Here is a 111,594-nt window from a genome sequence, read left to right on the forward strand (position 1 = left end):
GCTCGACGCGGAACATCGCGTTCGGCAGAGCCTCGGAGATCACGCCCTCGATCTCGATGACACCGTCTTTCTTGGCCATACGCTCGCTTACAGTTGTGCAGACCGGTCGGTCTGCGTTGGATGGGATTTTCGGTGACACGCCGAGAGAGGCGCAACGCACCAAAGATCAAGCATACGCGCTACCGCACCCGCCGGCAACTCGCCGTATCTCGCACGGCGCGTCGCCCGCCTCCGCTCAGTTGAAGAGCGTGGCGAACGAGCCGCGTGCCGGGATGGTGCTGTTCGAGATCGTCTCTCCGTTGACGGCGATCGTCGGCGTGCCGATACCGCTGGCACCGGGCTGGATCGGCGTCTCCTTGGTCTTCGCGGCCACGAACGAGCCGTACGTGCGATCGGTGACGCACGAGTCGATGCCCGTCACGCCCACATCCGACGCGATCTTCAGGATCTCGTCGTCGGTGAGGCCGGTCGACTGCTCTGCGGGCTGCTTCTCGAACATCGCCTGCATGAACGGCACCGCCGCGTCGGGGTTCGCCTCGGCCACGCAGTACATCGCGTTGGCGGAACGGGTCGAGTACTCCGTGCCCTGCGAGTATCGGTCGAGGATCGAGATCGGGTGGATCTTGAGGGTGATCGTGCCGTCGTTCACGAGATCGAGGATCTCGGGGCCGTAGGTCGTCTCGAACTGACCGCAGATGGGGCACATGAAGTCGAGGTACGTGTCGAGGGTCTGCGAGCCGTCACCGACCACGATCGCGCCGCTCTCCTGCTCGATGCCCGAGCCGGTGGGCGGGGTACCCGGGTCGGTCGCGCTGTTGTTCATCCACACCACGAGCGCGACGATGAGCGCCACCACGACCACCACGGCCGTCGACACCCAGATCGCGAACCAGTTGGTCTTGCCCGTCGCCGCAGTAGCCATCACTTCTCTCCTCAGCCGATTTCCGTCGGCACGATTCCATACGGAGCAAGCCCCGCGGCGCCACCGTCGGGCGCCGTGAGAACCCAGATGCCCCCATCATGCACCGCGACGCTATGTTCCCAATGGGAGCCGTCCGAGCCGTCGATCGTCGACACGGTCCAGTCGTCGTCCTCGGTGAAGGTCTCCTCCGAGCCGGCCACGACCATGGGCTCGATCGCGAGCACGAGACCGGGCTTCACCTCGGGACCGAGGTCGGCGACGCGGTAGTTGAACACCGACGGCGCCTCGTGCATCTTGCGGCCGATGCCGTGCCCGACGTAGTCGCGCAGGATGCCGTAGCCCTCACCGGACGCCTCGATCGAGGTCTGGATCGCGTCGCCGATCTCGCCGATGCGCTTCGCGTTCGCCATCGCGGCGATTCCCGCCCACAGCGACTCCTCGGTGACCTGCGACAGCCGCTCCCGCGCGGCGACGAGCTCGGGCCGCTCGGGATCGGGGATGACGATCGTGAACGCTGAGTCGCCGTTCCAGCCGCGGAACTGCGCACCGGCGTCGATCGACAGGATGTCGCCGGGCTCGAGCGGGCGCGAGCCGGGGATGCCGTGCACGACCTGCTCGTTGACCGATGCGCACACCGTGTGGCGGTACCCGCGCACGAGCTGGAAGTTCGACTCCGCGCCGCGGGAGCGGATCACGTCGGCCGCGATGGCGTCGAGCTCGAGGGTGGTCACGCCGGGCGCGACATGCTCGCGCACCGCCTGCAGCGCCGCGGCCGTGATGAGGCCCGGCTCGACCATCGCCTGCAGCTGCGCGGGCGACTTGTAGATGGAGCGGCGGCCGATCACGCCGTGATGCCGCGGGCGGTCAGCGCCGCGGTGATCCGCTCGGTGATCTCGTCGAGCGAGCCGACGCCGTCGATCTGGTCGACGATGCCGCGCTCGCGGAACACGTCGAGGATCGGCGCGGTCTCGTTCTCGTAGATCGAGAGTCGCTTGGCGATGGACTCCTCGTTGTCGTCCTCGCGGCCCTGCTCCGCGGCGCGCTTGGACAGCCGCGCGATCGACTCCTCACGGGGCACGACGAGCTCGATGACACCCGTCAGCTCTTCACCGCGGCCGCGCAGGAACGCGTCGAGGTCGGCCACCTGGGCGAGGTTGCGGGGGTAGCCGTCGAGCAGGAACCCGCCGGCGGCGTCATCCTGCGCGAGCCGGTCGCGCACGATCGCGCTCGTCAGCTCGTCGGGCACCAGGTCGCCGGCGTCGATGATCGCCTTGACCTGCTGGCCGAGCTCGGTGCCCTCTTTGACGTTCGCCCGGAAGACGTCGCCCGTCGAGACGGCGGGCACGCCGAGCGCCTCGGCGATGCGCACTCCCTGAGTGCCCTTGCCCGAGCCCTGCGGCCCGACGATCAGGAGGCGTGCAGCCGTCATCGCAGCAACCCTTCGTAGTGGCGCTGCTGGAGCTGCGCGTCGATCTGCTTCACCGTCTCGAGACCGACGCCCACGATGATGAGGATCGATGCGCCGCCGAACGGGAAGTTCTGGTTCGCACCGACCGTCGCGAGCGCGATCAGCGGAAGCAGGGCGATGAGACCCAGGTAGATCGAGCCGGGAGCGGTGATGCGGGTGAGGACGTAGTCGAGGTACTCCGCCGTGGGACGGCCGGCACGGATGCCGGGGATGAAGCCGCCGTACTTCTTCATGTTGTCGGCGACGTCGACCGGGTTGAACGTGATCGCGACGTAGAAGTACGTGAAGCCGATGATCAGCAGGAAGTACACCGCCATGTAGAGCGGGTGGTCGCCGGTCGTGAAGTACTGCTGGATCCACGCGACCCAGCCCGGGACGTTGCCGTCGGCATCCGGGTTCTGGTTGAACTGCGCGATGAGCGCGGGGATGTACAGCAGCGACGAGGCGAAGATGACCGGCACGACACCGGCCATGTTGACCTTGATCGGGATGTACGTGTTCGTGCCGCCGTACGTGCGGCGGCCCACCATGCGCTTGGCGTACTGGACGGGGATGCGCCGCTGCGACTGCTCGACGAAGACGACGAGGGCGACGACGACGATGCCGACCGCCAGGACGAGGAGGAAGACCTCGAAGCCGCGCGCGACCGCGATCGACCACAGGGCCGCGGGGAACGTCGCCGCGATCGAGGTGAAGATGAGGATCGACATGCCGTTGCCGACGCCGCGCTCGGTGACGAGCTCGGCGAACCACATGATGAGGCCCGTGCCGGCGGTCATCGTGATGATCATCAGGAGCTGCGCGTACCAGGCCTCCGACGTCACCAGCTGCGCGCACTCGGGGACACCGGTCACGGGGATCAGCTGACCCGAGCGCGCGACCGTGACGAGCGTCGTGGACTGCAGCAGCGCCAGGGCGATCGTGAGGTAGCGGGTGTACTGCGTGAGCTTCGCCTGGCCCGACTGGCCCTCCTTGTAGAGGGTCTCGAAGTGCGGGATGACGACGCGCAGCAGCTGCACGATGATCGTCGCGGTGATGTAGGGCATCACGCCGAGCGCGAAGATCGACAGCTGCAGCAGAGCGCCGCCCGAGAACAGGTTCACGAGCGACAGCAGGCCCTGCGCCGTCCCGCTCTGATCGAGACAGCTCTGCACGTTCGGGAAGTTCACGAACGGCGTCGGGACGTGGGCGCCCAGGCGGTAGATGGCGATGATCGCCAGGGTGAAGCCGATCTTCCGCCGGAGATCCGGAGTGCGGAAGACCCGCGCAATGGCGCTGAACAAGTGGATTCCTCCCAAGGGATGGGCGGCGTCTCGGGAAGACACCGTCAACCAGGGTATCCCAGGCCGTTCGCAGGCGCGCCTCGGATACGACGAAGCGAGGGCCGGAGCGAACTCCGGCCCTCGCTGGCGAATTACTTGATGGAACCGCCGGCTGCGACGATCTTCTGCTCGGCAGAGCCCGAGACCTTGTCGACCGACACGTTCAGCGCCACCGAGATGTCGCCGGTGCCGAGCACCTTGACCTTCTCGTTCTTGCGGACGGCACCCTTGGCGACCAGGTCGCTGATGGTGACGTCGCCGCCCTGCGGGTACAGCTCCGCGAGCTTGTCCAGGTTCACGACCTGGTACTCGACGCGGAACGGGTTCTTGAACCCGCGCAGCTTGGGGGTGCGCATGTGGAGCGGCATCTGGCCGCCCTCGAAGCCCACCTTGACCTGGTAGCGAGCCTTCGTACCCTTGGTACCGCGGCCCGCCGTCTTGCCCTTGGAGCCCTCACCGCGACCGACACGGGTCTTCGCGGTGTTGGATCCGGGGACCGGACGCAGGTGGTGCACCTTCAGCACACCGGGGCGAGCGGCCGTGGTCTCGGCCTTCGCCTTCTTGTCGTCCTTCTTCTCAGCCATCAGTCGATCTCCTCAACCTTCACGAGGTGCGCGACGGTCTTGACGTAGCCGCGCGTCTGCGCGTCGTCGGGACGGACGACCGAGTCGCCGATCCGCTTGAGACCCAGCGAACGCAGCGTGTCGCGCTGGTTCTGCTTCTCGCTCACCTTGGACTTGACCTGGGTGACCTTCAGTCGAGCGGCCATCAGGCACCTACCTTCTGTGCGGCGTTCGCCTCGGCCTCAGCGCGCACGAGACGAGCCGGTGCGACCTGGTCGAAGTCCAGGCCACGGCGTGCGGCGACCGCACGGGGCTCCTCGAGCTGCTTCAGTGCCTCGACGGTCGCGTGCACGATGTTGATCGTGTTCGACGAGCCGAGCGACTTCGACAGGACGTCGTGGATACCGGCGCACTCGAGCACGGCGCGGACGGGACCACCGGCGATAACACCGGTACCGGCGGCGGCGGGGCGCAGGAGCACCACGCCGGCGGCTGCCTCACCCTGCACGGGGTGCGGGATGGTCGAGCCGGTGCGGGGAACGCGGAAGAAGTTGCGCTTGGCCTCTTCGACACCCTTCGAGATGGCGAGGGGGACCTCACGCGCCTTGCCGTAGCCGACGCCGACCAGACCGTTGCCGTCGCCGACGACGACGAGAGCGGTGAAGCTGAAGCGACGACCACCCTTGACGACCTTCGAGACGCGGTTGATCGTGACGACGCGCTCCAGGAACTGGCTCTTGTCGGCGTCGCGCGAACCGCGGTCGCGGTTGTTGTTGCGCTCGCGGCTGCCGCGGCGGGGCTCGCGGGCCTCGCGCTCGACGGGAGCGGTGCCGGCGGCCTGCTCGGTCGTAGCCTGTTCGGTCACAGGGTTCTCTCCGTTGTTGTTGGTCACTGCATCGCTCACAGGTTCAGACCTCCCTCGCGAGCGCCTTCGGCGATCGCTGCGACACGGCCCGCGTAGCGGTTGCCACCGCGGTCGAACACGACGTCTGCGACGCCGGCGGCCTTGGCGCGCTCGGCGACGAGCTCGCCGACCTTGCGGGCCTTGGCGGTCTTGTCACCGTCGAACGTGCGCAGGTCGGCCTCGAGGGTCGACGCCGAAGCCACGGTGTGGCCCTTGGCGTCGTCGACGAGCTGCACGAAGACGTGGCGGGCCGAGCGGGTCACGACCAGGCGCGGCCGGGCCTCGGTGCCCACGATCTTCTTGCGAAGGCGGGCGTGACGACGCGCACGCGCGTCGGACTTGCTCTTCACAGCCATGCTTACTTACCAGCCTTTCCGGCCTTGCGGCGGACGACCTCGCCCGCGTACCGCACACCCTTGCCCTTGTAGGGCTCGGGCTTGCGGATCTTGCGGATGTTGGCCGCGGTCTCGCCGACCGCCTGCTTGTCGATGCCGCTGACCGTGAGCTTGTTGTTGCCCTCGACGGTCAGGGTGATGCCGGCGGGTGCCTCGACGGTGACGGGGTGCGAGAAGCCGAGAGCGAACTCGACGGACGAGCCCTTCTGGGCGACGCGGTAACCGGTGCCGACGACCTCGAGACCCTTGGTGTAGCCCTGGGTCACGCCGATGATGTTGTTGTTGATCAGGGTGCGGGTCAGGCCGTGCAGGGCACGCGACTCGCGCTCGTCGTCCGGACGGGTGACGAGAACCTGGTTCTCCTCGACCTTGGCCTCGATGGGCTTGGCGACCGTCAGTCGCAGCTCGCCCTTGGGGCCCTTGACGAGGACGTCCTGTCCGGTGACCTCGACGGTCACACCGGCAGGGATGTCAATGGGAAGACGTCCAATACGCGACATCAGATCACCACACGTAGGCGAGGACTTCCCCGCCGACGCCCTTCGACTCGGCCTGGCGGTCCGTGAGGAGGCCAGAGGAGGTGGACAGGATCGCGACGCCCAGGCCACCGAGGACCGTGGGCAGCTCGGTCGACTTCGCGTACACGCGGAGACCGGGCTTGGAGACGCGCTTGATGCCGGCGATCGACCGCTCGCGGTTGGGGCCGTACTTCAGCGTCATGGTGAGGGTCTGGCCGACGCGGGCATCGGTGACCTCCCAGCCGGAGATGTAGCCCTCCTGCTTGAGGATCTCGGCGATGTTGGTCTTGAGCTTCGAGCTCGGGAGCGACACGGAGTCGTGGTGCGCCGAGTTCGCGTTGCGCAGACGGGTCAGCATATCTGCGACCGGGTCTGTCATCGTCATAGGTGTGTTCCTTCGATCATGAGGTTTCGACTGCCGTTACACGACAGGCGACCTTCGATGAATGTCCATATTCAGTTGTGCAGTCGTTCGGCCCCGGAGCATGCCCCGAGGCCGAACGATCGATTGTACCGGATTACGCCTGAGCGTCGTCCGACTTGAACGGGAAGCCCAGCTGGCGGAGCAGCGAGCGTCCCTCGTCATCCGTCTTCGCCGTGGTGACGATCGTGATGTCGAAACCGCGGACGCGGTCGATCCGGTCCTGGTTGATCTCGTGGAAGACCGCCTGCTCCTGCAGACCGAAGGTGTAGTTGCCGTGACCGTCGAACTGCTTGGGCGACAGACCGCGGAAGTCGCGGATGCGGGGCAGCGCGAGGTTCACGAGACGGTCGATGAACTCCCACGCACGGTCACCGCGGAGGGTGACGTGCGCGCCGATGGCCTGGCCCTCGCGCAGCTTGAACTGCGCGATGGACTTGCGGGCCTTCGTGACGATCGGCTTCTGACCCGTGATCTTCGTCAGGTCGTCCACGGCGCCGTCGATCACCTTGCTGTCGCGAGCTGCCTCGCCGACACCGGTGTTCACGACGACCTTCACGAGACCGGGGATCTGCATGACGTTGGCGTAGCCGAACTCGTCCTGCAGAGCCTTCTTGATCTCGCTCTGGTACTTCTGCTTCAGGCGGGGCTGGATCTTGCCAGCCGCCGCGGCAGTGGTGCTGCTCATATTCAGAGGTCCTTGCCGCTCTTCTTCGCGTAACGCACGCGGACGGTGCGCTTCACGCCGTCCTTCGTCTTCTCCTCGACGCGGTGACCGACGCGGGTCGGCTTCTTCGTCTCGGGGTCCACGAGCTGGACGTTCGAGATGTGGATGGGGGCCTCGATGGTCTCGATGCCACCCGTCTTGGTGCCACGCTGCGTCTGGCCGACGCGGGTGTGCTTGGTGGCGTAGTTGACGCCCTCGACGATGACGCGGTTCTGCTCGACGAGGACCTCGAGGACCTTGCCCTGCTTGCCGCGGTCGCCGCCGCGCTCGGGCTTGGCGCCCGTGATGACCTGAACCAGGTCACCCTTCTTGATGTTCGCCATGATCAGATGACCTCCGGGGCGAGCGAGACGATCTTCATGAACTTCTTGTCGCGAAGCTCACGACCGACCGGTCCGAAGATGCGGGTGCCGCGGGGCTCCCCGTCGTTCTTCAGGATGACGGCGGCGTTCTCGTCGAACTTGATGTACGAGCCGTCGGGACGGCGCGTCTGCTTGACGGTGCGGACGATGACGGCCTTGACGACATCACCCTTCTTGACGTTGCCACCGGGGATCGCGTCCTTGACGGTGGCGACGATGATGTCGCCCAGTCCGGCGTACCGGCGGGCGGAGCCGCCGAGCACGCGGATGGTGAGCAGCTCCTTGGCGCCGGTGTTGTCGGCGACCTTGAGGCGGGATTCGGTCTGAATCATGAGATCACTTCGCCTTCTCGAGGACCTCGACCAGACGCCAGCGCTTGGTGGCGCTCAGCGGGCGAGTCTCGTTGATGAGGACGAGGTCGCCGATGCCGGCGGTGTTGGCCTCGTCGTGGGCCTTGACCTTCGACGTGCGGCGGATGACCTTGCCGTAGAGCGGGTGCTTCACGCGGTCCTCGACCTCGACGACGATCGTCTTGTCCATCTTGTCGCTCACGACGTAGCCGCGACGAGCCTTGCGGTAACCGCGGGCCTGCGGGTCGCGGACGTCGTGCTCGCCGTGCTCGTGGCCCTCGGCGACAGCCTCAGCGGCGTTCTTGTCGGTAGCCATTACTCGGTCTCTTCCTTCGCGGCCTCGGTGGCGTCATCCGCCTTCTTGGCCTTGGTCTTCTTCGCCTTCGGCGCCTCCGCGACGGGCGTGGCACGGATGCCGAGCTCGCGCTCGCGGATCACCGTGTAGAGCCGCGCGATGTCGCGCTTGACCGCACGGATGCGGCCGTGGCTCTCGAGCTGGCCGGTGGCCGACTGGAAGCGCAGGTTGAACAGCTCTTCCTTGGCCTTGCGCAGCTCCTCGACGAGGCGCTGGTCTTCGAACGTGTCGAGCTCGCTCGGGGCGAGCGTCTTGGTGCCGACAGCCATTACGCGTCGCCCTCCTCGCGCTTGATGATGCGTGCCTTCAGCGGCAGCTTGTGAATGGCACGGGTCAGGGCCTCGCGAGCGAGCTCCTCGTTGACTCCGGCGACCTCGAAGAGGACGCGACCCGGCTTGACGTTGGCGACCCACCACTCCGGCGAGCCCTTACCCGAACCCATGCGGGTTTCGGCGGGCTTCTTGGTGAGCGGACGGTCGGGGTAGACGTTGATCCACACCTTGCCGCCACGCTTGATGTGACGCGTCATGGCGATACGAGCGGACTCGATCTGACGGTTGGTCACGTAAGCGGGCGTGAGTGCCTGGATCCCGAACTCGCCGAAGGAGACCTTCGTGCCGCCGGTGGCCTGGCCATCGCGCTTGGGGTGGTGCTGCTTGCGGTACTTGACCTTACGGGGGATAAGCATCAGGCCGACGCTCCTTCTGCCACGGGGGCCTCGTTGCGGGGACCGCGGCGGCGGTCACCGCGGTCGTCGCGACCGCGCGAGGTCTTCGGCGCGTTGGCCTGCTCGCGAGCGAGCTCCTTGGCCGTCAGGTCGCCCTTGTAGATCCAGACCTTCACGCCGATGCGGCCGAAGGTGGTCTTGGCCTCGTAGAAGCCGTAGTCGATGTTCGCGCGGAGCGTGTGCAGGGGCACGCGGCCCTCGCGGTAGAACTCCGAGCGGCTCATCTCCGCGCCGCCGAGACGGCCCGAGACCTGGATCCGGATGCCCTTGGCACCGGCGCGCTGCGCGCCCTGCAGACCCTTGCGCATCGCGCGGCGGAACGCCACACGAGCCGAGAGCTGCTCGGCGATGCCCTGCGCGACGAGCTGGGCGTCGGCCTCGGGGTTCTTGACCTCGAGGATGTTGAGCTGGATCTGCTTGCCGGTGAGCTTCTCGAGGTCGGCGCGGATGCGCTCGGCCTCGGCGCCACGACGACCGATCACGATGCCCGGGCGGGCGGTGTGGATGTCGACGCGGACGCGGTCACGGGTGCGCTCGATCTCGATGTTGCTGACACCGGCGCGGTCGAGCGACGTGGTCAGCAGACGGCGGATCTTGATGTCCTCGGCGACGTAGTCGGCGTAACGCTGGCCCGGCTTGGTCGAGTCCGAGAACCAACGCGACACGTGGTCCGTGGTGATGCCGAGGCGGAAGCCGTACGGGTTGACTTTCTGTCCCATTACTTGCTCGCCTTCTTGCTCGTACCGGCGGCCGCGGCATCCGCGTTCTCCGGCGTCGACAGCACGACCGTGATGTGGCTCGTGCGCTTCTTGATCTGGAAGGCACGACCCTGGGCGCGGGGCTGGAAACGCTTGAGCGTCGTGCCCTCGTCGACGTACGCGTTCTTCACGTACAGGTCTGCATCGTCCAGGAACTCGTTGTCCTTGTCGGCCTTGACGCGAGCGTTCGCGACGGCCGAGGCGACGAGCTTGTAGATCGGCTCGCTGGCGCTCTGGGGAGCGAACTTCAGGATGGCGAGTGCCTCCTGAGCCTGCTTGCCCTTGATGAGCGCGACGACACGACGAGCCTTCTGAGGGGTCACGCGGATGTGCTTCACGCGCGCGGTGGATTCCACCATGTCTCTCCTCCTCTGTCCTCTCTGGAACTGCCCCCGCGTCAGCGGCGGCGGCCCTTCTTGTCGTCCTTCACGTGGCCGCGGAAGGTGCGGGTGGGCGCGAATTCGCCCAGCTTGTGGCCGACCATGGTCTCGGACACGAACACGGGGATGTGCTTGCGTCCGTCGTGCACGGCGATCGTGTGGCCGAGCATGGCCGGGATGATCATCGAACGGCGCGACCAGGTCTTGATGACGTTCTTGGAGCCGGCTTCGTTCTGCGCGACCACCTTGCGAAGCAGGTGCTCGTCGACGAAGGGGCCCTTCTTCAGGCTGCGAGGCATCTTCCTCTACTCCTACTTGCGCTTCTTGCCGGCGTTGCGACGGCGGACGATGTACTTGTCGCTCTCCTTGTTGGGGTGGCGGGTGCGACCCTCAGCCTGGCCCCAGGGAGTGACGGGGTGACGTCCACCGGACGTCTTGCCCTCACCACCACCGTGCGGGTGGTCGACCGGGTTCATGGCGACACCACGAACCGTCGGGCGAACGCCCTTCCAGCGCTTGCGGCCGGCCTTGCCCCAGTTGATGTTCGACTGCTCGGCGTTGCCGACCTCGCCGATGGTCGCGCGGCAGCGCGCATCGACGTTGCGGATCTCGCCCGAGGGCAGACGCAGCTGGGCGTAGGGGCCGTCCTTCGCGACCAGACGCACGCTGGCGCCGGCCGAGCGGGCCATCTTCGCGCCGCCGCCGGGGCGGAGCTCGATGGCGTGGATGACCGTACCGGTCGGGATGTTGCGCAGCGGCAGGTTGTTGCCGGGCTTGATGTCGGCGCCGGCACCCGACTCGACGATGTCGCCCTGCTGGAGCTTGTTCGGGGCGATGATGTAGCGCTTCTCGCCGTCGAAGTAGTGCAGCAGCGCGATGCGCGCGGTGCGGTTGGGGTCGTACTCGATGTGAGCGACCTTGGCGTTGACGCCGTCCTTGTCGTTGCGACGGAAGTCGATCACGCGGTACTGGCGCTTGTGGCCACCACCGATGTGACGCGTCGTGATGCGGCCCTGGTTGTTACGGCCACCGGTCTTGGCGATCGGGCGGAGGAGCGACTTCTCGGGCGTCGATCGGGTGATCTCGGCGAAGTCGGCCACCGACGAACCGCGGCGACCCGGGGTCGTGGGCTTGTACTTGCGAATAGCCATGTTCGTTGTCCTCTATCCCGACCGTCAGCCGACTGCCGTGAAGATGTCGATGGTGCCCGACTTCAGGGTGACGATGGCGCGCTTGGTGTCCTTGCGCTTGCCGGTGCCGAAGCGGGTGCGACGGGACTTGCCCGCGCGGTTGAGCGTGTTGACCGCTGCGACCTTGACGCCGAAGATCTTCTCGATCGCGAGCTTGATCTCGGTCTTCGACGCACGGGGGTCCACGAGGAACGTGTACTTGCCCTCGTCGATGAGCCCGTAGCTCTTCTCGGAGACGACCGGCTTCAGGATGATGTCGCGCGGGTCCTTGTTGACGGCGGTCATGCCGAGACCTCCTCGGTGGCGCCGGCCTTGGACGCGACGAACGCGTCGTAGGCGGCCTTGGTGAAGACGAGGTCGTCCGAGACGAGCACGTCGTAGGCGTTGAGCTGGTCGAACGTCAGCACGTGGACGTACGCGAGGTTGCGCACGCTCTTGACGGTGATCTCGTCACCGCGCTCGATGACCACGAGGACGTTCTTCGTGGCGCCGAGGCCGGTCAGAACCGCCGCAGCAGCCTTGGTCGAGGGCGTGCCCTCGACACCGAACGAGTCGACGATGTGCAGACGCTGGCCGCGAGCACGGTCGCTGAGCGCTCCGAGGAGTGCGGCGGCGACCATCTTCTTGGGGGTGCGCTGCGAGTAGTTGCGCGGCTTGGGGCCGTGCACGATGCCACCACCGGTCATGTGCGGCGCGCGGATCGAGCCCTGACGGGCGTTACCCGTGCCCTTCTGCTTGAAGGGCTTGCGGCCGGCGCCCGAGACCTCACCGCGACGCTTGGTCGAGTGGGTGCCCTGGCGAGCCGCCGCGAGCTGCGCGACGACGACCTGGTGGATGAGGGGAACGTTGGTCTTGACGTCGAAGAGCGCGGCGGGCAGCTCCACGGAGCCGGCCTTCTTGCCGGAGGCGCTCCGGACGTCGAGCGCGAGAGTCGAGTCAGCCATGATCAGGCACCCTTCACAGCGTTGCGGACGTAGACGATGCGGCCGCGTGCACCGGGGACGGCGCCCTTGACGAGCAGCAGACCCTTCTCGGCGTCGACGGCGTGCACCGTGAGGTTGAGGACGGTCACGCGCTCGCCACCCATGCGGCCGGCCATGCGCATGCCCTTGAAGACGCGGCTGGGCGTCGACGAGGCACCGATGGAACCGGGCTTGCGGTGGTTGCGGTGCGCACCGTGCGAGGCCGAGACGCCCTTGAAGTTGTGGCGCTTCATGACACCCGCGGTGCCCTTGCCCTTGCTGGTGCCGACGACGTCGACCAGCTGGCCGGCCTCGAACGTGTCACCGGCGGTGAGCTCCTGACCGAGTGAGTAGTCAGCGGCATCCGCCGTGCGCACCTCGGTGAGGTGGCGACGCGGGGTCACGCCGGCGGCCTCGAAGTGGGCCGTGAGGGGCTTGTTGACCTTGCGGGGGTCGATCTGGCCGGCAGCGATCTGGACGGCGGAGTAGCCGTCCTTCTCGGGCGTACGGACCTGGGTGACCACGTTCGGCGCGATCTCGATGACCGTGACGGGGACGAGCTTGCCCTGCTCGTTCCAGACCTGGGTCATGCCGAGCTTGGTGCCGAGGAGGCCCTTGGAAACCTTGGAGTTGATGTCAGCCATGTCGAACCTCAGAGCTTGATCTCGATGTTGACGTCGGCCGGGAGGTCGAGTCGCATGAGCGAGTCGACAGCCTTGGGCGTCGGGTCGACGATGTCGATCAGACGCTTGTGGGTGCGCATCTCGAAGTGCTCGCGGCTGTCCTTGTACTTGTGGGGCGACCGGATGACGCACACGACGTTCTTCTCGGTCGGCAGCGGCACGGGTCCGACGACAGTCGCGCCCGCACGGGTCACGGTGTCGACGATCTTGCGTGCCGAGGTGTCGATGACCTCGTGGTCGTACGACTTCAGGCGAATGCGGATCTTCTGTCCCGCCATTTGTCTGCTCACTCTCTTTATCGCGTCTTACGTCTCGCTGGTCGCGAGCGCATTGGACGCCCGGTGGCGCGGTCTGCGCCGGGCACTTCTCACCGCCAGGGCGGTGATGCTGCACCACTGTTCTGATGTCAAACCCGCGGGTCGCCCCGCGGTTCCGCACCGTGCGCGCACGCGCGCATCCTGTCTCCAGGTCGGTGTGGGGTTCGATGTTCATCTGCCCGCGGCCTAGGACTCTGCGCTGCGCGCCGCCTATGCACTCTCGTGACAGTGATCCGGGATGCTGGGCACCCATCGGAATGTGGAACCTGAATAGTCTACGTGCCGCCCGGGCGTGTCGCAAACCCGGGCGTGTCGCGATATCCGCGTCGCGCCCGGCGCCGTCGCGGCGGGCCCGCCGAGCACGTACCCGCCCCGCGGCCACGCACCTTCTATGGTGCACCCTCGCGGCGACGGTGCGCCCTCGCGGCGCCGGATCGTGTTCAGCGCAGGAGGCCGTGGGAGCGGAGGAACGCGGCGAACGTGGGGCGGGATGCGAGGTGCTCCCAGCCCCAGCGCACCGGGGTCCACCCGGTCGCCGCGACGATGCGGCTCTCGCGCTCGCGCTGGGCGCGCAGCACGTCGCGGGGTGAGCGACCCGCGGTGAGCGCGGGATCGAGGTACTTGCCGTCGCCGTCGAACTCGCCGAAGCGCCGCAGCCGCGGCCACGCGAAGTCGAGGAACGCCCACCGGCCGCCGCCGATCGCGACGGGATGCTGGAGGACAGGCTGCGCGGCGCCGAGCTGCCGCATCCACAGCCGGCTGATGCTCTCCCCCGGCAGCTGCGCCCGGCCGTCGGCGATGGCGGCGACGAAGCGCGCACGCCGGATGCCGCGGGCACCGGGCGCGCGCTCGATGTGCGCTGCCACCGCCGCGGAGAGCGTCTCGGCTGCGTCGTCGTCGTACATACCCCGCCCGCGCCACGCGACCGACCGCAACGCGGCGTCCATCGCAGCCGTCGCGGTCTCCGCCGACTCTGCGCACAGCACGTCGAAGAGCGTCCGGGCGAGATCCGTCGCACGGAGCGAGCCGACCGCGGTGATGTCCGCGGCCGAGACGTCGTGCCGGTGTCGGACAACATCACTGCGGCTCGGGGCCGGCGCCGCGCCGACCTCGAGCGTGTGCACGCGCCCGTCATCACCGCGGTGGACCGGCAGCCCGTGCAGCGCGGCGGCGGTGGCGTGCGAGAAGACCGGCTCGCGGCTCGCCACCGCGGCGAGGGCGTGCGCGCGCAGCCGCATCCGCTCCTCCGGCCGCGCAGCCGCCCAGCGCGCTGCCGGAACGTAGACGCCCCGCCGCACGCGCACGAGCTCTCCCGCCCGGGCGGCACGCTCGAGGGTCGCGGTCTCGCCGCGCACACGTGCATCGCCCCGGAGGATCAGTTCGTCGCGCTCGGTCACTCCCCCACGGTGCCCGCCCGCACCCGCCCCGCATCCCCGGCACCGCACACCCCGTGGACGCCCGCGCCCCTCGCGCCCCGGGGGAGGAATCCCCACCGTCAACGCGAGAACGCACCCTCCCCGCGACCACGCACCATTCACGGTGCGCTCTCGCGGGGAGGGTGCGTTCTCGGCGCGCGGCCTACTGGTTGCCGATGTTCTTGTCGACGTTGTCACGGACCTCGTCGACCTTGCCGTGGTGCTGCTCGGGGACGACCTTCTTCACGGCGTCCGCCGCACCCTGGAGGAACTTGTCGCTGACCTCCTCGGCCTTCTCGCTCTTGAGCGCTTCCTCGATCTTGTCTCGGTTCTGCTCGAACATCTGCTTGCCCTTGTTAATGATGTCGTCGACGCCCATGATCGTCCTTTCGTCGGGTCGATGTACCGCTATGACAGCGCGCCCGTCGGCGCGGCGTCAACAGCTTGCGCACACGCCCGAACGACGACACCCCCCGAACCCGAAGGTCCGAGGGGTGTCGCGAAGGAAGTCGAAAGACTTACTTGATGATCTTGGTCACCGTGCCGGCGCCGACGGTGCGGCCACCCTCACGGATCGCGAAGCCGAGGCCCTCTTCCATGGCGATCGGCTGGATGAGCTCGACCGACATGTCGGTGGTGTCACCGGGCATGACCATCTCGGTGCCCTCGGGCAGCGAGATGACGCCGGTGACGTCCGTGGTGCGGAAGTAGAACTGCGGGCGGTAGTTCGTGTAGAAGGGGTTGTGACGGCCACCCTCCTCCTTCGAGAGGATGTAGGCGGTGCCCTCGAAGTTGGTGTGCGGGGTAACCGAACCCGGCTTCACGACGACCTGGCCGCGCTCGACGTCGTCACGCTTGGTGCCGCGGAGGAGCAGACCACAGTTCTCGCCGGCCCAGGCCTCGTCGAGCTGCTTGTGGAACATCTCGATACCCGTGACCGTGGTCTTCTGCGTCGGGCGGATGCCGACGATCTCGACCTCGGAGTTGATGGCGAGGGTGCCACGCTCGGCGCGACCGGTGACGACGGTTCCACGACCGGTGATCGTGAAGACGTCCTCGACGGGCATGAGGAACGGCTTGTCCTTGTCACGCACCGGGTCGGGGATCGACTCGTCGACGGCGTCCATGAGCTCGACGATCGCGTTGACCCACTTCTCGTCGCCCTCGAGAGCCTTCAGGCCCGAGACGCGGACGACGGGAGCGTTGTCGCCGTCGAAGTCCTGCGACGAGAGGAGCTCGCGGACCTCGAGCTCGACGAGCTCTAGGATCTCCTCGTCGTCGACCATGTCCGACTTGTTGAGCGCGACCAGCAGGTAGGGAACGCCGACCTGCTTGGCGAGCAGGACGTGCTCGCGGGTCTGAGCCATCGGGCCGTCGGTGGCGGCGACCACGAGGATCGCGCCGTCCATCTGAGCGGCACCGGTGATCATGTTCTTGATGTAGTCAGCGTGACCCGGGGCGTCGACGTGAGCGTAGTGACGCTTGGGGGTCTCGTACTCGACGTGCGAGATGTTGATCGTGATACCACGCTGACGCTCTTCGGGCGCCGAGTCGATGGACGCGAAGTCACGCTGCACGTTGGTGGCCGACGGGTACTTGTCGGCGAGCACCTTCGAGATCGCCGCGGTGAGCGTCGTCTTGCCGTGGTCGACGTGACCGATGGTTCCGATGTTGACGTGCGGCTTGGTCCGCTCGAACTTGGCCTTAGCCACTGGGTCCTCCTCAGGACTGTCGTTGTAGATCTCCGGGCGCTGGATTGCGACCGGTTCTCTACGGGGATGTTTTCACTCTAGTAGAGAGGTCGATATTCAGTTTGAGTGGATGCCGGGAGCATGGGCCCCCGGCATCCCGAGGGCTTACTCGCCCTTGTTCTTCTGGACGATCTCGTCGGCCACCGCGCGCGGGACCTCGGAGTAGCTGTCGAACTCCATCGAGTAGACCGCGCGGCCCGAGGTCTTCGAGCGCAGGTCGCCGATGTAGCCGAACATCTCCGACAGCGGGACGAGTGCGCGGACGATCTTGATGCCCGAGCCGTCCTCCATCGACTGGATCTGGCCACGACGCGAGTTCAGGTCGCCGATGACGTCGCCCATGTACTCCTCGGGCGTACGCACCTCGACAGCCATCAGGGGCTCGAGGATGACCGGGTTGGCCTTGCGCAGCGCCTCCTTGAAGCCCATCGAGCCGGCGATCTTGAACGCCATCTCGGACGAGTCGACGTCGTGCGACGCGCCGTCGATGAGGATCGCCTTGACACCCACGATGGGGTAGCCGGCGAGCACGCCGACGTTCATCGCGTCCTGGAAGCCCTGGTTGGTCGGCTCGATGTACTCGCGCGGGATGCGGCCACCGGTGACCTTGTTCTCGAACTCGTACGTCTTGTCGGCCGTGACCTCGAGCGGCTCGATCGCGAACTGGATCTTCGCGAACTGACCCGAACCACCGGTCTGCTTCTTGTGGGTGTAGTCGTGACGCTCGACGGCCTTGCGGATCGTCTCGCGGTACGCGACCTGCGGCTTGCCGACGTTCGCCTCGACGCGGAACTCGCGCTTCATGCGGTCGACGAGGATGTCGAGGTGCAGCTCGCCCATGCCCTTGATGACGGTCTGACCCGTCTCGGGGTTGAGCTCGGTGCGGAACGTCGGGTCCTCTTCGGCGAGCTTCTGGATGGCGACACCCAGCTTCTCCTGGTCGGCCTTGGTCTTCGGCTCGATCGCGACCTCGATGACGGGCTCGGGGAACGTCATCGACTCGAGGACGACGGGCTCGGCCGGGTCGGCGAGGGTGTCACCGGTGGTGGTGTCCTTCAGGCCGATGACGGCGTAGATGTTGCCCGCGGTGAGCGAGTCGACCGGGTTCTCCTTGTTGGCGTGCATCTGGAAGATCTTCCCGATGCGCTCCTTCTTGCCCTTGGTCGAGTTGATGACCTGCGCGCCCGAGTCGAGGTGACCCGAGTACACGCGGACGTAGGTGAGGCGACCGAAGAACGGGTGCACGGCGACCTTGAAGGCCAGCGCCGCGAACGGGTCGTTGGCGTCGGGGTGACGCTCGATGATCTTCTCTTCGTCCTTCGGGTCGTGCGCCTCGATGGCGGGCACGTCGAGGGGCGAAGGGAGGAAGTCGACGACCGCGTCGAGCATGGGCTGCACGCCGCGGTTCTTGAACGCCGAGCCGCAGAGCACCGGGTACAGCTCGCCGGCGACGGTGAGCTTGCGGATGGCGCCCTTGATCTCGGCGACGGTAAGCTCCTCGCCGCCGAAGAACTTCTCGAGCAGCGCGTCGTCGGACTCGGCGACGGTCTCGAGGAGCCGCTGGCGGTACTCGGCGGCCTTGTCGGCGAGGTCTGCCGGGATCTCCTGGATCTCGTACTTGGCGCCCATGGTCACGTCACCCTTGGCGTCGCCGGGCCAGACCAGTGCGCGCATCTCGACGAGGTCGATGACGCCCACGAAGTCGTTCTCGGCGCCGATCGGGAGCTGCAGCACGAGCGGCTTGGCGCCCAGGCGGCTGACGATCGTGTCGACGGTGAAGTAGAAGTCGGCGCCCAGCTTGTCCATCTTGTTGACGAAGCAGATGCGGGGCACGTCGTACTTGTCGGCCTGACGCCAGACGGTCTCGGACTGGGGCTCGACGCCCTCCTTGCCGTCGAAGACCGCCACGGCGCCGTCGAGGACGCGCAGCGAACGCTCGACCTCGACCGTGAAGTCGACGTGGCCGGGGGTGTCGATGATGTTGATCTGGTTCTTGTTCCAGAAGCAGGTCACGGCGGCAGACGTGATCGTGATGCCGCGCTCCTTCTCCTGCTCCATCCAGTCGGTGGTCGAGGCGCCGTCGTGCGTCTCGCCGAGCTTGTGGTTGACGCCCGTGTAGAACAGGATGCGCTCGGTCGTCGTCGTCTTGCCGGCATCGATGTGCGCCATGATGCCGATATTGCGGACCTTGTTGAGGTCGGTGAGCACTTCTTGTGCCACGGGCTGTTCCTTACGTTTGGTCGGGAGCGCCGGCCGGGGAGGTTTCCCCGGCCGGCACCGAGAAGCTGTTTACCAGCGGTAGTGCGCGAAGGCGCGGTTCGACTCGGCCATCTTGTGGGTGTCTTCGCGGCGCTTGACCGCGGCACCGAGGCCGTTCGAGGCGTCGAGGATCTCGTTCTGCAGGCGCTCGGTCATCGTCTTCTCACGACGGCCCTTGGCGTACGAGACGAGCCAGCGCAGCGCGAGCGTGTTCGCGCGGTGCGGCTTGACCTCGACGGGCACCTGGTAGGTCGAGCCACCGACGCGGCGGCTCTTGACCTCGAGGGTCGGGCGGACGTTGTCGAGCGCCTTCTTCAGCGTCGCGACGGCGTCCTGGCCGTTCTTGGCCTCGACACCCTTGAGGGCGGTGTAGACGATCGACTCGGCGATCGACTTCTTGCCGTCGACGAGGATCTTGTTCACGAGCTGCGTGACGATCGGAGCACCGTAGACCGGGTCGTTGACGACGACGCGGCGGGGTGCGGGTCCCTTACGAGGCATCTAACTCAACCCTTCTTCGCGCCGTAGCGGCTGCGAGCCTGCTTACGGTTCTTGACGGCCTGGGTGTCGAGCGCACCGCGGACGATCTTGTAGCGGACACCGGGGAGGTCCTTCACACGACCGCCGCGGACGAGCACGAGCGAGTGCTCCTGCAGGTTGTGGCCCTCGCCGGGGATGTACGCGGTGACCTCGGTGCCGTTGCGGAGCTTGACACGAGCGACCTTGCGCATGGCCGAGTTCGGCTTCTTGGGCGTGGTCGTGTACACGCGGGTGCAGACACCCGCCTGCTGGGGGTTCGCCTTCAGAGCGGGCGCCTTGGTCTTGGTGACCTTCGGCGTGCGGCCCTTGCGAACCAACTGCTGAATGGTTGGCACGTTCTCTCCTTGTAGTGCTGCACGGTGACAGCGTCGTGGTTTCACCACAGATCCACCGGCGCGTCACGAATGCTGCGTTTTCGAAGGGTGGATATGCCGTGGGGGCGTCCTGTTCGCAGAACGATCCCGATTCGCGTGCTCCGCTTCGACCTGACCATCGGACCGAGGCACGACGCAGGGCGCGCACGAGCGCACACCCGATCAATGATACGCCTCTCCGGCGAGGCGGGCAAACGCCGATGGGTGCCGGTGGTATCGGCGTCAGGTTCCCGGGCGCTCGATGCGCAGTTCCGCGTCGCCGAGGAGGAAGCGCTCGCCTGCCGGGGCGTCCGATCCGGGCTCGAGCTCGATCTCGGTGCCGAGGAAGTTGGTCAGCACGACCCCGTTGGTCGAGTGGAGATCGGTGATGTGCCACAGACCCGAACGCAGCTCCAGCCGCGCGTGCGTCTTCGACACGGTGCGCGTGCGGTCCTCGATGGCCACGAGCTGAGCGCGCGGGTAGGCGGGGTCGGGTGCGGGCTGACGACCCACGATCGCGACGTCGCCCGTGAGGGGCATGACCTCGCCGTCGGGCAGGACGAGCTGCCAGTACACCCGGCGCCGCGCGACGACGACGGTGTGGTCGATCTCGCCGTCGTCGGGCCCCTCGGCGCGGCGCAGCTGAGCGGGCACCGCCGCCTCCGCCGTCCGCGGTGCGCCGGCTGCCGGCGCGCTCGCGACGGCCGAGACCTCGTCGGAGAGCTCCGGGAACTCGTCGGGAGTCCGCGCGAAGGCCCGACGGGCGATCGGGGTCGCGGGCACGGCATCCCACGTCCGGCGTCCCGCCCCCACCCCTGCGGCGGAATCCGGGTCGGCGAACGAGGGGATGACCCCCGGGCGATCGGATGCGGCGCGCGAGGGGAACGGCGACGGCGAGATCGCCGAGACGTCGTCGATCTCGGACGGCCAGCGGGCGTCGTCCGAGCCGTCGTCGTCGGCCTCCTCGACCGCTCCGGCGCTGTCGGCGTCCGCGCGGGTCTCCGCGGCCGGCGCGGGGTCGCGGAGGATCGGCTCGCGCGCTTCGCGCGGCGCTGGCTCGGAGAACGCCGGCCGGGCCTCGGGCTGCGCAGGCGCCGGCGCCTGCGGCTGCGACGAGATCGCCGAGGGCGCGGCCGGCGCGACCGGCTCGGCCAGCGGCGCGGTCTCAGCAGCCGCCGCGGGCGCGGGTGCGGCCTGCTCGGCGGCCGGGGCGAAGAGCGCGGCGACGGGGTCGGCATCGGCGGCGACGGATGCCGGCGCCGGAGCGTCTGATGCCGCGGCGGCAGACAGGCCGGCGTCGTGCGTGGCGCGCTCGTGGGCGGCAGACTCGTCCGCGGCGGGCGCGGCAGCGGCAGGCGCGCCGGCGGCAGGCGCCTCAGTGGGGGCGAACGGCGACGGCGGGGCCCACGGCGAGGGCTGCAGGTCGGTCGGCTCCGGCTCGCGTTCGGGAGCGGCTTCACCGCTGGCGGCGAGCGGTTCGGGGCTGAAGTGGCGCGCGGACAGCGTCGGGGTGGCCAGGGTCGGGGGCGCCGCGGGTTCCGGGGTGCGCCGCACTCCGAGAACCGGGTCGTCCTGCTGATCGGAGTCGGACAGCGGCGGTGTGAAGACCCACGGCGGGGGCGCCACCTCGGCGGTGCGCTCCTCTCGCCAGCGCGCGGGCCCCAGCCCCAGGATGCTCGCCCACACGACGAAGAGCAGGGCGGCCAGCACCGTCATACCGGGGCCGACGCCGAAGCCGCGACCGATGCGGTGCGCGGCCATCACCAGCAGCACGTAGACCACGACCGGGCCGGCGACGGGGACGAGACCGATGAGGACGAGCCACGGGCTGAAACCGGCGATGCGCAGCACGACCGCGATGTTCAGCACGGGCACCCATCCCTGCCACGGCTCCTCGTCGGTCTTGCGGAACAGGCCGGCCAGCGCCAGCGCCGTCCAGACGTACAGGACCGCACCCAGCACCGTCGAGAGCACGACGAGGAGGATGAGGAGCGATTCGTTGCCGGAGGTGGTCATCGCATCCCACGATAGAGCCCGCGCGGGCCGGTCACCGTCGTCACGAGTCGCCTCCGCGTTCGGCACCGGGTTCGAAGGGGGCGTCGAGCGATCGGGTGAGCTCGGCGAGCATGGCCTCGATCTGCGGTTCGACGTGCTGCGCCACGGCCGCCTGCACGCGCAGCCGGTGGTGCAGGAGCACGGCGCAGACCTCGCGCCCGATCATGTTGGCGTAGTCGTCGGCGAGACCGACCTCCTGACGCAGGGCGGCCTTCGCCTCGCTGCTGAGCGGCGGGAGCTCGGGCACGGCGTCGTCGGATTCCTGCGCGAGCCCCGAGATCGTGAACAGGAAAGGCGCCCCGGCCACCGGCTCGGGGTCGAGGGGCAACCCCTCGAACTCGGGCTCGAGCCCCTCGGCGGGACGGTAGCTCCGTGCCCGGTTGCGCGCGGCCTGCTGGTCGAGCTCGGCCTGCAGCATCGGCAGGTTCCGCGAGGTGTACTCGGCGACGGCGGCATCCACAATCGCCTTCATCCGCGTCGACAGGCCGTGCTGCACGCCATGCGGCACGTCCGATCCGAGTCCCACCGCAGACAGGACGGGCGAGCCGATGCATCGACGACAGGGAGCGACCCGCCCTCGGTGGGTCGCCGGCTGCCAGCGCGGCAGCCAGCGCAGCCAGGCATCCACCGCCTGGCTGACCTGGGTCTCGAGCGACCGCTCCACGGGGCTATTGTCGCCGATCCCGGCCGGTGGCGCGGGGATTTCGCGTCATTCGTCCTCGTCGCGTTCCCAGGCCCACCGCGGCGGCGTCGCCCGCGTCCGCACCAGCGCGACGGCCGACCATCCCGATATGGCCGCCGCGGCGACGAGCAGCATCCCGAACCACGACACCGCGAACCCGCCGGCGGCGGCGAGGGCACGAGCCGGGTCGACCCCCACGACCAGCGCGGACGCGACCAGGCCCGCGAGGTACGACAGCAGCGCGATGACCCCCGTGAGGACGGAGATGGCATACGACGGATGCGGCGCCCGCAGCGCGACGGTCAGCGTGAGCGCGATCGCGACGACGGCTGCGGCGAAGCCGACGGCGCCGGGGATCGGCCCGAGCCCGCGGACCGCGACGACGTCCTGACCGGTCACCAGGCTCAGGATGCCCAAGCCGCAGATGGCGAGCGCCCCGAAGCCCACGACCGCGAAAGCGGTGGCGAGCCCGGGGCGCATTCCGCCGGAGGCAGTGGTCATCAGTAGCGGTGCAGCTGCGGTCCCGCCTCGAGCGTGCGCTCGTACTCGCGCTGCGCCTCGGCGTTGAGCTCGGTGACCCGACGACCGCGGGCGGCGACCCAGGCGCCGAACCAGATCGTCAGCTCGCGGCCGGCGACCAGTGCGACGAGCGCCAGCGGAGCGAAGGCCTGCTCACCCACGATCGTGAGCGCCTGGCTCGGCGCGATCGTCCAGAAGGGCGCCTGGAAGAGCTGTCCCGCGATGTGTCCGGCATAGGACGCCAGACCCACCAGGAGGCCGAGCAGGACCCAGAGGCCCCAGCGGCCGCGGTTGATGAAGGCGCCCAGGATCCAGAACGCCAGGAAGAACACGACGACGGGAACCCAGAGCCACCAGGAGGTGGCGGCCGCGAGAGCCTGCTCGCCGATGTTCGCGGTCGTGACCTCGCCGCGGACGGCGTCGATACCCAGCGCCGCTCCGAGGTAGATCAGGGCGAAGGCGATGGCGGCGAGGAGGCCGATGGCCCCGGCCGCGCCGCGGTTGCCGCGCGGCGTCGGCGCCTCGGGCGCCTGCACGAAGATCGGCTGCGGGCTCGGAGCTGCAGCCGCCGGGGTCTCGGCGACGGGCTCGCTCGCGCTCACCGTGCTCGTGCGCTCGGCGTCGTCGGCACGGTAGGCCCGCGTCGCGGTGTCGCTGGCGGCTGCGCCCGCGGCGCCACCGGCGGCCGTGGTGCCGGCGGCCGTGGTGCCGGCCGCGGCAGCATCGGCATCGCGATCCGCGGGGGTCGTGTCGCCGTCGCGCGGGGTGTCCCACTCGCTCGGCGAGTTCCAGCTGTCGGAGGTCGCGGACGAGCCGACGGTGTCGGTGCGCTCGTCGCGCGCGGCGGCGTCGAGCCGGGCGGCATCGGCGTCGGAGGTCGTGCGATCGGCCGCGGGTCGTTCTGCGTCGTCGGCGCTCGCGGACCGCTCGGGCAGAGTCCCGGAGCCGGCGTAGGCGGCATCCCAGTCATCGGCCGAGACCGCATCGCGCGACGCCTCGGCGTCGGCGAGCCCTGCCCGGGCGCTGCCCACGACGTCGTCCACCGGCTTCGGCTCGTCGACCGGCTCGCCGTACTTGGGGTCGCTCATGCGATGTGCTCCTCACGCGGTGGCCGGTGCCGCCGCAGAGGCGAGGATATCCCGGCGATGCGGGCGCGCCGGGGAGGCGTGCCGACGTGTCTGCGCACCCGTCCGGGCGGCCGGACGTATCGTCGTCCCATGACCTCGCGCGCCCTCCCCCGCCTCGCGCCCGCCGCCCTGCTCGTCGCGGTCGCGCTGCTCGCGGGCTGCGCCCCCGAGCCCGGCACCGGCGCGGCCGCGACGCCGGAAGCGACTGCGCCGAGCGACGCCCCGGCCCCGACCCCCGCGATGACCGTTTCCGCCGAAGCGGGCGGACCGCCGCCGGCGGCATCCGGCTCGGTCGTGTCGACCACGGTGCTGCCGCGCGACTGCGCCGGCATCCTCGGAGCCCCCGCCCGGGCCGCGCTCACTGCCGTGCCCCTGAACGACCCGAGCTTCGGCGAGAGCGGTACCCGGCCAGACGGATCGCTGCGCTGCGTCTGGGCCGACCCCGCCGCCGACACCGCGAAGATCGAGACCACGATCGCCTACGCCGAGCGCAATCCCGTGATCGACTTCTTCAACGAGCTCACCGGCATCGGGTTCACCTGTTACGAACCGGCCGGGGGCGTGCGCTGCGAGAAGACCTGGCAGAACGCGCGTTACCCCGTGACCGACGGGCGGACGCTGTTCTTCCGCGACGGCGTGCTGATCGACACGCAGTTCTCGCACCTCGCGCCCGAGGGCTACACGACCGGGATCATCGCGTCGCTGTGGCCCGCGGGGGCCGCCACCCCCGCTCCCTGAGGTGTTGCTCGGCCGCGGTGCTCGCGCCGGATCAGTCGTCCGCGGCGAAGACCGCGTTGCCCACGCGGCTCGCGTACTGCTCGGGATGCCAGGCCGACTGCGACGTCGAGACCCAGTGCCCCTCCCCCGCCTCGATCGTCTCGACGAGTTCGCCGTCGGTGCGCGAACAAAGGGTTCGCACGCCGCTCTCGTCGCACGTGAATCCCAGAGCGGGCAGAGCGGATGCCGCGATCGAACCGGCATCCGTTCCCACCGACCCGACGGTGGTCGAGATCGAGCCGGCGTCCGAGGTCCAGACGCACGTGAAACGCACCTGGGGGGCGAGGGCCTCCACGAGGGCGACCGCCGTCGAGGCGGGGGCGTCCGAGGTCTGCTCGAGCTGCGCGCCGGGTGAGTACTGCAGGGTCACCCACAGCGCCTCGGGGTACAGGTCACGGCACTCCTGGGGCCCGTCGGCCGCGGCCGCCCCACCGGCACCGGCGCTTCCGCCGAGGAGCCCCATCCCCGTCGTGACCAGCGGGACCGTCAACACCGCGAGCGCGCCGATCACGCCGGCGCAGATGACGCCGACGATCCAGGCGAAGACGACGTTCCGACCCCCGATGCGTGCCACCTCTCCACGCTAATCCGGTGGCGACGACTCGGACCGACCGACACGACGAAGGGCCCCGGGACATGCCCGGGGCCCTTCGTGGGATCAGCGATCGATCAGTTGTAGCTGGTGAAGTCGCCGTCGGTGGAGAAGCTGTCGAAGTCGACGTAGCTCAGGTCGGCGTCGCTGTATGCGCCGTCCGACGCGAAGATGCGGTTGGGGTACCGCTCGCTCTTCGCCTCCTCCGTCGCCTCGACGGCCACGTTGCGGTACTTCGCAAGGCCCGTTCCGGCGGGGATGAGCTTTCCGATGATGACGTTCTCCTTGAGGCCGACGAGCGGGTCGCTCTTGCCCTCCATGGCCGCCTGCGTGAGGACGCGGGTGGTCTCCTGGAACGATGCGGCCGACAGCCACGACTCCGTCGCGAGCGACGCCTTCGTGATACCCATCAGCTCGGGACGACCCGACGCGGGGCGCTTGCCCTCGCCGACCGCCTCGCGGTTGATCTGCTGGTAGCGCTTGAAGTCCACCAGCTCACCCGGCAGCAGCGTCGTGTCGCCGTGGTCGACCACGGTGACCTTCCGCAGCATCTGACGGACGATGACCTCGATGTGCTTGTCATGGATCGGCACACCCTGCGAGCGGTAGACGCCCTGCACGCCGCCGACGAGGTACTTCTGCACCTCGCGGGCACCCTGCACGCGCATGATGTCCTTCGGGTCGAGCGTGCCGACCTGAAGCGGGTCGCCGACCTCGACGTGCTGGCCGTCCTCGACGAGGAGGGTCGCACGCTTGAGGACCGGGTAGACCACGGGCTCGTCGCCGTTGTCGGGCGTGATGATGATCTTCTTCGACTTCTCGGTCTCGTCGATCGTCACGCGGCCGGTGACCTCGGAGATCGGGGACGCACCCTTGGGGGTACGGGCCTCGAAGAGCTCCTGCACGCGGGGCAGACCCTGCGTGATGTCGTCGGCCGAAGCCGAACCACCGGTGTGGAAGGTACGCATCGTCAGCTGGGTACCGGGCTCACCGATCGACTGGGCGGCGATGATGCCGACCGCCTCGCCGATGTCGACGATCTTGCCGGTGGCCAGCGAACGGCCGTAGCACTTCGCGCAGACGCCGACGGCGGAGTCGCAGGTCAGGACCGAGCGGACCTTGATGGAGGTCACCCCGCCCTCGACGAGCTTGTTGATCAGCACGTCGCCCACGTCGTCGCCGGCCGCGGCCAGCACCTCGCCCGAGGGCGAGACGGCGTCGGCCGCCAGGGTACGCGCGAACACCGAGTTCTCGACGTTCGCGTCCTTGATGAGGGCGCCGTCGGCACCGGCTGCGGCGATCGGGAGCTCGAGGCCCTTCGAGGTGCCGCAGTCGTCCTCGCGGATGATGACGTCCTGCGAGACGTCCACCAGACGACGGGTCAGGTAACCCGAGTCGGCGGTACGCAGGGCCGTGTCGGCCAGACCCTTACGGGCACCGTGCGTCGCGGTGAAGTACTCCGCCACCGACAGCCCCTCGCGGTACGAGGAGATGATCGGACGCGGCATGATCTCACCCTTGGTGTTGTTGACCAGGCCTCGGATACCGGCGATGTTACGGATCTGCAGCCAGTTACCACGGGCGCCCGACGAGACCATGCGGTTGATGGTGTTCTCGGCGGGGAAGTTCGCCTTCATGGCGGCCTGGACCTCGTCGGTCGCCTCGGTCCAGATCTTGATCTGCTCCTGGCGACGCTCGGCGTCGGTCACGAGACCCTTCTCGAACTGGCCCTGGACCTTCGACGCGAGCTTCTCGTACTTCGAGATGATCTCGGCCTTGTTCGGCGGCGTCAGGACGTCGCTGAGCGCCACGGTGACGCCCGAACGGGTCGCCCAGTGGAAGCCGGCGTCCTTGATCCGGTCGAGGGATGCCGCGACCTCGGTCTTCGGGTACTCCTCGGCCAGCTTGTTGACGATCTGCGACAGCTTGCCCTTGTCGGCCTGCTCGCGGACGAACGGGTAGCCCTTGGGCAGGGTGTCGTTGAAGATCGCCTGTCCGAGCGAAGCGTCGACCAGACCGTGGCGCTCGTAGCCCTCGGGGGCGTCGCCCTCGAGGAACGCGAGACCGGGGATGCGGATGCGGACCTTGGCCTGCAGGTCGAGGGTGCCCTCGTCCTTCGCCAGGATCGCCTCGCCGACCGAGCCGAACACGCGGCCCTCGCCCTTGGCACCCTCGATGACCGTGGTCAGGTGGTGCAGACCGATGATCATGTCCTGCGAGGGCAGGGTGACCGGACGGCCGTCCGAGGGCTTGAGGATGTTGTTCGACGCGAGCATCAGGATGCGGGCCTCGGCCTGAGCCTCGACCGAGAGCGGCAGGTGGACGGCCATCTGGTCACCGTCGAAGTCCGCGTTGAACGCGGCGCACACGAGCGGGTGCAGCTGGATCGCCTTGCCCTCGACGAGCTGGGGCTCGAAGGCCTGGATGCCCAGGCGGTGCAGGGTGGGTGCACGGTTGAGCAGCACGGGGCGCTCGCGGATGATCTCCTCGAGCACATCCCAGACCTCGGGACGCGTGCGCTCGACGGCGCGCTTGGCCGCCTTGATGTTCTGCGAGTGACCGAGGTCGATCAGGCGCTTGATGACGAACGGCTTGAAGAGCTCGAGAGCCATCTGCTTGGGCAGACCGCACTGGTGCAGCTTCAGCTGGGGTCCGACGATGATGACCGAACGACCCGAGTAGTCGACGCGCTTTCCGAGCAGGTTCTGACGGAAACGTCCCTGCTTTCCCTTGAGCATGTCGGACAGGGACTTCAGCGCCCGGTTGCCGGTACCGGTGACGGGGCGACCGCGACGGCCGTTGTCGAACAGCGCGTCGACGGCCTCCTGCAGCATCCGCTTCTCGTTGTTGACGATGATCTCGGGAGCCCCGAGGTCGATCAGACGACGCAGACGGTTGTTGCGGTTGATCACGCGGCGGTACAGGTCGTTGAGGTCGGAGGTCGCGAAGCGGCCACCGTCGAGCTGGACCATCGGACGAAGCTCCGGCGGGATCACCGGGACGACGTCGAGCACCATCGAGGCCGGCGACATGCCGGTCTGCAGGAACGAGTTGACGACCTTCAGGCGCTTGATCGCACGGATCTTGCGCTGGCCCTTGCCCTCGGAGATCTGCAGGTGCAGCGAGTCGGCCTCGGCGGCCAGGTCGAACGACGCGAGGCGGCGCTGGATGCCCTCGGCGCCCATGTAGGCCTCGAAGTACTGACCGAAGCGGTCCTGCAGCTCGTGGAAGACGTCGTCCTCCTGCTTGAGCTGGCCGACCTCGAGCGAGCGGAACTCCTCCCACACCCGCTCGAGGCGCGAGATCTGCTCGTCGAAGTTCTTGCGGACCGTCGCCATGTCCTTCTCGGCGGAGTCCTTGGCCTTCTTCTTCTGGTCGGCCTTGGCGCCGTCGGCCTCGAGGGTCGCGAGCTCCTCCTCCAGCTTGGCCAGACGCGACGCCACGCGGGCGTCACGGCGGTCGCCGAGGTTCTTGATCTCGAGGCGGAGGTTGTTCTCGTGCGTGGGGAGGTCGCGGTGACGCGCATCCTCATCGACCGAGATGACCATGTACGCGGCGAAGTAGATGACCTTCTCGAGGTCCTTCGGCGCCATGTCGAGCAGGTACCCGAGGCGCGAGGGTACGCCCTTGAAGTACCAGATGTGGGTCACCGGAGCGGCGAGCTCGATGTGGCCCATGCGCTCACGACGGACCGAGGACTTGGTGACCTCGACGCCGCAGCGCTCGCAGACGATGCCCTTGAAGCGGACGCGCTTGTACTTTCCGCAGGCGCACTCCCAGTCGCGGGAGGGGCCGAAGATCTGCTCGCCGAAGAGGCCGTCCTTCTCGGGCTTGAGCGTGCGGTAGTTGATGGTTTCGGGCTTCTTGACCTCGCCGAAGGACCAACGACGGATGTCGTCAGCAGTGGCCAGGCCGATGCGAAGCTGATCGAAGGTGTGTGACTCGAGCACTGATTCTCCTGTGTCGGAATTCTGTTCGTTGCCTGGCCGGATCAGATCTCGTCGATCGACGAGGACTCGAAGCGGCTGGAGATGTTGATGCCGAGCTCCTCCGCTGCGCGGAAGGCCTCGTCATCGGTGTCGCGGAGGTTGACCTCGGTGCCGTCGGCCGAGAGGACCTCGACGTTCAGGCAGAGCGACTGCATCTCCTTCATGAGCACCTTGAACGACTCGGGGATGCCGGGCTCCTGGATGTTCTCGCCCTTGACGATGGCCTCGTAGACCTTCACGCGACCGACGATGTCGTCGGACTTGATCGTCAGGAGCTCCTGGAGGGCGTACGCGGCGCCGTAGGCCTCGAGGGCCCACACCTCCATCTCACCGAAGCGCTGGCCACCGAACTGCGCCTTACCACCGAGCGGCTGCTGGGTGATCATCGAGTACGGGCCCGTCGAGCGCGCGTGGATCTTGTCGTCGACGAGGTGGTGGAGCTTCAGGATGTACATGTAGCCGACCGAGATCGGAGCCGGGAACGGCTCGCCGGAGCGACCGTCGAACAGCTTCGTCTTGCCCGAGGAGTCGATGAGACGCTCACCGTCGCGGGTGAGGTTCGTCGAGTCGAGGAGCCCGGCGATCTCAGACTCGAAGGCGCCGTCGAACACGGGGGTCGCGACCTTCGTGCCGGGAGCGGCCTCGCGGGCGATCTCGGGCAGGCGCTCGGCCCACTCGGGGTTGCCCTCGACCTTCCAGCCCTGCGCGGCGATCCAGCCGAGGTGCAGCTCGAGGACCTGGCCGAAGTTCATTCGACCCGGGATTCCGAGCGGGTTCAGCACGACGTCGACCGGCGTGCCGTCGGCGAGGAAGGGCATGTCCTCGACGGGGAGGATCTTCGCGATGACACCCTTGTTGCCGTGGCGTCCGGCGAGCTTGTCGCCCTCGGTGATCTTGCGCTTCTGGGCGATGTAGACCACGACGCGGCGGTTGACGCCCGAGCCGAGCTCGTCGTCGCCGTCCTCGGCGTTGAACTCCTTGACCGCGATGATCGTGCCCTGCTCACCGTGAGGCACCTTCAGCGACGTGTCGCGGACCTCGCGGCTCTTCTCGTTGAAGATCGCGCGGAGCAGGCGCTCCTCGGCCGACAGCTCGGTCTCGCCCTTGGGCGTGACCTTGCCGACGAGGATGTCGCCGGGGCGGACCTCGGCGCCGATGCGGATGATGCCGCGCTCGTCGAGGTCCTTCAGCAGGTCGGGCGCGACGTTGGGGAGGTCACGGGTGATCTCCTCCTTGCCGAGCTTGGTGTCGCGGGCGTCGACCTCGTACTCCTCGATGTGGATCGAGGAGAGCGTGTCGTTCTTCACGAGCTCCTGGCTGAGGATGATCGCGTCCTCGAAGTTGTGGCCCTCCCACGTCATGAACGCGACGAGGAGGTTCTTGCCGAGCGCGAGCTCGCCGTTCTCCGTGGCGGGACCGTCGGCGATGACCTCGCCGACCTCGACACGCTCACCGGCCGAGACCACGACGCGCTGGTTGTACGACGTGCCCTGGTTCGAACGGTCGAACTTGCGGAGGAAGTAGTCCTGCGTGCCGCCCTCGTCGAGCTGCACCGTGACGACGTCGGCCGAGACCTCGGAGACGACACCGGCCTTCTGCGCGGTGATGACGTCGCCGGCGTCGATCGCGGCGTAGCCCTCCATACCGGTTCCGACCAGCGGCGAGTCGCTGCGCAGCAGCGGCACGGCCTGACGCTGCATGTTCGCACCCATGAGGGCGCGGTTCGCGTCGTCGTGCTCGAGGAAGGGGATGAGCGAGGTCGCCACCGACACCATCTGGCGCGGCGAGACGTCCATGTAGCCGATCTCCTCGTTCGGGAAGAGGTCGACCTCGCCGCCCTTGCCGCGACGGGCGAGGACGCGGTCGGCCACGAACGAGCCGTCCTTGTTGAGCTCGACACCGGCCTGCGCGACGACGTAGTCGTTCTCCTCGCTGGCGGTGAGGTAGTCGATCTCGTCGGTGACCTTGCCGTCGACGACGCGACGGTACGGGGTCTCGATGAAGCCGAACGCGTTGATGCGCGCGAACGAGGCGAGCGAGCCGATCAGACCGATGTTCGGGCCTTCCGGCGTCTCGATCGGGCACATGCGGCCGTAGTGCGAGGGGTGGACGTCGCGGACCTCGACGCCGGCGCGCTCACGCGACAGACCGCCGGGGCCGAGCGCCGACAGGCGGCGCTTGTGGGTCAGACCTGCGAGCGGGTTGTTCTGGTCCATGAACTGCGACAGCTGCGAGGTTCCGAAGAACTCCTTGATCGCGGCGACGACGGGGCGCACGTTGATCAGGGTCTGCGGCGTGATCGCCTCGATGTCCTGCGTGGTCATGCGCTCGCGGACGACGCGCTCCATGCGCGACAGACCCGTGCGGACCTGGTTCTGGATGAGCTCGCCGACGGCGCGGATACGACGGTTGCCGAAGTTGTCGATGTCGTCGGTGTCGAGGCGGATCTCGGCGGGCTTGCCGTCGCGGACGCCCTCGAAGGTGGCGTCGCCGCGGTGCAGGCGAACCAGGTACTTGATGGTCGCGACGATGTCGGCGACGGTGAGCACCGACTCCTCGATCGGGGTGTCGAGACCCAGCTTCTGGTTGATCTTGTAGCGGCCGACCTTGGCGAGGTCGTAGCGCTTGGCGTTGAAGTAGAAGTTGTCGAGGAGCGCGCGGGCTGCCTCGGCGGCGACCTGCTCGCCCGGACGGAGCTTGCGGTAGATGTCGCGGAGCGCGTCCTCCTTGGTGAGGATCGTGTCCTTCGCGAGGGTCTCCTCGATCGAGTCGTACCCGGCGAACTCGGCCATGATGTCTTCGCTGGTCAGGCCCAGGGCCTTGAGGAAGACGGTGACCGACTGCTTGCGCTTGCGGTCGATGCGGACGCCGACCTGGTCGCGCTTGTCGATCTCGAACTCGAGCCACGCACCGCGCGAGGGGATGACGCGCGCCGAGACGATGTCCTTGTCGGAGGTCTTGTCGGGCGTCTTGTCGAAGTAGACACCGGGCGAACGCACGAGCTGCGACACGACGACGCGCTCGGTGCCGTTGATGATGAAGGTGCCCTTGCCGGTCTGGAGCGGGAAGTCGCCCATGAAGACCGTCTGGGTCTTGATCTCACCGGTGAGGTGGTTCATGAACTCGGCCTCGACGTAGAGCGGGGCCGCGTAGGTCTTGCCGCGCTCCTTGCACTCCTCGATGGAGTACTTCTCGGGCTCGAGGTAAGGGTTGGTGAACGACAGCTGCATCGTCTCGCCGAGGTCCTCGATGGGCGAGATCTCCTCGAAGATCTCCTCGAGGCCGCTCTGGAGGGCGACGTCGGTGCGGCCGGCGGCCTGCGCCTCGGCGAGGCGGGCCTTCCAGGCGTCGTTGCCGACGAGCCAGTCGAAAGACTCCGTCTGCAGCGCCAGCAGGTCGGGGACCGTCAGCTTGTCGGAGATCTTCGCGAACGAGAGGCGGGAAGCGCCGCGACCGTTCTTGGGGGTGGTGGTGGATGCGTTGCTCGCAGCAGCCAAGGGGATTACCTCCGTGGCCCGGGTGGGGCCGGTTCCTTGTCGTCAGGTGGAGTGCTCCCGGTCCGAGCTCGCGCGTCTCACGCCGTACGACGGGGCGGAATCGCGCAGAGCACAAGCCGACCACCATATGAGGGCAAGGGGACGGGAGCGCAACTACCAACTATAGGCGCCGCGACGCGCCATGTCCAGCACAATCCTTGACGACCCCCGGATGCTGCGGTATAAATGCGCGCCACCCGGCGGCGCGATCACTCCCACGCCCAGCTCGAGAGCACGGTCTCGGCGAGGCGACGGCGGTCGTCATCGCTCGTGTCGGCCGGCGAAGCGAAGGTGATGACGAACGTCTGTTCGTCGCGCGTGGCGTAGTACTGATCGATCACCGTCTCCGCACCGTCCTGGGCGAGGGTCGCCACGAGGTGCGCCGACTCGCTCCCGGCGATGTCGACGCGATCCTCCAGCGAGACGTCGGTGGCCCCGACCGCCTCGAGGCTCGCCGCCCCGTCCGCCTCGACGTCGGCGGCGGTGATGACGCCGGGCGAGACGACGACGCTGATGTAGCGGCTGTCGGCATCCGCGGACTCCGACACGAAGACGTCGACCTGGCCGTCCGTCGGGTCCTGCGAGGGGATCGACCACCCCGCGGGGACGGTGAAGCTGTACCCGCTCCCCCGCACGGTCTCACCGGGACCGGCGTCGGCCGACGCGCTGCTCGTGGGCGCCGGACTCGCCGGCGCCGAGCCCGAGACCGAGGGCTCGCCGGATCCGCCCGCCGGCCGCGCGTCGCACGCCACGAGGAGCAGCGCCGCCGAGACGAGCGCGGCGGCGATCGGAGCGATCCGGGAGCGCATCATGCCTCACACGGTAGGCGAATCCGCCGCGCCGGCACTCCCCTTGACACGCGAACGCGCCGCCCGCTGCGGGAGCGGACGGCGCGTTGCGGGAGTGAGGATCAGGCCCACGCCCACGAGGCGAGGACGGCGTCGTAGACGGCCGCACGGTCGGCCTCCGAGACGTCCGGGCTGAACGAGAAGGTCACGACGTAGGTCTGGTCGTCGTGCGAGGGGTAGAACTGGTCGACGTTGTAGGTGACGTCCTGCTGCGTGACGGATGCCGTGATGTGAGCCGATTCGCCGCCGGCGATCGAGGTGCGCTCCTGGACGGTGACGTCGGTCGCGCCGGCCTGCCCCTCGAGCTCCTCGACACCGTACTTCTCGACGTCGTCGGCGGAGATCGCCTGCGGCGCGGGCGAGAGCACGACGTTGACGTTGTCGGCGAAGGTCGCGGAGGGGTCGGAGAGATCGGCGACGAACACGTCGACCTGCTCCATGCCGGGGAGCTCCTGCTCGGGGATCGCCCATCCCTCGGGAACCGAGAAGCTGTAGCCGGTGCCCGTGATCATCTCGCCGGAGGCCGGCGCGACATCGGGAGCGCTGGCTGCGGGAGCGGACGACGACGACGACGGGGCGGACGATGCGCCGGCGTCCCCCGACGCCGCGGTGTCGCCCGCCTGCCCGCCGCATCCGGCGAGGAGAAGAGCCGCGGAGACGAGCAGCGCGGCGGATGTGGTGGTCTTGGTGCGAGTCATGGCATCGACGCTAGGGGACCCGCCGCATCCGCACGCGGTCTTGACACGGGGAGTTCTCCCCCTTGACGGATCAGCCTCGCTGAGCGTCAGACGCGCCCCGGACCGTCGGACGCAGCCGCACGCGATCGCCGGGGCGAGCCTGCGCGAGCCGGCTCCGCCCCGCCGCGGTCACGACGCCCACGACGGGGTATCCGCCCGTCACGGGCGCATCCGGACCGAACACGACGGGGTGCCCCGCGGGCGGCACCTGGATCGCCCCCGGCACCGTGCCCTCGCTGGCCAGCTCCTCGGCTCGGGAGCGTTCGAGCCGCGGCCCGTCGAGCCGGATGCCGACCCGATCCGCAGCCGCCGAGACCACCCAGGTCTCGCCGGCGAGGAGGCGGATCGATTCGGGGGTGAGCCAGTCGGCGCGCGGACCGAACGTGAACGGGATGTCGAGGGGAACGGCATCCGTGCCCGCGGGCGGCGGACCCCACGGGTGCAGCGGCAGAACGGGCACGGGCCCCGCGACGTCGTCGCCGACCGGGATGACGTCGCCCGCCCGCAGCTGCGCCGGGCCGAGCCCCGAGAGCGTGTCTGTCGAGCGCGACCCGAGCACCGGGGCGACGTCCCAGCCGCCGCGCACCGCCAGGTAAGCCCGCGCTCCGGCGAGGAATCCGCCGAGGTGCAGCTCCGTGCCCGCCGGCCAGACGTGCGGGACGAAGGGGTCGCCGATGCGTCCGTCGATCTCGACCGGCGCCCACGCCCCGGTCACGACCACCGTCAGATCCCGCTCCGCCACGGCCCGGAACCCGCCGACGGCGACCTCGATCGCCGCCGCCCCGTCACGGTTGCCCAGCAGCCGGTTCGCCAGCGCCCACGCGGCGGGATCGGCGGCGCCCGCGGCACCGATGCCGTCGGCAGCGCGCCCCGGCCGGCCGGCATCCTGGAACGTCGCCTGCAGGCCCGGCGCGATGACGCGGATGCCGCGGGCGGGCGCGGGAGTCGCCGAGGCCGTGGGGGTCGTGGGATCCGGAGCCACCCGCGGCGCGGCATCCGATCCGCGCACACGGCTGCGCGACGGGTCGAAACGCACGACGGCACCCGGGACGAGCAGCGCGGGGCGATCGGCGTGCGGGTCGAACAGCGGCGCATCCGTCGTGCCGATGAGCTGCCAGCCTCCCGGGGTCTCGCGCGGGTAGGCCCCCGAGAAGACGCCGGCCAGACCGACCGAGCCGGCGGGGACCCGCGTGCGCGGCGACGCGCGGCGCGGGACGTCGAGGCCCCACCCCGCTCCGACGAGATACCCGAACCCGGGCGCGAAGCCCGTGAACGCGACCGTCCACTCGGTGCCGGCGTGGCGCGCGACCAGCGCCTCGCGACTGGCGCCGAGCGCGGCGGCCAGTTCGTCGAGGTCGGCGCCGTCGTAGCGGATCGGCAGCGTCACCGCGGCGGGGGCGGATGTCGTCGGCGCCGGGCGCGTCGCGGCGGAAGAGATCCACGCACGAGCGGTCGCCAGGGGCAGCACCGCGGCATCGACACGGACGAGCACCGTCGCGGCCGCGGGAACGATGTCGATGACCCCCGGCGGCGGCGCGGCGGCCAGCCGAGCGTGCAGGGCCATCGCCTCGGCCAGGTCGGTCACCTCCACGAGCACCGCGTCGGAGCCCATCGGCAGCATCCTCATGCCGGCATCCCCGGGTCGGCGCCGCATCGGCGCCCGGGTCGCGGCGCACCGACCGGCGCGACAGGTGCGGTCGTCACCACGGCGAGCGCACCTCGATCCCGGCGGCGTCGAGCGCCGACCGCACGGCGCGAGCCATCGCGACGGCACCGGGCGAGTCGCCGTGCACGCACAGCGAGGCCGCCGCGCTGCGGACCGCCTCGCCCGAGACCGCGATCACGACTCCCTCCGTCGCCAGGCGCAGCGCGCGCTCGGCGACCGCGTCCGGATCCTCGAGCAGCGCCCCGGGAGCCCCGCGCGGCACGAGGGATCCGTCTGCCCGGTAGCCGCGGTCGAGGAACGCCTCGAGATGGAACGGCAGCCCGGCATCCGACGCCGCCCCCTCGATCGCCCCGCCGAGACCCAGGATCGGAAGCTCGCGGCCGAGCTCGGCCGACAGGTCGGCGACGGCGGCCGCGACGGCGCGCGCGGTCGCGGCATCCTCGGTCGCGGCGTGATACAGCGCGCCATGCGGCTTGACGTAGCGCACGTCGGCGCCCGCGGCGGCGAGCGCGCGCAGCTGATCGAGCACCTGTGCCCGCAGCTCGTCGGGCTCGACGGCGACCCGCACCCGGCCGAAACCGGCGCGGTCGAGATAGGAAGGGTGGGCGCCGACCGCGACCCGGGCGGCCGCCGCTCCGGCCACGGCCGTGCGCATCGACGCCGCGTCGCCGGCATGACCGCCGCAGGCGATCGACGCGCTCGACACGAGGGCGAACATCGCGGTGTCGTCGGCCGTCGGGAGACCGTCGACCGTCTCGCCCAGATCCGCGTTGAGGTCCATGCGTCAACGCTAGCCCGCGCTCGTCCGGCCGTGCCCCTACGGGGTGGGGTGGGGATGCACGGGCTGGCCGTCGCGGAGCCGAGCAAGGCGCGCCGTGTCGGAGCCGAGCGGGGGCGCGAGGCGGGCCGTGAGCAGGCCAGATGCCGCACGGCATCGTCTCGGTCGCCTCCTCAGGCGGCACAGCCTGTTTTCGGCACAGGTGGCTCGACGTCGCGCACCCGCCGTTTCGCCCCGAGGCCCGCGCTCTCGTTTCCGTCCACATCCCGCCATGCCCTGCCGCCACGCCGCGCCACGCCGCGCCCGTTCTCGTCGTTCTGTGCCGTCGACAGGCTGAGCGCCCGCACAGACCCCGTCGACGGGCTCCCGAAGCCGCTCAGCCTGTCCACGGCACGGCGGCCACCGGTCACCCGACCCGCGGCGCGGCTCAGTCCGGCCGGCTCCCCGTCCCGCCCGCAGGCTGCCCCGTCCCCGCGGGCCTCGTCGGCGGGGTCGGGAGGCCGCTCAGCCTGTCCACGGCACGAGCGCGCCCATCCGCGACACGACGGGCCGGCGTTACGTCGATGTAACGGGTGGGCCCGACACGGTGCGCTGGGCGCCGCGGGCGGGCAGGATGGGCCAATGGCAGACTCCTCCACTCCCCTGCTGCGGGTGAGCGACATGGCCGTCGACTTCCGCACGCTCGAGGGCCCGGTGCACGCGGTCGAAGGCGTCGACCTCGAGATCTCAGCGGGCGAGACGGTCGCGATCGTCGGCGAATCCGGCTCGGGCAAGTCGACGACCGCGATGGCGGTGATCGGACTCCTCCCGGGAAACGGACGCGTCGTGCGCGGCAGCATCCGCCTCGACGGCGAAGAACTCGTAGGCGCACCGGAGAGCACGCTGCGCCGCATCCGCGGCGGGTCGATCGGACTCGTGCCGCAGGACCCGATGTCCAACCTCAACCCCGTCTCGAAGATCGGCACGCAGGTCGCCGAGACCCTGCTCGCGCACGGACTCGCGACCTCGAAGGACGTCGACGCCAAGGTCATCGAGACCCTCGCGGCGGCCGGCCTTCCGGATGCCGCGGAGCGCGCGAAGCAGTACCCGCACGAGTTCTCGGGCGGGATGCGGCAGCGCGCGCTCATCGCGATCGGGCTGGCGTGCAACCCGCGGCTGCTCATCGCCGACGAGCCGACGAGCGCCCTCGATGTGACGGTGCAGAAGACGATCCTCGATCAGCTCGGCCGGATGACGGGCGAGCTGGGCACATCGGTGCTGCTCATCACCCACGACCTCGGCCTCGCCGCCGAGCGGGCCGCCCGCGTCGTCGTCATGCATCGCGGCCGGATCGTCGAGCAGGGCCCGGCCCGCCAGATCCTGGAAGATCCGCAGCAGCCCTACACGCAGGCTCTCGTCAAGGCGGCCCCGTCGGTCGCGGCGGTGCGCCTGCGGCCGGAGGCCTACCGGGCGACGACGCCGCCCACCGCGGTCACCACCCCCGCGGCATCCGGCTCCCCCGCAGCGCAGGCACCGGCCGAGCCGGCACCGCGCGACAACATCGTCGAGATCGAGAACCTCACGAAGCTGTACAAGATCCGCGGACGCAAGGACGACTTCGCCGCCGTCAGCGACGTCTCGCTGTCCATCCCGCGGGGTGAGACGGTCGCGATCGTGGGCGAGTCGGGATCGGGCAAGACGACGACGGCCCGGATGCTGCTGAAGGTGATCGAGCCGACGTCGGGCACGATCCGGTTCGAGGGGCAGGATGTCGCGGGGCTGAAGGGTGCGCAGCTGCGCGAGTTCCGGCAGAAGGTGCAGCCGATCTTCCAGGACCCGTACTCGTCGCTGAACCCCATGTTCACGATCGAGCGGATCATCGCCGAGCCGCTGGAGTTCTACAAGCGCGGCACCGCGAAGGATCGCGCTACCCGCGTGCGGAAGCTGCTCGACGACGTCGCCCTGCCGCAGACGATGCTGCGCCGGTACCCCTCCGAGCTCTCGGGCGGTCAGCGTCAGCGCGTCGCGATCGCGCGTGCCCTCGCGCTGAACCCCGAGCTGATCGTCTGCGACGAGCCGGTGTCGGCGCTGGACGTGCTCGTGCAGGACCAGATCCTCACGCTGCTGCGCGACCTGCAGGGCGAGTACGGGCTGAGCTACCTCTTCATCTCGCACGACCTCGCCGTGGTGCGGCTCATCTCGGACTACGTCTGCGTCATGAAGGACGGCGCCCTCGTCGAGGCTGCGTCGAGCGAGGAGATCTTCACCAACCCGCGCGACCCGTACACGCGGCGGCTGCTGTCGTCGATCCCGGGCAACGAGCTCGACATCGCCTCCTGAGCCGGCGCGTCCTGACGCGCCGCCGGCTCCCAGCCGCGCCCGGCGGCGATACAGCCGTCGGACCGGTGGGGCTGGTGCAGCCGGCGGAGACCGGTGAGGCGACACCAGCCCCACCGGTCCTGCAGGTGTATCGCAGGGCCGGGGCGGCGCGCCGGGTCAGCGGGCCGGGTCAGCGCGCGCGGGTGCGCGGGTCCATGGCCTCGCGCAGCGATTCGCCGAGCAGCGTGAAGCCGAGCGCGGTGATCATGATGCACAGGCCCGGGAGGAACGCGAGCCACGGCGCGATCGCGAGCTCGTTCTGCGCGTAGGTGAGCATGCGGCCCCACTCGGCGGTGGCCGCTCCCCCGCCGCCGAGGCCGAGGAACGACAGCGCCGCGGCGTCGATGACGGCGGTGGCGAGGGTGAGCGTCCCCTGGACGATGACGGGGCCGAGGCTGTTGGGCAGCACGTGGCTCATCGTGATCTTGCCGCGCCCGAGCCCGAGGGTCTGCGCCGAGAGGATGTAGTCGGCGCTGCGCTGCTGCAGCATCGACGCCCGCAGGAGGCGCGCGAAGATCGGCACCTGCGAGGCTCCGATGGCGATCATGATCGCGAGCTGCGACTGACCGAGGATCGCCGCGATCGAGACGGCGAGCAGCAGGTTGGGGACCGACAGGAGGATGTCGACGAACCGCATGACGACCGTGTCGACCCAGCCCCCGAACATGCCGGCGATCAGGCCGAGGAGCATGCCGCCGGCGAGACCGAACGCGGTCGAGATGACGCCGATGAGCAGCGAGGCCCGCGCGCCCCAGATGAGCTTCGACAGGACGTCGCCGCCGAAGCGGTCGAGACCGAGCGGGAAGCCGGCGATCTCGCCGGGACCGGGGATGTGGGTCGGGGTGACCTCCCGCGCGCCGGGGAGGGCCGTCTCGGGGTAGGGCGCGAGCCAGGGCGCGAGGATCGCCACGAGGAGAAAGGCCAGCACGATGGCGGCGCCGATCCAGGCCACCGGGTTGCGGCGCAGGCGCGCGAACACGTCGTGCCAGAATCCACCGCCGGCGCGGGCCTCGAGCACGTCGTGCTCGGCGACGGCGGTGGCGGGTCCGTCGCCGGGGGCGGGCGGGAGCGCGTTGGTGCTCATGAGACCCTCACTCTCGGATCGATCAGGCTGTACGAGACATCGACGATGAGGTTGATGAGCGCGTAGATGACGGCGATGAAGAGGATGAACCCCTGCAGCACCGGGAAGTCGCGGGCGCTGATGGCCCGGGCGAGGAACGATCCGATCCCGGGGAACGCGAACACCGTCTCGGTCAGGATCGCTCCGGCCAGCAGCAGGCCGACCTGGAGGCCGACGGTCGTGGCGACCGGCAGCATGGCGTTGCGCAGGATGAAGCGGCCGCGCAGCGTCCGCCGCGCGATTCCCTTCGCCCGGCCGGTGCGCACGTAGTCGGAGTTCTGCACCTCGAGCACCGAGGCGCGGGTGATGCGCACGATGATCGCGAGCGGAATGGTGCCGAGCGCGAGCGCCGGCAGGATGAGGTGCAGCACGGCATCCCACGCGGCGTCGAACTCCCCCGTGAGCAGGCCGTCGAGCACGTAGAAGTTCGTGTAGTGCGTCGCGTCGATGCGCGGGTCCTGGCGCCCGTCGGAGGGCAGCCAGCCGAGCTGGACGGCGAAGACGTACTTGAGGATGAACGCCAGGAAGAACACCGGGATCGTGACGCCGACGAGGCTCAGCACGACCGCGACGTGATCGCTGATCTTGCCGTGGTGACGCGCGGCGAGGTACCCGAGCGGGATGCCGATGCCGACGGCGAAGATCAGGGCGGCGATCGAGAGCTCGACGGTCGCCGGGAAGCGCCGGAGGAACTCCTCGACGACGGGGCGCCCGGTCTCGATCGACGACCCGAAGTCGCCGGTGAGCAGCCGCCCCATATAGGTGGCGTACTGCTCGAGGATCGGCCGATTGAAGCCGTAGAGCTCGTTGATCCGGGCGATCGCCTCGGGGGTCGCCTTCTCGCCGAGGAGGGCGACGGCGGGACCGCCGGGCAGGGCGCGGACCCAGAGGAAGAGGAGGATGCTGAGCCCGAGGAGCGTGGGGATCAGCAGAAGCAGCCGTTGGCCGATGGTTCGCAGCAACGCGGGGTCTTTCGGTCGAGGAGTGCGGGGCGGGCTCGCGCCCGAGGCGGCGGCCCGCCCCGCGGGGATCAGCGGGTCGTCGTCACTCGGTCAGGACGATGTCCGTGAACACCTCGTCGTTGACCGGGCTGGCCGGGTAGCTCTCGACACGCGGGTCGAACGCGAGCGTCGGGGCGGGGTGGGCCAGCGGAACGCCCGGGATGAACTGGGCGACCTGCTCGTTGATCTGCTCGTAGAGCGCGGTCTGCTCCTCGAGGTTCGGCACGCCGCGCGCGGAGCTGAGCGCCGCGAACAGCTCGGGGTTGTCGAAGCCCCACTCGGCCGAGGGGGCACCGAAGAACACGCCGACGAAGTTGTCGGTGTCGTTGTAGTCGCCGGTCCAGCCGAGCAGGTGGATGCCGTGGTCGGCGGTTCCGGTGATCTTGTCGAGGTAGTCGGGGCTCCAGGCATCCGTCTGCGGCGTCAGCTGCACGCCCACGTCGGTCAGCTGCGTCGAGATGACCGTCGCGATCTGCTCGGGGTCGGGCATGTAGGGGCGCGAGACGTTGACCGGGTAGTTGAAGGTCAGCGTCAGCGGGTTGGCCTCGGTGTAGCCGGCCTCGGCGAGGAGGGCCTTGGCCTTCTCGGGGTCGTAGTCGTAGGTCGTGACGTCGGGGTTGTAGCCGTTGACGGTGTCGGGCATGAACTGCGTCGCGACCTCGGTGCCCTCGGGCAGCACCTGCGAGATGAGGGCCTCCTTGTCGATCGCGTGCGACAGGGCCTCACGCACGCGCACGTCCTGCAGCTCGGGCTGCGCCTGGTTGAAGGCGAGGTAGAGGATCGTGAACGGCGGGCGCGAGACCATCGTGAAGCCGGCCTCTTCGAGGGCGGCGGTGTCGGCGGGGCCGACGAGGTCGTAGCCGTCGATCGATCCGGCCTCGAGGGCCTGACGGCGGGCGGTGGGGTCGTCGATGACGCGGAAGATGATCTTGGTCACCTGACCCGACTCGCCCCAGTAGTCGTCGTAGGCCGAGAGCGTGAGCTCCTCGCCCGGCGACCACTCGTCGAACTTGTACGGGCCGGTGCCCGTCGGGTGTCCGGCGCCGTACTCCGAGAGCGAGGGGGCCTCTTCGGTGCCGCCGATCTCGTCGGCGCCGTACTCCTCGAGCGCGGTGGGGCTCTGCATCGCGAATGCGGGCAGCGAGAGGGCGGGGATGAACCCGGCGAAGGGCTGCTTCAGCGTCACCGTGGCCTCGAGGTCGCCGTCGGCGGTGCACGAGTCGAACACGGCGGTGTCGGGGGTCTCGACGTAGCCGCGGAAGAGCTTGCCGTAGTAGTACGAGAGGGCTTCGCTGGCGGCCAGGCCGGTCCAGTTGTACCAGCGGTCGAAGTTGGCGCACACCGCTTCGGCGTTGAACGGGGTGCCGTCGTGGAAGGTCACGCCCTCCTTCAGCTGGAAGGTGTGGGTCAGCCCGTCGTCGGACGACTCCCAGCTCTCGGCGAGCAGGGGCGCGGGGTCGGCCGTGCCGGGCTCGGTGCCGACGAGTCCTTCGAAGATCTGGCGGGAGACGCGGAAGGTCTCGCCGTCCTGCGCGAAGGCGGGATCGAGGCTGGCGGGGTCGGCGGAGGCGGCGAAGACGAAGGTGCCGTCGACGTCGGTCGCGGCATCGGTCTCGCCGCCACCTCCGCGCTGGCTGGTGCACGCCGAGAGGGCGAGGGCGCCGATGGCGACCGCCGCCAGTCCCGCGAGCGCGCGCTTGCGAGGAGTGGAGAGCATGGGGGTGTCCCTTTCTGAGGTCCGGAGCGGGCCCACCGCGGCGCGCTCCGAGGTAATTGGGTCCGAACCTATACGGGCCGGAGGGTCGAAGTCATTACATCGATGTCTCGATCGTGTTTCGACTGCGCAGACCGGCTCGCCCACGTGCCGACACGGGCCGATAGCGTTGAGGAATGGCACGAGCGCGCGTCGAGGAGTCCGGTCCGCAGACCCGCCTGTCCGATGGCACGATCGCGCGCATCCTGGCGTCCTCGTTCACGTCGGGCTTCGAGCTCGACGTCGACGGCACGCCGCAGTCGCACGTCGACCTCGACGACCCGACGCACCTGCACTTCGAGTACATCGCCCGGATGGCGGCCGTCATCGACCGCCTGCGGATGCCGGGACAGCCGCTCACCGCGGTCCACCTGGGCGCCGGCGCGCTGACGCTCCCGCGGTACATCGCCCACACCCGGCCGGGATCGCGTCAGCAGGTGATCGAGCTCGAGCAGCCCCTCGTCGACCTCGTGCGCGAGGCGCTGCCCCTCCCCCGCGGCGCGCAGGTGCGCGTGCGCATCGGCGATGCCCGCGCTGTCGCCGAGAAGCTTCCTCCCGGGCTCACCGGCGCCGCCGACCTCGTCGTCTCGGACGTGTTCGCGGGGGCGCAGACCCCCGCCCACCTGACGACGGTGGAGTACTACCGCTCCCTCGCGCGGCTGCTCGCCCCGACCGGCGTGCTCCTGGTCAACGTCGCCGACGGCGCGGGCCTCGCGTTCGCCCGCCGGCAGGTCGCCACCGTCCGCGAGGTGCTGCCCGAGGTGCTGCTGCTCGCCGAGGTGCAGCTGCTGAAGGGACGGCGTTTCGGCAACATCGTCATCGCCGCGTCGGCTTCGCCCCTGCCGTCGGAGTGGCTGCCGCGCCTGATGGCCGCCGGGCCGTTCCCGGCCAAGGTCGCGCAGGGCGCCGAGATCGACGAGTTCGCCCGCGGAGCCCGGGTCGCGACCGACGCCGACGCGACCCCGTCGCCCAAGCCGTCGGCATCCGTGTTCGAACGGTGACCGGCGCGGCGGGCGGCTGCATCCGGCGCTTTCGAGGAGACTGGGATCCACCGTTCTCGAATCGCGGAGGTGGATGACGGTGGGCTACATCCTCGGGTACGACCCGGACACGCTGCGGGAGATCGTCGACCCGGAGCAGTGCGCAGAGCGCCTCGCCGAGATCGGCGAGCAGCGCAGCCTGCCCGCGCTCCTCGAGCGCGTCTGGCTGCTGAAGGTGCTCGACCGGCTCGACGAGGCACTCGTCCTCGCGGAGCAGGCGGTGCGGGTGGCCCGCATGGCCGGGACCCGCAAGGACCTGCTGCGCGCCCGCGTGCTGCACGCAACGATCCTGCAGCACCGCGGTGCGTTCGCCGCGGCGATCCAGGAGCTGACGACGTGCGCGGAAGAGGCGGAGGGCCAGAACTGGCCGCTGCTCGCCGCATTCGCCTACCAGCACCGCGGCAAGGTCTCGTACGACGCGGAGGAGTACTCCGACGCCCGCACCGACTTCAAGCGCGCCCTGTTCCTCCGTCAGGAGGGCGGAGCTCCCGAGGACCAGCTCGAGTCGACCCTGCTGGCCGTCGACGCCGCCGAGCGCCGTCGCTCGCGCTCGATCGTCGCCAGCTGAGCGCCGCGTCCCGCTGTCTCACCCCGCGCGTAGCGTCGACCATATGAGTGATCTCGATCGGGTCCGGGTCTGGGCCGAGGCGCTGATCGGAGCGCACCTCGACGGCTCGTGGACGTTCCGGTTCGACAACGCCAAGCGCCGCGCGGGCCAGTGCGACTACACGCGCCGGACCATCAGCGTCTCGCGCTATCTCGCGGCCCGGTTCGACGACGACGAGAACCACCAGACCCTGCTGCACGAGGTCGCCCACGCGATCGCGGGGCCGGCCGCCGGCCACGGCCGCGACTGGCTGCGCACGGCCCGCGAGCTCGGGTACGTCGGCGGCACGACCCATCGCGGCGAGACGGCCGTCGAGCTGGCACCGTGGGTGGGCCACTGCCCCGCCGGCCACGTGGCCTACCGTCACCGGCGCCCCACGCGCGCGGCGTCGTGCCGGATGTGCGCGTCGTCGTACGACGAGCGCTTCCTGTTCCGGTGGGTCCGTCGCGAGATCTCCTCGGCCGACCGGCGGGCCGCCGCGACCCCGCGCTGACCCGCTGCACCAACTCCTCAATTTCGGCGGCCGAGCCGTCGGATCCGGGCGCTTCGGGCTCGAATCTCGCGGATTCTGAGGAGTTGGCGTCAGGCCGCGGTGAAGACGCCGGCGCGGAGCACCGGAGCGACCCCGTCGGCCCCGATCTGCGCGGCGGCGAGCGCGTCGTCGCGCTGGCCGCGCTCGAGCAGCTCCTGCCCCGAACCGCTCGCCGTCAGCAGGTGCCGCACCGCGCCGCCGAGGCCGCGGAACGACTCGCACGCCGCCGCTGCCTCGGGCGAGGTGTGGTCGATGCCGAGCCGGGAGAGCGCGTCGACGACGGCACCCGCGCCGAGCAGATCCTCCACCGCGAACCGCAGCTCCGTCTCGCCCTTCGGGCCGGCGAGCTCACCGGCCGCGATCACGGCGATGCTCGTGCGGGCTCCGCGGCGCTGCTGCTCCGCGAGCACAGCGGCGGCCACCGCGTCGGCGTTGCGCAGACAGCCGAGCAGCACCACCGAGTCGGATGCCGCCCCGGCGATCGCCGCGCCGTTGCGTGAGACCGCATGTGCGGCGTCGTCGAGCGCGACGGTCTCCCCCGCGGCCACCCGGGCCGAGACGGTCGACGAGAAACGCAGCACGTCGACCACGACGACGACATCGGCCGGTGCCACACGGCGAAGACCGGCGATTCCCCAGTCCAGGCGAACCTGGTAGCGGGACTGGTCGAACGGCGAGGATGCGGCGGGCGACGGCATCCGATCAGCCTACGACGGGGCAGACTGGGCTCATGCGCATCCTCCAGAAGCTCGTGCTCGACTGCGACGCCGACGCCGCCTGGCGCGCCCTTCACTCGCCGCGCGCCCTCGCCGAGCTCTACGCGCCGCTCATGGGGCTCGAGCCCCTCGCCGTCGAGGGGATGCCGACCTCGCTCGAGCCCGGAGCCGACGTGCCGGTGCAGCTGTCGGCGTTCGGCGTCCCGGTCGGCCGGCAGCTGATCCACGTGTCGGACCGCGCGGTCGAGGAGCGCAGGCCCGGCGCGACGGACGCGTCGACCGTGCGGATCCTGCGCGACAGCGGCATCCCCCTCACGGGGCCCCTCTCGGTGCTCGACGTGTGGGACCACCAGATGGCGGTCTCGCCCGCACCCGGCGACCCGACCCGGACGCTGTGGCGCGAGCGCCTGGTCATCGGAGGCCTCGCCGCACCGGCGCTGTGGCCGATGCTCTGGGCGACGTGGCAGTGGCGTTCGACACGCCTGCGGCAGGTCGCGCCGTCCTGGGCCTACGACCCCGAGCCCGCCGCCGATCCGGCACCGTGACGGCCGTCGCCGTGCGGCGCGCCGTGCCCGCCGATGCCGCAGCGATCGCGCGCGTGCACGTCCGCGGATGGCATGAGGCTTACACGGGGCGGATGCCGCAGAGCATTCTCGACCGGCTCGATCTCGTCCGTCTGACGCGGGTGCGGCGCGAGCTGCTCGGGCACGAGCAGCGGATCAGCGACCGGGTGCCGCCGGACGCGGCCGGCGCGGAGAACACCGGCCCCCAGCGCACGCATGACCTCGGCCGGACGTGGGTCGCGGTGACGGGCGGGTCGATCGTCGGGTTCGCCGTCAGCGGGTCCTCCCGCGACGTCCCTCCCGTCGCGCCGGTCGAGCTGTACGCGATCTACGTCCTCGCCGCCCACCACGGCACCGGCGCCGGACAGGCCCTGCTGGACGCGGCCCTCGGCGACGAGCGCGCATCGCTGTGGGTCCTCGACGACAACCCGCGCGCCCACGCGTTCTACGCCCGTAACGGGTTCCGCCCCGACGGCGCCGCGAAGGACGACACCAGCTGGGGCGAGAGCATCAGCGAGGTCCGGCTCGTCCGCGGATGACGGGCGAGCCGGACCGGCCGGCGACAGGCGAACGGCCTCACTCCGCGAGCGCCTCCACCGGTGAGACCCGAGTCGCGAGGCGGGTGGGCACGACGGCGGCGACGAGCGTGAGCACGGCGGTGGCGACGACGATCCCGGCGACCGTGAGCCACGGGATGCCCGGCAGGACGAAGTTCGGCGCGAGCCACAGCGGCGGTACCCGCACCGACCCGAGCAGCGACTGCGCCGCGGCCCAGCCGTAGGCGATGCCGAGGAGTAGGCCGAACACGACCGAGGTGATCGTGATGTGCGCCGCCTCGAACAGCACCATCGAGCGGATCTGACGCCCGGTGAGCCCGAGGGCGCGCAGCAGCCCGAGCTCACGGGTTCGCTGCACCACGCCGATCGTGAGCAGGTTGACGAGCCCGACCGCCGCGATCACGGCGGAGACGCCCACGAGGGCCATCATGACCGCGGTGAACGTGTCGAGCAGGCGAGCCATCTCGCCCGATACCTCGCCGCCACCCGAGGCCGCCATGACGCCCTTGACCGACTCGGTGGCCACGGCGAACATCGTCACGAGCGTGACGCCCATGACGACGCCGATCGCCATGCGGCTCGAGCGTTCGGGATAGCGCAGCGCGTTCTCGGCTGCGAGCCGCGCCGATGCCGAACGACCGAAGAGCCGACCGGTCAGGCGGAGCAGCGGCGGCATGACGAGGGCAGCGCCCAGGCTCAGTCCGGTGAACGAGGCGAGCCCGCCGAAGAACGCGACGACGACGCCGAGGGGTGTGACGAAGCCGGCGAGGATGCCGAGGGCGAGCAGCACCGCGCCGACCGCGAAGAGCGACACCGCGGTGACGCGCCGACGCGTGCGACCGGCGGCCTCCTCCGCCGTGCGCGGCGCGGACCCCGCGAGCGCGGCGAGAGGCGTGACCTCGAGCACGCGGCGCGAGCCGGCCCACGCGGCGACCCAGGTCGTCAGCGCGACGACGAGCGCCGGGGCGAGGAGCACCGGCTGGACGATGCTGTACTCGACGTTCAGTCCCCACGCTCGCGCGGCGAGCTCCTGCAGCCCGACGGCCGCGGCGGTTCCGCCGACGAGCCCGATGACAGCGCCGATCGCGCCGACGATGAGGCCCTGCCGCGCGATGCGAGCGCGCTGCGATCGAGCCGACGCCCCGATCAGGCGCATGAGGGCGATCTGACGGGTGCGCCCCGCGACGATCGTGGCGAAGGTGTTGGCCGTCACGATCGCGGCGACGTACATCGCCACCGCGACGAGCAGCACGCTGAGGATCGCGACGACGATGATGATGGTCTCGCCGCCGGAGAGGAACGGATCGGCCATGAGCCACGCACCGATGAGTCCGGTCACCGCGACCAGCAGCACGCCGAACCCGCCGGAGATCGCCGCGACGAGCACCGAGGCCCCCATGCCCCGCTCGCGCAGCCACGCCCACCGCCCGGACGTCGCGGCCGACGGGCCCGGCCCGGGACGCGTCGGCGCCGAGGAGGACGCGGTGCCGGGCACGGTCACCGCGGTCATGCCGACACCTCGGCGGCGAGCATGTGGGCCGAGATCTCCTCGGCGGTCTGCCGGGGCTTGTCGGCGACGATGCGACCGTCGCCGAGGAAGATCACCCGGTCGGCGTGCGAGGCGGCGACGGGATCGTGGGTGACCATCGCGATCGATTGACCGTGTTCGCGGCTCGCGGTGGCGAGGAGGGCGAGCACCTCGCGACCCGAGCGGGAGTCGAGGTTGCCGGTCGGCTCGTCGGCGAAGACGAGGTCGGGCGCCGTCGCGAGCGCTCGGGCGATCGCGACGCGCTGCTGCTGGCCGCCCGACAGCTCGTGCGGACGGTGCCGCAGGCGGGCTCCGAGCCCGAGGGAGTCGACCAGCCCGTCGATGCGCGAGCGCTCGAGCGCCGAGGGCGAGCGCCCGTCGAGCTCGAACGGCAGCGTGATGTTGCCGATGACGTCGAGAGTCGGCACGAGGTTGAACGACTGGAACACGAAGCCGACGCGCCGGCGACGCAGAATCGTGAGATCGAGGTCGGACAGGCCCGAGATCTCGGTGTCGCCGATCCACGCGCGGCCCGACGTCGGCGCGTCGAGTCCCGCCATGATGTGCATCAGGGTCGATTTACCCGAGCCGGAGGGGCCCATGATGGCGGTGAACTCGCCACGACGGATGCCCACGGACACGCCGTCGAGGGCACGGACCCCCGATTCGCCGGCGCCGTAGGTCTTGGAGAGGTTCTGGACCCGGGCGGCGAGGCCGAGGTCGGTCGTCGAGATCTGCATGTCCCCGACGCTACGAACCGGGCTGGACCCCGGCATCGGTCCGTCGTCGCGGGTGCGTACATCTCGCGGATGATCCCGCATCCGCCCGCGTCATCCGCCCCCGCCGGTCAGGCGAGCCCGTGCTCGAACGCGAAGACGACGAGCTGCACGCGGTCGCGCAGGGCGAGCTTGGCGAGGATGCGGCTGATGTGGGTCTTCACCGTCGCCTCGGAGAGGAACTCCCGCTGGGCGATCTCGGCGTTGGAGAGCCCACGGGCGGCCAGTCCGAAGATCTCGCGCTCGCGGTCGGTCAGCTCGGCGAAGGCAGCCGGGACCGGCTTCTGCTCGGGCGCCGAGAAGGTCGCGAAGAGCTCGCGCGTCGCCGAGGCCGCGATCACCGACGACCCGGAGTGCACTGTGCGGATCGCGGCGAGCAGGAACTCGGGGTCGGCGTCCTTGAGCAGGAAGCCGCTCGCCCCCTGGCGGATCGCTCGCGCGGCCGCCTCGTCGAGGTCGAAGGTGGTCAGCATCACGATGCGCGGCGGCGCACCGTCGAAGACCGGGTCGTCGAGCAGCTGGGCGGTCGCGGTGAGGCCGTCCATGACCGGCATCCGGATGTCCATCAGCACGACGTCGGGTCGCGTCGCGCGCACGACGCCGATCGCCTCCGCACCGTCCGAGGCCTCGCCCACGACCTCCAGGTCGGGCTGCGAGGCGACGACCATGCGGATGCCGGCACGGAAGAGCGCCTGATCGTCGACGAGGACGACCCGGATGACGCTCACGCGGGGCCGCCGATGGGCAGGGTCGCCGCCACGACGAAGGCGTCGCCCCGGGGGCCCACCTCGATGCTGCCGCCGATGAGCTGAGCGCGCTCGCGCATGCCGATGAGACCGTGTCCGCCGGTGCGCACCGGGCCGGTCGCCTCGCTCGCCGGCGGGAGGGGGTTGCTCACTCGGACCTCCACGCGGTCGGGCAGCCAGGACAGGGACACATCCACGGTACCGCCCGCGCCGTGCCGGATCGCGTTCGTGAGGGCCTCCTGCAGGATGCGGTACACCGCGATCTGCACGGCCGCGGGCGGCTCGCCCGGCGGGGCGGGGTCGATGTCCACGCGCAGGTCGAGACCCGCGGCTCGCACCTGGGCGTACAGGACCTCGAGCTCCGCGATGGTCGGCTGCGGGCCCTCGCCCTCGCTGTGGCGCAGCTGCGTCAGCAGCATGCGCACGTCGGCGAGGGCGGAGCGGGCGGTCGAGGATATCGTCTGGAGCGACTCGGCAGCGGCATCCGGGTCGGCCGCCGCGGCGTAGCGCGCTCCGTCGGCCTGCGCGATGACGACGGCGAGCGAATGGGCGACGACGTCGTGCATGTCGCGCGCGATGCGGTTGCGCTCGAACTCCGCCGTCGCACGCTCTTCGGCCTGCCGCTGAGCCTCCGCGTTGCCACGCGCACGCAGGCCCACGCGGACGAGCGCCCCCACCGTCCATGCCAGGAGCAGGCCGAAGACCGCCGCGATGAAGAGCATGGAGCCGGTGATGAGGTAGAACATCAGGTCGTCGCCGCCGGCGGTGATCGAGTATGCCGCCGTCGGGATGAGCAAGTACACGGTGATGGCCAGAGCGCCCGCGATCGAGGACGCGAACCCGAGCCAGAAGACCCGGTTCGTGCCGTAGGCCGCGCACGTGTAGAGCACCGCGAAGATCGCGATGTCGACCGGCAGCGGCGGGAGCTGCGCCAGCATCTGCAGAATCGCGCCGACCCACGCGAGCGCCAGGGCGACCGGCGGCGAGAGGCGACGCAGGGCGACCGCCGCGCTGAAGGGGACGACGAGGAGGATCGCGACGAACGCGGACACGCGGTCGTTCGGGATCCCGACGCCCACGACGCCCACCCAGGTGAACAGCAGCATGAGCGCTGCGAACGCGACAGCCACCGAGACGTCGACGGAGAGCTGATAGCGGCGGAGCGGACGGAACACGCTATGACGGTACGCGAGCCCCGGGGGCGCGGCATCCCTCTGGCGATGTATCCGCCGGAGCGCGCTCAGCGCGCGTACACGCGCAGACCGTCGGGGACCGCACGGAGCCGCAGCCGGTAGCCGTCGGCCGGCGTCTCGGTCAGCTCGCCGTCGTGCGCGAGCACCGGCGTCGCGCCGCCCGGCCGCACCGTCAGCTCGATCTCGGAGACGACGGCCCGTTCGAGGTCGGATGCCGGCGGCATGAGCCGCAGCGCGCGCATGACGGCGAGAGTGCGGCGACCGAACGCCAGCGAGGTCACCGCCCGCAGCCGCGTGCCCCGGGCGTGGTGGAGCCGGACATCGAGCACGGGCTCGTCGAGGCTCGCGCGACGCATCATCGCGATACGCCGCGGGTCGTTCCGCCCGAGGCCGGCGAAGACCGACCAGACGACCGCGCGGCGGCCGTCGCGCACGATCGTGATGCGGTGGGCTCCGTGCATCTCGCGCCACGCCGCGACCGCGCCGCCCCACCATTTGCCCAGGCTCGTGCGCTTCTCGCGTTCGGCGAGCATCTCGGGGTAGGCGCCGAGCGACACCGCATTGAGGACGGTGACGGGCTCGCCGTCGTCGACGACCGCCTCGGCGACGACGACGCTGCGCACCGCGCCGGCTGCATACGCGTCGAGGGTGGCCTCGACCGTCTCGAGGCCGGCAGCGCGGGCGAAGTGGTTGAAGGTGCCGCCGGGCAGGACGAGCAACGGCAGGTCATGACGACGCGCGAGGTGCGCGGCACGCGATACCGACCCGTCGCCGCCGAGGACGGCGAGTGCGGTCGGCGCGTCGGCGTCCGACATGGCCGAGGCGACGATCTCGTCCATCGACGACTCGCCCAAGCTCTCGACCCGCGCCTCGGGCAGCCGCCGCCGGATCTCGGGCAGCGGATCGGGTCGGACCACCGACGTGCCCGCGCGGGAGTTCGTGATCAGCAGAACGCCACGCCCGTCGGCGCCCGGCCCGTCGGAGCGCCTGTCGGGCGTGGTGCTGTCGGGCGTGGTGCTGTCGGACGTGGTGCTGTCGGACGTGGGGCTGTCGGCGGGCATGCTGCGACGCTAACCCGGCCCGGACGGCGCTTGCCACGCCTTGACAGTGTGTGCGCGACGGGCGGACGGCGATACAGCCGCCGGACCGCTGGGGCTGGTGTCGCGTGCCAGCGCCGCCGAGGCAACACCAGCCCCGCCGACCCGGCAGGTGTATCGCCACCGCCACCGCCACCGCCACCGCCATCGCCTCAGGCCCGACGGCCGGTTAGGCTGACGCCACCTGACCACCGCTCCCGCGCGGGAGCCGTACCTCGTAGATCGGAGGTTCCCCATGTCCATCGCTCAGACGCACCCCACCCCCGGTGCCACGAAGACGATCATCGGCGAGCCCGAGGTCGTCGAGGACGGCGGCGCGGTCGACGCCCGGAGCCTCGCGCTCGCCGACGGCGTCGAGCACGACCCCGCCTGGATCGCGCTGCGCGACGCCGCGACGGCCCTGCAGCAGCTGCAGGCCGCCGACGGCTCGGTGCCCGATCCCGGGGATCATGAGACGGCGCGGCGCCACGTCGCGGCGATCACCGCCGCGATCGGCCGCCTCGCGCCGCGGTTCCCGCACGACGCGGACTATCTCACCGCGTCGATCCGGGACTTCGAACGATGGGCGCGGTCCGATCATCCGGACGACGCGACGTCGGCGGAGGGGGCATTCGGCGTGCCCGATTTCCTCGATTCGCTCGTTGCGTTCCAGCCGCAGCTCCACCGCGTCGACGGCATCCGCCACCTCGTCGTCTTCCCGATGTACACGCAGAACGGGTCGCGGAACCGTCACGTCGAGGCGCTCCTCGTCGAGACGATCTGGCCCGAGGCGATCGCGCGCCTCGAGACGATGTACCCGAACCGGCTCTTCGTCTCGCTGCGGCTGCTCGACTTCACGGCCGGCTACGACACCGACTCGGCGGTGCTGTTCCCCGAGACCGTCGCGATGCGCGAGATCCCGCCCTTCACGTGGGGCGCGATCTTCCAGGACCGCGAGGCGGCCCGCTACCGCCGCGTCGTGCGAGCCGCTTCCGAGATCACGAAGCTCGACCTGCCCGCCGAGGCGGCCGAGATGCTCGACGACCAGGCGCTCACCGAGCGGGCGTTCGTGATGTGGGACCTCATCCACGACCGCACCCACATGCGGGGGGATCTGCCGTTCGATCCGTTCATGATCAAGCAGCGGATGCCGTTCTTCCTGTACTCCCTCGAAGAGCTGCGGTGCGACCTGACGGCGTTCCGCGAGTGCGTCGCGCTCGACCGGCGACTGAGCGCCGAGGCGGATCTCGACCCTGTCGACGCCGAGCTGCTGCGTCTTTCGCGACTCGTGCAGTACGCCGTGATCTTCGACCGGATCTTCCGGTTCGCGATCACCGGCACGCGCGTCCGCAACTACGACGGGCTCGGTGGCCAGCTGCTGTTCGCTTGGCTGCATCGCCGGGGCGTGCTGCACTGGACCGACACCGCGCTCGCCTTCGAATGGCAGGAGGTGCCGGATGCCGTGGTCGCCCTGGGCGACGCGATCGACCGCCTCTACTGGGAGTCGATCGACCGCCCGAAGACCGCGCACTGGCTCGCGGCGTACGACCTCGTGCGCTCGGTGCTCGAACCCCACCCGGCGTCGGTGTGGGCGCGAGGCCTCCCCGACGAGGTGCTCGCGGGCGCGCCGAAGGGCTACACCGATGCGGTGCTGGACGACGAGTTCCCGCTGTCGATGTTCTACGAGGCGCTCGAGAAGAAGATGCGCGACGTGATCGCCTCCACCCGCGGCATCCGCGGCTGACCCGCGCAACGGACCGAGGCCGCGCCCGAGGCTGAAAGGATGAGGTCATGACCTCCCTGCACGACACCTCGGTGCGCGGCTTCGCGTCCGACAACTACTCCGGCATCCACCCGGAGGTCCTCGCGGCGATCACCGCCGCCAACGACGGCCACCAGACGGCCTACGGCTCGGACGTGTACACCGCCCGGCTGCAGGACCTCGTCGGCGAGCACTTCGGCGCGGGCGCCGAGGCCTTCCCCGTGTTCAACGGCACGGGTGCCAACGTCACGGCGCTGCAGTCGATGCTGCCGCGGTGGGGCGCGGTGATCGCCGCATCGACCGCGCACATCAACGTCGACGAGGGCGGTGCTCCCGAGCGGGTCGGCGGGATCAAGATCCTCAACGTCCCCACCGACGACGGCAAGCTCACCCCCGACCTCATCGACCGCGAGGCCTGGGGCTGGGGCGACGAGCACCGCGCTCAGCCGCTCGTCGTGTCGATCACCCAGTCGACCGAGCTCGGAACGCTCTACACGCCCGACGAGCTGCGGACGATCGCCGACCACGTGCACGAGCGCGGGATGCGGCTGCACATGGACGGCGCGCGCATCGCCAACGCCGCCGCGGCCCTCGACCTGCCGCTGCGCGCCATCACGCGCGACGTCGGCGTCGACGTGCTGAGCTTCGGCGGCACGAAGAACGGCGCGATGCTCGGCGAGGCGATCGTCGTGCTCGACCCCGCGGCATCCGAGGGGCTCACCTACCTGCGCAAGCTCAACATGCAGCTGTCGTCGAAGATGCGCTTCGTCTCGGCGCAGCTCGTCGCACTGCTCGAGAACGACCTGTGGCGCCGCAACGCCGAGCACGCGAACGGGATGGCGCAGCGCCTGCGATCGGCGGTCGAGGCGGGCATCGCCGACGGCTCGGTGCGGGGCGTGGAGTTCACGCAGCCGACGCAGGCCAACGGCGTCTTCGCGGTGCTGCCCGAGGGCGTCGCCGACCGGCTGCGCGCGTCGTTCCGCTTCTACGATTGGGGCCCCGCCGACGGAGGCTCGGAGGATCGCGCCAGCGATGCTTCGAGCCTCCGTCGGGAGGACGAGGCCCGGCGTGAAGTGCGGTGGATGTGCTCGTTCGACACGTCGGCATCCGACGTCGATGCGTTCGTCGCCGAGCTCGCGCGCCTGACGACCGACTGACCACCTCCCGCGGCCGCCGCATCCGCCCCACGGGCACCTGGCGGCTCTCGAGGCCCCGCCGCGTCTCGAGGATGCCGATTTCAACGAGGAGTTCAAGCACGAGTTTGCGACCGTCGATGACGTCAAGATGCCCTACGTCACCGGTGGCGAAGGTCCACCATTGGTTCTGATTCACGGGTGGCCGCAGACCTGGTTCGAATGGCGAGACATCGTGCCCACTCTCGCGGAGCACCGCACCGTGTACGCCATCGACCCTCCCGGCCTTGACGACAGCGAAGGATCCCCCCGCAGCTTCGACAAGAAGACCATTGCCCAGTATGTGGACGCCTCACTGGAGGATCGCCTGCAATCAGGCGGACAACGACGTCGCCACCATCGTCAACTCGCCCACGAAACGGGCCACGGCGGCCGGCTCTCTCGCCCACACCGAGCCGACACTCGCCCCTCTGTTGGACAACCTCCAGGAGAGGGTCGAGATCCCCGACTCCGGACACTGGTTGCCCGAAGAGAACCCCGCCGCGCTCGTCCGGGAGGTCCTGGACGTCATCCTCGACTGACCGACAACCGGAGACGTCAGGTCAACACCCGAAGGGGTGGCGCGGTTCTGGTGGAGATAGGTGTCGAGCGGCGATCGGCCGGGTACGCGCCCCCGGGTGGTGCGCAACCGGTTCTCACAAGAACCTGTATAGGCGTTATCTGGGTCCATCGGGAACGGCTGAACCGCGTAGCAGGACCGTTGCCGTGACGAGTTGCCAGGCAAGGAATGTGTACACGGATGCCCGTTCCCAGATCCCGTCGGGAAGGAGAAAGTGGACCATGAGCAGGGCGGCGCTGGCAAAGCCGAGCGCGCCGAGAATCGATCCGGTCCGACGAATCACCCGAGACATGCGGAGGCTTCTGCCTGCGATGATCGCCACGAGGTTGCCGCTCGCGATCGCGAGGAACGCGCCTACTACGTGCCAGACGATCAGTCCGTTATGCACGTAGGCTTCGGCCCCAGGCACGACACCGACCAGGACGATGCCCACAGTGTGGAGGGCTCCGAAAATGATCAGGAGTGTGACGCTGGCCGTGCGGTGCAGGCGCGGCAGGAGGAGGACGAGCCCGAGAAGGAACAAGATGCCTTCACCAATGAACCCGGCGTTCATCACGGCATGGAGGGGCGAATTGAGAACACGTCCATCAAGGATGCCCTTGTCAGGCACGCCGAGGTCGCTGATGTAGTTGGTGGCGTAGCTGTACCCCGGGAAGGCGGTGGCCGCGATCGCTTCACACAGCAGGTACCACAACGGACCGAGCATCCAGAGCAGCCCTGTGCTCGCCCATGGGCCCATCGAACGATTCGTTCCCGTCATGCGTTTCCCTCACTGGTGGCTTTCAACGATTCTCGTCCTGTTTTCGCGGACCCGGCCGCGTTGGCTTGGTGTGCATCGTCGGAGTGTTCGCGTTCCGGCGGCGAGGGCATGAAGACGTCGACGAGGCCGAGGAGAGCGCTCGCGCCTCCCGGGAGGGAGAAGTCTGAGTTGGTGAGGGTTTCGGCAACGAGCGCGTCGACGGCTCCGCCGAACATGATCGCGTGTGCCTCGGCATTGACCTGGGGGTCGTATTGGCCGGCGGTCTGGGCTTTAGCGATGAGGTCGGCGAGGGGGCGCCATCGGGCCTGAGTGTCGGTGTGCTCGGTAATTCCGATGTCGGGGTCGGTGAACGACTCCGACATGACGCGGACGTGTTGTGGGTGCTCGGCGAGGTAGTCGAGTTGCGAGGTGAGGTAGGCCTTGAGCGCTGCGCCGGGCGTAGGGGCTGCTTCGATGCGGGCGCGCATATGGGCGATGAGGCCGGTTCGGACGACTTCGTACGCCGCCCGGAAAACGTCCTTCTTCGTCGGGTAGTGGTACAGCACGGCCGCTTTCGTGATCGATGCGGCATCAGCGATGTTCTGTAACGATGTTCTGGCGGCTCCGTTCTCGGCGATCAGGGCGATGGTGACGCTGATGAGTTGCTCACGACGCGCCCGTTCGGCGAACGTCAACTCTCGACCCGCGGGCCGAGGTCGCGTCGTCCTAGGCAGGGCGGTTTCGCCCGCGGTGCTGGGCATCGTCATGCGTCCTTTCGGGTGAAGCGCCAGAGGGCGATTCCGTAGCCGACCAGAAGCCACACGATGAGTGTGATACCTCCGGCTAGCGGGCCGATGTCCTCGGCGCCGGAGGCGATGCCGGAGATGCTGTGCAGGCCAGCGAGGGGCGTCACAGGGGTGAGGACCTGGCTGACCTCAGCCCCGAACCATCCTATGATGGCAGCGATAACGAGAACGGTGATGGGCCCGAGGATACCTGCGGCGGTCTTTCGGAACACGAGAGCAAAGAAGGCGCCGAGCAGCCCGTAGAACACGGGCATGAGGATGCTTCCTGCCAGCATGCGCGGCCCCGATCCGCCGAGGATGTCGACAAAACTGCGGCCCGTGCCAGCGACGGCGGTGCCGGCTACTGCCCCGACGAGGATGACCCCAGCGATCCCGATCACGGCGGCGACGCTGGCGACCGCAATGGTCTTCGCGGTGAGGAGCCTGGTGCGGTCGGGGGTGACCGTGATGCTGTACTGAATGAGGCCGGTGGAGTACTCGGTGCCGACAGCGACCGCGGCGAACACGATCGCAGCGATCGTGGCCGCGTCGATGCCGAGCAGGCTCGCCGTCAGTACCTCTCCGGTCGCCGTGCCATCGAGAGTCTTACCTTGAGTGACTGGAAGGCTGATGCAGAACACGATCGCAGCCAATGGCGCGAGCAACACGGCAATCCCGATCAGCCACCGTTGAGGGCGTTGACTGAGGATCTTCTCGAGCTCCGCCCTCACGAGATCGACGAACGACGCCCGGGCTGGCTCGTATCGGCTGACGTCTTGGGCGGGAGCGGTCGTGGCGGTCATGGTGTCGTTCCCTTCGTGGTCCGGCGGTCTTGGTTGTGGGTAAGCGTGAGGAACGCTGTCTCAAGACTCGCTCCGGTGGGAGCGAGCTCACGAAGGGTCACATCGAGCGACCAGGCGATCCGGTTGATCTCGGCGGGGTCAACTCCGGTGACGGTGAATCTGTCCGGGGAGTCATCCGCGTTCTCGATGTTTCCGCCTCGCTTAGTGAGGGCGTCGATGATCTGGGCGGCGCCGACGCCGTCGACGCGGATGGTGCCGCTGGTTCTGGCGGCGAGTTCGGCGACGCTGACATCGGCAATCAGGCGCCCCCGGGCGATGACGACGACGTGGTCGGCGGTGGCCTGCATCTCGTTCATCAGGTGACTGGACAGCAGCACCGTGCCGCCGGTCTCAGCGAATTCCTTCAACAGGTGTCGTAGCCAGACGATGCCTTCCGGGTCCAATCCGTTAAGGGGCTCATCCAGGATGAGAACCCGGGGGTCGCAGAGCAGCGCCCCGGCAAGACCTAGGCGTTGACGCATTCCGAGCGAGAGGCCGCCAGCAGGCTGGTCGGCAGCATCGGCGATTCCCACCCGGTCCAGAACGGGGCCGATGCGGGAGGCGGGGACGGCTGAGGATCGTGCGATCCAGGACAGGTGCGCGCGGGCGGTGCGTCCGGGATGAATTGCCGATGCATCCAATAGCGATCCGAGAAGCCTGGTGGGACTGGGCCACTGGGCGTAGGGGCGGCCCCCGATCAGCGCGCGTCCGTTGCTGGGGCGGTCCAGCCCGAGGATCATCCGCATCGTCGTTGATTTGCCGGCTCCGTTCGGTCCGAGGAATCCAGTGACCGTACCTGGATGCACGGTGAACGTCAGGTCATCAACGACGGTGGTCGCACCGTAGCTTTTGGACAGGTGCTCGATCTGGATCGCGGGCACAATGGCGCAGTCGCCGTTCCCGAGGCTGGAGGAGGAGGGCGTCGTGTCGGTCATGGTCAGAACCCTTGCGATCCGTTGTTCGCGTGCACCGTGGAGATGACCGCATTACGCACCGCGGCGTTCGCCTGCGTGATGACCTTCCGCAGCGCCTCCGACGCCCACTCGCCTTCGGTGATCGACTTCACGGCAGATTTCGGAGTCCCCGGGAACACCTTCTTCAATACCCCGGTGGCGTCGCACAAACCGACCAACGAAGCATCCCAATCCGTGGCGGTTCTGCGGTCGGCAAGGACGTCGGAAACGCGAGCCGCCAGGTCATCGAGCGCAGCCTGGTTCGGCGCATAGCGGGCGACAGGGATGAAACCCAGCACCGCGTCCTCCTCGGCCGTCGCGAGGCCGCTGCGCACTGCATGGCCCGCGACCCGGCCCTCGACGTCAGAGCTTCGAAACTTCCGCACCCAGTGTTCCGCCGACCGAGGCCGCGCTTCGGACCGGACGATCGCGTCGAATTCGCCCGGCAGCCCGGGCAGCACCACCCCCGCGTCATCCGGCACGACCTTCGCATCAGCCAAAGAAACTCGGCGATGCACAACGAGATCCGTCAACACGGCCCCACCCAGACCGATCGTCAAAAACTTGCGTTGGACGACCCGTTTTCCATCCGGCCGGTGGGCCAAGACGAAGAGTGAGTCTGCGAGCCGAACGTGCCAGTAGTCCAAGATCGTCACTTTCTGTGAAGTCAAACGTTGCAGGGGGTGACACCCTCGGCTAGCGGGAGGGTGTCGCCTGGACGCCGGCATGGCTCCGGGCCGAGAAGAACGCTCGAGCAGACGCCGAGCCCAAGAGGAGCAGAAGCACCGCAAACGCCGACACCACGAACGCAGGAGTCACGAACCGCACTACATCGGGCGAGGTGAACCAGGTCACGATCCCGAAGACCACTGACAGCGCCTGTGAAGCGACCACGATGCGGAACACTCGTCGGCTGCCTGAGCTGATCTTCGCCGCGTAGATACCGCAGACCACGACCAGCAGGGCGTGGAACGACACTGTGCGCACCAACTCCAGCAGGACCAGTTTCGAGACATCCGAGGAGCTCAGAGCTTGCTGTGTGCCACCGATCTGCTCCGCTAGGACTCCCTGCAGCAGAACCACAACGACGATCGCCACGCCGTGAGCCGCGGCGATGACCGCCAGCAGCACGCGAGCGACACGAACCTGCAGAGGCATCCTGATCTCCCATCGTTAACCGATTGGATAACAAACTAACCAGCTGGTTTGTCAATGTCAACGAGGCCCTGCGAACGAACATCAACGGGGCAACGCCCAAAAGCGAACGACCGTTCATAAGACATCGAACGAACGGTCCGCTGAAGACGGCGCGTTGCCTCTCCTGACTCGTGTCAGCGATCTATGTGACGAGAGCAGCGTTCGCGTTGGACAGTGCGCATGGTCACGATCGGGTACGCGCGCGTCTCGACGCGAGATCAGAACCCTGACGGTCAGACCGACGCGCTCGAAGCGGGCGTCGAGGTCCTGGAGCGTTTCGATCAGGATGCGTTCACTGCCGGCGAGGCGATCGACCGGAGCACTTCGAGGGCGCCCCGGTCCTCAGGTAGTGTGCCGTGCCGAAGACGGTACCGCCGAGGTTCCGGCCCGAATCAGTTTCGACACGGGGTTTCGGCGGGTGCATCGTCGGGGTGTCGCGCACTCGGCCGTCGATGTCGACGAGCCCGCCGGAAACGATCGATTCCGGCACGTCGACCCGAGCCGGCACAGCTGCACGTACCAGGGCAGACCACGTTAGGGAAGGGAGTCCGTCAAGGAGCGAGGGGCCAGGGACGATGGAGGTGAGCGGTTGGTATTGAGGTGTGATGATGGTCGAAGCGGGTCATGAGGAGCTAGCAGAGCGGGTTTCCAGGTCCCTGCAGGCGTTGACGATTGCCGAGGACTCGGCTCGCGCCCGGGTGTGCGAAACGCTCAAGGTCGGTGTGAGGGACTTCGCCGCGCTGCGACTTCTGCTTCGCGCGCATCGAGACGGTGCGGCGATGTCGCCTAAGGACATCTCCCAGGGTCTTGCGATCTCGTCTGCGAGCACGACCGCGCTGCTGGACCGTTTGGAGAAGGGCGGTCACCTTCACCGCGTCCCTCACCCGGCCGATCGCAGGCGAGTGTTCATTGAGCTCAGCGACAAGACGGTCCGCTCGCTGTCTGCGACGGTGGATGAGGAGTCCTCCCGCGTCTCCCGCGCAATCGCCGACCTACCTGCCACCACCGCAGAGGGCATCATCGAATTCCTCGACCGGCTACACGCACCCTCGATCGGCTGAGTCGCGTCGCGCCCGTACTCGCGGGCACCGAGGCAGCAGTCAATCAGCGGCTTTCTACTGAGAGAGCTCCCGATCTAGCCGGTCCAGCAGCAGCTCGAGTGCGATCTCGAACTCTTCCTTGCTGCGGTCCTCGCTCAGGAGCGGCCTCAGGCGCAGCACTTCGGGGGCACTGTCGAGCGAGAGTTGCCCGTCCTTGTTCGGCACGTCAGCGTCGCCTTCATCCAACGCGATGTCGGCGGGGCTGAACTGCGCACCGCGAACGGTTGTTTCCAGCAGCAGCTGCCCCAGAAGGAAGCTACTGAACGCCCGGTACGCGCTGACGGCCTGGGCGTCAGTAAACCCCTGAGCGATGAGGGTGCTGAGGAACGTGTCGACGACCTCCACGCTTCGCAGCGGCGGCCGCAGCCACGGTGCTGCGGGGTGCCGGGTGGCGATCAGCGGGAACGCGCGGGGGTGTTCGACGGCGATCCCGCGCACAGCGTGGGCGACGTTTTGGAGGAACGTCTGCCAATGCTCGCTAGCTTCTTCTCGCATCGTCTCGGTCAGACCCCCCATCAACGATGCGACGACGCCTTCGAGCAGGTCTTCCTTACCGTGCACGTGCCGGTACAGCGCCATCGCCTCAACACCCAACCGCTGGCCGAGCGTGCGCATCGAGAGCGCTGACGGGCCGGATTGGTCGACGATGACCAGCGCGGCCTCGACGATCACGTCGCGGCCGAGCTTGGGTGGTGGTGAAAGGTCGGACTGCTTGCTCATATGAAGCCTCCACTTCGATCCTCCCCCTTCTGAGCAGATCTGTGTGCACGAGAGACGAACCGGGTCTATGTTTACACCGTAAGCTAATCCGCCGAGCTGGTTCTGCACACCGGCTCGGTAAGAGTCCGCCCACCGGCGCGGACCGGGATCAATGCCTCCGCTTCAACCCTTTGGCCTGAGAGACTGAAACCGCCGCAGATGCCCTTCCACAGCAAGCAGACCCTGGAGCACTGGGTCGCAGAGTTCGTCGACTCCCGAGGCGCAGGTGACCTCATCCGCGTCGCAGTCCAGGATGGATCCGGCGGAGACGACACCGGGCTGGTCATCGTGCCGCTTGAGAACGCACCGAACTCGGTGTGGATCGAACCCCGGGATACGGGGGATGAGCTCAACTGGCTCATCACTATCGAACCGACCGACGAGGCGCTGGAGCTGACGAGCTTCGAGCTGAACGCGCTCACTCACGAGCTGCAGGTCGCCGCCGAGCTATGCGCGTTTCTTCAAGAGAAGTCTCTCGGCCACTATGAGCCTCAAGCCGAGGCGGGCAACGAGAGCACGACTCCGGGCCACAGCGCGGCGGATGAACGATGATCAAACCGCAGCTGGGCCACGCATCGACAACCGGTGAGGCGATAATGAGCGCTGTACATCCCGGGAGGACGTCTCGCTGCGGTGATCTGGAGGAGCGCATGCCGTTTCGGACGAAGGAAACCCTGGAGGCCTGGCTGGCGGAGTTCGCCGAGCTCGGTTACCCCGTCAGCGACCGGCTGCGGGTCATGGCGCAGGACGGCACAGACGGTCACGACACGGGCCTCATCGGCCTGGACCTGCTCAACGCCGGAACCGTCACGTACCTGCAGCCCGAGCCCATCGGATCGACCCGCTGGGCAGTGACGTTCGAGGCGCGGGAGCAGGAGGTCAAGCTCGACGCCGGCCGCGCGCTCGAGCTGTCAACCGAACTAGCGATGGTCTCGGCGCTGTGCACGTTCCTGCAGACGAAGTCCGCCGCCTTCATCGCCAACCGCACGACTGCCAGCCAGCTACCCCAGCCGTGAGCTTCGCAACACGCGACGCGATAGGTCCACCGAAAACGTTGGTCACAACCAGGTATCGATCCACGTTTCTGGCAGCGCTTCCGAGCGTCTCCGCGCGGTGGGACCGATAACGATCAATTTCGGCCGGTTGTGGGAACCTCCAAAAACGGGGTCCAGCAGTCTCGCTGCTACGGTGACCCCTTGTGCAACCACTCGAAGCTGAGCAGCAGGTCATCGACGTAGCCGAAGAACTCGCAACGACCCTCGGTGAGAACCCGAATCACACGGTCGCCGCGGCCGTCATGGATATCGACGGTCGGGTGCACAAAGCGGTGAACGTCTACCACTTCAACGGCGGCCCCTGTGCGGAGCTCGTTGCCCTCGGCGTGGCCGCGACAGCGGGAGCGACACAACTTCTCACGATCGCTGCTGCCGGCGATCGGGGACGAGGGCTGATACCGCCCTGCGGGCGCTGCCGGCAAGTGCTTCTCGATCAGCACCCCGACATTCTGGTGGCGGTTCCCGGCGAGGAAGGACCCCTGATGCGCCCTATCCGCAAGCTCCTGCCCGACACCTACTTCTTTCCGGACGCACCCACCGGCCGCGTGATGCGCTTTAATCGCCGCTATTACGAGGCGGTGCTGTCGGGGCAAAAGACGTCGACGATCCGGTGGGATGAGACCCACCACGTAGGTGCCGCGACTTTCGTCTTCGAGGGGCATCCCGAGTTCGCGCACCTCGACGGATCAATCACTGCGATCGAGTCGACCACGCTCAGCGAGCTGGATCCCGAGTATGCCGCCGGCCTGCGGGGCCACTACCCCGCGATGCCCGCGGACGCTGAGCTGTTGCGGGTCCACTTCCAGGTCCAGCGAGCCGAGTAGCGGCCAGGGCCGCTAGCGCACCCACCAAAACCCCCGTCCAAAACCACTTCGACCCAGAACCATGTTTTGAGACGGTCCCGGGTTTCGGTGGGCTCTCACGGCACATGAGGCGGCTGTGCCGCAAACGATCGTTATCGGCGCGGAGCGCAGGGACGCCAACAGTCAGGCGCCTCCTACTATTGCTGGATGACCATGCTCCGACAAGCCGCGCCTGAGGACGATCGTGCGCTCGCCGAGATCTCGTTTGAGTGCTGGGCTGAGTCGAACGACCCCGGCGACCTCTGGGCACAGGACCGTCCGTTCTTCGGACCGCCTACGGATGCACGAGTGGAAGACGTGATCGTGGCATCGAGCGATGGTCGGCCAGTCGGCTATGTCCGAACGCTTCACAGGCCGAGCGAGTACGGCGACTGGTACATCGCCGGCCTCGGGGTTTCGCCGGCTTCTCGATCGATAGGGGTAGGCCGCAGCCTCGTTCAAGCTGCCCTCGAGAAGGCTGCGATCGGAGGCGGCGCTCGCGTATGGCTCAAGGTTCTCTCGACGAACGAACCAGGGCTACGTCTCTACCTGTCGCTCGGCTTCGCAGAAGCAGCGCGATTCTCGGGGGTTTTGAGCAGCCGGCCGGGCGTGGATGACCTTCGACTGAGCATCACGCTGCCGCCGGCGCCGTAAAAGATCCTCTACGGCCGCTCTCGCGCGATAGATCGGACGAGAGTGTGAGCTGGACGCTCCTCGCGGTGCGGTGATCACACGTCCTTACCGCGTCTGAGCGAGCCGACCACAAGTGCTGCCGCTCCTCCCAGGATGATGCACATGCCGAGCATCATCCCCAGCACATCCTGCGGAAGTGCCGCGCAACCCGCAGGCACGTCGTCCTCGGGACATATACGCCACGGTTGAAGCGCGAACACGATGGCCAGCACCACGCCGACGAGGACGGTCACCGCACCGACGGCGACGTTCCTGGAGATGCGATTCGTTTGGTGTGAGCGAACCATCGTCAGTCTTCTCCTCTCGGTGCGTGGATCCCTCGTGGAGGCCCGCGCTCAGGCGCCCGCGAGCCAGGCCCGGTAGGCCTCGAACGAGTACGGGCGACCGAGGAAGTCGGCGACGAGATCGGCTGCGTCGCGGCTGCCGCCCGGCTCGAGGATGCGCTCGCGATAGCGGGTCGCGACGGACGGGTCCATGAGGTCGTCGCCGAACGCCGAGAGCAGATCGCGGGCGATGACGAGGCTCCACTGGTACGTGTAGTAGCAGGCGCCGTATCCGGTGAGGTGCCCGAAGCCGGCATACGTGTGCCCGTTCGGCAGCGGGTGCACCGGCGACGCGGCGCGGTACCAGCCCTCGACGGCGGCCTGCAGATCGCTCGGCCGCTCGACGTGCAGACCGTACGAGACGTTGGCGTGCCCGAGCTGACGGGTCACCTCGAGCGCTCGACCGAAGGCATCGGCCACCCGCATCCGCTCGACCAGGTCGGCCGGGATCGGCTCACCGTCGGCATTGCGCGCGAACGTCGCCAGCACACCGGCATCCCAGGCCCACTCCTCGAGCAGCTGGCTCGGCGCCTCGACGAAGTCCCACTCGGTCTCGATGCCGCTGAAGTCGGCCCACACGGCGTCGGCGCCCCCGAGGATGCCGTGGACGAGGTGCCCGAACTCGTGGAAGAACGTCACGACCTGGTCATGTTCGAGCAGGCCCCGCGAGAAGTTGCAGAGCAGCACGCCCTCGGGAAGCGAGCGGCCCGCGATGCCGGGCGCGAGGTTGAAGCACGCCGCGTGGTTGTACTTGCCCTCGCGTGGGTGGAGGTCGAGGTGGATGCGGCCGAGCCGGCGCTCGCCGCGCACGACGTCGTAGCTGCGGACGTCCGCGTGCCAGGCGCCGACCTCGACGGGCACGTACGACACGTCGAGCAGCCGCGCCGTGACGTCGAGCACGCCCGCCAGGACGTTGTCGAACGCGAAGTACGCGCGCACCGCCTGCGCATCGACGGCGTACTCCTCGCGCTTGAGCGCGCTGAGGAGGTACCAGAGGTCGGCCGAGGTGACCGCGTCGGCATCGGGCTCGTCGACGCGCAGCCGCGCGAGCAGCCGGTCGTACTCCGCCGCGGCGGCCTCGCGAGTGGCTGCATCGATGTCGGCGAGGAACGATCGGATGGCGGCGCTCGAGCCGATCATGCGCGTCTCGGTCTCGTAATCGGCCCAGTCGCCGTAGCCCAGCAGCTCCGCGCGCTCGGCGCGCACCGTGAGCAGCTCGGCGAGGACGGGATCGTTGTCGGGCCAGGCCAGGTCGTTGTAGACCGACAGCAGTGCCGTGCGGGTCGACCGGCGCACCGCGAACTCGCGGACCGGCATGAGGTCGGTGTACTCCGTCGTGAGGGTGACGAGGCCGTCGTCATCGACCGGGTGGGCGTCGATGAAGTCCTGCGGCAGCCCCTCGAGCGCGTCGGCGGGGAGCTTCAGCTCGCGGCGTCCGTCGCGGATGTTGCGCGAGAACTGCAGCGAGAGCTCGGTGTCGCGCTCGGCGAGCGCCCGCAGCCGTTCGCGGGTCGCCTCGTCGCGGTCGACGCCGCCCCGGCGGAAGTCGCGCTGGATGTGGGCGAGCAGGCGGCGGGCGGCGGCATCCAGCCCGTCGGTCGCGAGGCCGTCGAAGACGGCGAAGAGAGCGGGATCGAGCGCCCGCTGCGAGAGGAGCGCGTCGATGGCCTGCACGCGCGCCTCGGACGCGGCCCGCACGTCGGCGTCGGGGTGCGACTCACTCAGCAGGGATGCCTCGGACGCCGCCTCGGCGATCGCGATCGACGCCTCGTTCCACAGCTGCAGGCGTGCCAGCGGCGACAGGTCGCGCCCCGCGATCAGCTGCGCGTCGATCTCGCGGACGCGGGCGATGCGGGCATCCGGGCGCTCGGCGGCGAACGCGAGCCATCCGGCGTGGTCGGCGGGGAAGGCGAGGGGCTGCGGATCGGTCATGCCCCGAGCCTACGCAGGACGCGCCTCAGCGGAGCGCGCCCACCGAGGCGAGCGCGAGCCGGATGAGCGTGCCGCGACCACCTTCCATCTCGGCCGCGAGCGCGTCGGACGCCGCCTCGGCGGGGTCGAGCCACGTGACCTCGAGCGCGTCCTGACGCGGCTCGCAGGTGCCCGTGACCGGCACGACGAAGGCGAGGGATACCGCGTGCTGGCGGTCGTCGTGGAACGGGCTGACCCCGGGGATCGGGAAGTACTCGGCGACCGTGAAGGGCGTGGGCGACGCGGGCAGGAGCGGGAAGGCCATGGGGCCGAGGTCGTTCTCGACGTGACGGAACAGCGCATCGCGGATCGTCTCGCCGTAGCGCACGCGGCCCGAGACGATCGTGCGCGTCATCTCCCCGACCGGTGTGGCACGGAGCAGGATGCCGACCTGGGTGACAGCGCCGAGCCCGTCGGTGCGCACCGGCACGGCCTCGACGTAGAGCATCGGCAGCCGGCGGCGCGCTTCGGTGAGCTCGACGTCGCTGAGCCAGGCCGGGTTCGTGGCTCCGCCGCCCGGGGCCCCGCGCAGCGGGTCGGCCGGGAGCGACGACTCGCCGCGCTCGTCGGGATCGGGATCGGGGGTGCGCACGGCCATGCCTCATGTATACCAATGACCCTCGGCGGTGTCGGAGGAGGCTGGCAGGATGGTCGCATGTCGTCGGTCCCGGCTCTCGATCCCGCCGCCGTCCGCTGGTCGGCCGCTCCGGCCGAGCGCGCCGGGCGCCCGCTGCTGGTCATGATGCACGGCTACGGCTCGGACGAGAACGATCTGTTCGCCCTCGCACCGCACCTGCCCGCCGAGTACGTCGTGGCAGCGGTGCGCGCCCCGCTCACCCCGCCGTTCCCGACACCGGGATGGTCGTGGTACCCGATCGAGGGCCTGAACGGCCGCGATCCGCAGGCCGCGACGGCCGCCGCCCGTGCGCTGACCGAGTGGATCGACGCGGAGCGGGGAGATGCGGCATCCGTCGGGCTGCTCGGCTTCTCGCAGGGCGGGGTCATGGCGCTCGAGGCCCTTCGGGTGCGCCCGCACGACTACGCCTTCGCCGTGAACCTCTCGGGGTACGCCAACCCGGCCGACCTCGACACCGACGCCGAGCTCGCCGAACGGCGCCCGCCCGTGTTCTGGGGCCGCGGCGCCCTCGACGACGTCATCCCGCCCGCGCTCGTCGCGCACACGGCGCAGTGGCTGCCCAGCCGGGTCGACCTGAGCGGGCGCGTCTACCCCGACCTCGGCCATGCCGTCTCGGCGGAAGAGCTGCGGGATGTCGCGACATTCCTGCACAAGCAGCTCCCGTCGGCGTAGACTGCCCGGGCCCCTGTCCCGAGTGTGAGGAACGACCGTTGATCGGTTTCGACGCGACCGCGCTGTGATCCCGCGCTGATCCGTCGACCCCTCGGGCGTCCGACCTGGCCAGCGCACCTTTCGATTTCCGCGCTGGCCGCCGGACCGTTCCGCCCCGGTCGGGGTGTCTTCGGTGTCGGTCGTGCCCGCGCCCGACGACATCCGAGGAGGCAGTCATGCCCCATTCCGCACCCGCGGTCGTCCTCGACCGCATCACCCTCATCCATCCCGACGGCACCCCCGCCGTGCGTGAGATCTCCGGAACCTTCGGCACCGGGCGTACCGGCCTCGTCGGTCGCAACGGCTCGGGCAAGACCACGCTGCTGCGGCTGATCTCGGGCGAGCTCGCGCCGACCTCCGGCTCGGTCATCACGTCCGGACGGGTCGAGCTGCTGCCGCAGCGCCTGACCCTCGACGTCGACCGGCGGGTCGCCGACCTGCTCGGGGTCGCTCCCGTCGTCGACGCCGTACGCGCCGTCGAGTCGGGCGACGTCGACCCCCGCCACTTCGACACGATCGGCGACGACTGGGATGCCGAGGCCCGAGCGGTCGCCGCGCTCACCGCCGCCGGCCTCCCGCCGGGAGCGCTCGACCGCCGCGTCGGAGAGCTCTCCGGCGGTGAGGCGGTTCTCGCGGCACTCGTGGGCGTGAGACTGCGCGGAGCCGAGATCGCGCTGCTCGACGAGCCGACGAACAACCTCGATCGCGACGCCCGCGAGCGGGTCGGCGAGCTCGTGCGCGGGTGGCGAGGTGCGCTCATCGTCGTCAGCCACGACACGACGCTGCTCGAGCTCATGGACGACACCGCCGAGCTCTACGGCGGGGCTCTCGACACGTTCGGCGGACCGTACTCGGAATGGCGCGCGTGGCGGGACGCCGAGCAGGCGGCGGCTCGTCAGGCCGAGACCACCGCGGCCGCAGCCCTCCGGCGTGAGCGGCGAGACCGGGTCGAGACCGAGACGAAGCTCGCCCGGCGGGCGGCGATGGGGGCCAAAGCGCAGCGTGAGAAGCGCGTGCCCGGGATCATCTCCGGCAACCGGGCATCGGCCGCGCAGGTGTCGGCCGGTCGCGCGCGCGGCGAGGCGTCCGAGCGGCAAGCGGCCGCTCAGGCGGCGCTCGATGCGGCGGGGCGTCGGGTCCGCGACGACGACACCGTCCGGATCGACCTGCCCGATCCCGGCGTCGCGGCGGGCCGGCGCATCGCGACGATCGGCGACGGCGAGCGCTCGTGGGTCGTCCAGGGGCCCGAGCGGGTGGCCCTGGTCGGGCCCAACGGTGCGGGAAAGACGACGCTGCTCGAGGTGTTGGTGCGGTCGGCGGGCATTAACTCCTCAGAATCCGGCGCTGCGGCATCCATTCGTCCCCTCAGCCCGCCGAACAGGCCGGAAGTGAGGAGTTACGGCACGGCCGCCGCGCACACCGACCGCGTGGGGTACCTGTCGCAGCGCGTCGACGGGCTGCGGGATGACGCGATGGTGCTCGAGAGCGTGCGCGAGGCGGCGCCCGGCTCGACCGACGTCGAGCTGCGGAACCGACTCGCGCGATTCCTGCTGCGCGGCGACACCGTGCTGCGCCCGGTCGCGGCCCTGTCGGGCGGGGAGCGGTTCCGGCTGACCCTCGCCCGCGAGCTGCTCGCGGATCCTCCGCCGCAGCTGCTCGTGCTCGACGAGCCGACGAACAACCTCGACCTCGACACGGTCGATCAGCTCGTCGAGGCCCTCGCCGCCTACCGCGGCGCCGTGCTGGTGGTCAGCCACGACGACGGTTTCCTCGCCCGGCTCGCGCCCTCCCTGACCCTCGAGCTGCGCGACGGCCGGCTGAGCGAGGTGCCGGCCGTGTCCTGAGCCGGGGTGCCTGCGGGATGCCGGGTGCTGGGCGGGGCTGGCACGGCGATGCCGCGGGCGCAAGGCCGCGCCGATGTCGGAGGTCCGCGCGAAGATGAAGGCATGGCCGATGTGCTCGCCCGATTCTCCGCGCCCACCGCGGACTGGTTCCGTGGCGCGTTCTCGAAGCCGACCTCGGCGCAGGCCGGCGCGTGGGAGGCCATCTCCGCCGGCAAGCACGCCCTCGTGGTCGCCCCGACCGGGTCGGGCAAGACGCTCTCGGCGTTCCTGTGGGCGATCGACCGCATCTTCCGCGACAAGGCGACGGCCGGCCCCGTCGACGACAAGCCGGCGAAACGCCGGAAAGCGGATGCCGCGCCGGCGGACACCCGGGTGCTCTACATCTCGCCGTTGAAGGCGCTCGGCGTCGACGTCGAGCGCAACCTGCGCTCCCCCCTCGTCGGCATCGGGCAGTCGGCGCGCCGGCTCGGGCAGTCAGTGCCGGAAGTGACCGTCGGCGTGCGTTCGGGCGACACCTCCTCGGCGGATCGGCGCGCCCTCGTCGCCCGACCACCCGACATCCTCATCACGACGCCCGAGTCGCTGTATCTCATGCTCACGTCACAGGCGGCCGAGACGCTGCGCGGCGTGCACACCGTCATCGTCGACGAGGTGCACGCGGTGGCGGCGACGAAGCGCGGGGCCCACCTGGCCGTCAGCCTCGAGCGCCTCGACGCGCTGCTCGAGAAGCCCGCGCAGCGTATCGGTCTCTCGGCCACCGTGCGTCCGATCGACGAGGTGGCGCGCTTCCTCGGCGGCGCGGCCCCCGTCGAGATCGTCGCACCGAAGGCGTCGAAGGCGTTCGACCTCAACGTCGTCGTGCCGATCCCCGACATGCTGCATCCCCCGGCCCCGCCCGGCGCCGAGGATGCGGTCGCCGCCAGCGCTCCGGGCAGCCGCGACGACGATGACGACGGCGAAGACGACGATGGCGCCTGGTACCGCGCACCGCAGGCGACGGAGGTCACGGGGTCGGTCTGGCCCCACGTCGAGGAGGCGATCGTGGACCGCATCCTGCAGCACCGCTCGACGATCGTGTTCTCGAACTCGCGCCGGCTCGCCGAGCGTCTGACGGGACGCCTCAACGAGATCTACACCGAGCGCCTCGGCGGCGATCTCCCCGAGCCCACGGTCCCTGCGGGCGTCATGGCGCAGGCCGGGGCCTCCGCCGGCGCCGAGCCGGTGCTCGCGAAGGCGCACCACGGCTCGGTGTCGAAGGAGCAGCGCGCTCAGGTCGAGGACGAGCTGAAGTCGGGCGTGCTCCGCTGCGTCGTGGCGACCTCGAGCCTCGAGCTCGGCATCGACATGGGTGCGGTCGACCTCGTCATCCAGGTCGAGGCGCCGCCGTCGGCGGCATCCGGACTCCAGCGCGTCGGACGCGCCGGCCACCAGGTCGGCGAGGTCAGCCGCGCGGCGCTGTTCCCCAAGCACCGCGGCGACGTGCTGCACACCGCGGTCGTGACCGAGCGGATGCTGGCGGGCAAGATCGAGGCGATCGCGGTGCCGCAGAACCCCCTCGACATCCTCGCCCAGCAGACCATCGCCGCGTGCGCGACCGGAACGATCGAGGTCGAGGCCTGGTTCGAGACGGTGCGGCGCAGCGCCCCCTTCCGCACGCTCCCCCGCTCCGCGTACGAGGCGACGCTCGATCTGCTCGCGGGCCGCTTCCCCTCCGACGAGTTCGCCGAGCTGCGCCCGCGGCTGGTGTGGGACCGCGATCAGGGCACGCTCACGGGGCGACCCGGAGCGCAGCGCATCGCGGTCACGAGCGGCGGCACGATCCCCGACCGCGGCCTCTTCGGCGTCTTCGTCGCCGGAGAGAGCCGCAACGCCCGCGTCGGCGAGCTCGACGAGGAGATGGTCTACGAGTCGCGCGTCAACGACGTCTTCACGCTCGGCACGACGAGCTGGCGCATCGTCGAGATCACCCACGACCGGGTGAACGTCGTGCCCGCGTTCGGTCAGCCGGGCAAGCTCCCCTTCTGGCACGGCGACGGCCTGGGGCGTCCCGCCGAGCTCGGCGAAGCGCTCGGGAAGTTCAGCCGCGAGGTGTCGGCCGCCGGACCCGAGAAGGCGACCGAGCGGCTGCGCGAATCGGGTCTCGACGACTACGCGATCGAGAACCTCCTGGCCCACCTCGCCGAACAGCGCGAGGCGACCGGCAGTCTGCCCACCGACCGCACCCTCACCGTCGAGCGATCCCGCGACGAGGTCGGCGACTGGCGCGTCATCCTGCATTCCCCGTACGGCATGCACGTTCATGCTCCGTGGGCACTGGCCGTCAACGCGCGTATCCGCGAGCGTCTGGGCGTCGAGGGCGCGGCCGTCGCGAGCGACGACGGCATCATCGCGCGGGTACCGGATGCCGCGGCCGAGCCGCCCGGCGCCGACCTCTTCGTCTTCGACGCCGACGAGCTCGAACAGATCGTCACGGACGAGGTCGGCGGATCGGCGCTGTTCGCCTCGCGCTTCCGCGAGTGCGCGGCGCGGGCCCTGCTGCTGCCGAGGCTCAACCCCAACAAGCGCGCGCCGCTGTGGCAGCAGCGGCAGCGGTCGGCGCAGCTGCTCGAGGTCGCGCGGCGGCATCCGTCGTTCCCGATCATCCTCGAGACGCTCCGCGAAGTGCTGCAGGACGTCTACGACCTGCCGGCGCTCCTCCGCATCACCCGCAGCATCGCCGACCGCCGCATCCGTCTGGTCGAGACGACGACGTCGCAGCCGTCCCCTTACGCCCGCGACCTGCTGTTCGGCTACGTCGGCGCGTTCATGTACGAGGGCGATTCGCCGCTCGCCGAACGCCGCGCCGCGGCCCTGTCCGTCGATCCGGCCCTGCTGTCCGAGCTGCTGGGCAAAGTCGAGATGCGCGAGCTGCTCGACCCCGAGGTGATCGCGCAGTTCGAGCGCGAGGCGCAGCGCCTCGACCCCGGCCGACGCGCGCGCGGGGTAGAAGGCGTCGCGGACCTGCTCCGCCTGCTCGGGCCGCTCAACGCGGAGGAGGTCGCGGCCCGGCTCGAAGAGCGCGCCGGCACGGGTGCACGGGAGGAGATCGGCACAGCGGAGGACGCGAGTGCCGCGCCCGCTCCTCCGGACGGCGAATCTCCTCCCGCACACCGCGTCGCCGCGGCCGCCGACCTGCTGCAACAGCTCGTGACCGCCCGCCGCGCGATCCCGGTCACGATCGCGGGCGTGCCGCGGACCGCGGCGATCGAGGATGCCGGACGCCTGCGCGACGCGCTGGGTGCGGCTCTTCCCGTGGGGATCCCCACCGCGTTCCTCGAACCGGTCGTCGACCCGCTCGCCGACCTCGTCGCACGCCACGCCCGCACCCATGGGCCGTTCCGCACCGCGGACGTCGCGACGCGGCTCGGCATCGGTAACGCCGTCGCGCGTCAGACACTGCAGCGGCTCGAGTCGCAGGGGCGCATGGCGAGCGGCTACTTCCTGCCCGAGACGTCCGGCAGTGAGGCCGACGACCTCGAATGGTGCGACTCCGAGGTGCTGCGCCGGCTGCGGATGCGGTCGCTCGCGGCGATCCGGGGCAGCGTCGAGCCCGTGTCGCCCGAGGCGTTCGCGCGGTTCCTGCCCGTGTGGCAGCACGTCACCCGACCGCTCGAGGGCGTCGACGGCGTCGCCGCCGTGATCGAGCAGCTCGCCGGTGTGCCGATTCCCGCGAGCGCCTGGGAGTCACTCGTCCTGCCCTCGCGCGTGCGCGACTACGCGCCCGGGATGCTCGACGAGCTGACCGCGACGGGCGAGGTGGTCTGGTCGGGGCACGGCACCCTGCCCGGGCGCGACGGCTGGATCGCGCTGCACCCCGCCGATATGGCGCCCCTCACCCTCGCGCTGGCCGACGCCGACTCCGAGGCCGACGAGTCCGCGACCGCGGGCGACCTCGACGTCCGCATTCTCGAGGCTCTCGCCGTCGGCGGCGGCTGGTTCGCGGGGCAGCTCGTTGCCGCGATCGGTGCCCCCAACGAGCAGAGCGTGCTCGACGCACTCTGGCGTCTCGCGTGGGCCGGCCGGCTGACCAACGACACGTTCACGCCCGTCCGCTCCCTCTTGTCGGGTGGATCTCAGGCTCACCGCAGCGCCCGTCGCACGCCGCGTTCCCGCCTCTACCGCGGCATGCCGCTGGCTCGACCCAGCACACCCGCCGCGCCACGCCCGTCGACGCTCGGCGGGCGGTGGTCGCTGCTGCCCGCCGTCGAGCCGGACCCGTCGCTCCGCGTCACGGCCTCGGCGGGGCTTCTGCTCGACCGCTACGGCGTCGTCACCCGGGGCAGCGTTCAGTCCGAGGGTGTTCCCGGCGGTTTCGCGCAGGTCTATCGCGTTCTCGCGGGCTTCGAAGAGGCGGGCCACTGCCGGCGCGGGTACGTCATCGAGACGCTCGGAGCGGCGCAGTTCGCGGCGTCCGTCACCGTCGACCGCCTGCGGGAGTTCGCGGCGCTCCCCGATCCGCCGCCCCGCCGCGCGGTGACGCTCGCGGCGACCGACCCCGCCAATCCGTACGGCGCGGCGCTCGGCTGGCCCGCGCTCGAAGGCGTCTCGCACCGGCCGGGCCGGAAGGCCGGTGGAGTCGTGGTGCTCGTCGACGGGGCCCTGGTGCTCTATCTCGAGCGGGGCGGGCGCTCGGCGCTCGCCTTCACCGACGACGAGGAGGTGCTCACGGCCGCGGCGGCCGACCTCGTGAGAACGGCTCAGGCACGCCGCCTCGACACCCTCACCGTCGAGCAGGTCAACGGCGAGTTCGTCTACAACACGCCGACCGGCCGGGCGCTGCGCGCGGGTGGTTTCGTCGAGTCGTCACGCGGCCTCACGCTGCGTCGGCTGACGGCGGGCTCGCGGGCGGCGATGTCGGGAAGCGGCGAGCGTGCCTGAGGGCGACACGGTCTTCCGCGCCGCACGGAAGCTCGGCGAGGCGCTCGTCGGGCAGGAGGTCACGCGGTTCGACATCCGGGTTCCCGGCAGCGCGACGGCGGATCTGCGCGGCGAGACCGTGTCGTCGTCGATAGCCCGCGGCAAGCATCTGCTGCTTCGCCTGGGGTCGTACAGCCTGCACTCGCACCTCAAGATGGAGGGCCGCTGGCACGTCTACCGGCACGGTGAGCGCTGGCGAGCGCCCGCCTTCCAGGCCCGCGCGATCGTCGGAACGCGCGATCGGGATGCCGTCGGCTTCGAGCTCGCGATGGTCGAAGTCCTCCCCACCGCCGAGGAGGACCGTCTCGTCGGCCACCTCGGGCCCGACCTGCTCGGCCCCGACTGGGATCTGGCCGAAGCGGCGCGCCGCGTGGGCGCGGACGAGCGCGCCGCCCACGTCGCCCTGCTCGACCAGCGGAACGTCGCCGGCTTCGGCAACGTCTACGCGAACGAGCTGCTCTTCGTGCGCGGCATCCTGCCCACGACCCCCGCCACCGAGATCGACGCCGCCTCGGTGCTCGAGACCGGCTACCGGATGATCCACGCGAATCGCGATCGCGCGGCGCGCACCTTCACCGGCAACGACCGGCCGGGGCAGCGGATGTGGGTCTACGGCCGCGAGAACAAGCCGTGCCGCCGGTGCGGGACGCTGATCCGCGCCGGCGAGATCGGGGCGCTGCCCACGAGCGAGCGCAACATCTTCTGGTGCCCGCGCTGCCAGACCTGACGCGCTGCCCGAGCTGAAGCGCGCTCAGCGGCCGATGTACCGACCGGGGCGGTGGTTCAGCACGAGCACGACGCTCAGCACGACCGCGCCGGCGGCGCTGAGCAGCACGGCGGGCCACGGCAGCACCAGGAGCGCGGACGCGATGATCACGACGTCGAAGATCATCTGGGTCCATCCGGCGCTGAAGCCCATGCGCTCCTGCAGCACGAGGGCGATGATGTTGACCCCGCCGAGGCTCGAACGATGGCGGAACAGGATGAGCAGCCCGACGCCGGCGAGCAGGTTGCCGCCGAGCGTGCCGTAGATGGGTTCGATGCTGGCGAACTGCAGCAGGTGCTGGTGGACGAAGGTGAACGCCGACACCAGGCCGATCGACACGAAGGTGCGGATCGTGAACGACAGCCCCTTCTTCCACAGCGCCAGCGCAGCGAACGGCGCGTTCACGACCGCGAACAGCACGGGGAACGACCATCCCGTCGCGTACCCGAGGAGCAGCGCGAGGCCGGCGGTGCCGCCGGTGACCGAGCCGGACGACTGCAGCAGGTACAGCCCGAGGGATGCCACGAACGTGCCGGTCACGATCCCGAGCAGATCCTCCGCGCGGGTGTGGCGCGTCAGCGCGGCCTCGAAGACGAGCGAGGGTCCGGTCGACGGTGCACGAGAAGGCTCCACCCGCCCATCCTCGCAAACGGGGCCGCCTGCGGGGGTCACCGCGGCGAGAGCCGGGCATGTTATCGCGCCGAGGTCACCTCGCACACCCCTTCGACCTCGGCAGCCGGACACCGCACGCTTGTTCCAGCAAACCGGTCGACCCGCCGCTCCGAATGATTCTCGGGAATGAAAACGCGGATCGCGGGGTTGTTTCCAGTACTCAGTACCGGAACCGGAACTGTCGGAGGGGATCGTGGGCAAGAACTACATCGACATCGAGAACGACCGCGGAGAGACGCTGCGTTACCGCAAGCACGCGAACGGTCGGGGCTTGATCGCGAACGGGGCCAAGGTGCACCCGACAGCGCTCGTCGAAGCAGGCGCCTACGTCGAACCCGGAGTCCAGGTCGCGGCGGGCGTTCACATCGGCCGGGGCGTGTGGATCGAGCGCGAAGCCGTCATCGGCCCGAACGTCGAGATCGCGCCGCACGCGCACGTCGGCTCCGGCGCCGCCATCGGTCCGCGGGCGAAGATCGGCATCCGTGCCTTCATCGGAGCGCACGCGCACGTCGCCGGTGGCTCGCTCATCGGCGACGACGAGAACATCGCCGACGGCGAGCACGTGGCCACCGACCAGCGCGGGCTCCGTCTGGCCGCGTGACCGACCAGCGGTAGGCGCCGCACCGTCGACGATCGTCGGGCCCCGCAGCGCGCGGGCCCGACGATCGCGTCTGCCCCGGGATACGCTTCAGACATGACACCCGGACGCTCCTCGGGCCGCCCCGCGCGTAGCGGCGGCCGAGGCGGCGGTGCCCCCGGGCGCCGCGGCGGCCCGGCATCCGGGCAGCGACCCGTCGCACGCAAGGCGGACCGCACCTCGGCAAGCCGGCGCGAGACGGATGCCGCTGCGCCGGACCTCAGCGCGCTCGGCGCCTTCCGTCTCGGCGCCGCACCCGGCGCCACGCCCGGCAAGTGGATCGACGTGTGGAAGCAGCGGATGCCGGGCAACCCGCTCGACCTCGTCACCGTCGGATTCGGCGATCAGGCCGCGGCCCTCGCGGGCGGCGACGTCGACGCGGCGCTCGTGCGGCTGCCGATCGACCGCTCCGGGTTGAGCATCATCCCGCTCTACGACGAGATCACGGTCGCCGTGTGCAGCGTCGACTCCACGCTCACCGCCGCCGACGAGCTGATCCTCGCCGATCTCGCGGGAGAGGTCGTGATGGTGCCCGGCGACGACGCGCTGGGCCTCGCGGTGCCGGGCGCCGTCGCTCCGGCCTTCGCCCGGCTGGCGACGACCGAGGATGCGGTCGCGACGGCGGCGACGGGTGCCGGCATCGTGCTCGTGCCCATGTCGCTCGCGCGGCTGCACCATCGCAAGGATGCGACCTACCGCCCCGTGGTCGATGCTCCCACCTCGACCGTCGCGCTCGCCTGGCGGGCCGAGGCCACTACCCCGCTCGTCGAGACGTTCATCGGCATCGTCCGAGGCCGCACCGCGAACTCGTCGCGCTGACGCGCGCCACGCGCCCGCGCGCCGCGCCGCCTCGCGCGCCGCGGATCACGCCCCGTGCAGCCGCCGCGCACCGTCGGGGATCGCTCCGGGCACGGGCGTGCGCGACAGGAGGGCGGCGGCGTCGATCGGATCGTCCGTGGCGGCGGCATCCGGATCCGTCTCGAGGTCGACGACCACGGGAACCGGCAGGCGCATCGCCGCGCGAGCGTCCCGCGCCCGCGCCTGCACCCCGACCGCGTCGGCCGGCCGGCGCACCCGCCAGCCCCGGGCCGCGGCGACGGCGTCGAGCCGGCCGAGCGTCGCGAGGAGTTCGGCGGGGTCGGTGATGATCACGCGGGCGGTCATCGGGCCATTGTCCTCCGCTCGTCACGGAAGGTCATCCCCGCCGGCTCGGTTCGGTGCGGACCATAGACTTTCGGCATGGCCCCGCTCGTGTACGTCTGCGTGCGCCCGCAGCAGGCGGCCGCGGAGGCGGAGTACGCCTCGTTCCGCACCGCCATGGGCCTCGACGAGTCCGGGCTCGAGCGCGTCGACCTGACGCGCGATTCACTGCCCGACGACGCGTTCGACCGCTGGCGCGGTTTCGTCGTCGGCGGCAGTCCGTTCAACGCCACCGACGATCCGGCGGCGAAGCCGGAGGGACAGCTGCGGTTGGAGGCCGACCTCGCGCGCATCGCCGAGGCGGCGGCATCCGGGCGGACGGCGGCGCTGTTCACCTGCTTCGGCATCGGCGTGGCCACCACCCGCCTCGGCGGCACGATCTCACGCGACTACCCCGAGGACACCGGGCCGACGAACGTGACCCTGACGGACGCCGGTCGCGCCGACCCCCTGCTCGGTTCCCTCAGCCCGACCTTCACCGCGCTCACCGCGCACAAGGAGTGCACCGAGACGCTGCCCGCCGGAGCCGTGCTGCTCGCCACGAACGGCGACTGCCCGGTGCAGGCCTACCGGGTGGGTGACCGCCTGTATGCGACGCAGTTCCACCCCGAGCCGACACCGCAGGACTTCACCGAGCGCATGACGGTGTACCGCAACGACGGCTACTTCGACGCGGCAGACTACGACCGCGTCGCGGCCCGTGTGCTCGCGGCGCCCGTGACCGAGCCGAGCCGCTTCCTCGCCGCCTTCGCCGCCACGTTCTGACGCCGAGCGCGATACAACCTTCGGATCGGCGGTGCGGATGTGGCCTCCGACGGCGATCGAGGCGACACCAGCACCACAGGTCCGACGGATGTATCGGCGCGGCCGGTCAGGCGGTGCGGGGGCGCCGCAGGATGCCGCGGTGCTCGCGGCCGTTGGAGCGCCAGGCCGTGACCGCTGCGGCGGCGACGACCACGACGATGACCGCGACGGCGGCGACGGCGACCGGCGTGGAGTGGGGCTGATCGGTCGTACGGGCGATCGCGATCCACGCCAGACCCCACGACAGCGCGATGATCGGCGACGGGCGCCCGCGCGAGAATGCGGCGATTCCGACGCCGACGGCGGCGACGACCACGAGCACGGCCACACCCCACACGTCGGCTTGCATGCCCCACGACTCGGGCACGGTCCGGCTGAGCCAGGCGGTGACGTTGGCGACCGTGGCCAGCGACACCCACCCGAGGTGCAGGCCCACCGTGGCGTCCATGAGCAGCCGGTCGCCGACCGACTGCGGCCGCGAGCGCACGAGGAGGCGGAACGTCCACCCGAGCGCGGCGAGCAGCGCCACGATCGCGACGACGGTGAGCGGCAGCGTCGTGAACTGCGCCGCGAGCAGCCATCCGCCGTTGAGGACGGCGGTCAGCGCGATCCACCATCCCACGAGCCGCTGCCGGTCGCGCGAACGCTGCGACGGCAGCGCCTGCCAGATCGTGTAGCCGATCATGAACAGGTAGATGACCGACCAGATGCTGAACGCCTGCGTCCCCGGCGCGAGGACGGTCGAGTCGGCGTCGAGCGCGCCGCCCTGCAGCTCGCGCACGTTCGTCCCGCCGAACAGCCCCGTTCCGACCATCGCGGCGATGATCATGAAGACGACGGCCGAGATGACGACGATCTGCCGGACGAGGTCGGACGACGTCTGCGGGGGCCGGGCGGCGTGGTGCGCTGTGGTGCTCATTCCCCCACGGTAGATCGGGCGCCGCGCCGGGTCATCCGCTTGACAGACCCGGCCCCACGATGACGGCCGAGTTCGGCTCGACGACGAGCAGACCGTCGACGATCCGGCTCGGCAGCGTCTCGAGCCAGACCCGGTCACCGCCCAGTTCGACCCGCCACGGCTCGGTCGACAGGTTGGCGAGTACGCGTGCGCGTCCGCGCTGCAGGTCGTAGAGCCGGCCGCCCTCACCCTCGGTCGCTCCGGCGCCGCGCGCCGTGAACCGGGGGTCGGTCAGGTCGGGCACCGAGCGGCGCAGCCGGCCCAGCTCGCGGTACAGCGCCAGCAGGCGGGCGTGATCGCCCTCGTCGGTTTCGGTCCAGTCGAGCTTCGACCGCAGGAAGGTCGCCGGATCGTTGGGGTCGGGCACGAGGTCCTCGTCCCAGCCCATCTCGGCGAACTCCTGCTTGCGGCCCGCGGCCGTCGCCTCGGCGAGCTCGGGCTCGGGGTGCGAAGTGAAGAACTGCCACGGCGTGGACGCACCCCACTCCTCGCCCATGAACAGCATCGGGGTTCCCGGCGCCGTCAGCGTCAGGACGGCCGCGACAGCGAGCCGGTCGGCGTCGAGCGTCGCCGAGAGTCGGTCGCCGGCCGCACGGTTGCCGATCTGGTCGTGATCCTGCGCGAACGTCACGAGACGCCACGACGGCGACTCGGGCGGAATGGGATGCCCGTGATCGCGGCCCCGGAACGACGAGTAGGTGCCGTCGTGGAAGAACCCTGTGTTCCAGGTCTTCGGCACGGCATCGAGCGCGTCGAAGTCGGCGTAGTACCCCACGGTTTCGCCCGTGAGCGCGACGTGCACCGAGTGGTGCCAGTCGTCCGACCACTGCGCCGTCATCCCGTGACCGCCGGCCTCGCGCGGCAGGATCATGACGGGATCGTTCATGTCGCTCTCGGCGATGAGCGTCAGCGGGCGCCCGAGGTGCGTGCTGAGCGCGTCGACCCGTTCGGAGATCTCGCCGAGGATGTGCAGCGGGCTGTCGTCGTCGTGCAACGCGTGCACGGCGTCGAGGCGCAGTCCGTCGACGTGGAAGTCGCGCAACCACATCTCGGCGTTGCCGATGATGTACTCGCGAACGGCGGCCTCATCGAGGTTGACGCTGTCGCCCCAGGTGTTGCGGCGGCCGTCGCGAAGATAGGGGCCGTACTCGGGCAGGTAGTTCCCGGAGGGCCCGAGGTGGTTGTAGACGACGTCCTGGATGACGGCGAGACCGGCCGCGTGCGCGGCATCCACGAACCGTCGGTAAGCCTCCGGCCCGCCGTAGCTCTCCTGCACGGCGTACCAGAGGACCCCGTCGTAGCCCCAGTTATGGGTGCCGTTGAACGCGTTCACCGGAAGCAGCTCGATGTGGGTCACGCCGAGCTCGACGAGATGATCGAGCCGGGCGATGGCGGCATCGAGCGTGCCGGCGCTCGTGAAGGTGCCGATGTGCAGCTCGTAGATGATGCCGCCGGCGAGCGGCCGCCCCGTCCAGGTCTGATCGGTCCAGGCGAACGACGACGGGTCGTCGACCGCCGACAGACCGTGCACGCCGTCGGGCTGCCGACGCGAGCGCGGGTCGGGGCGCACATCGTCGCCCTCGCCGAGGACGAAGCCGTAGCGGTCGCCGGGCGCGAGGTCGACGTCGGCCGACCACCAGCCGTCCGCCGAGCGGGAGAGCTCGACATCGGCGGCATCCGGTCGGCGGAGCCGCACCCGCTCGGGCCGCGGCGCCCATACCTCGATCATGCGTTCTCCTCTTCGGCGGTGGGACGTTCGGCGGTGGGACGTTCGGCGGTGGGACGTTCGGCGGCCAGCAGAGCCACCGGGTACGTGTCGAGCAGGTCGGCCAGGCGCACGGCGCCGCCGCCCCAGGTGCGGCCGGTCAGCTGGTCGGTGTGGCGCCCCGGCGGAACCATCACGACCGTGTCGCCCCATCCGCCGCGCGCGGCGAGTCCGACGGGCAGGCGCGTCGCGACGGTCACGGCACCGCCCCGGTCGAAGGCCACGGCGTGGTCTGCGGCGGGGCCGACGACGGGCAGCGGCGCGTATCGCGTGAACAGCTCGGGCCGATCGCGACGCAGGCGGAGCGCCCGCGACACGACGAGGAGCTTCGCCGCACCGGAGTCGTCGATCTCGGGGTGCCACCCGCCGTCGAGCTTCGCGAGCAGCTCGCGGCGCTCGGCGAAATCGACGTCGCGACGGTTGTCGGGGTCGACGAGCGAGAGATCCCACAGCTCGGTGCCCTGATAGACGTCGGGCACTCCGGGGGCGGTCAGCTGCAGCAGCTTGGCGGCGAGCGAGTTCGATCGTCCGGGCGCCGTCAGCTCGTCGACGACCTCCTCGACCACCGCGCGGGCCTCGCCCGAGGTCGCGGCATCCACCAGCGCGGAGATGCGCGCTTCGGCATCCTCATCGGGGTCCGTCCACGAGGTGACGATGCCGCCCTCGCGCGAAGCCTTCTCGGCGTAGTCGCGCAGCCGCTCGGGCGACGCGGGCCACGCTCCGACGATGGCCTGCCAGAGCAGGTCGTCGAGGCGGCCGTCGCCGGTCGAGGCGATCGCCCGCAGGCGTCCGAGAGCGTCGGACCAACGCTCGGGCAGTTCGGCGATGACCGACAGCCGGGCGCGGACGTCCTCGCTGCGCTTGGTGTCGTGGGTGCTCAGCGCCGTGAGCGCCTGCGGCCACATCGCCTGGCGGTGGGCCTGCGCGCGGTGGAAGCCGGCGACGTCGAGCGAGAAGACGCCCGGGTCGCCGCCCACCTCGGTGAGCGTGCCGAGGCGCGGGTACCGGTAGAACGCGCTGTCTTCGACGCCCTTGGCCATGACCGGCCCGGTCGTCTGACCGAAGCGGCGGCTCAGCTCGGTGTCGCCCGCCGTCACCAGCGGGGCGAGGGCCGCGATCGCGTCGGCGAGATCGGGACGGGATGCGGATGCCGCGGCCACCGCCTCGGCGACGAGATCGTCGCCCACCGGCGGATAGACGCGGTACACCGAGAAGCTCGTCAGGAGCTCGGCGAACGCGTCGCGGGCGACATCCGCGCCCAGCTCTTCGCGCACATCGGTCGGCAGGCAGCGCACGAGACGCGCGACCTCGGCGGCCTGCAGCGTGTCGGCGACGGCCCGCTTGGCCTCGCGCACGATCTCGTCGTACGACGCCGGAGCATCCGCCGACCGGAGCGACGCGTCGAGCTCGTCGAGCCGGCTCTCGCCGGCGGGATCGATGAGCACACGGTCGATCTCGGCCATCGCGTCGTACCCGGTCGTGCCGGCGGTCGCCCACCATGACGGCAGCTGCTCGGCGTGGTCCGTGGCGGCGTGCTCGAGGATCTTCTCGACCACGACGTACGCCCCGCCGGTCGCCGCGGCGAGCTGATCGAGGTATCCGCCCGGATCGGCGAGGCCGTCGGGGTGGTCGATGCGCAGACCGTCGGCGAGGCCTTCGCGCAGCCAGCGCAGGATCTCGACGTGGCTCGCCTCGAAGACCTCCGGGACGTCGACGCGCACTCCGGCCAGCGTGTTCACGGCGAAGAAGCGCCGGTAGTTCAGCTCGGTCGCGTCGTCGCGCCAGAACGCGGCGCGCCAGTGCTGAGCGGCGAGGACGGCATCCACGGTGGCGGGGTCGGTCGTCGCGGCCGCGGGTGCTGTCCCGTCGGCGAGCGGCAGCACGTGGTCGTAGTAGCGGGCGACGCCCTCGGCGCCGTTCGCCTCACCGGCGGTCACCGGCGCGACCTCGATCTCACCGGCGGCGACGGCTTCGCGGAGCGTCGAGCCGAGGATCGGCAGGCCGACCTTGCCCCCGCCGTGCTCCCAGTCGATGTCGAACGCCTCGGCGTGGGCCGACCCGCGACCGTGTCGGAGGACATCCCACCACCAGGGGTTCTCAGCGGGGACCGCGACGCCCTGATGGTTCGGCACGATGTCGACGAGCACGCCGAGTCCGGCATCCCGGGCGGCGGCCGAGAAGCGCGCGAGCCCCTCGGCGCCGCCGCGGCGGGGGTCGACGATCGTCGGGTCGACGACGTCGTAGCCGTGATCCGACCCCTCCGCCGCTGCGAGCAGCGGAGAGAGGTAGGCCCAGTCGACGCCGAGGTCTCGGAGGTAGTCCGTGATCTCGGCGGCGGCCGCGAGGTCGAACGCCGGACGGATCTGCAGCCGGTAGGTCGAGATCGGAGCGGTCATCGGCCCGTGACCTCGGGGGTCGGCGCTTCGGCGGGGACGATGTCGATCGGCGTCGTGTACGCCGCGAGCGACGCGGCCACCGAGTGGTCGGTCTCGGGCTCGGGCTCGGTGTACTCGCCCAGGACGACGAGCGACTTGGCCCGGACCTGCAGCGCGTTGCCACCCTCCAGGGGCTCGGTGCCGACGAGCTCGCCGCTCGTGTCGACGAGGACCTCCCACCGGTCGGCGTACTGGTCGGAGGGGACCGTGAACTCGACCTCATCGTCACCGGCGTTGAAGAGCACGAAGAAGTGGTCGTCCGAGATGTCCTCGCCGCGACGATCGCGCTCGCGGATGCCGTCGCCGTTGAGGAAGACGCCGACCGCCCGCCCGAAGCCGGAGTCCCAGTCCTCGGGCTGCATCGCCGTGCCGTCGGGGCGCAGCCACATGATGTCGGGCACCGGGGCGCCCTCTTCGCGCCGAACGGGACGCCCGTCGAAGAACCGGCTGCGGCGGAACGTGGGGTGCTGGCGGCGCAGCCGAGCCAGAGCCGCCGTGAACTCGATGAGCGGCTGGTCGACCTGGTCCCAGTGGATCCAGGTCAGCTCGTTGTCCTGCGCGTAGCCGTTGTTGTTGCCCTGCTGGGTGCGGCCCAGCTCGTCGCCGTGGCAGATCATCGGCACACCCTGGCTGAGGAGCAGCGTCGCGAGGAAGTTCCGCTGCTGGCGGGCGCGCATCGTCAGCACGTGCGGGTCGTCGGTGGGTCCCTCGACGCCCATGTTGTACGAGCGGTTGTGCGACTCGCCGTCGTTGCCGTCCTCGCCGTTGGCGTCGTTGTGCTTCTCGTTGTACGACACGAGGTCGCGCAGCGTGAAGCCGTCGTGGGCCGTGACGAAGTTGATGGATGCCACGGGCCAGCGGCCGTCGTGCTCGTAGAGATCGGCCGAGCCGGTGAGGCGCGAGGCGAACTCGCCGAGGGTCGAGGCCTCGCCGCGCCAGAAGTCGCGGACCGTGTCGCGGTACTTGCCGTTCCACTCCGTCCACTGCGGCGGGAAGTTGCCGACCTGGTAGCCGCCGGGGCCGATGTCCCACGGCTCGGCGATGAGCTTGACCTGCGAGACGATCGGGTCCTGTTGCACGAGCTCGAAGAAGGCCGACAGTCGGTCGACGTCGTAGAACTCGCGCGCGAGGGTCGCCGCGAGGTCGAAGCGGAAGCCGTCGACGTGCATCTCGGTCACCCAGTAGCGCAGCGAGTCCATGATCAGCTGCAGCGCGTGCGGGTTGCCGACGTTGAGGCTGTTCCCGGTGCCGGTGTAGTCGGTGTAGTAGCGCTTGTCGTCGTCCTCGAGGCGGTAGTAGGCCTCGTTGTCGATGCCGCGCATCGAGAGGGTCGGGCCCATGTGGTTGCCCTCGGCGGTGTGGTTGTAGACGACGTCGAGGATGACCTCGATGCCGGCGGCGTGCAGCGCCTTGACCATCGCCTTGAACTCCTGCACCTGCTGGCCGTGGTCGCCCGTGGCCGAGTAGGTGTTCTGGGGCGCGAAGAACGCGATCGTGTTGTAGCCCCAGTAGTTCGACAGCCCCTTCTCCTGCAGCGTGGAGTCGTTGACGAACTGGTGCACCGGCATCAGCTCGATCGCCGTGATGCCGATCTTCTTGAGGTGGTCGATCACGGCGGGGTGTGCGAGGCCGGCGTAGGTCCCGCGGATGTCTTCGGGGATGTCGGGGTGCAGCTGCGTCAGGCCCTTGACGTGCGCCTCGTAGATGACGCTCTCGGCGTACGGGATCTTCGGCTGACGGTCGCCTGCCCAGTCGAAGAACGGGTTGACGACGACGCCCTTCATCATGTGGGCGGCCGAATCCTCGTCGTTGAACGAGTCCGGCTCGCCGAAGTTGTAGCCGAACACCGGCTGTCCCCAGTCGATCTGACCCTCGACGGCCTTGGCGTACGGGTCGAGCAGCAGCTTGCTCGGGTTGAACCGCTTGCCGTCGGCCGGGTCGTTCGGTCCGTGCACGCGGTATCCGTAGCGCTGGCCCGGCTGCACGTTCGGCAGATAGGCGTGCCACACGAAGGCGTCGACGTCGCGCAGCTCGACGCACGTCTCGGTGCCGTCCTCGTCGAAGAGGCACAGCTCCACCTTCTCGGCGCCTTCGCTGAAGAGGGCGAAGTTCGTTCCGTTCCCGTCGTAGGTCGCTCCGAGCGGATACGCGGAACCCGGCCATGCCTGCATGTGATCTCCCCTGTTCGTGAGGCTCACACTACTCAGGCGCAATCAGGCGACCCGGTGCCCTTGACAAGTGCGCACAACCGGTCGACTCGCCACAAGATGCGGATGCACGGGGCTTCGGATCCGCAGATTCTGGCGAGTGGACCGTCGCGATGAGAGTCAGCGCTCGCCGAGGTCGGTGCCGAAGAACACGGGGTCGGCGGGAGATTCTCGGTCGGGGAGATACCCCTCAGGCAGGGGGCCCGTGCCGAACAGCATCCGGCTGAGCTCGAACTTGTCGCCGGGCTTGCATGGCGACGTGGCGGTGACGACGACGTTCCCGTTGTCGACCAGCGTCACCGTCAGCAGGGTGTAGACGCCCTGCTCGCGGACGATCACGTCCGTAGACGCGACCTCGCCCGGCGCGAGATCCATGCCGTCGACGTCGAAGCCTTCGGACACCAGGTGCTGCGCGACGGCTTCGCGCTTGCCCTCGACATCGGTGGGATCGATGGTCGTCGTGCGCGTCAGGTCGAACTTCCACCCATCGTCGCACCCGGCACCGGACGGCGTCATCCCGTACGTCCGCACCTCCCACGGGCCCTCATCGATGACGGCGAGCACGCCATTGGTCGTCTCGCGGAAGTCGAAGTACAGACTCTCCGCCTGCCAGTAGAGCGCAACGCCGCTCGGCGGCGGATCGGACGAAGCACACCCGGTCAGCGCCGCGCACGACGTCGCGAGCCCCAGCGCCAACGCCGAAGCGCGGGCCGGACGTGTTGTCCGGACCCGCGCTGCGAAGAGATGGGATCTCAGCGTCAGCTGCCGGCGAGCTGCTGGTCGAGGTCCTGGATCGCGCGCATCATGCCCAGCAGCGCCTCGGACATGTCGTTGATGCCATCGACGGCGTTCTTCAGACCCGTCGTCAGCTCGGAGTAGCCCTCACCGAACTTGCCCGACGCGTGCTGCGTCTTGAAGTCCTCACCCAGCAGCGTATCCACCTGCGACTTCAAGGTGTCCAGCTGACCCTGAATGTCATCACGAGCCTGCGACAGCGAGCTCGCAACCTGCTCCATCTCGCCATAAGACGCACCGAAATCAGCCATGACGGCCCTCCTGAAAGTAGATGTCCCGACCCCCCTCCGGAGCCGACACCCAAAACCTATCGGCACCGATCACCCCGGGTCGATGGGGAGAACTCCCCACCCTGCTCCGCTCGGACGTCAGCGTCTTGTCGGGGAGTCGCCGATTGTGGCGTTGCGGCGCCTGTGGAAAGTCGCGGGGCAATGTCTGAGGTTCGTGACAGTATTCGAACATGCATTCGAATGGCGGACTCGGCGGCGGGATGGGCAGCGACGGTGACGTCGACGTCCTCGCGGCTTTGGTGGCGGATGCGGAGGGGGCGGCGGATGCTGCGCGTTTGGCGCAGATCCGTGAGGTTCGGGTGCTCGCCGCGGCCGGGGTTCTCGCCGAGAAGCAGGCTGCTGGGGCACCGGAGCGGGTCAAGGCGCGGGAGATGGCGCTGCGTGGCATCGCGGCGGAGCTCGCCGGGGTCTTCGTGGCGACCGACCGGACGTTGCAGCGGCGCATCGACGAGGCGCGGGATCTGGTCGAGAACTATCCGGTGACGATGGCGGCGTGGGAGGCCGGACGGATCGTCCGCGGGCACGTGCGGGTCATTCAGGAGGTCGGATGCCTCGTGCCCGTGGCGGAGCGGGCGGAGTTCGAACGCGTCGCGGTCGAACGGTGTGAGGGCGAGAGGCCCAACCGTGTGCTGGAGGCGTTGCGGATGCTGGCAGAGCGGATGCATCCGCGGACGTTCACCGAGCGGCATGAAGAGGCCGCGGCGGGACGGTGCGTGCGGGTGCAGCCCAGTTCGGATGGGATGTCGGATCTCATCGCGACCCTGCCGACCGTCATCGCCGACGGGATCGTCGACCGGCTGACGCGGCAGGCCCGCGAGATCATCAACGCACGGGCACAGGCTGACGCTGCGGCCGACGTCGCTGAGGCGGAGGGAAGCACTGCCCGGGATGCTGCGCCCGCCGATGGCAGCGACGGCCGGGCCCACGGCGGCGATGCCGCCGGGCTGTTCCCCTCCCCGCCGCCGGACGAGTCGTCGTTCATCGACGATGCGCGCACGATCGACCAAGTCCGCGCCGACGTGTTCTCCGACCTCTTGCTCGCCGGAACGCCCGCCCTCGACCCCACCGCGACCGGCGACGGCGACGGAACGCTCGGAGCGATCCGCGCACACGTGCAAGTCGCGGTATCCGCGCTGACACTGATGGGCCAGGATGATGGGCCCGCCGACCTGGCCGGCCGCTCCCCCATCGACGCCGCCACCGCCCGCGAACTCGCGGGCAACGCGACCTCGTGGGACCGGCTGCTCACCCACCCCGTCACCGGAACCGTGCTGGAGTGCGACAGCTACCGGCCTACCGCCGCGATGATCAGACTGCTGCGGGCGCGGGACCGGCACTGCCGGTTCCCCGGATGCCGACAACCCGCCATCAGGTGCGAACTCGACCACACCATCGCCGCCTCCGACGGCGGAGCCACGCACGTGTGCAACCTCGCCAACCTCTGCAAACGACACCACGACGTCAAACACCACACCCGCTGGCGAGTACGACAACTCCCGGGTGGGCGGCTCGTGTGGACCTCACCCACCGGGCGGGTCTACCGCGAAGACGCACCACCACCACTCGTCGCCTTCATCATCGACGAGCCGCCGGGAAGTGACCGATCGCGAACCCGCTCCACGCACGAGCCACCGCAGCGCGGCGGTCCGCCACTCCCGGCGAACCGCTGGAACGACCCCCCTCCGTTCTGAGCGCCGCCCCGCGCGCAACGTCGCCCCGCGCGCAACTGAGCCGACCCGCGTAACAGCACCTGCCCGCGCCACGGGGCCTGCCCGGCGACAGCGCCTGCCCGCGCGACAGCGCCTACCCGCGCGACAGAGCAGCCCGCTGCCGCCCGTCTGCCGCGGCATCCCGAGGGGGAACGGAGTCCGGCTCGCGCGATGGCCCGCGCCACGCACGCCGCACCGGATCGGCGCCCGGATTCGGATCCGTTTCGCGCAGCGTCGGTACAGAAGGCGCGACCATCCCACAGCGCCTCGCCGTCGTCAAGCCCCGGGGCAAGAGGCGTGGATGAGGCGTTACATCGGCACCCCACGAACGCAAAGCGGTACCGAGAGGAGAACCGATGTCGCAGAACTATGGTGAGCCGACGTCCGGCTCGCAGGCAGGATCAGGGTCGGGCACGGCAGAGACGGCGAAGCACGAAGCCGGAGAGGTCGCGGGCACCGCGAAGGCCGAGGCCGGTCACGTCGTCGAGACGGCCAAGCAGGAAGCGGCGGGTGTCGCGTCGGAGGCGAAGTCTCAGGCGAAGCAGGTGTACGCGCAGACGAAGCAGCAGCTCACGGAGCAGGCCGCGTCGCAGCAGCAGCGCGTCGCCGACGGGCTGCGCTCGATCGGTGACGAGCTGGACTCCCTGGCCCAGAACTCCGAGAACCCCGGCATCGCCACCGACCTGGTGCGTCAGGTCTCGAGCCGCGTGAGCGGCGCGTCCGACTGGCTCTCGCAGCGCGACCCGGGTTCGCTGGTCAGCGAGGTGAAGAGCTTCGCCCGCCGCAAGCCGGGCGTCTTCATCGCGGGCGCATTGATCGCGGGCGTCGTCGCCGGCCGCCTCACTCGCGCTCTTGCCGAGGGCGCGAAGGAGGAGCACGACTCCGTCTCCGGCACGACCGGCACGACCGGCGGAGTGCCCGCGGCCCCCTCGGCGCCGTCGCCCGCCCCGGTGAACGCTCCGCTCGACGCGCCGATCGGCACGCCGGGCGCCGCCGCCACCGGCATCCCGGCCGCGCCGTCGGCGCCGTCGCACGCTCCGGTCGGGGCTCCGCTCGACGACCCGATCGGCTCCGCACCGGATGCCGCAGAGCCCACGCCGCTGTACGACAGCTCCGTCGGCCGGGCAGCCGACGAGCCGTACACCGAGGGCGTCGGGGAGACCCGAGATGACCGATAACCCCACGCCCTCCGAGCAGCAGGCGGCCACCACGTCGCTCGGCGATCTGCTGGGCGAGGTGACACGCGACCTGTCGGAGCTGATGCGCCAGGAGATCAACCTGGCCAAGGCCGAACTGAAGGAGTCGGGGACACGGGCGGGCAAGGGAGCCGGGATGCTGGGCGGCGCGGGATACGCGGCGCTCATGGCGATCTTCTTCCTGTCGATCGCGCTCTGGTGGGCCCTCGGCCACCTCGTCGGCCTCGGCTGGTCGGCCGTCATCGTGGCCGTCATCTGGGGCGTCATCGCGGCCGTGCTGTACGCCCTCGGGCGCAAGCAGCTCGCGCGCGTCCAGGGCGCCCCGCAGACGGCCGAGACCCTGGGCAAGATCCCCGACGCACTGAAGAGAAATGAGGAGAACCGATGACCGATTCACCGGAAGCGATCCGCGCCGACATCGAACGCAAGCGTCGCGAGCTGAGCCAAGACACCGACGCTCTCGTCGACAAGGTGACGCCCTCGAAGATCGCCCACCGCCAGACCGACAAGATCAAGGGCGCCCTCGGGTCAGTCCGCGACCGCGTGATGGGTGCGGCCGACGACGCCGGCTCGTCCCTCCACGACGCGGGCTCCTCGGTCGCCGGAGGCGTGTCGGACGCCGCACACAAGGTGGGCGCCAAGGCCGAGGGCAACCCCCTCGCCGTCGGCCTGATGGCATTCGCCGGCGGCCTGCTCGTCGCCTCGCTCATCCCGGCATCCACGAAGGAGAAGGGCATCGCAGCCGACGTCAAGGAGCAGGCGCAGCCCCTCGTCGACGAAGCCAAGAGCGTCGCCCAGCAGGTCGGCTCCGACCTGAAGGAGCCGGTGCAGGATGCCGCCGCGGCCGTCAAGGACACCGCGACCGAGGCGGTCTCCCACGTCAAGAGCGACGCGCAGGACGGGGTCGACAACGTCACCGGTCGCGCCCAGGAGGCTCGAGACAACGTCAGCGGCAGCTGACACCCACCGCGGCGCGAGCGCTGCACGAACCGTGCACCGGGACGGCATCCGCCGCCGACCCGGTGCACGGTCGCGTTTCCCGCCGCCGCCGACCACCCCGCAGCGCGCACGACCCCAGGAGAGACATGAGCAACCAGAGAACCGCCGGGCTCGACCCCGAGCACCCCGCGAAGCCCGACTCCATCACCGACGTCGAGAAACCCTCGTGGAAGCACGTGCTGAAACGAACGGTCCGCGAGTTCAGCCGCGATCAGTGCCCCGACCTCGCCGCCGGGCTCACCTACTACGCGGTGCTGTCGGCGTTCCCCGGCCTCCTCGCGGTGTTCTCACTCCTCGGCGTCATCGGGCAGGGACAGCAGGCGGCCGACGCCGTGCTCGACATCGTCGGCCAGGTCGCGCCCGGCGGGGCCGCCGACACCCTGCGCGGCCCGATCGAGGAGATGGCCACCTCGCCCGCAGCGGGCTTCGCCCTCATCTCCGGTATCGTCCTGGCGCTGTGGTCGGCATCCGGCTACGTCGGCGCATTCAGCCGCGCCATGAACCGGATCTGGGAGATCGACGAGGGACGCCCCTTCATCAAGCTGAAGCCGCAGCAGCTCGGCGTCACCCTGCTCGCGGTCGCGCTCGTCGTCGTCGCGCTGGTCCTTCTCGTCGTCTCCGGCCCCGTGGCCGAAGCGATCGGCGACGCGATCGGCCTCGGCAGCACGGCCGTGCTCATCTGGCAGATCGCCAAGTGGCCCGTGCTCGCGTTCATCGTCGTCCTGCTCGTCGCCGTGCTCTACTACTTCGGCCCCAACGCGAAGCAGCCGAAGTTCCGCTGGATCAGCGCGGGCGCCGTCATCGCGATCGTCGTGCTCGCCATCGCCACCGCCGGTTTCGGCATCTACGTCGCGAACTTCTCGAACTACGAGCGCACCTACGGGTCGTTCGCCGGCGTGATCGTCTTCCTGCTGTGGCTGTGGATCACGAACCTCGCCCTCCTGTTCGGCGCGGAGTTCGACGCCGAGCTCGAGCGCGGACGCGAACTGCAGGCCGGGATGCCCGCGGAGGAGACGATCCAGCTGCCGCCGCGCGATACCACCCGTATCGAGAAGACCGCGAAGCAGGAGTCCGAGGAGCGCGCCGAGGCGCGGCGCCTGCGCGCGACGGGAGGCAAATCGGACGACTGAGGTCGTCGCCGCGCTGCTGCCCGGGCGAGATCGCGTCAGGGCAGCAGCGCGATCCGGTCGTCGAGGTACGAGGCCAGCGGCATCCGGGCTCCCGCGGCGAACGCGACGGTGACGACCCCGTCGTCGGCACGCGCGAGCGGCCCCGACGCCCCGCCGGCGTCGACGACATCGAGATCGATCGGCGACCAGTCCAGGTGCACCGGCTCGCCTTCGGCGAAGCCGCCGCGGAACGCCGCTGCCGCACGCTCGGACCGGGCCCGCTGCGCCTCGGCGGTGTAGCCGCGGATCGCCTCGGCTCGGGCTCGCAGCAGCTCGCCGGTCGCGAACACCTCATCGTCGGCGATGAGCAGGACCCCGAGATGCCACGCATCCCCGACCGGCAGGATGCGGGCGGCGCGGCCGAAGCCGAGCAGACGGCGCCCCTCGCTGCGGACGCCGAGTCGTTCCCGGGGAACGCCGATCAGCCGACGGCGGGCGTCGGCGATGAGTGCGGTCGCAGCATCCGGCATCCCTCGATGCTATTGACCGTCACCGTCAGCCGCGCGCACCTTGCGCTCCGCCGCCGCCAGCGCCTCGCGGGCCGACGCGACCGCGCGGTCGAGGTCGTCGACCGCGGCGTCGGCCCGCTCGGCGTCCTCCGACACCCGCGCGAGGTCACGCCGGAGCTCTTCGGCCCGCTCGTGCAGCCTGTCGGCCCGTTCCCGGGCGCTCGAGCGGCGCTCCTCCGCGCGCGCCAGTACCCGGCCGGCTTCGCTCGCCTCGCGCTGCGCCTCGCGCCTGCGCTTCTCCGCCTCACGTCGTGCGCGCCGTTCGGCGAGATCATCCCGGGGCCTCGCGGGGGCGTCGGGAACGCCGGGGATAGAACCCGCGACGCGATCCGCCAGCGTCTCGGAGTCGAGCGCCCCCGGCTCGAGAGTGCGCACGAGCCGGCCCGCTCCGACCACCGCACCCGCGACCGCGTCGACGATGGCCGCGTTGACGGTGCGCTCCACCTCGTCGCGCGCCGCCGCCGACAGCGAGACCCCGAGGTCGTCAGCCAGGTCGGCGGATCGTCTGGCCAGCGCCGCGACCAGAGCCCGCCGCTGCTTGCCGAGCCGGGCGAGCTCGGCCGCGTCGAGGTCGTCTTGTGCTTCACGCAGCGCTGCGGAGAGCTCGAGGGCCTCTCGGAAGGACGGGTCGCGGCTCAGCAGGTTGACCGCCCATGCCGCGACCGTCGGCTTGCGCAGCCCGCGGATGCGCGTGCCGAGCGTCCCGGGGGCCTCGCTCGCGCGAGCGTTGCGGGCTGCGACGAAGTCCGCGGGCGCCACGACCAGCAGCTCAGCGGCCACCGCGTCGAATTCGTCGTCCGCATCGCCGCCGGTCCGCGCCCCGTTCGCCGTCATCCCGCCATTGTCACCGACCGCGCTTCGGAGCGCGCGGCAGCAGTTCGCCGTCGACGACGTCGAAGGCCGGCAGATCCGCGAACACATCGTCGTCGAGCGAGCCGCCGGTCTTCGGCTCGAGCTCGTCGTCGGGGCGGGGATCGATTGTCATCGGCTTCAACTTTTCTCCGCTATCCACGGAGCGTCGAGCCCTTGACAATGAGATTGGGGTTCGTCCCGCGGCGGTTTAATGTGGTGCTCGTGGGCACCATCTATTACGGAGACGGCGCATCGCCGATCCACATCGAAGACCGCACGCTGGCGCACCTCAAGGTGGTCATCGCCACCAAACTGCGGCGCGGCGAGAGCTTCACGCTCTCATGGCGACACCCCGACGGCGAGCCCACGGGACGCAGCACGATCTGGCTGCACCCCTCGATCCCGCTCCGGTTCGCCTTCGACGATCCCGAGCCGACGACGCTCAGCCGCGAATGGGTCGAGGAGATGGCGAACTCCGCGAACTCGTCCGGCGGCATCATGGTGGTCACCGAGCACGTCGATGACCCCGACACGATCGCGAAGACGGGCAACGACGCCGCGTCCTGACCGGCCGCAGCGCTGAGCGGGCGGGCCCGCTCAGCCGACTTCGGGCGCGCCGTCCTCGGCCGGCTCGGGGACGATCGTCAGGCCAGCCGGGCCGCTGGCGACCTGCATGAGCTCTTCGACCCAGTGGCGGTTGATGCGCGGCTGCCTGCTGCCGGAGAAGTGGAACTGCAGCGGCACGGACGGGTGGATCCAGTAGCTGCGACGCTCACCCCCGCGGGGCAGATCGATGTCGAACATGAACGGCTCGGAACGGCGCAGCTTGTTCATGATGACGATGCGCAGGTGCGCCAGAGTCCGGTCGTCGATCTCGACGGAGTTCCCCAGCGTGTCGTAGATGAATCGGCCCACGCAGTGAGCCTAACGCGCAACAGACGGTCCGATAAACGACGGACCGTCGGCGCGCGATCCGTCAGCCGTCGATCTGAGCCGAGGTCTCGACCGCGAGCATCTCGGCGGCACCCTCTTCGACGCCGATCGGAACCACCACCGGACGACTGGCGCTGAACGCCTCCCACTCGCGCAGCACGACCCGCTCGACGTCGACGACGGCGAGGGACGGATGCGCGGCCGCCAGGCGCGCGACGACGCCCGAGAACGACGTCACCACCTGGCCTTCGATGGAGAAGCGCTCCTCGGTCGGGGTCACCGGAAGGGAACACATGTCCCCATCGTGTCACGCGGTTCCCGGCTTGACGAATGTCAATTCGCGGGCTTTCTCCGGTGACTAGCTACCTGTCAGGCGCGGTCGCTGCGCGCCTGGGCGGCGCGCGGATCGGGCGCATGGGCGTCGACCTCGTCGACGGCCTGCTGCAGGCGTCCGAGGCACGCGATGACGATGCGCGCCTCCTCCGCCGACATCCCGTCGACGGCGGCGATCATGCGCTCGTGCATCCGACCGAGGGTCTCGCGCACCTCTTCGTCCGACTTCTCGGTCGCGACCACATGGACGCTGCGGCGATCACTGGGGTGGGCCTGACGGGTGACGTGGCCCGACTTCTGCAGCCGGTCGATCAGCGCCGTCGTCGAGGCCGTCGAGATGCCGAGGTACCGGGAGAGCTCGGTCGGTCCGACGAGGCGCCCCTCGCCGTGCGCCTTGATGAGGTACCGGAGCACGAGCAGCTCGTTCTCGCCCATCGACATGGAGTCCCGGGTGCGGCGGCGCATGGCCGCTTCCGCGGCGCGATAGAGCCGGAACGCCTGGAGCACGGCGATGCCGCGCTCGCGAGGAGTCCCCGGATCGTCCGAGTCCGACGGATACCAGTAATGCGTGGGCGTCGGGACATCGGGCACTTCGGCATCCTAAGACGCGGGCGGGGCCCCACGCACGTCGCACGCGGAGGTATTGACGCGATCGCCCATCCATGAGACGGGATGATCCGAAACACGTACGTCGCGGTCGTCGATCACTCGTCGCGGTCGTACCCCAGCGCCGGCCCGTCGCCATCGATCGTGTGCGCGGCGGGCGCACCAGCGGCTGCTGCCCGGGCGCGTCGAGCGCTCCGGGTGAGAAGCAGCGCGGCCCCGGCGGCCGACAGCAGCGTCCCGAGGAGCACGCCGAGCCGCGCGCCGTCGGTGTGGACGCCATCGGCGAAGGACAGGCCCGTGATGAGCAGCGACACCGTGAACCCGATCCCGCACAGCAGTCCGATCGGCAGCAGGTCCCGCATCCCGACTCCGCCCGGCAGGCGCAGGGGCGTCGTGCGGGTGACGAGCGCGGTCGTCCCGAGCACGCCGGCCGCCTTGCCGACGACCAGGCCGACGACGATCGCGAGGACGACGGGCTGCGCGACGACCGCGAGGGGATCGCTCGTTCCGACGACGCTGACGCCCGCGGCGAAGAATGCGAACACCGGCAGCGCGATGCCCGAGGAGAACGGACGCACGAGGTCGTCGTACGTGTCGGTGCGCGCCACGCTCTCGCCGTGCACCGGCCGGGCCGGGACGGCGAACCCGAGCAGCACCCCGGCGATCGTGGCGTGCACGCCGGACGCATGGAGGAAGCCCCACACGACGAGCCCGAGCGGCAGCAGCATCCACCACCGTGCCCATCGCTGCCGGACGACGACGGCGAACACCGCCGCGGTCGCGAGCGCCACCGCGAGCGCCACGATGTGGATCGTCGCGGTGTAGAAGATCGCGATGATCAGGATCGCGAGCAGGTCGTCGACGACCGCGAGCGTCAGCAGGAACGTGCGCAGCCCCGGCGGAAGACCCCGCCCGAAGATCGCCAGCACCGCGAGCGCGAACGCGATGTCGGTCGCGGTGGGGATCGCCCACCCGCGCAGCGCTTCGGTGTCGCCCGAGACGAGGATCACGGCGGTGAAGAGGATCGCGGGGAGCAGCATCCCGCCGACCGCCGCCAGCACCGGCACCGCGGCCTCGCGCGGACGACGGAGGCTGCCCGCGACGAACTCGTGCTTGAGCTCGACGCCGACGACGAAGAAGAACAGCGCGAGCAGCCCGTCCGCGGCCCACGTCGACAGCGAGAGGTCCAGGTGCAGGGCCGCGGGCCCGATCGTGAACTCCGACAGCGCGGTGTAGGAGGCGGCGAGAGGCGAGTTCGCCCAGATCAGCGCGAGGGCCGCAGCGGCGAGGAGCAGCGCGCCGCCCGTCGTCTCACGCGACAGCCAGCGGCGCAGCCGGGCTCGGCGGGGCAGAGCGTCGTACATGCGGGGGACCTCTCGTCTTTCGCCGGCGGTCGCGCCGGCCCTGTCGACCAGACTTCCCGACACACCGACGGACAGCCTACTCCTCGGCAGGTTCGGTCGCGGGGCCCGGCGTCGACGCGCGCGCCACGTGCAGCTCCGCGATGCGACGACGATCCAGCCGCGTCACCTCGATCGTCGCGCCGTCGACCTCGATCCGGTCGCCGACCCGCGCGAGGCGCCCGAGCTGCTCGATGACGAATCCGGCCACCGTGTCGGACGTCCCCCGCGGGATCGAGATACCGGTGGCCTCCTCGAAGTCCTGCAGGTTCAGCCGCCCGTCGACCGGTCCGCCGTCACCGGCGAGCGGATGCGGCATCGCCTCGGTGTCGTACTCGTCGACGATCTCGCCGACGACCTCCTCGACCAGATCCTCGAGCGTCACGATGCCGTCGGTGCCGCCGTACTCGTCCACGACGACCGCGATCTGGCTGCCTTCCGCGCGCATCGAGGTGAGGGTCGGCAGCAGGCGCGCGGTCGAGGGGAAGTACCGGATCGGCCGCACGATCGACTGGAGCGGCTGCGTGTCGTCGGTGCCCGCGGCATCCAGCACGTCGCGCACGTGCACGAACCCGGCCACGTCGTCGATCGTCTGATCGATGATGGGATACCGCGAGTAGGGCAGATCGCGAACGAGCGCGGCGGCCGCGCCGACCGTCTCGCCGCCCGGCAGCGACACGACCTCGGGACGCGGACGCATCACCTCGCTCAGCTGACGGTCGCGGAGCGAGAGGACATCGTCGAGGATGCGCCGTTCGTCCTCGGGAAGCCCCTCGTGGCTCGACACGATGTCGCGGAGCTCCTCGTCGCTGAGCTCCTCGCCGGTCTTGTTCGGGTCACCGCCCAGCAGCCGCACGAGCAGGTTGGTCGAGAGCGAGAGCAGCCAGATGACCGGGCGCATGAGCTTCGCGAAGCCGTTGAGCACCGGAGCGACGGCGTACGCGAAGGCGGCGTTGCGCTGGATCGCGAGGCGCTTGGGCACCAGCTCGCCGAGCACGAGCGAGAGGTAGGCGATGATCAGCGTCAGGACGATCGTCGCCACCGTCATCGCGGCGGCGCCGGAGAGCCCCCACGACACGAGCAGCGGGGCAAGCGAGGGGGCGATCGACGAGGCGCCGTACGCAGCCGAGGCGAAGCCCGCGACCGTGACGCCGATCTGCACGGCGGAGAGGAACGTGTTGGGGTTCCGCGCGAGCGCGGCGACCTTCTCGCCGCGCTTGCCGCGGAGCGCGAGCGCGTTCACCTGACTCTCACGGAGGGTGACGAGTGCCATCTCCGTGGCGGCGAAGACGCCACCGATGAGCACGAAGACGACGACGAGGACGATGTTGAGGAGCAGGTCGCCGTTCACCGGCCGACCTCGCTCGCGAGAGGGGGCGCGCCCGGGGTCACCCGGGCGCCGGGACTGTCGGAGTCGGAGGCCTTCGAGGCTCGATGCGTCATCGCATAAAGGTAGCGGCATCCGCTCGGGATCCGCTGAAGGCTTGACACGGGCCGGGGCCCCCGCGACGTCGGGTACGTCGCAGGGGCCCCGGCGGCTGTCAGGCGCGCGTCCGGCGGCGCAGCGTCACGGCGGCCGCACCGAGGACGATCGTCAGACCGCCGAACAGAGCGAGCCGCATGAGCTGCTCACTGCCCGCACCGGTCGCGGCGAGCGCGCCCACCGCGGTGCGGACGGTGTCGTCGTCGGACACCGGGTCGCCGGCCGGCGGGGTCGCCGTGACGGTCGCGGTGTTGGTCACTGCGCCGAGGGCACGGTCGCTCGCGGTCACCGCGTACACGGCGGTCGCGGTCACCGACTCACCGGGTGCGAGCACGTGCTGCGCTCCCGGCCAGGCGCCGAACACGACCTCCGACAGCCCGCGGAGCTCGTCCTCGATCGCGACGCCGCGGAGCGTGACGTCTCCGGTGTTCGTCACCGTGAAGGCGTAGCGGATGCGGTCGCCGTCGAGCTCGCCCGTCTTCGTCAGCGCGATCGCGGGCCCCTGCGGCAACGGCTGGTCGAACTCGTCGTCGTCGGACACCGGGTCGCCCGTCGGCGGGGTGCCCACCACGGTCGCCGTGTTCTCGACGACGCCCGCGTCACGGTCGGCCTGCGTCGGCGTGTAGGTCGCCGTGGCCGTCACCGATTCGCCCGGGGCGAGCACACCGGCCACGCCGGGCCAATCGGCGTAGGCGAGGTCGGAGAGACCCGGCAGCTCGTCGGCGATCGCGACATCCGTCAGCGTCACGTCGCCGATGTTGGTCGCCGTGAAGCTGTACGTCAGCTCGCCGCCCTCCAGCACGCCGGTCTTGACCAGCGCGATGCCGGGAGCCTGCGGAACCGGCAGCTCGAACTCGTCGTCGTGCGTCACCGGGTCGCCCACGGGCGGGGTGCCCGTCGCGGTCGCGGTGTTGTCGACGACGCCCGCGTCACGGTCGGCCTGCGTCAGCGTGTACGTCGCGGTCGCGGTGACGGACTGGCCGGGGGCGAGCACGCCCGCGGCGTCCGGCCACTCCCCGTAGACGACGGCGGAGAGCCCCGGCAGGGCGTCCGTGACGGAGACGTCGCGAAGCGTGACGTCTCCCGCGTTGCGCACGACGAAGGTGTAGGTCGCGACGTCGCCCTCGAGCGCGCCGGACTTCTCGAGCAGGATGCCGGGAGCCTGCGGCACCGGCGCATCGAAGTCGTCCTCGTCGGTGACGGGGTCGCCCGTCGGGGGCGTGCCGACCACGGTGGCCGTGTTCTCGACGACTCCCGCATCACGGTCCGCCTGCGTCAGCGCGTACGTCGCCGTCGCGGTCACCGACTGCCCGGGCGCCAGCACGCCCGAGGCACCCGGCCACGCGCCGTAGGTGATCTCGGACAGGCCCGGCAGGACGTCGGCGATCGAGACAGCCGAGAGCGTGACGTCGCCCGTGTTCGCGGCACGGAACTCGTAAGAGATCCGATCACCGTCGACGACGCCGGTCTTCACCAGCGAGATGCCGGCGTTCGGCGGGAGGGGCAGGTCGAAGTCGTCCTCGTCGGTGACGGGGTCGCCCGTGGGAGGCGTGCCGACCACGGTGGCCGTGTTCTCGACGACTCCCGCATCACGGTCCGCCTGCGTCAGCGCGTACGTCGCCGTCGCGGTCACCGACTGCCCGGGCGCCAGCACGCCCGAGGCACCCGGCCACGCGCCGTAGGTGATCTCGGACAGGCCCGGCAGGACGTCGGCGATCGAGACAGCCGAGAGCGTGACGTCGCCCGTGTTCGCGGCACGGAACTCGTAAGAGATCCGATCACCGTCGACGACGCCGGTCTTCACCAGCGAGATGCCGGCGTTCGGCGGGAGGGGCAGGTCGAAGTCGTCCTCGTCGGTGACGGGGTCGCCCGTGGGAGGCGTGCCGACCACGGTGGCCGTGTTCTCGACGACTCCCGCATCACGGTCCGCCTGCGTCAGCGCGTACGTCGCCGTCGCGGTCACCGACTGCCCGGGCGCGAGCACCCCCGAGGCACCCGGCCACGCGCCGTAGGTGATCTCGGACAGGCCCGGCAGGACGTCGGCGATGGCGACGTCCGTCAGGGTCACGTCGCCGGTGTTGGTCGCGGTGAATGAGTACGCGATCGCGTCGCCGTCCAGGGCGCCGCTCTTCTCCAGCGAGATCGCGGGAACCGGATCGGGCAGCGCGACCAGCGCGGGCGCCTCGTCCGACACGGGGGCACCGGCGGGCGGCGTCCCGGTCGCGGTCGCCACGTTCTCGATGCGCCCCGCGGCGACATCGGCATCCGTCACCGTGTAGGTCGCCGTGGCGGTCACCGACTGACCGGGGTCGAGCACGCCGGGCGCACCCGGCCATGCTCCGAAGCGGATCGACGACAGGCCCGGCTTGGGGTCGGCGAGCGTCACGTCGGTCAGTGTCACGCCGCCGTCGTTCGTGATCGTGAAGGCGTAGTCGACGGTGTCTCCGGCGACTCCGCGATCCCCGTCCGCGAGGACGCCGCTCTTCTCCAGTGCGATGGAGACGCAGTTCTCGTTGACGATGTCGATCAGCGTGCGCTGCAGGGCGGAGAACCCGGCGATGTAGTAGTCGGAGCCCTCCGTCGGGCCGGAGACCTGACGGATGTGCTCCCGGAAGTCGGCCAGAGCCTGCCCGGAGAGGTTGTCGCTCACCCCGATCGGGACGATCCGGGTGCCCGTCGCCTTGAGCTCGTTCGCGCTGCGGACGGAGGCGTCCATGACGGCGCGGTCGGTGCTGTTGCCGGGTCCGCGCGCCGGGCTGCCGTACTGGGTCGGGTTGCCGTCGGTGAGGAGGATCAGCGCGTCGTAGTCTTCCGGCGATGCGGTCACGGCGGCGAAGCCGCGGTCCCAGTTCGTGCCGCCCTGCGCACTGGCCGGCCGCTGGATGCCGTTGACGTAGGCACCGACGGCGGCGACGCCGGCCTCGCCGGCGAGGGAGGTCAGCGGCAGGGGGCTGTTCGACGCGCCGCTCGTGGCGGGAGCGTTCGACGCGAAGTTGTGCACGGCGAGCTCGATGGGATATCCCTCGAGAGCCTGTGCCAACCCGGCCAGCTCGGAGCGCGTCTGCGCGAGCTGCGCATCCGTCACCGAGTTGGACAGGTCGACGCTGATCGCGAAGTTCATCTCGCATCGCTCGCTCAGCGCCGGGTTCGGCGACGGCGGCACGTCCGACTCCACGGCCTGAGCGGCGACGGAGCCGCCGAGGGCGAGGACGGATGAGAGGGCTGCTGCGAGCACGCCCCTCGTGGCGTTGCGGGCGCGACGTCGTCGCGGGGGTGGTGAATCCGGGCGCAGGTCTTTCACGGTCTTCCTTCGGCTCAGGAGGCACGGTGCTCGGGCAGCGACCGTGCGAGCGCGGCGAATGCGCGTCGCGCTCGACCTTGGCGGTGGCCGACGCTCGGCGACGCGCCGAGACCGGGAACTTCACCTCGGATTTCATCCCCGCTTCGCGCTGGCGGTCGGCGCGCACCAGAATGCTCTGGTGCACACCCGGCTCCTCTGGTCGCTGCTGATCGCCGCGCTCGCGTTGAACGCCGTCTACGGCGGTGTCGCGGGAGTTCTCGTCCCGGCTCAGATCGCCCGTGCGGATGCCGCGAACAAGGACGCCGTGCTCGCCGTCGTGCTGACCGCGTCGTCGCTGCTCACCCTCGTCGTCCATCCGCTCGCGGGCGCGATGTCGGACCGCACGCGCTCACGGTGGGGACGGCGCGCCCCCTGGATCCTCGCGGGCGCGGGCGGCAGCGCGGCCGTGATGGCGGCACTGGGCCAGGCCGAATCGGTGTGGGCCGTCGCGCTGGGCTGGATCGTGCTCCAGCCGCTGCTGAACGTCCTGGAGGCTCCGCTCGACGCCGTGCTGGCCGACCGGGTCGAACCTGCCCGCCGCCCCCGCGCCGCGGCCTTCTTCGGCATGGGCGCCGCAGGCGGCCTCGCCGCCGGAGCGGCCGGCGCAGGACTGGGCGTGGCGAACCCCCAGCTCGTATACCTCGCCCTGGCCGGCGGGCTGGTGGTCGCATCGATCGGATTCGTGATCGCGAACCCCGACCGGTCGATCACCGGGAGCATCGCTCGCATCCCCGCCCGCGAGGCCTGGGGGTCGCAAAACCTCCGGATCGTCTTCGCCGCTCGGTTCTGCCTCGTGCTGGGGCATCAGCTGGTCATGGGATACCTGCTCTACATCGTCATGGACACCACCGGCGCCTCGGTCGACGAGGCCGGCCGGACCGCGAGCCTCGTCATCGCCCTCCACATCGTCAGTCTGATCGGCGGCTCGGTCGCCGGTGCGCTCTGGATCCGGCGGCGCGTGCCCTGGGTCGTCGCGGCGAGCGCGATCCTCGCGGCATCCCTGCTGATCCCGCTCGCCGCACCCGGCGTCGCGGGACTCGTGGCCTTCGCCGTCGTGGGCGGGGCGGCACGCGGGGTGTACCTCGCCGCCGACCTGGCCCTCATGATCGACGTGCTCCCGTCCGCGGGAGACTCCGGGCGAGACCTCGGCGTGCTGGGCCTCGCGACGATCGTGCCGCAGACGCTGGCTCCGGCGCTCGCCGGGCTCGTGCTGTTCCTCGGCTCCGGCTCCTACGGCGCTCTCTTCGTCGTGGCGGCGGTGTCGGCGCTCGCGTCGACCGCCGTCATCGCCCGGGTCGGTTCGACGCCCGTGAGGAGCCCGTAGGCGAGGGCGGCGGCGACCGCCTCCTCGCGCGACGACGCGCCGAGCTTGCGGTACAGGGAGCGCCGCTGCGACTTGACGGTGTTGACCGAGACGTGGAGCCGCGCAGCGATCTCCTCGACGCTCGCGGTGTCGACGAGATGCCGAGCCACGATGCTCTCCCTCGTCGTGAGCTGCGGGGCGACCCCGGCGATCACGATCGGGGCGGGCAGGTCGTCGACGTCGCCCGCGAACAGGTCGCGCCCATCGGCGGGGAGGATGAGGAACGGGGTCCTCAGACCGTAGGTGCGGGCGAGCGTAGCGGTGCGGCGTGCCACGGCTCGGGCCTCGGCCGCCCGCCCGAGGCGGTGGAGCAGGATCGCCTCGAGAGCAGCGGCCTCGGTCCGTTGCCGGGGCGTGCGCGCGGCGGCGGCGTTGAGCAGCTTCAGGGCACGCTCGTGCTGACGGTCGAAGACGGCGACGCGGGCGGCGGCGAGGGTGACCTCGGACGGGTCGGATGCGCGCGACACGAGCCGTCGCGCTGCCGCCAGGTCCGTCGCGGCGAGGGCGAGCATGCTCTCGGTGGCATCGAGCATGCGCGCGGCCGGCGAGCCCGCCGACATCCTCTTTCCTCGCCGCGACCGCAGCGATCGCAGCCGTTCGAGTCCCTCAGCGGGCCGACCCGCCGACACGTCGGCCCACGCTCGCGCGCCGGCGAGCGCCGGCCAGTGCTCGATCGTGTCGATGATCGGCCAGATGGTCGCGACAGCGGCCTCCGCGGCGGAGGCATCACCGCGTTCGAGTGCAAGCCGGCTCTCGGCGATCCGCAGCATGCTGCCCTGATACTCGTTGAGGATGTCGTCGGGCCAGGGCCGCGCGAGCGCCTGATCCACCCAGGTCTGCGCCGCCGGCAGCTCACCCGCCTCGGCCTGGATGAGCGCCAGCCCGCCGGTGGCGAGGAGTTCGACGCTGGGCCGGATCGCCGTCGCGAGCGCCTGCTCGAACTGATCGCTCGCCGCCTCGCCATCGCCGCCGTACAGGAGGCTGATCGCTGCGTGCGCGTGGAGATCGCCCCGCAGTCCGCGCAGCTGCTCGAGATCGGCTGCCGGCAGCTCGTCGAGGATCCGCGTCGCCGCGCGCGCGGCACGGACGCCGCGGTCTCCCACTCCTGTGAGGCGCCGCGCCACCGACTCGACGACCCGCAGCAGTGCGCGATCGGCCGGTTCGCTCTGGCCGGTCTGCACCCCGAGCAGAGCCACCCCCAGCAGCTCGGCGGCGCGCACGCGGTGCTCGCGGCGGGCGTTGAGGATGAGCGCTTGCGCGAGGGCGATGACGGGCCAGCGGCGCAGCTGCAGCAGCGGGATCGGCCGCAGGGCGGCGGCGATGCGGGCGCCGTTCCCCCAGAGAAGCTTGAGCCCGTCACGGCGCAGCGCCGCGTCGACGATGTCGAGGGCGTCGGCCGCGGCTCCCTCGACGAGCGCCCCGAGCCCGGCGCCCTCCCGGAGCAGGGCGCGGGCGGCTCGATGCCGGATGGCACGCTGCTCGTCCGCCGGGATGCGCGTGGCGGTGAGCGTGGCGGCGCGGATCGGCGCGGTGAACGCGAAGACCAAGGTGCCATCGTCGGTGCGCCATTCGCCCTGACCGGCCCGTTCGGCCCGTTCGATGACCTCGTCGTCCCCGCCGAGCTGGGCGACGAGTGCGGGGGTGAGGAACTCCGGCACGGCCAGGGGTGCGGCCGCGGCGGGCAACGGATGCGGTGCGAGGCGCGCGAGCACGAGCTGAACCGCCGCGGCGTCGATGACGTTCGCCTCGACGACGGCGACGACGGCCGCGGGGAGTCCGCCCGTCACCAGCTGGACCGCGCGCGGATCCAGGTGGGAGCCGCGCGCCGCGACGTACGCGATCGTCTCGTCGAGGGTGAACCCGAGATCGCGCACCCACTCCACGTCCCAGGCCAGCGGAACGGCGCGTGCGCTGCGAACGGCGAGCCGCACGATCAGCCCCGGCCGCGTCGCCCGCAGCCGCCGCACGTGTTCCCACACGTCGGGAGTGAGCGAGTCGCCGTCGTCGACGATGAGCGTTCCCGAGACCTCGTCGGGGATCCGCCCGTCTCCGGCCCACGTGACGTCGTCGCGTCCTTCCGCGAACTGACGCAGCAGCGTCGTCGCACCCGCCCCGTCCGGCCCGAGCAGGGCGACGAGAGGCGCAGGCGACGCGAGCGCCGAGAGGAGACGCGGGCGATCCAGGCGCACCGGCGCGCGCAGGGGTGCCATGGCTGGAATGCTAACGGAGCCGGCCCGATCAGTCGACGCCTCGGGGCAGCGGGCCCGGGGCCCCCGCGATGTGCCACGATGCAGGGATGGACGAGGGTGTTGCCGCCGAGCTCCGCGCGCTCCGCGCCCGCGCCTACGCGCCGGGCGCCGACATCGCCGACGACCCCGTGGCGCTGGCGCGGCTGAGGGACCTCGAGGAGCGCGAACGCGCGGGCCGGACACCGCGGCCGCCCGCGCCGGTCACCCCGAGATCCGCGCCGACTCCGACATCCGCACCCACACCGTCACCCGCCGAGACCGCTTCCCCGGCTTCCGGCCCGGTGCCCGAGCCTGTGCCCGGCGACGACGCCGACGGGGCGGCATCCGCATCCCGCCGCGCCCCGCGATCGCTGCGTCCGATCCTCATGTGGGCCGGGTCGCTCGTCGCCGTGGCTGCCCTCGCCGTCGGGATCACGGCGTTCGCGACGGCCCGCAGCGCATCGACCGCGACGGCGCTGCCGCCGGATGCGCGAATCTCCCACGTCACCACGCTGCTGCCGACGGGCGAGGAGGTCCCCGAGTTCCTGCGCCCCTATGGAGACGAAGGCGAGGCGGGGTCGTACGAAGCGTTCCTCGGGCTGTCGGTGTTCCACTTCACCGACACCTGGCGAGGAACGGATAACGGGCCGGCAGCGAACAACGTCTGTCTCTCCGTCGCGCACATCGACGATCAGGCATCGGGCGACAACGCGCGCGGCGGGTCGTACTACCAGGGCTGCTCCGCCGGCGCGTTCCCCGCGGCCGTCTCTTTCGTCGTCTGGGAGGATCAGCCCGACGAGCTCCTCGAGCGATATCCCCTCGGCACCGGGCTGCAGTTCGTGCTGACGGATGCCGGCGTCGACGTCTTCGTGTCGGAGGCCCCGGCGTCCTCCGCGGCGCCGGATGCTCCGGGCGAGACGGGAACTCAGCCCGCGGGCTGAGTGATGACGTCGGACTCGGCCGTGACGCCGTTGAGCTCGACGTAGAGGTGGCGCTCGGTGACCGAGACCGTCACGGTGTTGCGGCGATCGAGCGCCGAGACGAGGGTGTCGATGAAACCCGGTTCGAAGCTGTGGAGGGCGATCTCCGAGACGCGGTGGATCTTCTTCCCCGCCCACGCGGCCACGATCGGACCGGGATTGCGCTGCGTGTAGACCGCGACGCGATCGGCCTGCTTGCTGCCGAGGTGCAGGCGCGAGGCATCCGGCGCCCCCACCTCGATCCAGGCGAGGATCGATCCCGTCAGGTCGCGCACGAGCACGGCCGGCTCGTCCTTCGCGGCGATGCCCTCGGTGAAGTCGACGCCCTCCTCGTACTCGAGGCAGTACGCCAGCAACCGGGTCAGCATGAAGGCATCGGTCTCGGAGGGGTGCCGCGCGACGCGCAGGGCGAACGACTCGTACACGCCGCGGTCGACGTCGGCGAGCGTCGCATCGAACGTGTGGATCGTCGCCCCGGCAGCCATGAGGAACGAGCCTAGCCGCCCCCGGGTGCACCGCCGTGTGCGACGCTGTTCTCATGCGGATCGCACTGACGGGATCATCGGGAAAACTCGGCACGGTCGTCGCTCGTGAGCTCACGGCGGCAGGCCACGAGGTCATCGGCTTCGACGTGGTCGGCGCGCGCGGCCCCGCGTTCGTGCAGATCGACCTGACCGACTACGGCCAGGTCGTCGACGCTTTCGGCTCGGTCGGCGACCGCCACGACGGCGTCGACGCGATCGTGCACCTCGGGGCCGTCCCGGCGCCCGGCATCCGGCCCGACATCGCGACGTTCCACAACAACATGGCCGCGACCTTCAACGTCTTCCACGCCGCGACCCGGCTCGGCATCGACCGGATCGTCTACGCCTCGAGCGAGACGGTCCAGGGGCTGCCGTTCGACGTGCCGCCGCCGTACATCCCCGTCGACGAGGAGTACCCCGCCCGCCCCGAGTCGGTGTACTCGCTCGTGAAGCACCTCGAGGAGCAGCTCGCGATCGAGCTCGTGCGCTGGCACCCGGGCCTGTCGATCACGGCGCTGCGGTTCTCGAACGTCATGGTGCCCGAGGACTACGCCGAGTTCCCCTCGTTCGACGCCGACCCGACGCTCCGCAAGTGGAACGTGTGGAGCTACATCGACGCGCGGGACGGCGCCCAGGCCGTGCTGCGCGCGCTCGAGAACGCGCCGGCCGGCTTCGACCGGTTCCTCATCGCCGCCGCCGACACCGTCATGTCGCGCCCGAACGCGGAGCTCGTGGCCGAGGTGTTCCCCGACGTCGAGATCCGCGGCGAGCTCGGAACGAACGAGTCGCTCTTCTCCACCGAGAAGGCGCGCCGGCTGCTGGGCTACGAGCCGGCGCACTCCTGGCGCGACCACGTCTGAGACGCGCTACGCCGTCCGCCCGCGGATGATCGAGGCGCACTGATCCGCGGGCATAAGCGTCGGCTCTGCATACGCACCCGCGGCGGCGGATCGTCGAGCAACCGTTCCTAACCTGATAGCAGGTTCCCCACGAGAAGGGGGACAAGCGAAGAAGGGAAGAACGATGGCGAACGGTCAGACGGTATTCACGGCATTCGGCGCGGCGGACAGCGTCGCGGAGGCGGTCGAGCTCCTGGAGCAGAACATCCATGAGCAGCTCGGCGACGCGGCGATCGAGTCGGTGTCCCACAGCTCGTTCGACTCGGCGGACGCTTTCGTCGCGACCGCCGTCGTGGTGGCTCGCGCTTCCTGACGTCGAAGGGCCCGTCGCGCTGAGCTCACCCCGAAGCGAGCACGACGCGGCGGGCCTGCTCGGCGGCGCCGAGCGCGACGTACTCGCCCGGGGCGGGCACCTCGACCTCGAGGCCGAAGACCGCCGGAGCGATCTGCTGCACGGCGGCCGATCGCGCTCCGCCGCCGACCAGCAGCACGCGTCGCAGCGGAACCCCCTGGTCGCGCAGCGCATCCAGTCCGGCCCCGAGGCCCGACAGCATCCCCTCCACGGCCGCGCGGGCGAGGTTCTCGCGCGTGGTCGAGGCGAGCGTCATCCCGGTCAGCGAGGCCGTCGCGTCCGGCAGATTGGGTGTCCGCTCGCCCTCGAAGTACGGCACGAGCGTCAGCCCTCCCGCCCCCGGCTCGGCCGACAGCGCGAGGTGCGACAGGCCGTCGTGGTCGACCCCGAGCAGGGCCGCGACGACGTCGAGCACGCGCGCCGCGTTGAGCGTGCACACGAGCGGCAGATGGTGGCCATCGGCCGAGGCGAAGCCCGCCACGGTCCCGGTCGCATCGACCGCGGGCGTCTCGCTCACGGCGAAGACCGTCCCGGACGTGCCGATCGACACGACGACGTCGCCGACGCCCGCGCCGACACCGAGAGCGGATGCCGCGTTGTCGCCGGCGCCCGCGGCGACCCGGCGGCCGTCGCGGTCCGCGACCCACTCGTCGGCGGCGAGGACCCGCGGAACCACGGCATCGTGCCCGAGAGCGGACACGAGCAGGTCGCGGTCGTACTCGCCCGTGACGGCGCTCCAGTAGCCGGTCCCCGAGGCGTCGGAACGATCCGTGACGAGCTCGGCCAGAGCGGCGCCGCCACCCGTGCCGTCGGCCGCCGGACCGAACCCGCGCAGACGCCAGGTCAGCCAGTCGTGCGGCAGCGCCACCGCTGCGGTCCGCGCCGCGTTCTCCGGCTCGTGGTCGCGCAGCCACCGCAGCTTGCTGATGGTGAACGAGGCGACCGGCACGAGCCCGGTGCGCTCGGCGAGCCGGTCGGCGCCGTACTCCGCGACGAGATCGGATGCCGCCTGTGCCGATCTCGTGTCGTTCCACAGCAGCGCGTCGCGCACGACGGCGCCCCGCGCGTCGAGCGCGACGAGGCCGTGCTGCTGGCCGCCGATCGACCAGGCCGCGACGTCCGACATCCCGCCCGCGAGCTCGATCGCCGCCTGCAGGGCGGTCCACCACGACTCGGGGTCTACGCTCGTGCCGTCCGGGTGGGGCGCGCGCCCCTCCCGGACGACCCGACCGGTGTCGGCATCGACGATCACGACCTTGCACGATTGGGTCGACGAGTCGACACCCATGACCAGCGTCATGCCGGCATCCTCTTCTCTCGCGTTACGGGGCTTCTCGCGGCGCCGGTGTCAGCGTGCGCCGAGCAGGTGCTCGGTCGCGAGCTGCTGCAGACGGACGAATCCGAAGCCCTTGCCCCCGAGGTACGCGTCGGCGTCGAAGTCCTCGTAGGCGGAGCGGTCGCCGACGAAGTCGTCGTAGCTCTCCCCCTCGCCGAACGTCGGCTGGGCGAGCTCGGGAACGCGGGCCGCCTCGAGCGCCTCCTGCACCTCGGGGTCGGCACGGAACGCCGCGGCCCGCTCCTTGAGCAGCAGGTAGGTGCGCATGTTCGCGGCGGCGGAGTCCCAGACGCCAGTCTCGTCCTCGGTGCGGCTCGGCTTGTAGTCGAAGTGGCGGGGGCCGTCATAGGCCGGTCCGCCGTTCGGGCCGCCGTTCTCGAGCAGGTCGACGAGCGCGAACGCGTTGTGCAGGTCGCCGTGTCCGAACACGAGGTCCTGGTCGTACTTGATGCCGCGCTGGCCGTTGAGGTCGATGTGGAAGAGCTTGCCGTGGTACAGGGCCTGTGCGATGCCGGCCGCGAAGTTCAGGCCCGCCATCTGCTCGTGCCCGACCTCGGGATTCAGTCCGACGAGCTCGGGGCGCTCGAGCGACTCGATGAAGGCGAGGGCGTGACCGACGGTGGGAAGCAGGATGTCGCCGCGCGGCTCGTTCGGCTTCGGCTCGATCGCGAAGCGCAGGTTGTAGCCCTTCTCGACGACGTAGTCGCCGAGGAAGTTCACCGCCTCGCGGTAGCGCTCCAGCGCCTGACGGACGTCCTTCGCGGAGTCGTACTCGGCGCCCTCGCGGCCGCCCCACATGACGAAGGTCTCGGCGCCGAGCTCGGCGCCCAGGTCGATCTGACGCAGCGCCTTGCGGATCGCGAAGCGCCGCACCGCGCGGTCGTTCGAGGTGAACCCGCCGTCCTTGAAGACCGGCGCGCTGAAGAGGTTGGTGGTCACCATCGGCACGGTCAGCCCGGTGTCGGCGAGCGCGCCCTTGAGGCGGTCGATCTGCGTCTGGCGCTCGCTCTCACTCGATCCGAATGCGAACAGGTCGTCGTCGTGGAACGTCAGTCCCGCGGCCCCGAGCTCGGCGAGCTTCTCGACCGCGTGGACGACGTCGAGGGGCGGCCGAGTCGGCCCGCCGAACGGGTCGGTGCCGTTGTAGCCGATGGTCCAGAGGCCGAACGTGAACTTGTCGGCCGGGGTCGGGGTGCGCATGCGTGCTCCTTCGCGTCGATTGCTGCGACCTCAGCGTAAGTCGGTTTGTCTATTACGTCAACAAACTGTGTTCTCGTAGGCTGATCCCGTGAGTGTCGCGCCGGGAACCGCCGAACTCGTCCGGCGTGTGAATCTCGCCCGGATGCTCGTCGTCGTGCACCGCGACGGGCCGATCTCGCGCGCCGCACTCACTGCCGAGCTGGGACTCAACCGCTC

The 111,594-nt window shown here is 70.3% G+C and carries 115 protein-coding genes and 1 pseudogene (2 of these 116 running past the window's edge); 34 read left to right on the forward strand and 82 right to left on the reverse strand.

Annotation, left to right across the window (positions count from 1 at the left end; all coding sequences use genetic code 11):
• The 35 genes from infA to CI089_RS04935 all read right to left on the reverse strand — a co-directional run.
• Window positions 1–79, reverse strand: the beginning of a protein-coding gene (gene infA / locus CI089_RS04770; protein ID WP_017201569.1) for a translation initiation factor IF-1. The gene continues 143 nt to the left of window position 1, outside the view; only the first 79 of its 222 coding nucleotides appear in the window; it begins with the start codon at window positions 77–79; its stop codon lies beyond the left edge, outside the window.
• A gap of 156 nt (window positions 80–235) precedes the next feature.
• Window positions 236–922 (reverse strand): DsbA family protein, encoded by a 687-nt coding sequence (locus CI089_RS04775; RefSeq protein ID WP_094260495.1) that lies wholly within the window; start codon window positions 920–922, stop codon window positions 236–238.
• A gap of 11 nt (window positions 923–933) precedes the next feature.
• Window positions 934–1,767 (reverse strand): type I methionyl aminopeptidase, encoded by an 834-nt coding sequence (gene map, locus CI089_RS04780; protein ID WP_179223228.1) that lies wholly within the window; start codon window positions 1,765–1,767, stop codon window positions 934–936.
• Complete coding sequence (locus CI089_RS04785; protein WP_094260496.1) at window positions 1,764–2,351, reverse strand: adenylate kinase; 588 nt, start codon at window positions 2,349–2,351, stop codon at window positions 1,764–1,766. The genes map and CI089_RS04785 overlap by 4 nt, the downstream gene beginning before the upstream one ends.
• Window positions 2,348–3,673, reverse strand: coding sequence for a preprotein translocase subunit SecY (gene secY, locus CI089_RS04790; protein WP_023954067.1), 1,326 nt, complete (start codon window positions 3,671–3,673; stop codon window positions 2,348–2,350). Before secY ends, CI089_RS04785 begins: the two co-directional genes overlap by 4 nt.
• 131 nt (window positions 3,674–3,804) lie before the next feature.
• Entirely contained in the window at window positions 3,805–4,296 is a 492-nt protein-coding gene (rplO, locus tag CI089_RS04795) for a 50S ribosomal protein L15 (RefSeq protein ID WP_023954063.1), read from the reverse strand.
• The gene (gene rpmD, locus CI089_RS16385) at window positions 4,296–4,481 is read right to left on the reverse strand and encodes a 50S ribosomal protein L30 (protein ID WP_023954062.1); all 186 of its coding nucleotides are present in this window, start codon (window positions 4,479–4,481) and stop codon (window positions 4,296–4,298) included. The genes rplO and rpmD overlap by 1 nt, the downstream gene beginning before the upstream one ends.
• Window positions 4,481–5,179: a 30S ribosomal protein S5 gene (gene rpsE / locus CI089_RS04800; protein WP_370877338.1), complete on the reverse strand. Its 699-nt coding sequence runs from the start codon at window positions 5,177–5,179 to the stop codon at window positions 4,481–4,483. The genes rpmD and rpsE overlap by 1 nt, the downstream gene beginning before the upstream one ends.
• Entirely contained in the window at window positions 5,176–5,535 is a 360-nt protein-coding gene (rplR, locus tag CI089_RS04805; RefSeq protein WP_023954058.1) for a 50S ribosomal protein L18, read from the reverse strand. The genes rpsE and rplR overlap by 4 nt, the downstream gene beginning before the upstream one ends.
• A 2-nt stretch (window positions 5,536–5,537) precedes the next feature.
• Window positions 5,538–6,074, reverse strand: a complete 537-nt coding sequence (gene rplF, locus CI089_RS04810) for a 50S ribosomal protein L6 (RefSeq protein WP_023954056.1) — start codon at window positions 6,072–6,074, stop codon at window positions 5,538–5,540.
• A 4-nt stretch (window positions 6,075–6,078) separates the two neighbouring features.
• Window positions 6,079–6,477 (reverse strand): 30S ribosomal protein S8, encoded by a 399-nt coding sequence (gene rpsH, locus CI089_RS04815; RefSeq protein ID WP_094260497.1) that lies wholly within the window; start codon window positions 6,475–6,477, stop codon window positions 6,079–6,081.
• A 133-nt stretch (window positions 6,478–6,610) separates the two neighbouring features.
• A complete protein-coding gene (rplE, locus tag CI089_RS04820) occupies window positions 6,611–7,201 on the reverse strand; it encodes a 50S ribosomal protein L5 (RefSeq protein ID WP_023954052.1) in 591 nt (196 codons plus the stop codon).
• A 2-nt stretch (window positions 7,202–7,203) separates the two neighbouring features.
• Window positions 7,204–7,563 (reverse strand): 50S ribosomal protein L24, encoded by a 360-nt coding sequence (rplX, locus tag CI089_RS04825; RefSeq protein WP_023954051.1) that lies wholly within the window; start codon window positions 7,561–7,563, stop codon window positions 7,204–7,206.
• A gap of 2 nt (window positions 7,564–7,565) precedes the next feature.
• Entirely contained in the window at window positions 7,566–7,934 is a 369-nt protein-coding gene (gene rplN / locus CI089_RS04830) for a 50S ribosomal protein L14 (RefSeq protein WP_023954050.1), read from the reverse strand.
• A 4-nt stretch (window positions 7,935–7,938) separates the two neighbouring features.
• Window positions 7,939–8,268 (reverse strand): 30S ribosomal protein S17, encoded by a 330-nt coding sequence (rpsQ, locus tag CI089_RS04835; RefSeq protein WP_023954049.1) that lies wholly within the window; start codon window positions 8,266–8,268, stop codon window positions 7,939–7,941.
• Window positions 8,268–8,576 carry a 50S ribosomal protein L29 gene (gene rpmC, locus CI089_RS04840; protein ID WP_023954048.1) on the reverse strand — a complete coding sequence of 103 codons (309 nt, stop codon included), beginning with the start codon at window positions 8,574–8,576 and terminating at the stop codon, window positions 8,268–8,270. Before rpmC ends, rpsQ begins: the two co-directional genes overlap by 1 nt.
• The gene (gene rplP, locus CI089_RS04845) at window positions 8,576–8,995 is read right to left on the reverse strand and encodes a 50S ribosomal protein L16 (RefSeq protein ID WP_023954047.1); all 420 of its coding nucleotides are present in this window, start codon (window positions 8,993–8,995) and stop codon (window positions 8,576–8,578) included. Before rplP ends, rpmC begins: the two co-directional genes overlap by 1 nt.
• Entirely contained in the window at window positions 8,995–9,753 is a 759-nt protein-coding gene (rpsC, locus tag CI089_RS04850) for a 30S ribosomal protein S3 (RefSeq protein ID WP_023954045.1), read from the reverse strand. The genes rplP and rpsC overlap by 1 nt, the downstream gene beginning before the upstream one ends.
• Window positions 9,753–10,151 (reverse strand): 50S ribosomal protein L22, encoded by a 399-nt coding sequence (rplV, locus tag CI089_RS04855; RefSeq protein ID WP_036304774.1) that lies wholly within the window; start codon window positions 10,149–10,151, stop codon window positions 9,753–9,755. Before rplV ends, rpsC begins: the two co-directional genes overlap by 1 nt.
• 38 nt (window positions 10,152–10,189) lie before the next feature.
• Window positions 10,190–10,471 carry a 30S ribosomal protein S19 gene (gene rpsS, locus CI089_RS04860; RefSeq protein ID WP_023954043.1) on the reverse strand — a complete coding sequence of 94 codons (282 nt, stop codon included), beginning with the start codon at window positions 10,469–10,471 and terminating at the stop codon, window positions 10,190–10,192.
• 12 nt (window positions 10,472–10,483) lie between these two features.
• Window positions 10,484–11,323 carry a 50S ribosomal protein L2 gene (gene rplB / locus CI089_RS04865; RefSeq protein WP_023954042.1) on the reverse strand — a complete coding sequence of 280 codons (840 nt, stop codon included), beginning with the start codon at window positions 11,321–11,323 and terminating at the stop codon, window positions 10,484–10,486.
• Between the two features lie 24 nt (window positions 11,324–11,347).
• Entirely contained in the window at window positions 11,348–11,647 is a 300-nt protein-coding gene (rplW, locus tag CI089_RS04870; protein WP_023954040.1) for a 50S ribosomal protein L23, read from the reverse strand.
• Complete coding sequence (rplD, locus tag CI089_RS04875) at window positions 11,644–12,306, reverse strand: 50S ribosomal protein L4 (protein WP_023954038.1); 663 nt, start codon at window positions 12,304–12,306, stop codon at window positions 11,644–11,646. The genes rplW and rplD overlap by 4 nt, the downstream gene beginning before the upstream one ends.
• Window positions 12,307–12,308: 2 nt before the next feature.
• The gene (rplC, locus tag CI089_RS04880) at window positions 12,309–12,968 is read right to left on the reverse strand and encodes a 50S ribosomal protein L3 (RefSeq protein ID WP_023954036.1); all 660 of its coding nucleotides are present in this window, start codon (window positions 12,966–12,968) and stop codon (window positions 12,309–12,311) included.
• Between the two features lie 8 nt (window positions 12,969–12,976).
• Complete coding sequence (gene rpsJ, locus CI089_RS04885) at window positions 12,977–13,285, reverse strand: 30S ribosomal protein S10 (RefSeq protein WP_017201594.1); 309 nt, start codon at window positions 13,283–13,285, stop codon at window positions 12,977–12,979.
• Window positions 13,286–13,764: 479 nt separating this feature from the next.
• Entirely contained in the window at window positions 13,765–14,721 is a 957-nt protein-coding gene (locus tag CI089_RS04890) for a hypothetical protein (RefSeq protein ID WP_094260498.1), read from the reverse strand.
• Between the two features lie 181 nt (window positions 14,722–14,902).
• Entirely contained in the window at window positions 14,903–15,118 is a 216-nt protein-coding gene (locus tag CI089_RS04895; RefSeq protein WP_094260499.1) for an Rv0909 family putative TA system antitoxin, read from the reverse strand.
• 139 nt (window positions 15,119–15,257) lie between these two features.
• Entirely contained in the window at window positions 15,258–16,451 is a 1,194-nt protein-coding gene (tuf, locus tag CI089_RS04900) for an elongation factor Tu (RefSeq protein WP_023954029.1), read from the reverse strand.
• A gap of 144 nt (window positions 16,452–16,595) precedes the next feature.
• Window positions 16,596–18,710, reverse strand: a complete 2,115-nt coding sequence (fusA, locus tag CI089_RS04905) for an elongation factor G (protein ID WP_064955471.1) — start codon at window positions 18,708–18,710, stop codon at window positions 16,596–16,598.
• 69 nt (window positions 18,711–18,779) lie between these two features.
• A complete protein-coding gene (rpsG, locus tag CI089_RS04910) occupies window positions 18,780–19,250 on the reverse strand; it encodes a 30S ribosomal protein S7 (protein ID WP_023954027.1) in 471 nt (156 codons plus the stop codon).
• Between the two features lie 5 nt (window positions 19,251–19,255).
• The gene (rpsL, locus tag CI089_RS04915) at window positions 19,256–19,624 is read right to left on the reverse strand and encodes a 30S ribosomal protein S12 (RefSeq protein WP_005050525.1); all 369 of its coding nucleotides are present in this window, start codon (window positions 19,622–19,624) and stop codon (window positions 19,256–19,258) included.
• Between the two features lie 261 nt (window positions 19,625–19,885).
• A complete protein-coding gene (locus tag CI089_RS04920; RefSeq protein ID WP_094261242.1) occupies window positions 19,886–21,658 on the reverse strand; it encodes a DUF5684 domain-containing protein in 1,773 nt (590 codons plus the stop codon).
• Between the two features lie 40 nt (window positions 21,659–21,698).
• A complete protein-coding gene (locus tag CI089_RS04925) occupies window positions 21,699–22,361 on the reverse strand; it encodes a spermidine/putrescine ABC transporter substrate-binding protein (RefSeq protein WP_094260500.1) in 663 nt (220 codons plus the stop codon).
• 45 nt (window positions 22,362–22,406) lie between these two features.
• Window positions 22,407–22,880, reverse strand: a complete 474-nt coding sequence (locus CI089_RS04930; RefSeq protein ID WP_094260501.1) for a hypothetical protein — start codon at window positions 22,878–22,880, stop codon at window positions 22,407–22,409.
• On the reverse strand, window positions 22,880–23,986 hold the full coding sequence (locus CI089_RS04935) for a hypothetical protein (protein ID WP_094260502.1): 1,107 nt from the start codon (window positions 23,984–23,986) through the stop codon (window positions 22,880–22,882). Before CI089_RS04935 ends, CI089_RS04930 begins: the two co-directional genes overlap by 1 nt.
• Before the next feature lie 129 nt (window positions 23,987–24,115).
• On the opposite strand from CI089_RS04935, the gene CI089_RS04940 reads away from it, so the two are divergent.
• Window positions 24,116–24,763 (forward strand): hypothetical protein, encoded by a 648-nt coding sequence (locus CI089_RS04940; RefSeq protein ID WP_094260503.1) that lies wholly within the window; start codon window positions 24,116–24,118, stop codon window positions 24,761–24,763.
• Window positions 24,764–24,794: 31 nt separating this feature from the next.
• Here the strand turns inward: CI089_RS04940 and CI089_RS04945 are convergent, their stop codons facing one another.
• The 7 genes from CI089_RS04945 to pxpA all read right to left on the reverse strand — a co-directional run bounded on the left by CI089_RS04945 (window position 24,795) and on the right by pxpA (window position 36,951).
• A complete protein-coding gene (locus CI089_RS04945; protein WP_094260504.1) occupies window positions 24,795–25,376 on the reverse strand; it encodes a hypothetical protein in 582 nt (193 codons plus the stop codon).
• A 95-nt stretch (window positions 25,377–25,471) separates the two neighbouring features.
• Window positions 25,472–29,344 carry a DNA-directed RNA polymerase subunit beta' gene (gene rpoC / locus CI089_RS04950; RefSeq protein ID WP_023954013.1) on the reverse strand — a complete coding sequence of 1,291 codons (3,873 nt, stop codon included), beginning with the start codon at window positions 29,342–29,344 and terminating at the stop codon, window positions 25,472–25,474.
• A 41-nt stretch (window positions 29,345–29,385) separates the two neighbouring features.
• A complete protein-coding gene (gene rpoB / locus CI089_RS04955; protein ID WP_023954011.1) occupies window positions 29,386–32,880 on the reverse strand; it encodes a DNA-directed RNA polymerase subunit beta in 3,495 nt (1,164 codons plus the stop codon).
• Between the two features lie 248 nt (window positions 32,881–33,128).
• Window positions 33,129–33,731 carry a hypothetical protein gene (locus CI089_RS04960; RefSeq protein ID WP_094260505.1) on the reverse strand — a complete coding sequence of 201 codons (603 nt, stop codon included), beginning with the start codon at window positions 33,729–33,731 and terminating at the stop codon, window positions 33,129–33,131.
• 98 nt (window positions 33,732–33,829) lie between these two features.
• Window positions 33,830–34,465 carry a hypothetical protein gene (locus CI089_RS04965; protein WP_094260506.1) on the reverse strand — a complete coding sequence of 212 codons (636 nt, stop codon included), beginning with the start codon at window positions 34,463–34,465 and terminating at the stop codon, window positions 33,830–33,832.
• A gap of 70 nt (window positions 34,466–34,535) precedes the next feature.
• Complete coding sequence (locus tag CI089_RS04970; RefSeq protein ID WP_094260507.1) at window positions 34,536–36,131, reverse strand: urea amidolyase family protein; 1,596 nt, start codon at window positions 36,129–36,131, stop codon at window positions 34,536–34,538.
• 73 nt (window positions 36,132–36,204) lie between these two features.
• Entirely contained in the window at window positions 36,205–36,951 is a 747-nt protein-coding gene (gene pxpA / locus CI089_RS04975; RefSeq protein WP_094260508.1) for a 5-oxoprolinase subunit PxpA, read from the reverse strand.
• Between the two features lie 618 nt (window positions 36,952–37,569).
• Here pxpA and CI089_RS04980 point away from each other — a divergent pair.
• Entirely contained in the window at window positions 37,570–39,267 is a 1,698-nt protein-coding gene (locus CI089_RS04980; RefSeq protein WP_094260509.1) for an ABC transporter ATP-binding protein, read from the forward strand.
• Between the two features lie 169 nt (window positions 39,268–39,436).
• On the opposite strand, the gene CI089_RS04985 is transcribed toward CI089_RS04980, so the two are convergent.
• The 3 genes from CI089_RS04985 to CI089_RS04995 all read right to left on the reverse strand — a co-directional run bounded on the left by CI089_RS04985 (window position 39,437) and on the right by CI089_RS04995 (window position 43,147).
• Entirely contained in the window at window positions 39,437–40,390 is a 954-nt protein-coding gene (locus tag CI089_RS04985) for an ABC transporter permease (protein ID WP_094260510.1), read from the reverse strand.
• A complete protein-coding gene (locus tag CI089_RS04990; RefSeq protein WP_094260511.1) occupies window positions 40,387–41,391 on the reverse strand; it encodes an ABC transporter permease in 1,005 nt (334 codons plus the stop codon). Before CI089_RS04990 ends, CI089_RS04985 begins: the two co-directional genes overlap by 4 nt.
• Window positions 41,392–41,473: 82 nt before the next feature.
• A complete protein-coding gene (locus CI089_RS04995; RefSeq protein WP_094260512.1) occupies window positions 41,474–43,147 on the reverse strand; it encodes an ABC transporter substrate-binding protein in 1,674 nt (557 codons plus the stop codon).
• A gap of 173 nt (window positions 43,148–43,320) precedes the next feature.
• Here CI089_RS04995 and CI089_RS05000 point away from each other — a divergent pair, with 173 nt between their 5' ends.
• The 3 genes from CI089_RS05000 to CI089_RS05010 all read left to right on the forward strand — a co-directional run bounded on the left by CI089_RS05000 (window position 43,321) and on the right by CI089_RS05010 (window position 45,323).
• The gene (locus CI089_RS05000; protein ID WP_094260513.1) at window positions 43,321–44,184 is read left to right on the forward strand and encodes a spermidine synthase; all 864 of its coding nucleotides are present in this window, start codon (window positions 43,321–43,323) and stop codon (window positions 44,182–44,184) included.
• Window positions 44,185–44,263: 79 nt separating this feature from the next.
• On the forward strand, window positions 44,264–44,791 hold the full coding sequence (locus CI089_RS05005; protein ID WP_094261243.1) for a hypothetical protein: 528 nt from the start codon (window positions 44,264–44,266) through the stop codon (window positions 44,789–44,791).
• A 43-nt stretch (window positions 44,792–44,834) separates the two neighbouring features.
• Window positions 44,835–45,323, forward strand: a complete 489-nt coding sequence (locus CI089_RS05010; RefSeq protein ID WP_094260514.1) for a SprT-like domain-containing protein — start codon at window positions 44,835–44,837, stop codon at window positions 45,321–45,323.
• Window positions 45,324–45,412: 89 nt separating this feature from the next.
• Here CI089_RS05010 and CI089_RS05015 read toward each other — a convergent pair whose 3' ends face one another.
• Complete coding sequence (locus CI089_RS05015) at window positions 45,413–46,060, reverse strand: 2-phosphosulfolactate phosphatase (protein ID WP_094260515.1); 648 nt, start codon at window positions 46,058–46,060, stop codon at window positions 45,413–45,415.
• A gap of 32 nt (window positions 46,061–46,092) precedes the next feature.
• On the opposite strand from CI089_RS05015, the gene CI089_RS05020 reads away from it, so the two are divergent.
• Together CI089_RS05020 and CI089_RS05025 are read left to right on the forward strand one after the other, a co-directional pair.
• Window positions 46,093–46,623, forward strand: a complete 531-nt coding sequence (locus CI089_RS05020) for a hypothetical protein (RefSeq protein ID WP_094260516.1) — start codon at window positions 46,093–46,095, stop codon at window positions 46,621–46,623.
• The gene (locus CI089_RS05025) at window positions 46,620–47,180 is read left to right on the forward strand and encodes a GNAT family N-acetyltransferase (RefSeq protein WP_256977513.1); all 561 of its coding nucleotides are present in this window, start codon (window positions 46,620–46,622) and stop codon (window positions 47,178–47,180) included. Before CI089_RS05020 ends, CI089_RS05025 begins: the two co-directional genes overlap by 4 nt.
• A 37-nt stretch (window positions 47,181–47,217) precedes the next feature.
• Here CI089_RS05025 and CI089_RS05030 read toward each other — a convergent pair whose 3' ends face one another.
• From CI089_RS05030 to CI089_RS05050, 5 genes are all read right to left on the reverse strand, one after another.
• Complete coding sequence (locus tag CI089_RS05030; RefSeq protein ID WP_094261245.1) at window positions 47,218–48,597, reverse strand: ABC transporter permease; 1,380 nt, start codon at window positions 48,595–48,597, stop codon at window positions 47,218–47,220.
• A 107-nt stretch (window positions 48,598–48,704) separates the two neighbouring features.
• On the reverse strand, window positions 48,705–49,466 hold the full coding sequence (locus tag CI089_RS05035) for an ABC transporter ATP-binding protein (protein ID WP_094260517.1): 762 nt from the start codon (window positions 49,464–49,466) through the stop codon (window positions 48,705–48,707).
• A gap of 107 nt (window positions 49,467–49,573) precedes the next feature.
• Window positions 49,574–50,230 carry a response regulator gene (locus CI089_RS05040; protein WP_023953977.1) on the reverse strand — a complete coding sequence of 219 codons (657 nt, stop codon included), beginning with the start codon at window positions 50,228–50,230 and terminating at the stop codon, window positions 49,574–49,576.
• Complete coding sequence (locus CI089_RS05045; protein ID WP_094260518.1) at window positions 50,227–51,423, reverse strand: sensor histidine kinase; 1,197 nt, start codon at window positions 51,421–51,423, stop codon at window positions 50,227–50,229. Before CI089_RS05045 ends, CI089_RS05040 begins: the two co-directional genes overlap by 4 nt.
• 65 nt (window positions 51,424–51,488) lie before the next feature.
• A complete protein-coding gene (locus tag CI089_RS05050; protein WP_094260519.1) occupies window positions 51,489–52,502 on the reverse strand; it encodes a diacylglycerol/lipid kinase family protein in 1,014 nt (337 codons plus the stop codon).
• A 271-nt stretch (window positions 52,503–52,773) separates the two neighbouring features.
• Here CI089_RS05050 and CI089_RS05055 point away from each other — a divergent pair, with 271 nt between their 5' ends.
• From CI089_RS05055 to CI089_RS16555, 4 genes and pseudogenes are all read left to right on the forward strand, one after another.
• Window positions 52,774–54,261 (forward strand): DUF6421 family protein, encoded by a 1,488-nt coding sequence (locus CI089_RS05055; RefSeq protein WP_094260520.1) that lies wholly within the window; start codon window positions 52,774–52,776, stop codon window positions 54,259–54,261.
• A 47-nt stretch (window positions 54,262–54,308) separates the two neighbouring features.
• The gene (locus CI089_RS05060; protein WP_094260521.1) at window positions 54,309–55,436 is read left to right on the forward strand and encodes a threonine aldolase family protein; all 1,128 of its coding nucleotides are present in this window, start codon (window positions 54,309–54,311) and stop codon (window positions 55,434–55,436) included.
• A 127-nt stretch (window positions 55,437–55,563) separates the two neighbouring features.
• Window positions 55,564–55,713, forward strand: a pseudogene (locus tag CI089_RS16735) (alpha/beta fold hydrolase); the annotation flags it as partial.
• A 40-nt stretch (window positions 55,714–55,753) separates the two neighbouring features.
• Complete coding sequence (locus tag CI089_RS16555; RefSeq protein WP_256977517.1) at window positions 55,754–55,993, forward strand: alpha/beta fold hydrolase; 240 nt, start codon at window positions 55,754–55,756, stop codon at window positions 55,991–55,993.
• A 135-nt stretch (window positions 55,994–56,128) separates the two neighbouring features.
• On the opposite strand, the gene CI089_RS05070 is transcribed toward CI089_RS16555, so the two are convergent.
• From CI089_RS05070 to CI089_RS05095, 6 genes are all read right to left on the reverse strand, one after another.
• Complete coding sequence (locus CI089_RS05070) at window positions 56,129–56,791, reverse strand: DUF998 domain-containing protein (protein WP_094260523.1); 663 nt, start codon at window positions 56,789–56,791, stop codon at window positions 56,129–56,131.
• Window positions 56,788–57,465 carry a TetR/AcrR family transcriptional regulator gene (locus tag CI089_RS05075; protein ID WP_179223229.1) on the reverse strand — a complete coding sequence of 226 codons (678 nt, stop codon included), beginning with the start codon at window positions 57,463–57,465 and terminating at the stop codon, window positions 56,788–56,790. The genes CI089_RS05070 and CI089_RS05075 overlap by 4 nt, the downstream gene beginning before the upstream one ends.
• A gap of 68 nt (window positions 57,466–57,533) precedes the next feature.
• Window positions 57,534–58,358, reverse strand: coding sequence for a hypothetical protein (locus CI089_RS05080; protein ID WP_094260525.1), 825 nt, complete (start codon window positions 58,356–58,358; stop codon window positions 57,534–57,536).
• Window positions 58,355–59,332 carry an ABC transporter ATP-binding protein gene (locus CI089_RS05085; RefSeq protein WP_094260526.1) on the reverse strand — a complete coding sequence of 326 codons (978 nt, stop codon included), beginning with the start codon at window positions 59,330–59,332 and terminating at the stop codon, window positions 58,355–58,357. Before CI089_RS05085 ends, CI089_RS05080 begins: the two co-directional genes overlap by 4 nt.
• A 2-nt stretch (window positions 59,333–59,334) precedes the next feature.
• A complete protein-coding gene (locus CI089_RS05090) occupies window positions 59,335–60,006 on the reverse strand; it encodes a GOLPH3/VPS74 family protein (RefSeq protein ID WP_179223230.1) in 672 nt (223 codons plus the stop codon).
• 40 nt (window positions 60,007–60,046) lie between these two features.
• The gene (locus tag CI089_RS05095) at window positions 60,047–60,508 is read right to left on the reverse strand and encodes a hypothetical protein (RefSeq protein ID WP_094260528.1); all 462 of its coding nucleotides are present in this window, start codon (window positions 60,506–60,508) and stop codon (window positions 60,047–60,049) included.
• A 644-nt stretch (window positions 60,509–61,152) separates the two neighbouring features.
• Between CI089_RS05095 and CI089_RS05100 the strand changes: the two genes are divergently transcribed.
• The gene (locus CI089_RS05100) at window positions 61,153–61,608 is read left to right on the forward strand and encodes a MarR family winged helix-turn-helix transcriptional regulator (protein ID WP_094260529.1); all 456 of its coding nucleotides are present in this window, start codon (window positions 61,153–61,155) and stop codon (window positions 61,606–61,608) included.
• Window positions 61,609–61,662: 54 nt separating this feature from the next.
• Here CI089_RS05100 and CI089_RS05105 read toward each other — a convergent pair whose 3' ends face one another.
• Window positions 61,663–62,367 carry a TetR/AcrR family transcriptional regulator C-terminal domain-containing protein gene (locus tag CI089_RS05105; RefSeq protein WP_094260530.1) on the reverse strand — a complete coding sequence of 235 codons (705 nt, stop codon included), beginning with the start codon at window positions 62,365–62,367 and terminating at the stop codon, window positions 61,663–61,665.
• A gap of 198 nt (window positions 62,368–62,565) precedes the next feature.
• Here CI089_RS05105 and CI089_RS05110 point away from each other — a divergent pair, with 198 nt between their 5' ends.
• The 4 genes from CI089_RS05110 to CI089_RS05125 all read left to right on the forward strand — a co-directional run bounded on the left by CI089_RS05110 (window position 62,566) and on the right by CI089_RS05125 (window position 64,957).
• A complete protein-coding gene (locus CI089_RS05110) occupies window positions 62,566–62,958 on the forward strand; it encodes a hypothetical protein (protein ID WP_094260531.1) in 393 nt (130 codons plus the stop codon).
• A gap of 98 nt (window positions 62,959–63,056) precedes the next feature.
• On the forward strand, window positions 63,057–63,422 hold the full coding sequence (locus tag CI089_RS05115; protein ID WP_094260532.1) for a hypothetical protein: 366 nt from the start codon (window positions 63,057–63,059) through the stop codon (window positions 63,420–63,422).
• A gap of 182 nt (window positions 63,423–63,604) precedes the next feature.
• Window positions 63,605–64,285, forward strand: a complete 681-nt coding sequence (locus tag CI089_RS05120) for a hypothetical protein (protein WP_143738898.1) — start codon at window positions 63,605–63,607, stop codon at window positions 64,283–64,285.
• 186 nt (window positions 64,286–64,471) lie between these two features.
• Window positions 64,472–64,957 (forward strand): GNAT family N-acetyltransferase, encoded by a 486-nt coding sequence (locus CI089_RS05125; RefSeq protein WP_094260533.1) that lies wholly within the window; start codon window positions 64,472–64,474, stop codon window positions 64,955–64,957.
• 74 nt (window positions 64,958–65,031) lie between these two features.
• Here the strand turns inward: CI089_RS05125 and CI089_RS16230 are convergent, their stop codons facing one another.
• From CI089_RS16230 to CI089_RS05135, 3 genes are read right to left on the reverse strand one after another with little or no spacing between them, the layout of a single operon-like run.
• Window positions 65,032–65,283: a hypothetical protein gene (locus CI089_RS16230; protein ID WP_143738900.1), complete on the reverse strand. Its 252-nt coding sequence runs from the start codon at window positions 65,281–65,283 to the stop codon at window positions 65,032–65,034.
• 48 nt (window positions 65,284–65,331) lie between these two features.
• Window positions 65,332–67,251, reverse strand: a complete 1,920-nt coding sequence (locus CI089_RS05130; RefSeq protein WP_094260534.1) for a M3 family metallopeptidase — start codon at window positions 67,249–67,251, stop codon at window positions 65,332–65,334.
• Between the two features lie 25 nt (window positions 67,252–67,276).
• Window positions 67,277–67,888, reverse strand: coding sequence for an NUDIX hydrolase family protein (locus tag CI089_RS05135; RefSeq protein ID WP_094260535.1), 612 nt, complete (start codon window positions 67,886–67,888; stop codon window positions 67,277–67,279).
• Window positions 67,889–67,945: 57 nt separating this feature from the next.
• Between CI089_RS05135 and CI089_RS05140 the strand changes: the two genes are divergently transcribed.
• The 4 genes from CI089_RS05140 (at window position 67,946) to CI089_RS05155 (ending at window position 76,165) form a co-directional block, all read left to right on the forward strand.
• The gene (locus tag CI089_RS05140) at window positions 67,946–68,599 is read left to right on the forward strand and encodes an alpha/beta hydrolase (protein ID WP_094260536.1); all 654 of its coding nucleotides are present in this window, start codon (window positions 67,946–67,948) and stop codon (window positions 68,597–68,599) included.
• A 215-nt stretch (window positions 68,600–68,814) separates the two neighbouring features.
• On the forward strand, window positions 68,815–70,482 hold the full coding sequence (locus tag CI089_RS05145; protein ID WP_094260537.1) for an ABC-F family ATP-binding cassette domain-containing protein: 1,668 nt from the start codon (window positions 68,815–68,817) through the stop codon (window positions 70,480–70,482).
• A 102-nt stretch (window positions 70,483–70,584) separates the two neighbouring features.
• Entirely contained in the window at window positions 70,585–75,399 is a 4,815-nt protein-coding gene (locus CI089_RS05150; protein ID WP_094260538.1) for an Lhr family ATP-dependent helicase, read from the forward strand.
• Window positions 75,392–76,165 carry a DNA-formamidopyrimidine glycosylase family protein gene (locus tag CI089_RS05155; protein ID WP_094260539.1) on the forward strand — a complete coding sequence of 258 codons (774 nt, stop codon included), beginning with the start codon at window positions 75,392–75,394 and terminating at the stop codon, window positions 76,163–76,165. Before CI089_RS05150 ends, CI089_RS05155 begins: the two co-directional genes overlap by 8 nt.
• A 24-nt stretch (window positions 76,166–76,189) precedes the next feature.
• On the opposite strand, the gene CI089_RS05160 is transcribed toward CI089_RS05155, so the two are convergent.
• On the reverse strand, window positions 76,190–76,837 hold the full coding sequence (locus CI089_RS05160) for a YitT family protein (RefSeq protein ID WP_094260540.1): 648 nt from the start codon (window positions 76,835–76,837) through the stop codon (window positions 76,190–76,192).
• Window positions 76,838–77,069: 232 nt separating this feature from the next.
• On the opposite strand from CI089_RS05160, the gene CI089_RS05165 reads away from it, so the two are divergent.
• Together CI089_RS05165 and CI089_RS05170 are read left to right on the forward strand one after the other, a co-directional pair.
• Window positions 77,070–77,477, forward strand: coding sequence for a UDP-3-O-(3-hydroxymyristoyl)glucosamine N-acyltransferase (locus CI089_RS05165; RefSeq protein ID WP_023953942.1), 408 nt, complete (start codon window positions 77,070–77,072; stop codon window positions 77,475–77,477).
• 93 nt (window positions 77,478–77,570) lie between these two features.
• Window positions 77,571–78,332 (forward strand): LysR substrate-binding domain-containing protein, encoded by a 762-nt coding sequence (locus CI089_RS05170; protein WP_094260541.1) that lies wholly within the window; start codon window positions 77,571–77,573, stop codon window positions 78,330–78,332.
• Between the two features lie 45 nt (window positions 78,333–78,377).
• Here the strand turns inward: CI089_RS05170 and CI089_RS05175 are convergent, their stop codons facing one another.
• Window positions 78,378–78,677: a hypothetical protein gene (locus CI089_RS05175; RefSeq protein WP_094260542.1), complete on the reverse strand. Its 300-nt coding sequence runs from the start codon at window positions 78,675–78,677 to the stop codon at window positions 78,378–78,380.
• 75 nt (window positions 78,678–78,752) lie between these two features.
• Between CI089_RS05175 and CI089_RS05180 the strand changes: the two genes are divergently transcribed.
• Window positions 78,753–79,478: a glutamine amidotransferase-related protein gene (locus CI089_RS05180; protein ID WP_094260543.1), complete on the forward strand. Its 726-nt coding sequence runs from the start codon at window positions 78,753–78,755 to the stop codon at window positions 79,476–79,478.
• Between the two features lie 106 nt (window positions 79,479–79,584).
• Here CI089_RS05180 and CI089_RS05185 read toward each other — a convergent pair whose 3' ends face one another.
• The 6 genes from CI089_RS05185 to CI089_RS05210 all read right to left on the reverse strand — a co-directional run bounded on the left by CI089_RS05185 (window position 79,585) and on the right by CI089_RS05210 (window position 87,928).
• Complete coding sequence (locus CI089_RS05185) at window positions 79,585–80,436, reverse strand: tryptophan-rich sensory protein (protein ID WP_094260544.1); 852 nt, start codon at window positions 80,434–80,436, stop codon at window positions 79,585–79,587.
• A gap of 31 nt (window positions 80,437–80,467) precedes the next feature.
• Window positions 80,468–82,204 (reverse strand): malto-oligosyltrehalose trehalohydrolase, encoded by a 1,737-nt coding sequence (gene treZ, locus CI089_RS05190; RefSeq protein ID WP_094260545.1) that lies wholly within the window; start codon window positions 82,202–82,204, stop codon window positions 80,468–80,470.
• Window positions 82,201–84,636, reverse strand: coding sequence for a malto-oligosyltrehalose synthase (gene treY, locus CI089_RS05195; protein WP_094260546.1), 2,436 nt, complete (start codon window positions 84,634–84,636; stop codon window positions 82,201–82,203). The genes treZ and treY overlap by 4 nt, the downstream gene beginning before the upstream one ends.
• Window positions 84,633–86,846 (reverse strand): glycogen debranching protein GlgX, encoded by a 2,214-nt coding sequence (gene glgX / locus CI089_RS05200; RefSeq protein WP_094260547.1) that lies wholly within the window; start codon window positions 86,844–86,846, stop codon window positions 84,633–84,635. Before glgX ends, treY begins: the two co-directional genes overlap by 4 nt.
• Before the next feature lie 156 nt (window positions 86,847–87,002).
• On the reverse strand, window positions 87,003–87,578 hold the full coding sequence (locus CI089_RS05205; RefSeq protein WP_094260548.1) for a hypothetical protein: 576 nt from the start codon (window positions 87,576–87,578) through the stop codon (window positions 87,003–87,005).
• Window positions 87,579–87,640: 62 nt separating this feature from the next.
• Complete coding sequence (locus CI089_RS05210) at window positions 87,641–87,928, reverse strand: WXG100 family type VII secretion target (RefSeq protein WP_094260549.1); 288 nt, start codon at window positions 87,926–87,928, stop codon at window positions 87,641–87,643.
• 209 nt (window positions 87,929–88,137) lie between these two features.
• On the opposite strand from CI089_RS05210, the gene CI089_RS05215 reads away from it, so the two are divergent.
• From CI089_RS05215 to CI089_RS05235, 5 genes are all read left to right on the forward strand, one after another.
• Window positions 88,138–89,658, forward strand: coding sequence for an HNH endonuclease signature motif containing protein (locus CI089_RS05215; RefSeq protein ID WP_094260550.1), 1,521 nt, complete (start codon window positions 88,138–88,140; stop codon window positions 89,656–89,658).
• A gap of 374 nt (window positions 89,659–90,032) precedes the next feature.
• Entirely contained in the window at window positions 90,033–90,854 is an 822-nt protein-coding gene (locus CI089_RS05220) for a hypothetical protein (protein WP_094260551.1), read from the forward strand.
• A complete protein-coding gene (locus CI089_RS05225) occupies window positions 90,844–91,260 on the forward strand; it encodes a phage holin family protein (protein WP_094260552.1) in 417 nt (138 codons plus the stop codon). Before CI089_RS05220 ends, CI089_RS05225 begins: the two co-directional genes overlap by 11 nt.
• Complete coding sequence (locus CI089_RS05230; RefSeq protein ID WP_094260553.1) at window positions 91,257–91,832, forward strand: DUF3618 domain-containing protein; 576 nt, start codon at window positions 91,257–91,259, stop codon at window positions 91,830–91,832. The genes CI089_RS05225 and CI089_RS05230 overlap by 4 nt, the downstream gene beginning before the upstream one ends.
• A 125-nt stretch (window positions 91,833–91,957) precedes the next feature.
• Window positions 91,958–93,001 (forward strand): YihY/virulence factor BrkB family protein, encoded by a 1,044-nt coding sequence (locus tag CI089_RS05235; RefSeq protein ID WP_094260554.1) that lies wholly within the window; start codon window positions 91,958–91,960, stop codon window positions 92,999–93,001.
• A 35-nt stretch (window positions 93,002–93,036) separates the two neighbouring features.
• Here the strand turns inward: CI089_RS05235 and CI089_RS05240 are convergent, their stop codons facing one another.
• The 3 genes from CI089_RS05240 to CI089_RS16390 are packed head-to-tail and all read right to left on the reverse strand — an operon-like array spanning window position 93,037 to window position 94,534.
• Window positions 93,037–93,510, reverse strand: a complete 474-nt coding sequence (locus CI089_RS05240) for a glutaminase (protein ID WP_094260555.1) — start codon at window positions 93,508–93,510, stop codon at window positions 93,037–93,039.
• 9 nt (window positions 93,511–93,519) lie between these two features.
• The gene (locus tag CI089_RS05245) at window positions 93,520–94,383 is read right to left on the reverse strand and encodes a transposase (RefSeq protein WP_094260556.1); all 864 of its coding nucleotides are present in this window, start codon (window positions 94,381–94,383) and stop codon (window positions 93,520–93,522) included.
• A gap of 10 nt (window positions 94,384–94,393) precedes the next feature.
• On the reverse strand, window positions 94,394–94,534 hold the full coding sequence (locus CI089_RS16390; protein WP_179223231.1) for a hypothetical protein: 141 nt from the start codon (window positions 94,532–94,534) through the stop codon (window positions 94,394–94,396).
• Between the two features lie 89 nt (window positions 94,535–94,623).
• Between CI089_RS16390 and CI089_RS05250 the strand changes: the two genes are divergently transcribed.
• Complete coding sequence (locus CI089_RS05250) at window positions 94,624–94,968, forward strand: DUF7882 family protein (RefSeq protein ID WP_094261247.1); 345 nt, start codon at window positions 94,624–94,626, stop codon at window positions 94,966–94,968.
• Window positions 94,969–94,998: 30 nt separating this feature from the next.
• On the opposite strand, the gene CI089_RS05255 is transcribed toward CI089_RS05250, so the two are convergent.
• From CI089_RS05255 to CI089_RS05280, 6 genes are all read right to left on the reverse strand, one after another.
• Window positions 94,999–95,316 (reverse strand): DUF7882 family protein, encoded by a 318-nt coding sequence (locus CI089_RS05255; protein WP_023953900.1) that lies wholly within the window; start codon window positions 95,314–95,316, stop codon window positions 94,999–95,001.
• Between the two features lie 61 nt (window positions 95,317–95,377).
• The gene (locus tag CI089_RS05260; protein WP_143738902.1) at window positions 95,378–95,629 is read right to left on the reverse strand and encodes a hypothetical protein; all 252 of its coding nucleotides are present in this window, start codon (window positions 95,627–95,629) and stop codon (window positions 95,378–95,380) included.
• Between the two features lie 74 nt (window positions 95,630–95,703).
• Entirely contained in the window at window positions 95,704–96,258 is a 555-nt protein-coding gene (locus tag CI089_RS05265; protein WP_256977518.1) for a MarR family winged helix-turn-helix transcriptional regulator, read from the reverse strand.
• A 113-nt stretch (window positions 96,259–96,371) separates the two neighbouring features.
• On the reverse strand, window positions 96,372–97,637 hold the full coding sequence (gene nhaA, locus CI089_RS05270) for a Na+/H+ antiporter NhaA (protein WP_094260558.1): 1,266 nt from the start codon (window positions 97,635–97,637) through the stop codon (window positions 96,372–96,374).
• A gap of 76 nt (window positions 97,638–97,713) precedes the next feature.
• On the reverse strand, window positions 97,714–99,024 hold the full coding sequence (locus CI089_RS05275) for a hemolysin family protein (RefSeq protein WP_179223232.1): 1,311 nt from the start codon (window positions 99,022–99,024) through the stop codon (window positions 97,714–97,716).
• A gap of 190 nt (window positions 99,025–99,214) precedes the next feature.
• Entirely contained in the window at window positions 99,215–102,457 is a 3,243-nt protein-coding gene (locus tag CI089_RS05280; RefSeq protein WP_179223233.1) for a DUF7507 domain-containing protein, read from the reverse strand.
• A 178-nt stretch (window positions 102,458–102,635) separates the two neighbouring features.
• Between CI089_RS05280 and CI089_RS05285 the strand changes: the two genes are divergently transcribed.
• Window positions 102,636–103,820: an MFS transporter gene (locus CI089_RS05285; RefSeq protein ID WP_179223234.1), complete on the forward strand. Its 1,185-nt coding sequence runs from the start codon at window positions 102,636–102,638 to the stop codon at window positions 103,818–103,820.
• On the opposite strand, the gene CI089_RS05290 is transcribed toward CI089_RS05285, so the two are convergent.
• Window positions 103,727–106,069: a helix-turn-helix transcriptional regulator gene (locus CI089_RS05290; protein WP_094260562.1), complete on the reverse strand. Its 2,343-nt coding sequence runs from the start codon at window positions 106,067–106,069 to the stop codon at window positions 103,727–103,729. The two genes, CI089_RS05285 and CI089_RS05290, sit on opposite strands and share 94 nt — an antisense overlap.
• 86 nt (window positions 106,070–106,155) lie before the next feature.
• On the opposite strand from CI089_RS05290, the gene CI089_RS05295 reads away from it, so the two are divergent.
• On the forward strand, window positions 106,156–107,028 hold the full coding sequence (locus CI089_RS05295) for a hypothetical protein (RefSeq protein ID WP_094260563.1): 873 nt from the start codon (window positions 106,156–106,158) through the stop codon (window positions 107,026–107,028).
• On the opposite strand, the gene CI089_RS05300 is transcribed toward CI089_RS05295, so the two are convergent.
• Window positions 107,013–107,552, reverse strand: a complete 540-nt coding sequence (locus CI089_RS05300) for a YaeQ family protein (protein WP_094260564.1) — start codon at window positions 107,550–107,552, stop codon at window positions 107,013–107,015. The two genes, CI089_RS05295 and CI089_RS05300, sit on opposite strands and share 16 nt — an antisense overlap.
• A gap of 53 nt (window positions 107,553–107,605) precedes the next feature.
• On the opposite strand from CI089_RS05300, the gene CI089_RS05305 reads away from it, so the two are divergent.
• Both CI089_RS05305 and CI089_RS05310 read left to right on the forward strand, forming a co-directional pair.
• Window positions 107,606–108,451, forward strand: a complete 846-nt coding sequence (locus CI089_RS05305) for an NAD-dependent epimerase/dehydratase family protein (protein ID WP_094261249.1) — start codon at window positions 107,606–107,608, stop codon at window positions 108,449–108,451.
• Between the two features lie 163 nt (window positions 108,452–108,614).
• Entirely contained in the window at window positions 108,615–108,803 is a 189-nt protein-coding gene (locus CI089_RS05310; protein ID WP_094260565.1) for a hypothetical protein, read from the forward strand.
• Window positions 108,804–108,828: 25 nt separating this feature from the next.
• Here CI089_RS05310 and xylB read toward each other — a convergent pair whose 3' ends face one another.
• Window positions 108,829–110,142, reverse strand: coding sequence for a xylulokinase (xylB, locus tag CI089_RS05315; RefSeq protein WP_179223235.1), 1,314 nt, complete (start codon window positions 110,140–110,142; stop codon window positions 108,829–108,831).
• Between the two features lie 48 nt (window positions 110,143–110,190).
• Entirely contained in the window at window positions 110,191–111,378 is a 1,188-nt protein-coding gene (xylA, locus tag CI089_RS05320; RefSeq protein ID WP_023953882.1) for a xylose isomerase, read from the reverse strand.
• Between the two features lie 88 nt (window positions 111,379–111,466).
• On the opposite strand from xylA, the gene CI089_RS05325 reads away from it, so the two are divergent.
• A protein-coding gene (locus CI089_RS05325) for an ROK family transcriptional regulator (RefSeq protein ID WP_256977519.1) crosses the window boundary here: on the forward strand, window positions 111,467–111,594 show its beginning. 1,102 nt of this gene lie beyond the right edge of the window; only the first 128 of its 1,230 coding nucleotides appear in the window; the start codon lies at window positions 111,467–111,469; its stop codon lies off the right edge, out of view.

This window comes from Microbacterium sp. Yaish 1 (genome assembly GCF_002245215.1).
Lineage (GTDB): Bacteria > Actinomycetota > Actinomycetes > Actinomycetales > Microbacteriaceae > Microbacterium.

Excerpts from the sequence above, each read along its gene's own strand:
- CI089_RS04775 (WP_094260495.1), bottom strand. The coding sequence starts at position 922 with ATGGCTACTGCGGCGACGGGCAAGACCAACTGGTTCGCGATCTGGGTG.
- CI089_RS04785 (WP_094260496.1), bottom strand. The coding sequence starts at position 2,351 with ATGACGGCTGCACGCCTCCTGATCGTCGGGCCGCAGGGCTCGGGCAAG.
- rplO (WP_023954063.1), bottom strand. The coding sequence starts at position 4,296 with ATGGCTGAGAAGAAGGACGACAAGAAGGCGAAGGCCGAGACCACGGCC.
- rpmD (WP_023954062.1), bottom strand. The coding sequence starts at position 4,481 with ATGGCCGCTCGACTGAAGGTCACCCAGGTCAAGTCCAAGGTGAGCGAG.
- rplR (WP_023954058.1), bottom strand. The coding sequence starts at position 5,535 with ATGGCTGTGAAGAGCAAGTCCGACGCGCGTGCGCGTCGTCACGCCCGC.
- rplF (WP_023954056.1), bottom strand. The coding sequence starts at position 6,074 with ATGTCGCGTATTGGACGTCTTCCCATTGACATCCCTGCCGGTGTGACC.
- rpsH (WP_094260497.1), bottom strand. The coding sequence starts at position 6,477 with ATGACGATGACAGACCCGGTCGCAGATATGCTGACCCGTCTGCGCAAC.
- rplE (WP_023954052.1), bottom strand. The coding sequence starts at position 7,201 with ATGAGCAGCACCACTGCCGCGGCGGCTGGCAAGATCCAGCCCCGCCTG.
- rplX (WP_023954051.1), bottom strand. The coding sequence starts at position 7,563 with ATGGCGAACATCAAGAAGGGTGACCTGGTTCAGGTCATCACGGGCGCC.
- rplN (WP_023954050.1), bottom strand. The coding sequence starts at position 7,934 with ATGATTCAGACCGAATCCCGCCTCAAGGTCGCCGACAACACCGGCGCC.
- rpsQ (WP_023954049.1), bottom strand. The coding sequence starts at position 8,268 with ATGGCTACCGACAAGAACGCCGCTGAGGCTGTCGCCGAGGGCCACGAG.
- rpmC (WP_023954048.1), bottom strand. The coding sequence starts at position 8,576 with ATGGCTGTCGGCACCAAGACGCTCGCCCCGAGCGAGCTCGACACGTTC.
- rplP (WP_023954047.1), bottom strand. The coding sequence starts at position 8,995 with ATGCTTATCCCCCGTAAGGTCAAGTACCGCAAGCAGCACCACCCCAAG.
- rpsC (WP_023954045.1), bottom strand. The coding sequence starts at position 9,753 with ATGGGACAGAAAGTCAACCCGTACGGCTTCCGCCTCGGCATCACCACG.
- rplV (WP_036304774.1), bottom strand. The coding sequence starts at position 10,151 with ATGGTGGAATCCACCGCGCGCGTGAAGCACATCCGCGTGACCCCTCAG.
- rpsS (WP_023954043.1), bottom strand. The coding sequence starts at position 10,471 with ATGCCTCGCAGCCTGAAGAAGGGCCCCTTCGTCGACGAGCACCTGCTT.
- rplB (WP_023954042.1), bottom strand. The coding sequence starts at position 11,323 with ATGGCTATTCGCAAGTACAAGCCCACGACCCCGGGTCGCCGCGGTTCG.
- rplW (WP_023954040.1), bottom strand. The coding sequence starts at position 11,647 with ATGACCGCCGTCAACAAGGACCCGCGCGACATCATCCTGAAGCCGGTC.
- rplD (WP_023954038.1), bottom strand. The coding sequence starts at position 12,306 with ATGGCTGACTCGACTCTCGCGCTCGACGTCCGGAGCGCCTCCGGCAAG.
- rplC (WP_023954036.1), bottom strand. The coding sequence starts at position 12,968 with ATGGCTGACATCAACTCCAAGGTTTCCAAGGGCCTCCTCGGCACCAAG.
- rpsJ (WP_017201594.1), bottom strand. The coding sequence starts at position 13,285 with ATGGCGGGACAGAAGATCCGCATTCGCCTGAAGTCGTACGACCACGAG.
- CI089_RS04895 (WP_094260499.1), bottom strand. The coding sequence starts at position 15,118 with ATGGGCGTCGACGACATCATTAACAAGGGCAAGCAGATGTTCGAGCAG.
- rpsG (WP_023954027.1), bottom strand. The coding sequence starts at position 19,250 with ATGCCTCGTAAGGGACCCGCACCCCGCCGCGTCGTCGTCAACGACCCG.
- CI089_RS04920 (WP_094261242.1), bottom strand. The coding sequence starts at position 21,658 with ATGACCACCTCCGGCAACGAATCGCTCCTCATCCTCCTCGTCGTGCTC.
- CI089_RS04930 (WP_094260501.1), bottom strand. The coding sequence starts at position 22,880 with ATGACCACTGCCTCCGGCGGAATGCGCCCCGGGCTCGCCACCGCTTTC.
- CI089_RS04935 (WP_094260502.1), bottom strand. The coding sequence starts at position 23,986 with ATGAGCGACCCCAAGTACGGCGAGCCGGTCGACGAGCCGAAGCCGGTG.
- CI089_RS04940 (WP_094260503.1), top strand. The coding sequence starts at position 24,116 with ATGACCTCGCGCGCCCTCCCCCGCCTCGCGCCCGCCGCCCTGCTCGTC.
- CI089_RS04960 (WP_094260505.1), bottom strand. The coding sequence starts at position 33,731 with ATGATGCGCTCCCGGATCGCTCCGATCGCCGCCGCGCTCGTCTCGGCG.
- CI089_RS04965 (WP_094260506.1), bottom strand. The coding sequence starts at position 34,465 with ATGACTCGCACCAAGACCACCACATCCGCCGCGCTGCTCGTCTCCGCG.
- CI089_RS04970 (WP_094260507.1), bottom strand. The coding sequence starts at position 36,131 with ATGAGGATGCTGCCGATGGGCTCCGACGCGGTGCTCGTGGAGGTGACC.
- pxpA (WP_094260508.1), bottom strand. The coding sequence starts at position 36,951 with ATGGACCTCAACGCGGATCTGGGCGAGACGGTCGACGGTCTCCCGACG.
- CI089_RS04980 (WP_094260509.1), top strand. The coding sequence starts at position 37,570 with ATGGCAGACTCCTCCACTCCCCTGCTGCGGGTGAGCGACATGGCCGTC.
- CI089_RS04985 (WP_094260510.1), bottom strand. The coding sequence starts at position 40,390 with ATGAGCACCAACGCGCTCCCGCCCGCCCCCGGCGACGGACCCGCCACC.
- CI089_RS04995 (WP_094260512.1), bottom strand. The coding sequence starts at position 43,147 with ATGCTCTCCACTCCTCGCAAGCGCGCGCTCGCGGGACTGGCGGCGGTC.
- CI089_RS05000 (WP_094260513.1), top strand. The coding sequence starts at position 43,321 with ATGGCACGAGCGCGCGTCGAGGAGTCCGGTCCGCAGACCCGCCTGTCC.
- CI089_RS05010 (WP_094260514.1), top strand. The coding sequence starts at position 44,835 with ATGAGTGATCTCGATCGGGTCCGGGTCTGGGCCGAGGCGCTGATCGGA.
- CI089_RS05015 (WP_094260515.1), bottom strand. The coding sequence starts at position 46,060 with ATGCCGTCGCCCGCCGCATCCTCGCCGTTCGACCAGTCCCGCTACCAG.
- CI089_RS05020 (WP_094260516.1), top strand. The coding sequence starts at position 46,093 with ATGCGCATCCTCCAGAAGCTCGTGCTCGACTGCGACGCCGACGCCGCC.
- CI089_RS05030 (WP_094261245.1), bottom strand. The coding sequence starts at position 48,597 with ATGGGGGCCTCGGTGCTCGTCGCGGCGATCTCCGGCGGGTTCGGCGTG.
- CI089_RS05035 (WP_094260517.1), bottom strand. The coding sequence starts at position 49,466 with ATGCAGATCTCGACGACCGACCTCGGCCTCGCCGCCCGGGTCCAGAAC.
- CI089_RS05050 (WP_094260519.1), bottom strand. The coding sequence starts at position 52,502 with ATGCCCGCCGACAGCCCCACGTCCGACAGCACCACGTCCGACAGCACC.
- CI089_RS05055 (WP_094260520.1), top strand. The coding sequence starts at position 52,774 with ATGTCCATCGCTCAGACGCACCCCACCCCCGGTGCCACGAAGACGATC.
- CI089_RS05060 (WP_094260521.1), top strand. The coding sequence starts at position 54,309 with ATGACCTCCCTGCACGACACCTCGGTGCGCGGCTTCGCGTCCGACAAC.
- CI089_RS16555 (WP_256977517.1), top strand. The coding sequence starts at position 55,754 with ATGTGGACGCCTCACTGGAGGATCGCCTGCAATCAGGCGGACAACGAC.
- CI089_RS05070 (WP_094260523.1), bottom strand. The coding sequence starts at position 56,791 with ATGACGGGAACGAATCGTTCGATGGGCCCATGGGCGAGCACAGGGCTG.
- CI089_RS05080 (WP_094260525.1), bottom strand. The coding sequence starts at position 58,358 with ATGACCGCCACGACCGCTCCCGCCCAAGACGTCAGCCGATACGAGCCA.
- CI089_RS05085 (WP_094260526.1), bottom strand. The coding sequence starts at position 59,332 with ATGACCGACACGACGCCCTCCTCCTCCAGCCTCGGGAACGGCGACTGC.
- CI089_RS05095 (WP_094260528.1), bottom strand. The coding sequence starts at position 60,508 with ATGCCTCTGCAGGTTCGTGTCGCTCGCGTGCTGCTGGCGGTCATCGCC.
- CI089_RS05100 (WP_094260529.1), top strand. The coding sequence starts at position 61,153 with ATGATGGTCGAAGCGGGTCATGAGGAGCTAGCAGAGCGGGTTTCCAGG.
- CI089_RS05105 (WP_094260530.1), bottom strand. The coding sequence starts at position 62,367 with ATGAGCAAGCAGTCCGACCTTTCACCACCACCCAAGCTCGGCCGCGAC.
- CI089_RS05110 (WP_094260531.1), top strand. The coding sequence starts at position 62,566 with ATGCCCTTCCACAGCAAGCAGACCCTGGAGCACTGGGTCGCAGAGTTC.
- CI089_RS05115 (WP_094260532.1), top strand. The coding sequence starts at position 63,057 with ATGCCGTTTCGGACGAAGGAAACCCTGGAGGCCTGGCTGGCGGAGTTC.
- CI089_RS05125 (WP_094260533.1), top strand. The coding sequence starts at position 64,472 with ATGACCATGCTCCGACAAGCCGCGCCTGAGGACGATCGTGCGCTCGCC.
- CI089_RS16230 (WP_143738900.1), bottom strand. The coding sequence starts at position 65,283 with ATGGTTCGCTCACACCAAACGAATCGCATCTCCAGGAACGTCGCCGTC.
- CI089_RS05130 (WP_094260534.1), bottom strand. The coding sequence starts at position 67,251 with ATGACCGATCCGCAGCCCCTCGCCTTCCCCGCCGACCACGCCGGATGG.
- CI089_RS05135 (WP_094260535.1), bottom strand. The coding sequence starts at position 67,888 with ATGGCCGTGCGCACCCCCGATCCCGATCCCGACGAGCGCGGCGAGTCG.
- CI089_RS05140 (WP_094260536.1), top strand. The coding sequence starts at position 67,946 with ATGTCGTCGGTCCCGGCTCTCGATCCCGCCGCCGTCCGCTGGTCGGCC.
- CI089_RS05145 (WP_094260537.1), top strand. The coding sequence starts at position 68,815 with ATGCCCCATTCCGCACCCGCGGTCGTCCTCGACCGCATCACCCTCATC.
- CI089_RS05150 (WP_094260538.1), top strand. The coding sequence starts at position 70,585 with ATGGCCGATGTGCTCGCCCGATTCTCCGCGCCCACCGCGGACTGGTTC.
- CI089_RS05170 (WP_094260541.1), top strand. The coding sequence starts at position 77,571 with ATGACACCCGGACGCTCCTCGGGCCGCCCCGCGCGTAGCGGCGGCCGA.
- CI089_RS05175 (WP_094260542.1), bottom strand. The coding sequence starts at position 78,677 with ATGACCGCCCGCGTGATCATCACCGACCCCGCCGAACTCCTCGCGACG.
- CI089_RS05180 (WP_094260543.1), top strand. The coding sequence starts at position 78,753 with ATGGCCCCGCTCGTGTACGTCTGCGTGCGCCCGCAGCAGGCGGCCGCG.
- CI089_RS05185 (WP_094260544.1), bottom strand. The coding sequence starts at position 80,436 with ATGAGCACCACAGCGCACCACGCCGCCCGGCCCCCGCAGACGTCGTCC.
- treZ (WP_094260545.1), bottom strand. The coding sequence starts at position 82,204 with ATGATCGAGGTATGGGCGCCGCGGCCCGAGCGGGTGCGGCTCCGCCGA.
- treY (WP_094260546.1), bottom strand. The coding sequence starts at position 84,636 with ATGACCGCTCCGATCTCGACCTACCGGCTGCAGATCCGTCCGGCGTTC.
- glgX (WP_094260547.1), bottom strand. The coding sequence starts at position 86,846 with ATGCAGGCATGGCCGGGTTCCGCGTATCCGCTCGGAGCGACCTACGAC.
- CI089_RS05210 (WP_094260549.1), bottom strand. The coding sequence starts at position 87,928 with ATGGCTGATTTCGGTGCGTCTTATGGCGAGATGGAGCAGGTTGCGAGC.
- CI089_RS05215 (WP_094260550.1), top strand. The coding sequence starts at position 88,138 with ATGCATTCGAATGGCGGACTCGGCGGCGGGATGGGCAGCGACGGTGAC.
- CI089_RS05220 (WP_094260551.1), top strand. The coding sequence starts at position 90,033 with ATGTCGCAGAACTATGGTGAGCCGACGTCCGGCTCGCAGGCAGGATCA.
- CI089_RS05225 (WP_094260552.1), top strand. The coding sequence starts at position 90,844 with ATGACCGATAACCCCACGCCCTCCGAGCAGCAGGCGGCCACCACGTCG.
- CI089_RS05230 (WP_094260553.1), top strand. The coding sequence starts at position 91,257 with ATGACCGATTCACCGGAAGCGATCCGCGCCGACATCGAACGCAAGCGT.
- CI089_RS05235 (WP_094260554.1), top strand. The coding sequence starts at position 91,958 with ATGAGCAACCAGAGAACCGCCGGGCTCGACCCCGAGCACCCCGCGAAG.
- CI089_RS05240 (WP_094260555.1), bottom strand. The coding sequence starts at position 93,510 with ATGCCGGATGCTGCGACCGCACTCATCGCCGACGCCCGCCGTCGGCTG.
- CI089_RS05245 (WP_094260556.1), bottom strand. The coding sequence starts at position 94,383 with ATGACGGCGAACGGGGCGCGGACCGGCGGCGATGCGGACGACGAATTC.
- CI089_RS16390 (WP_179223231.1), bottom strand. The coding sequence starts at position 94,534 with ATGACAATCGATCCCCGCCCCGACGACGAGCTCGAGCCGAAGACCGGC.
- CI089_RS05260 (WP_143738902.1), bottom strand. The coding sequence starts at position 95,629 with ATGTGTTCCCTTCCGGTGACCCCGACCGAGGAGCGCTTCTCCATCGAA.
- nhaA (WP_094260558.1), bottom strand. The coding sequence starts at position 97,637 with ATGTACGACGCTCTGCCCCGCCGAGCCCGGCTGCGCCGCTGGCTGTCG.
- CI089_RS05290 (WP_094260562.1), bottom strand. The coding sequence starts at position 106,069 with ATGGCACCCCTGCGCGCGCCGGTGCGCCTGGATCGCCCGCGTCTCCTC.
- CI089_RS05295 (WP_094260563.1), top strand. The coding sequence starts at position 106,156 with ATGGACGAGGGTGTTGCCGCCGAGCTCCGCGCGCTCCGCGCCCGCGCC.
- CI089_RS05300 (WP_094260564.1), bottom strand. The coding sequence starts at position 107,552 with ATGGCTGCCGGGGCGACGATCCACACGTTCGATGCGACGCTCGCCGAC.
- CI089_RS05305 (WP_094261249.1), top strand. The coding sequence starts at position 107,606 with ATGCGGATCGCACTGACGGGATCATCGGGAAAACTCGGCACGGTCGTC.
- CI089_RS05310 (WP_094260565.1), top strand. The coding sequence starts at position 108,615 with ATGGCGAACGGTCAGACGGTATTCACGGCATTCGGCGCGGCGGACAGC.
- xylB (WP_179223235.1), bottom strand. The coding sequence starts at position 110,142 with ATGACGCTGGTCATGGGTGTCGACTCGTCGACCCAATCGTGCAAGGTC.
- xylA (WP_023953882.1), bottom strand. The coding sequence starts at position 111,378 with ATGCGCACCCCGACCCCGGCCGACAAGTTCACGTTCGGCCTCTGGACC.